The sequence below is a fragment of the Sandaracinaceae bacterium genome, assembly GCA_016706685.1.
Lineage (GTDB): Bacteria > Myxococcota_A > Polyangia > Polyangiales > Houyiibacteriaceae > JADJJE01.
Window position 1 is genome coordinate 114634 of sequence record JADJJE010000013.1, and the last position, 114123, is coordinate 228756.

The 114123-nt window shown below is 70.4% G+C and carries 95 protein-coding genes and 3 pseudogenes (2 of these 98 cut by a window edge); 50 read left to right on the forward strand and 48 right to left on the reverse strand.

Annotated features, from left to right (window positions below; all coding sequences use genetic code 11):
* The 6 genes from IPI43_16785 to trpB form a co-directional block, all read right to left on the reverse strand.
* Nucleotides 1–512 carry the 5' portion of an NAD(P)-binding domain-containing protein gene (locus IPI43_16785; GenBank protein MBK7775763.1) on the reverse strand. Its footprint begins 496 nt before the window's first position, so only the first 512 of its 1008 coding nucleotides appear in the window; the start codon lies at nt 510–512; the stop codon falls past the left edge of the window.
* Nucleotides 509–2224 (reverse strand): 1-acyl-sn-glycerol-3-phosphate acyltransferase, encoded by a 1716-nt coding sequence (locus IPI43_16790; protein ID MBK7775764.1) that lies wholly within the window; start codon nt 2222–2224, stop codon nt 509–511. The genes IPI43_16785 and IPI43_16790 overlap by 4 nt, the downstream gene beginning before the upstream one ends.
* A 1-nt stretch (nt 2225) precedes the next feature.
* The gene (locus IPI43_16795; GenBank protein ID MBK7775765.1) at nt 2226–3587 is read right to left on the reverse strand and encodes a glutamine synthetase; all 1362 of its coding nucleotides are present in this window, start codon (nt 3585–3587) and stop codon (nt 2226–2228) included.
* 113 nt (nt 3588–3700) lie between these two features.
* Nucleotides 3701–5068: an ammonium transporter gene (amt, locus tag IPI43_16800; GenBank protein ID MBK7775766.1), complete on the reverse strand. Its 1368-nt coding sequence runs from the start codon at nt 5066–5068 to the stop codon at nt 3701–3703.
* Between the two features lie 145 nt (nt 5069–5213).
* Complete coding sequence (locus IPI43_16805; protein ID MBK7775767.1) at nt 5214–6014, reverse strand: tryptophan synthase subunit alpha; 801 nt, start codon at nt 6012–6014, stop codon at nt 5214–5216.
* A gap of 19 nt (nt 6015–6033) precedes the next feature.
* Nucleotides 6034–7242 (reverse strand): tryptophan synthase subunit beta, encoded by a 1209-nt coding sequence (gene trpB, locus IPI43_16810; protein ID MBK7775768.1) that lies wholly within the window; start codon nt 7240–7242, stop codon nt 6034–6036.
* A 198-nt stretch (nt 7243–7440) separates the two neighbouring features.
* Between trpB and IPI43_16815 the strand changes: the two genes are divergently transcribed.
* Nucleotides 7441–7764, forward strand: coding sequence for a hypothetical protein (locus tag IPI43_16815; protein ID MBK7775769.1), 324 nt, complete (start codon nt 7441–7443; stop codon nt 7762–7764).
* 33 nt (nt 7765–7797) lie between these two features.
* On the opposite strand, the gene dmeF is transcribed toward IPI43_16815, so the two are convergent.
* Nucleotides 7798–8727, reverse strand: a complete 930-nt coding sequence (gene dmeF, locus IPI43_16820) for a CDF family Co(II)/Ni(II) efflux transporter DmeF (GenBank protein ID MBK7775770.1) — start codon at nt 8725–8727, stop codon at nt 7798–7800.
* Nucleotides 8728–8994: 267 nt separating this feature from the next.
* Entirely contained in the window at nt 8995–9642 is a 648-nt protein-coding gene (locus IPI43_16825; GenBank protein ID MBK7775771.1) for a phosphoribosylanthranilate isomerase, read from the reverse strand.
* 140 nt (nt 9643–9782) lie between these two features.
* Between IPI43_16825 and IPI43_16830 the strand changes: the two genes are divergently transcribed.
* The 3 genes from IPI43_16830 to pgeF are packed head-to-tail and all read left to right on the forward strand — an operon-like array spanning nt 9783 to nt 13420.
* Nucleotides 9783–11636 (forward strand): 2-oxoacid:acceptor oxidoreductase subunit alpha, encoded by a 1854-nt coding sequence (locus IPI43_16830; protein MBK7775772.1) that lies wholly within the window; start codon nt 9783–9785, stop codon nt 11634–11636.
* A 1-nt stretch (nt 11637) separates the two neighbouring features.
* Entirely contained in the window at nt 11638–12648 is a 1011-nt protein-coding gene (locus tag IPI43_16835; protein ID MBK7775773.1) for a 2-oxoacid:ferredoxin oxidoreductase subunit beta, read from the forward strand.
* Nucleotides 12649–12655: 7 nt separating this feature from the next.
* Nucleotides 12656–13420 (forward strand): peptidoglycan editing factor PgeF, encoded by a 765-nt coding sequence (pgeF, locus tag IPI43_16840; GenBank protein ID MBK7775774.1) that lies wholly within the window; start codon nt 12656–12658, stop codon nt 13418–13420.
* 31 nt (nt 13421–13451) lie between these two features.
* Here pgeF and IPI43_16845 read toward each other — a convergent pair whose 3' ends face one another.
* Complete coding sequence (locus IPI43_16845; protein ID MBK7775775.1) at nt 13452–14258, reverse strand: hypothetical protein; 807 nt, start codon at nt 14256–14258, stop codon at nt 13452–13454.
* Nucleotides 14255–15280, reverse strand: coding sequence for a Gfo/Idh/MocA family oxidoreductase (locus tag IPI43_16850; protein ID MBK7775776.1), 1026 nt, complete (start codon nt 15278–15280; stop codon nt 14255–14257). The genes IPI43_16845 and IPI43_16850 overlap by 4 nt, the downstream gene beginning before the upstream one ends.
* 114 nt (nt 15281–15394) lie before the next feature.
* Between IPI43_16850 and IPI43_16855 the strand changes: the two genes are divergently transcribed.
* The gene (locus tag IPI43_16855) at nt 15395–16333 is read left to right on the forward strand and encodes a hypothetical protein (protein ID MBK7775777.1); all 939 of its coding nucleotides are present in this window, start codon (nt 15395–15397) and stop codon (nt 16331–16333) included.
* Here IPI43_16855 and IPI43_16860 read toward each other — a convergent pair.
* The gene (locus IPI43_16860; GenBank protein ID MBK7775778.1) at nt 16325–16984 is read right to left on the reverse strand and encodes a helix-turn-helix transcriptional regulator; all 660 of its coding nucleotides are present in this window, start codon (nt 16982–16984) and stop codon (nt 16325–16327) included. The genes IPI43_16855 and IPI43_16860 overlap by 9 nt on opposite strands.
* Before the next feature lie 43 nt (nt 16985–17027).
* On the opposite strand from IPI43_16860, the gene IPI43_16865 reads away from it, so the two are divergent.
* Nucleotides 17028–17789 carry a hypothetical protein gene (locus tag IPI43_16865; protein MBK7775779.1) on the forward strand — a complete coding sequence of 254 codons (762 nt, stop codon included), beginning with the start codon at nt 17028–17030 and terminating at the stop codon, nt 17787–17789.
* Here IPI43_16865 and IPI43_16870 read toward each other — a convergent pair.
* On the reverse strand, nt 17757–19184 hold the full coding sequence (locus IPI43_16870; GenBank protein MBK7775780.1) for a hypothetical protein: 1428 nt from the start codon (nt 19182–19184) through the stop codon (nt 17757–17759). The genes IPI43_16865 and IPI43_16870 overlap by 33 nt on opposite strands.
* Before the next feature lie 127 nt (nt 19185–19311).
* Here IPI43_16870 and IPI43_16875 point away from each other — a divergent pair, with 127 nt between their 5' ends.
* The 4 genes from IPI43_16875 to hemG are packed head-to-tail and all read left to right on the forward strand — an operon-like array spanning nt 19312 to nt 23920.
* On the forward strand, nt 19312–20151 hold the full coding sequence (locus IPI43_16875; protein ID MBK7775781.1) for an acetyl-CoA carboxylase carboxyltransferase subunit beta: 840 nt from the start codon (nt 19312–19314) through the stop codon (nt 20149–20151).
* Between the two features lie 13 nt (nt 20152–20164).
* Nucleotides 20165–21460, forward strand: coding sequence for a bifunctional folylpolyglutamate synthase/dihydrofolate synthase (locus tag IPI43_16880; protein MBK7775782.1), 1296 nt, complete (start codon nt 20165–20167; stop codon nt 21458–21460).
* Between the two features lie 26 nt (nt 21461–21486).
* Nucleotides 21487–22518 carry a uroporphyrinogen decarboxylase gene (hemE, locus tag IPI43_16885; protein MBK7775783.1) on the forward strand — a complete coding sequence of 344 codons (1032 nt, stop codon included), beginning with the start codon at nt 21487–21489 and terminating at the stop codon, nt 22516–22518.
* Nucleotides 22519–22522: 4 nt separating this feature from the next.
* A complete protein-coding gene (hemG, locus tag IPI43_16890) occupies nt 22523–23920 on the forward strand; it encodes a protoporphyrinogen oxidase (protein MBK7775784.1) in 1398 nt (465 codons plus the stop codon).
* A gap of 61 nt (nt 23921–23981) precedes the next feature.
* Here the strand turns inward: hemG and dbpA are convergent, their stop codons facing one another.
* On the reverse strand, nt 23982–25370 hold the full coding sequence (gene dbpA / locus IPI43_16895) for an ATP-dependent RNA helicase DbpA (GenBank protein MBK7775785.1): 1389 nt from the start codon (nt 25368–25370) through the stop codon (nt 23982–23984).
* 11 nt (nt 25371–25381) lie between these two features.
* The gene (locus IPI43_16900) at nt 25382–27694 is read right to left on the reverse strand and encodes a patatin-like phospholipase family protein (GenBank protein ID MBK7775786.1); all 2313 of its coding nucleotides are present in this window, start codon (nt 27692–27694) and stop codon (nt 25382–25384) included.
* Nucleotides 27695–27751: 57 nt separating this feature from the next.
* Here IPI43_16900 and IPI43_16905 point away from each other — a divergent pair, with 57 nt between their 5' ends.
* A complete protein-coding gene (locus tag IPI43_16905; GenBank protein MBK7775787.1) occupies nt 27752–28756 on the forward strand; it encodes a hypothetical protein in 1005 nt (334 codons plus the stop codon).
* Nucleotides 28757–28801: 45 nt separating this feature from the next.
* Here IPI43_16905 and IPI43_16910 read toward each other — a convergent pair whose 3' ends face one another.
* From IPI43_16910 to IPI43_16920, 3 genes are read right to left on the reverse strand one after another with little or no spacing between them, the layout of a single operon-like run.
* On the reverse strand, nt 28802–29788 hold the full coding sequence (locus IPI43_16910) for a helix-turn-helix domain-containing protein (protein MBK7775788.1): 987 nt from the start codon (nt 29786–29788) through the stop codon (nt 28802–28804).
* 30 nt (nt 29789–29818) lie between these two features.
* Nucleotides 29819–29974: a hypothetical protein gene (locus IPI43_16915; GenBank protein MBK7775789.1), complete on the reverse strand. Its 156-nt coding sequence runs from the start codon at nt 29972–29974 to the stop codon at nt 29819–29821.
* Nucleotides 29959–31263 carry a cytochrome P450 gene (locus IPI43_16920; GenBank protein MBK7775790.1) on the reverse strand — a complete coding sequence of 435 codons (1305 nt, stop codon included), beginning with the start codon at nt 31261–31263 and terminating at the stop codon, nt 29959–29961. The genes IPI43_16915 and IPI43_16920 overlap by 16 nt, the downstream gene beginning before the upstream one ends.
* Before the next feature lie 95 nt (nt 31264–31358).
* Between IPI43_16920 and IPI43_16925 the strand changes: the two genes are divergently transcribed.
* The 4 genes from IPI43_16925 to IPI43_16940 all read left to right on the forward strand — a co-directional run bounded on the left by IPI43_16925 (nt 31359) and on the right by IPI43_16940 (nt 37793).
* On the forward strand, nt 31359–32258 hold the full coding sequence (locus IPI43_16925; protein MBK7775791.1) for a haloalkane dehalogenase: 900 nt from the start codon (nt 31359–31361) through the stop codon (nt 32256–32258).
* Nucleotides 32255–33604: a cytochrome P450 gene (locus tag IPI43_16930; GenBank protein ID MBK7775792.1), complete on the forward strand. Its 1350-nt coding sequence runs from the start codon at nt 32255–32257 to the stop codon at nt 33602–33604. The genes IPI43_16925 and IPI43_16930 overlap by 4 nt, the downstream gene beginning before the upstream one ends.
* A 26-nt stretch (nt 33605–33630) precedes the next feature.
* Nucleotides 33631–34023, forward strand: coding sequence for a PilZ domain-containing protein (locus IPI43_16935; protein ID MBK7775793.1), 393 nt, complete (start codon nt 33631–33633; stop codon nt 34021–34023).
* 350 nt (nt 34024–34373) lie between these two features.
* Nucleotides 34374–37793, forward strand: coding sequence for a hypothetical protein (locus tag IPI43_16940; protein MBK7775794.1), 3420 nt, complete (start codon nt 34374–34376; stop codon nt 37791–37793).
* 60 nt (nt 37794–37853) lie between these two features.
* Here IPI43_16940 and IPI43_16945 read toward each other — a convergent pair whose 3' ends face one another.
* Both IPI43_16945 and IPI43_16950 read right to left on the reverse strand, forming a co-directional pair.
* A complete protein-coding gene (locus tag IPI43_16945) occupies nt 37854–38972 on the reverse strand; it encodes a methyltransferase (protein MBK7775795.1) in 1119 nt (372 codons plus the stop codon).
* Nucleotides 38973–38982: 10 nt separating this feature from the next.
* Nucleotides 38983–39735, reverse strand: coding sequence for a phosphoadenylyl-sulfate reductase (locus tag IPI43_16950; protein ID MBK7775796.1), 753 nt, complete (start codon nt 39733–39735; stop codon nt 38983–38985).
* Between the two features lie 230 nt (nt 39736–39965).
* On the opposite strand from IPI43_16950, the gene IPI43_16955 reads away from it, so the two are divergent.
* Nucleotides 39966–42356, forward strand: a complete 2391-nt coding sequence (locus IPI43_16955) for an RNA-binding transcriptional accessory protein (GenBank protein ID MBK7775797.1) — start codon at nt 39966–39968, stop codon at nt 42354–42356.
* A gap of 434 nt (nt 42357–42790) precedes the next feature.
* Here IPI43_16955 and IPI43_16960 read toward each other — a convergent pair whose 3' ends face one another.
* Nucleotides 42791–43594 carry a class I SAM-dependent methyltransferase gene (locus IPI43_16960; protein MBK7775798.1) on the reverse strand — a complete coding sequence of 268 codons (804 nt, stop codon included), beginning with the start codon at nt 43592–43594 and terminating at the stop codon, nt 42791–42793.
* A 28-nt stretch (nt 43595–43622) separates the two neighbouring features.
* Nucleotides 43623–44357, reverse strand: a complete 735-nt coding sequence (locus IPI43_16965; GenBank protein MBK7775799.1) for a response regulator — start codon at nt 44355–44357, stop codon at nt 43623–43625.
* A 131-nt stretch (nt 44358–44488) separates the two neighbouring features.
* On the opposite strand from IPI43_16965, the gene IPI43_16970 reads away from it, so the two are divergent.
* Entirely contained in the window at nt 44489–45829 is a 1341-nt protein-coding gene (locus IPI43_16970; protein MBK7775800.1) for a tetratricopeptide repeat protein, read from the forward strand.
* 17 nt (nt 45830–45846) lie between these two features.
* Here IPI43_16970 and IPI43_16975 read toward each other — a convergent pair whose 3' ends face one another.
* Nucleotides 45847–46803 carry an AraC family transcriptional regulator gene (locus tag IPI43_16975; GenBank protein ID MBK7775801.1) on the reverse strand — a complete coding sequence of 319 codons (957 nt, stop codon included), beginning with the start codon at nt 46801–46803 and terminating at the stop codon, nt 45847–45849.
* 144 nt (nt 46804–46947) lie between these two features.
* Between IPI43_16975 and IPI43_16980 the strand changes: the two genes are divergently transcribed.
* Together IPI43_16980 and IPI43_16985 are read left to right on the forward strand one after the other, a co-directional pair.
* Complete coding sequence (locus IPI43_16980) at nt 46948–47769, forward strand: NAD(P)H-binding protein (protein ID MBK7775802.1); 822 nt, start codon at nt 46948–46950, stop codon at nt 47767–47769.
* Nucleotides 47766–48176: a DUF4345 domain-containing protein gene (locus tag IPI43_16985; GenBank protein MBK7775803.1), complete on the forward strand. Its 411-nt coding sequence runs from the start codon at nt 47766–47768 to the stop codon at nt 48174–48176. The genes IPI43_16980 and IPI43_16985 overlap by 4 nt, the downstream gene beginning before the upstream one ends.
* Nucleotides 48177–48224: 48 nt before the next feature.
* Here the strand turns inward: IPI43_16985 and IPI43_16990 are convergent.
* From IPI43_16990 to IPI43_17010, 5 genes and pseudogenes are all read right to left on the reverse strand, one after another.
* Nucleotides 48225–49588 (reverse strand): annotated as a pseudogene (locus tag IPI43_16990) (phosphoglucosamine mutase).
* A 27-nt stretch (nt 49589–49615) separates the two neighbouring features.
* Nucleotides 49616–54304, reverse strand: a complete 4689-nt coding sequence (locus IPI43_16995) for a translocation/assembly module TamB domain-containing protein (protein MBK7775804.1) — start codon at nt 54302–54304, stop codon at nt 49616–49618.
* Nucleotides 54304–56280, reverse strand: coding sequence for a BamA/TamA family outer membrane protein (locus tag IPI43_17000; protein ID MBK7775805.1), 1977 nt, complete (start codon nt 56278–56280; stop codon nt 54304–54306). The genes IPI43_16995 and IPI43_17000 overlap by 1 nt, the downstream gene beginning before the upstream one ends.
* A 27-nt stretch (nt 56281–56307) precedes the next feature.
* Complete coding sequence (locus IPI43_17005) at nt 56308–56619, reverse strand: hypothetical protein (protein MBK7775806.1); 312 nt, start codon at nt 56617–56619, stop codon at nt 56308–56310.
* A gap of 40 nt (nt 56620–56659) precedes the next feature.
* On the reverse strand, nt 56660–59284 hold the full coding sequence (locus tag IPI43_17010; protein MBK7775807.1) for a HEAT repeat domain-containing protein: 2625 nt from the start codon (nt 59282–59284) through the stop codon (nt 56660–56662).
* 107 nt (nt 59285–59391) lie between these two features.
* Between IPI43_17010 and IPI43_17015 the strand changes: the two genes are divergently transcribed.
* On the forward strand, nt 59392–59712 hold the full coding sequence (locus tag IPI43_17015) for a nucleotide pyrophosphohydrolase (GenBank protein MBK7775808.1): 321 nt from the start codon (nt 59392–59394) through the stop codon (nt 59710–59712).
* Nucleotides 59713–59716: 4 nt separating this feature from the next.
* On the opposite strand, the gene IPI43_17020 is transcribed toward IPI43_17015, so the two are convergent.
* Genes IPI43_17020 through IPI43_17035 form a run of 4 tightly spaced genes read right to left on the reverse strand, consistent with a single transcriptional unit; the run spans nt 59717 to nt 64915 of the window.
* A complete protein-coding gene (locus IPI43_17020) occupies nt 59717–60550 on the reverse strand; it encodes an SDR family oxidoreductase (protein ID MBK7775809.1) in 834 nt (277 codons plus the stop codon).
* Nucleotides 60547–63129, reverse strand: a complete 2583-nt coding sequence (locus IPI43_17025) for a hypothetical protein (protein ID MBK7775810.1) — start codon at nt 63127–63129, stop codon at nt 60547–60549. Before IPI43_17025 ends, IPI43_17020 begins: the two co-directional genes overlap by 4 nt.
* Complete coding sequence (locus tag IPI43_17030; GenBank protein ID MBK7775811.1) at nt 63126–64487, reverse strand: hypothetical protein; 1362 nt, start codon at nt 64485–64487, stop codon at nt 63126–63128. Before IPI43_17030 ends, IPI43_17025 begins: the two co-directional genes overlap by 4 nt.
* Nucleotides 64484–64915: a YbgC/FadM family acyl-CoA thioesterase gene (locus IPI43_17035; protein MBK7775812.1), complete on the reverse strand. Its 432-nt coding sequence runs from the start codon at nt 64913–64915 to the stop codon at nt 64484–64486. The genes IPI43_17030 and IPI43_17035 overlap by 4 nt, the downstream gene beginning before the upstream one ends.
* 60 nt (nt 64916–64975) lie before the next feature.
* On the opposite strand from IPI43_17035, the gene IPI43_17040 reads away from it, so the two are divergent.
* Both IPI43_17040 and IPI43_17045 read left to right on the forward strand, forming a co-directional pair.
* Nucleotides 64976–66181 (forward strand): hypothetical protein, encoded by a 1206-nt coding sequence (locus tag IPI43_17040; GenBank protein ID MBK7775813.1) that lies wholly within the window; start codon nt 64976–64978, stop codon nt 66179–66181.
* Entirely contained in the window at nt 66178–67035 is an 858-nt protein-coding gene (locus IPI43_17045) for a glycerophosphodiester phosphodiesterase (GenBank protein MBK7775814.1), read from the forward strand. The genes IPI43_17040 and IPI43_17045 overlap by 4 nt, the downstream gene beginning before the upstream one ends.
* A gap of 223 nt (nt 67036–67258) precedes the next feature.
* On the opposite strand, the pseudogene IPI43_17050 reads toward IPI43_17045, so the two are convergent.
* Nucleotides 67259–69966, reverse strand: a pseudogene (locus IPI43_17050) (hypothetical protein).
* A gap of 106 nt (nt 69967–70072) precedes the next feature.
* Between IPI43_17050 and IPI43_17055 the strand changes: the two are divergent.
* Nucleotides 70073–70444: an iron-sulfur cluster assembly accessory protein gene (locus IPI43_17055; protein MBK7775815.1), complete on the forward strand. Its 372-nt coding sequence runs from the start codon at nt 70073–70075 to the stop codon at nt 70442–70444.
* 7 nt (nt 70445–70451) lie between these two features.
* Here IPI43_17055 and IPI43_17060 read toward each other — a convergent pair whose 3' ends face one another.
* The gene (locus IPI43_17060; GenBank protein ID MBK7775816.1) at nt 70452–72455 is read right to left on the reverse strand and encodes a hypothetical protein; all 2004 of its coding nucleotides are present in this window, start codon (nt 72453–72455) and stop codon (nt 70452–70454) included.
* A 161-nt stretch (nt 72456–72616) separates the two neighbouring features.
* On the opposite strand from IPI43_17060, the gene IPI43_17065 reads away from it, so the two are divergent.
* Complete coding sequence (locus tag IPI43_17065) at nt 72617–73783, forward strand: sulfotransferase (protein MBK7775817.1); 1167 nt, start codon at nt 72617–72619, stop codon at nt 73781–73783.
* A 24-nt stretch (nt 73784–73807) separates the two neighbouring features.
* On the opposite strand, the gene IPI43_17070 is transcribed toward IPI43_17065, so the two are convergent.
* The 5 genes from IPI43_17070 to IPI43_17090 all read right to left on the reverse strand — a co-directional run bounded on the left by IPI43_17070 (nt 73808) and on the right by IPI43_17090 (nt 80156).
* On the reverse strand, nt 73808–74437 hold the full coding sequence (locus IPI43_17070; GenBank protein ID MBK7775818.1) for a DUF3105 domain-containing protein: 630 nt from the start codon (nt 74435–74437) through the stop codon (nt 73808–73810).
* Nucleotides 74438–74447: 10 nt separating this feature from the next.
* Nucleotides 74448–75269 (reverse strand): hypothetical protein, encoded by an 822-nt coding sequence (locus IPI43_17075; protein ID MBK7775819.1) that lies wholly within the window; start codon nt 75267–75269, stop codon nt 74448–74450.
* A gap of 33 nt (nt 75270–75302) precedes the next feature.
* Nucleotides 75303–77408 (reverse strand): serine/threonine protein kinase, encoded by a 2106-nt coding sequence (locus tag IPI43_17080; protein ID MBK7775820.1) that lies wholly within the window; start codon nt 77406–77408, stop codon nt 75303–75305.
* Between the two features lie 114 nt (nt 77409–77522).
* Entirely contained in the window at nt 77523–78620 is a 1098-nt protein-coding gene (gene moaA / locus IPI43_17085) for a GTP 3',8-cyclase MoaA (protein MBK7775821.1), read from the reverse strand.
* 612 nt (nt 78621–79232) lie between these two features.
* Complete coding sequence (locus IPI43_17090) at nt 79233–80156, reverse strand: hypothetical protein (GenBank protein MBK7775822.1); 924 nt, start codon at nt 80154–80156, stop codon at nt 79233–79235.
* A 369-nt stretch (nt 80157–80525) separates the two neighbouring features.
* Between IPI43_17090 and IPI43_17095 the strand changes: the two genes are divergently transcribed.
* A complete protein-coding gene (locus tag IPI43_17095) occupies nt 80526–81002 on the forward strand; it encodes a hypothetical protein (GenBank protein MBK7775823.1) in 477 nt (158 codons plus the stop codon).
* Between the two features lie 475 nt (nt 81003–81477).
* On the opposite strand, the gene IPI43_17100 is transcribed toward IPI43_17095, so the two are convergent.
* Nucleotides 81478–82107, reverse strand: coding sequence for a TetR/AcrR family transcriptional regulator (locus IPI43_17100; GenBank protein MBK7775824.1), 630 nt, complete (start codon nt 82105–82107; stop codon nt 81478–81480).
* A gap of 156 nt (nt 82108–82263) precedes the next feature.
* On the opposite strand from IPI43_17100, the gene IPI43_17105 reads away from it, so the two are divergent.
* Both IPI43_17105 and IPI43_17110 read left to right on the forward strand, forming a co-directional pair.
* Complete coding sequence (locus IPI43_17105; GenBank protein MBK7775825.1) at nt 82264–83247, forward strand: Rieske (2Fe-2S) protein; 984 nt, start codon at nt 82264–82266, stop codon at nt 83245–83247.
* Nucleotides 83248–83269: 22 nt separating this feature from the next.
* Nucleotides 83270–83815, forward strand: a complete 546-nt coding sequence (locus IPI43_17110) for a nuclear transport factor 2 family protein (GenBank protein ID MBK7775826.1) — start codon at nt 83270–83272, stop codon at nt 83813–83815.
* A gap of 18 nt (nt 83816–83833) precedes the next feature.
* Here the strand turns inward: IPI43_17110 and IPI43_17115 are convergent, their stop codons facing one another.
* From IPI43_17115 to IPI43_17130, 4 genes are all read right to left on the reverse strand, one after another.
* Nucleotides 83834–84931, reverse strand: coding sequence for a CehA/McbA family metallohydrolase (locus IPI43_17115; protein MBK7775827.1), 1098 nt, complete (start codon nt 84929–84931; stop codon nt 83834–83836).
* Between the two features lie 61 nt (nt 84932–84992).
* Entirely contained in the window at nt 84993–86093 is a 1101-nt protein-coding gene (locus IPI43_17120) for a hypothetical protein (protein ID MBK7775828.1), read from the reverse strand.
* 21 nt (nt 86094–86114) lie between these two features.
* Nucleotides 86115–87191, reverse strand: coding sequence for a hypothetical protein (locus IPI43_17125; GenBank protein MBK7775829.1), 1077 nt, complete (start codon nt 87189–87191; stop codon nt 86115–86117).
* 40 nt (nt 87192–87231) lie between these two features.
* Nucleotides 87232–88740 (reverse strand): hypothetical protein, encoded by a 1509-nt coding sequence (locus IPI43_17130; protein ID MBK7775830.1) that lies wholly within the window; start codon nt 88738–88740, stop codon nt 87232–87234.
* 266 nt (nt 88741–89006) lie between these two features.
* On the opposite strand from IPI43_17130, the pseudogene IPI43_17135 reads away from it, so the two are divergent.
* Nucleotides 89007–89192, forward strand: a pseudogene (locus IPI43_17135) (hypothetical protein).
* A 41-nt stretch (nt 89193–89233) separates the two neighbouring features.
* A complete protein-coding gene (locus IPI43_17140; protein MBK7775831.1) occupies nt 89234–89875 on the forward strand; it encodes a hypothetical protein in 642 nt (213 codons plus the stop codon).
* Nucleotides 89876–89937: 62 nt separating this feature from the next.
* Here IPI43_17140 and IPI43_17145 read toward each other — a convergent pair whose 3' ends face one another.
* On the reverse strand, nt 89938–90876 hold the full coding sequence (locus IPI43_17145; GenBank protein MBK7775832.1) for a sigma-54-dependent Fis family transcriptional regulator: 939 nt from the start codon (nt 90874–90876) through the stop codon (nt 89938–89940).
* Nucleotides 90877–90920: 44 nt separating this feature from the next.
* Between IPI43_17145 and IPI43_17150 the strand changes: the two genes are divergently transcribed.
* Both IPI43_17150 and IPI43_17155 read left to right on the forward strand, forming a co-directional pair.
* Nucleotides 90921–92114: an OmpA family protein gene (locus tag IPI43_17150; protein ID MBK7775833.1), complete on the forward strand. Its 1194-nt coding sequence runs from the start codon at nt 90921–90923 to the stop codon at nt 92112–92114.
* 28 nt (nt 92115–92142) lie between these two features.
* Nucleotides 92143–92664 carry a YggT family protein gene (locus IPI43_17155; GenBank protein ID MBK7775834.1) on the forward strand — a complete coding sequence of 174 codons (522 nt, stop codon included), beginning with the start codon at nt 92143–92145 and terminating at the stop codon, nt 92662–92664.
* A gap of 6 nt (nt 92665–92670) precedes the next feature.
* Here the strand turns inward: IPI43_17155 and IPI43_17160 are convergent, their stop codons facing one another.
* A complete protein-coding gene (locus IPI43_17160) occupies nt 92671–93588 on the reverse strand; it encodes a LysR family transcriptional regulator (protein MBK7775835.1) in 918 nt (305 codons plus the stop codon).
* A 126-nt stretch (nt 93589–93714) separates the two neighbouring features.
* Here IPI43_17160 and IPI43_17165 point away from each other — a divergent pair, with 126 nt between their 5' ends.
* The 4 genes from IPI43_17165 to IPI43_17180 all read left to right on the forward strand — a co-directional run bounded on the left by IPI43_17165 (nt 93715) and on the right by IPI43_17180 (nt 96764).
* The gene (locus IPI43_17165; protein ID MBK7775836.1) at nt 93715–94593 is read left to right on the forward strand and encodes a pirin family protein; all 879 of its coding nucleotides are present in this window, start codon (nt 93715–93717) and stop codon (nt 94591–94593) included.
* Nucleotides 94590–94988, forward strand: a complete 399-nt coding sequence (locus IPI43_17170) for an OsmC family protein (protein MBK7775837.1) — start codon at nt 94590–94592, stop codon at nt 94986–94988. The genes IPI43_17165 and IPI43_17170 overlap by 4 nt, the downstream gene beginning before the upstream one ends.
* Nucleotides 94989–95086: 98 nt before the next feature.
* Complete coding sequence (locus IPI43_17175; protein MBK7775838.1) at nt 95087–96304, forward strand: FAD-binding oxidoreductase; 1218 nt, start codon at nt 95087–95089, stop codon at nt 96302–96304.
* A 1-nt stretch (nt 96305) separates the two neighbouring features.
* On the forward strand, nt 96306–96764 hold the full coding sequence (locus tag IPI43_17180; GenBank protein ID MBK7775839.1) for a hemerythrin domain-containing protein: 459 nt from the start codon (nt 96306–96308) through the stop codon (nt 96762–96764).
* Between the two features lie 68 nt (nt 96765–96832).
* Here the strand turns inward: IPI43_17180 and IPI43_17185 are convergent, their stop codons facing one another.
* A complete protein-coding gene (locus tag IPI43_17185) occupies nt 96833–97381 on the reverse strand; it encodes a hypothetical protein (GenBank protein MBK7775840.1) in 549 nt (182 codons plus the stop codon).
* Between the two features lie 316 nt (nt 97382–97697).
* Nucleotides 97698–98420 carry a hypothetical protein gene (locus IPI43_17190; GenBank protein MBK7775841.1) on the reverse strand — a complete coding sequence of 241 codons (723 nt, stop codon included), beginning with the start codon at nt 98418–98420 and terminating at the stop codon, nt 97698–97700.
* A gap of 150 nt (nt 98421–98570) precedes the next feature.
* Here IPI43_17190 and IPI43_17195 point away from each other — a divergent pair, with 150 nt between their 5' ends.
* The 12 genes from IPI43_17195 to IPI43_17250 all read left to right on the forward strand — a co-directional run bounded on the left by IPI43_17195 (nt 98571) and on the right by IPI43_17250 (nt 110300).
* Nucleotides 98571–98969 carry a hypothetical protein gene (locus IPI43_17195; protein MBK7775842.1) on the forward strand — a complete coding sequence of 133 codons (399 nt, stop codon included), beginning with the start codon at nt 98571–98573 and terminating at the stop codon, nt 98967–98969.
* Nucleotides 98970–99040: 71 nt separating this feature from the next.
* Nucleotides 99041–99655: a TetR family transcriptional regulator gene (locus IPI43_17200; GenBank protein MBK7775843.1), complete on the forward strand. Its 615-nt coding sequence runs from the start codon at nt 99041–99043 to the stop codon at nt 99653–99655.
* Nucleotides 99656–99726: 71 nt separating this feature from the next.
* Nucleotides 99727–100977, forward strand: coding sequence for a TolC family protein (locus IPI43_17205; GenBank protein MBK7775844.1), 1251 nt, complete (start codon nt 99727–99729; stop codon nt 100975–100977).
* Nucleotides 100974–102146: an FtsX-like permease family protein gene (locus tag IPI43_17210; protein MBK7775845.1), complete on the forward strand. Its 1173-nt coding sequence runs from the start codon at nt 100974–100976 to the stop codon at nt 102144–102146. Before IPI43_17205 ends, IPI43_17210 begins: the two co-directional genes overlap by 4 nt.
* Nucleotides 102143–102850, forward strand: a complete 708-nt coding sequence (locus tag IPI43_17215; protein ID MBK7775846.1) for an ABC transporter ATP-binding protein — start codon at nt 102143–102145, stop codon at nt 102848–102850. The genes IPI43_17210 and IPI43_17215 overlap by 4 nt, the downstream gene beginning before the upstream one ends.
* Nucleotides 102847–103935, forward strand: a complete 1089-nt coding sequence (locus IPI43_17220) for an efflux RND transporter periplasmic adaptor subunit (GenBank protein MBK7775847.1) — start codon at nt 102847–102849, stop codon at nt 103933–103935. Before IPI43_17215 ends, IPI43_17220 begins: the two co-directional genes overlap by 4 nt.
* 89 nt (nt 103936–104024) lie before the next feature.
* Nucleotides 104025–105416, forward strand: coding sequence for an aldehyde dehydrogenase family protein (locus IPI43_17225; protein ID MBK7775848.1), 1392 nt, complete (start codon nt 104025–104027; stop codon nt 105414–105416).
* Nucleotides 105413–106009 (forward strand): septum formation protein Maf, encoded by a 597-nt coding sequence (gene maf, locus IPI43_17230; protein MBK7775849.1) that lies wholly within the window; start codon nt 105413–105415, stop codon nt 106007–106009. Before IPI43_17225 ends, maf begins: the two co-directional genes overlap by 4 nt.
* Before the next feature lie 88 nt (nt 106010–106097).
* The gene (locus IPI43_17235; protein ID MBK7775850.1) at nt 106098–106529 is read left to right on the forward strand and encodes a M48 family metallopeptidase; all 432 of its coding nucleotides are present in this window, start codon (nt 106098–106100) and stop codon (nt 106527–106529) included.
* Nucleotides 106526–108208 carry a DUF2071 domain-containing protein gene (locus IPI43_17240; protein ID MBK7775851.1) on the forward strand — a complete coding sequence of 561 codons (1683 nt, stop codon included), beginning with the start codon at nt 106526–106528 and terminating at the stop codon, nt 108206–108208. The genes IPI43_17235 and IPI43_17240 overlap by 4 nt, the downstream gene beginning before the upstream one ends.
* A gap of 89 nt (nt 108209–108297) precedes the next feature.
* Complete coding sequence (locus tag IPI43_17245) at nt 108298–108912, forward strand: TetR/AcrR family transcriptional regulator (protein ID MBK7775852.1); 615 nt, start codon at nt 108298–108300, stop codon at nt 108910–108912.
* Entirely contained in the window at nt 108909–110300 is a 1392-nt protein-coding gene (locus IPI43_17250; protein ID MBK7775853.1) for an amidase, read from the forward strand. Before IPI43_17245 ends, IPI43_17250 begins: the two co-directional genes overlap by 4 nt.
* Here IPI43_17250 and IPI43_17255 read toward each other — a convergent pair.
* Nucleotides 110291–111232 carry a DNA adenine methylase gene (locus IPI43_17255; GenBank protein ID MBK7775854.1) on the reverse strand — a complete coding sequence of 314 codons (942 nt, stop codon included), beginning with the start codon at nt 111230–111232 and terminating at the stop codon, nt 110291–110293. The two genes, IPI43_17250 and IPI43_17255, sit on opposite strands and share 10 nt — an antisense overlap.
* Nucleotides 111233–111323: 91 nt before the next feature.
* Here IPI43_17255 and IPI43_17260 point away from each other — a divergent pair, with 91 nt between their 5' ends.
* The 3 genes in view from IPI43_17260 to IPI43_17270 are tightly spaced (at most 38 nt apart) and all read left to right on the forward strand, a layout consistent with a single transcriptional unit that may run on beyond the window.
* Nucleotides 111324–112625 carry a pyridoxal phosphate-dependent aminotransferase gene (locus IPI43_17260; protein MBK7775855.1) on the forward strand — a complete coding sequence of 434 codons (1302 nt, stop codon included), beginning with the start codon at nt 111324–111326 and terminating at the stop codon, nt 112623–112625.
* A 38-nt stretch (nt 112626–112663) separates the two neighbouring features.
* Nucleotides 112664–113431: a dihydroneopterin aldolase gene (locus IPI43_17265; protein ID MBK7775856.1), complete on the forward strand. Its 768-nt coding sequence runs from the start codon at nt 112664–112666 to the stop codon at nt 113429–113431.
* Nucleotides 113428–114123, forward strand: the 5' portion of a protein-coding gene (locus IPI43_17270; GenBank protein MBK7775857.1) for an SDR family oxidoreductase. The gene runs 84 nt beyond the window's last position; only the first 696 of its 780 coding nucleotides appear in the window; its start codon is at nt 113428–113430; the stop codon falls past the right edge of the window. The genes IPI43_17265 and IPI43_17270 overlap by 4 nt, the downstream gene beginning before the upstream one ends.

A 114123-nucleotide genomic window follows, 5' to 3' on the forward strand; every position in this document is an offset into this window, starting at 1 on the left:
GCGGCGCGGACCGCGTCGGCCACCTCGGGGAAGGGGGTTCCGATGATGGCGCCGCCCGGCTTGGTGGTGGCCAGCGACTCGGGCACCAGCGGCCCGGCCAGCGCGCCCACCCGGCGGCAGGCGGTGAGGGTGCGCAGGGTCTCGCTCAGGGTCACCAGCGTGAGCGCCCCGGTGCCCGCGCCGTCGCCGGTGGCCAGCCCGCGGCTCACGTGCACCAGCATGTGGCGCCCATCGAGGTGCTGGTCGAGGCTGCGCGCCACGTCGTCCACGTAGGGGCTCGGCACGGCCAGGAAGAGCAACTCGGCGTCGCGCAGGTCAGCGAGATCCGAGGTGGCGTACACCGTGCCCTCGACCTCGGCGTCCACCAGCGCGTTGCCCGAGCGAGAGTAGTGCAGGACGGCGCCCGCAGAGCGCGCCACGGCGGTGGCCAGCGAGCGGCCGAACTCGCCGCCGCCCACCACGGCGACGCCCACGTCGCGGCTGGCCCGGGCTTCGTGCGGTGCGCGCTTCATCGGTGCGCTCCAATGCGCGCGATCTCGTGGGCCGCGCGCTGCGTGGGGGCGTCCAGGTCCTTCGCCACCTGCGTGGCGAACGGCACCAACCTGTTCTGGTAGTAGATGAGCAGCGTGGGGTCCTCGGCGCTCACGTAGCTGCCCACCTCGCGCGCGGCGATGCGCTTGTGGTAGCCGAGCCACACGCTGAGCGCGCGCTCGACCAGCGTCTCCGGGTCCGCCGTGCGTACCAGGTTGCTCACGCGCACCTGGCCCCGCCGCTCGAGCTCCACCAGCGCATCACGCAGCTGCCCCACCTCGCGCCGCAGCGCGCCCCGCTCGATGGTGATGTCGCCGCGCAGGCGCAGCCGCGAGAAGAGGTCTACCGAAGGCGTCTCGCGCACCAGGTGCCGGAACAGCGCGTGCGCCACCACGTTGGTGGTCATGAGCACCGTGTCCGACAGGAAGCGCGCGGACAGCACGTCGCCCAGCTCGCGCGTGTAGGCCTGGTCGCGCGCCACGTCGAGCGTGGGCTCGCCGCCGCGCAGCACGTAGCTGCCCGGGTCGATGACGCGCCCGCTGGGCGTGAGCGAGCGTCCGTCGGCGTCCACCGGGTTGCCATAAGGGTCCACCGGTGCGCCGAAGCGGATGACACACGCGGCCCGCTGGTCGCGCATGCGGCGGAAGAAGTCGTACCAGCGCTCGATGCGCGAGAACTCGTCGTCCGTGATGATGTAGCGCGCCTGGCCCTCTTCCTTGAGCCAGTCCTCCACCAGCGTCTCGGCCTCCAGCACCAGCGCGTAGTTGATGGTGGTGGGCACGATGTAGACGCGCCGCTCGAGCCCCTGCACCTGGTTGCGCGAGAAGGCCTCCACGGCCGAGCCCAAGAGGCCCAGCTTGAGGCGCTGCTCGATGAGCCCCGAGCGCGAGCGCGTGCCACCCGGGAAGAACAACGAGTGGTAGCCGCGCTCCACCATGACCGACGCGTAGGCCTTGAGGACGTCTTTGTAGAGGCGCGCGCGGATGCGGCGGTCCACCCGGTATGCGCCCAGGTTGTGCATGCCGAAGGCGATGATGGGGTTGGTGAAGAGGTTCTTGCCCGCGCCGTAGACCACCGGCGAGAGGCCCTTCCGCTCGAGCGCCTGCGCCAGCACCATGGAGTCCAGGTTGGACGAGTGCGTGGGTACGTACACCAGGGTGCCGTGCTCCTGCAGGCGCCGCAGGTGGGCCACGTCGCCCTCCACCGTGAGCAGCTCGTCGATGGCGCTGCTGCCGGACGCGAGGTCCTTGGGCACGCGCGAGGGCTGCATGATGGCGCTCAGCATCTTGGGCCCCGCGGCGGTGGCCATCTCGAACACGCGCGGGTCGAAGTTGCCGGCCACGTCGCGCGCCATGCGCTCGGCCACGGTGCCCAGCGTGCGCTGCTTCTCCACGTCGCTCATGCGCGCGATGCTGCGGCTGACGCCCTTCCAGAAGCCCAGCGACTCGTGGGTCTCCTCGTCGCGCTGCGAGGTGAGGCGGCGCACCTCGTGCAGCGCGGCGTCGTTCAGCATGAGCTCCACGGCGCGGGCGCTCGCCCCGTGCACGCCACCCACGCGCTCCACCACCTCGCGCACGATGTCGTCGCGCTCGCTGTTGAACCAGTAGATGGCCGGCGCGTCGGGCGCGGGCACGTAGGCCCGGAAGCGGGGCAGCCGGAGGGGGCGTTCGGAGAAGCGGCGACCGAGTGCCATGTCAGACCGCCTCGAAGTAACGGCGCAGCTCCCACTGGCTGACGGCCTTGCGGTACTCGCGGGCTTCCCAGTCGCGCGTGCGCACGTAGTGGTCCACGAACGCCTCGCCCAGGATCTGCTTGGCGCGCTCGCTGCCACGCAGCGCATCCACCGCGTGCTCCAGCGTGGGCGGCACCGGCCGGCCCTGGCTGCTGGCGTCGCCGCGCGTCTCGGGCGGCAGCGTGAGGCCCTGCTCGATGCCGTGCAGGCCCGCGCCCAGCGACGTGGCCATGGCGATGTACGGGTTGATGTCCGCGCCGGTCTGGCGCAGCTCGAGGCGCGTGGCCGACACGCTGCCGGCAGCCCCGCCGCCGCCGATGACGCGCACCATGCTAGTGCGGTTCTCGAAGCCCCAGCCCGCGGTCATGGGCGCCCACACGCCGGGCACGTAGCGCTTGTAGCTGTTCACGAAGGGCGCATACAGCGCGGTCAGCTCGGGCCCCGTGTCCACCACGCCAGCGAGGTACTGCTGCGCCAGCGTGCTCAGCCCGTAGAGGCCCTTCGGGTCACCGAACAGGTTGGTCTCCCCGGTGGAGTCCCACAGCGACTGGTGCAGGTGCCCGCTCGAGCCGGGCAGCGCCGCGTTCCACTTGGCCATGAACGTGATGGCCAACCCGTGGCGCGCGGCCACGAGCTTGAGCGTGGTCTTCAGCAGCGCGGCCTTGTCGGCGGCGGGCAGCGCGTCGTCATAGGGAATGCACGCCTCCCACACGCCGGGGCCCGTCTCGGTGTGCAGGCCCTCGAGCGGGATGCCGTACGCCGCGAGCGTGTCCAGCATGTCGTGCACGAACTCGGCGTGCTGGCCCGCGCGCACCAGCGAGTAGCCGAACATGCCCGGGCTGAGCGGGTCGAGCCCGGCATAGCTCTTCTGCTCGAGCGTCTGCGGCGTCTCGCGGAACACCCAGAACTCGAACTCGGCGCCGAACTTGGGGCGGTAGCCGCTGGCCTCGGCGCGCGCGATCAAACGCTTCAGCAGGTTGCGCGGGCAGGCTGGGTGCGGCTTCCCGTCGGGCGTGTAGAAGTCCACCAGGAAGTGCGCCGTGTCCGGCTCTTGGGGCAGCACGCGCAGGGTGCTCGGGTCCACGCGCGCGAGCGCGTCCGGGTAGCCGCTGTGCCAGCCAGTGACCGTGGCGTTGTCGTACAGCGCGTCGGTGATGTCCCAGCCGAAGATCACGTCGCAGAAGCCGAAGCCCTTGCCGAGCGCCCCGGGCAGCTTGTCCGGGTGGATGAACTTGCCGCGCAGGAGGCCGTCGACGTCGAACCCGCCGACCTTCACCTTGCGGAGGCCGCGCTGTGCGAGGGACTCGAGGAGGTCTGTCGTCACGGTCGTGAGGGTAACACCAGGATCGCGTCGGTCGGAGAATGAAATCCCGTCAACGCGAAAGCGAAGAGGCCCACCAACCGGCGGGCCTCTTCGTCACATCGCTCGCGTCGGCGTCAGACCGCGGCCGCCTCGGAGCTCATGCCACTCATGGAGGCAGACTCGGACGAAGACCCACCGGAGTGCGCCGAGATCGACCCCATGTCGTAGGCGTGCATCCCGTGCTCGCCGATGTCGAGGCCCTCGATCTCCTCTTCCTCGCTGACCCGCAGGCCCATCGTCTTCTTGATGATGCCGAAGATGAGGAACGAGCAGACCACGGTGAACGCGCCATAGGCGGCCACGCCGGTCAGCTGCGCGGTGAAGGACTTGCCCTCGCCGAAGATGCCGACCGCCAGGGTGCCCCACACGCCACACACCAAGTGGACGCTGGTGGCGCCGACCGGGTCGTCGAGCTTGATCTTGTCGAAGAAGAGCACGGCCCCGACCACCAGGCAGCCGGCGATGAAGCCGATGATCAAGGCCTCCATCGGCGTGATGACGTCTGCGCCCGCGGTGATGCCCACCAGGCCCGCGAGGATGCCGTTGAGCAGCATGGAGAGGTCGGGCTTCTTCGAGACGAACATGTAGGCGACGAGCGCGCCCATGCCGCCCGAGGCAGCCCCGAGCGAGGTGGTGACCAGGACGAACGAGGTCATCGCCGGATCCGCCGAGAGCACCGAGCCGCCGTTGAAGCCGAACCAGCCCATCCAGAGCACCAGCGCGCCGATGGTCGCGAGCGGCATGCTACCGCCGGGGATCGGCATCACGCTGCCGTCCTTGGCGTACTTGCCGATGCGGGGCCCGAGCAAGAACACGGCCACGAGGGCTCCCCAGCCACCCACCGAGTGCACCAGCGTGGAGCCAGCGAAGTCGTGGAAGCCCATGTCGTGGAGCCAACCGTAGCCCCACTTCCACGAGCCCGCGATGGGGTACACGAACGCCACGAAGAGGGTGGCGGCGAGCATGAAGCTCGTCAGCTTCACGCGCTCGGCCACGGCACCCGAGATGATCGTGGCGCAGGTGGCGGCGAACATCCCCTGGAAGAGGAAGTCGGTCCAGTAGGTGTATCCACCCGCGGCGTACGCGGCGGTCACGCCGTTCTCGGGCAGCGTCAGGCCGAACCCCGAGAACCCGAGGAACTCCCCGGGCATCACCCAGGCGGCGCCGGGGTACATCAGGTTGAAGCCGACGACGTAGTAGGTGAGGAGGCCCATGCAGACGATGAACGTGTTCTTGAACAGCACGTTGACCGTGTTCTTCGAGCGTGTGAGGCCCGTCTCCAGGGTCGCGAAGCCCAAGTGCATCATGAACACGAGCGCCGTGCAGACCATCATCCACACGTTGTTGGCAGTGAAGACGCCAGGGTCCACGTCATCTGCGAGAGCGATGCTGGGGGTCGCGAGGAGTGCCCCCGCCAATAGCCATGGTGAGATTCGTTTCATGCGCTTCTCCGGGTTCGACAGACCTATGAGTTTCAGAGGCGCTCCATCGGACGCTCTCCGTTCGTACTCAGGGACTCTGTCGGGCCGATGTTTCGAGGCCGTTTCGTGGTCGAAACAAAGGAGGCGCGCAGCGAACGACGGCAGATCAGCGGCGCGATGTGGTGGCGGCGAGCGCGGACACCAGCTCGGTGACGGCAGCCACGGCCGCGTCGGGAGACGCCGCCGACTCGATGGCGCGCACCACCGCGCTGCCCACCACCACGCCGCCCACGTGCGCAGCCACCACGCGCACGTCGTCGGGCGTGCTGACACCGAAGCCCAGCGCGATGGGCTTGCCGATCTGCTTCGCCAGGTCTCCCGCGCGCGCGGAGGCTGCCTGGAGGTCGATGCCCACGGCGCCGGTCACCCCGGTCATGGACACGTAGTAGATGAAGCTCGTGGCCGTGTCGGCGGCCAAGCGCACGCGCTCTTCGTGGCTGGTGGGCGCGATGAGCGGCACCAGGTCCATGCCGCGCGCGACGGCGGCGTCTCGCAGCGGGCCGGCTTCCTCGGGCGGCAGGTCCACCACCAGGAAGCCGTCGGCGCCCGCGTCGGCCGCGTCGTTGGCGAGCTTCACCTCGCCGTACGACAGCACCGGGTTGTAGTAGCCGAACAGCAGCACGGGCACCTGGTGCGTCTTGCGCACCTCGCGCACCACGTCGATGGCGCCGCGCATGGTGGTGCCCTTCGCGAGCGCGCGCTCGCTGGCCTTCTGGATGGTGGGGCCGTCGGCGGTGGGGTCGCTGAACGGCATGCCCAGCTCGATGACGTCGGCGCCCGCGTCGGCGGCCGCGCACACCAGGCGCACGGTGGTGGCGAGGTCGGGGTCACCCGCGCAGAGGTAGATGACGAGGGCGGCGCGCTGCTCTTGCTGAGCGCGCTCGAAGGCTTGTTGGATGCGTCCCATGGGCGGCGTGTCTCTCGGCTCAGTGCGTGGTGGGGTGGCGCAGGGCGAGCTGCTCCTGGACGTTGTCGAGGTCCTTGTCGCCGCGCCCCGAGAGGCACACCACCACGGTGGCGCCCTCCGGCAGACCATCGCGTGTGCGCAGCATGGGCAGGTACGCGAGCGCGTGGCTCGACTCGAGCGCGGGGATGATGCCCTCGGTGCGGCACAGCTGCTGGAACGCCGCCAGCGCCTCGTCGTCCGTGACGGCGCCGTAGGTGGCGCGGCCCGTGTCCTTCAGCCAGCTGTGCTCTGGACCCACGCCCGGGTAGTCGAGGCCGGCGCTCACGGAGTGCGCCTCGATGATCTGGCCCGCGTCGTCTTGAAGCAGGTAGCTCTTGGCGCCGTGCAGCACGCCCACGCGCCCCGCGTTGAGCGGCGCGGCGTGCCGGCTGGTGTCGAGACCGTCACCGGCGGCCTCCACGCCAATCAGCCGCACGTCGGCGTCGTCCATGAAGCCTGCGAAGAGGCCAATGGCGTTGCTGCCGCCGCCCACGCACGCCACGGCAGCGGCGGGGAGCTTGCCGGTGCGCTCCAGGATCTGCACGCGCGCCTCACGCCCGATGACGGACTGGAAGTCGCGCACGATGGTGGGGTAGGGCGCCGGACCGGCCGCCGAGCCCACGCAGTAATATGTGGTGGCCACGTTGGTGACCCAGTCGCGCAGCGCCTCGTTCATGGCGTCCTTCAGCGTGGACGAGCCCGAGTGCACGGGGTGCACCTCCGCGCCCAGCAGCTCCATGCGCTTCACGTTGGGGGCCTGACGCCGCACGTCCTCGGCGCCCATGAAGACCACGCAGGGCAGCCCCATGAGCGCGCACGCGGTGGCGGTGGCCACGCCGTGCTGGCCCGCGCCCGTCTCGGCGATGATGCGCGTCTTGCCCATGCGCTTGGCGAGCAGCACCTGCCCGAGCGTGTTGTTCACCTTGTGCGCGCCCGTGTGGCACAGGTCCTCGCGCTTGAGCCACACGTCGAGGCCCACCTCGGCGCTCAGCCGGCGCGCCTGGTACAGCGGCGTCTCGCGGCCCACGTAGTGCGTGAGCAGCTCGTCGAGCTCCGCCTGGAACGAGGGGTCGCGGCCGATGGCGGCGTAGGCCTGGGCCAGCTCCTCGAGCGCCGGCATGAGCGTCTCGGCAACGAAGCGGCCGCCATAGGGCCCAAAATATCCGGGGCGGGAGGTCGTGGTGGGCATCGAAGGAGAGGTAGCGCGCTTCGGGCGCCAGGGAAAGCGCTCTGGCTGACGTGCATGTCTCGCGACACGGGAGTATTCTGTTGTGACTAACTCTTGCGTCGAAGAATGGCCTGAAATGTAGGTGAATTGGCCTCGTGTCGGAGTTTGTGTGGGCGTAACGTCGGGGGACCGTGCGAGGGCCTCCACCGGGAGCAAGCCATGTCCGAAGAACAGCGATATGAGATCCGTGCTCGCCTGATGGCCGCACGCTCGTTCCACCCGGGACCCTGGCGCGTGATTGGAGGCACGCTGGTGGACGGCGAGGGCATGCCGGTGGACTTCGATGTTCCGGCCATGCGCGACTTCTTTCGCCACCTGTTGGAAGACATGGAGTCCATGACCGAAGGGGCGCGGCGCCGCAGCGTCACGCGCGATCTGCGGCCCAGCAGCCCCGGCCTGCGGCTGCCCCACGCTGGTGAGTCCACCGACGAGCACGTCGCCGTCCGCGAGAGCGTCTACCCGGGAAAGATGCCTTTGCGCTGACCCGCGCCCTCGCGCTGACCCGCGGGACGGGGCTCAGCCGTCGGCGGCCTGCGCCTCGCCCACCGGGCGCCGCAGCTCCACCGTCAGGTGCTTGAACTCGAAGCGCGCCAGCCGCTCGCGGTAGTGCAGCACGTCGTGTTCGGCGGCCTCCAGCGTGACCACGCAGGCCAGCGCACCGCCGCCCAGCGGCCAGACGTGCAGGTCGATCACGCGCGCCCCGTCATGCTGCGTGAGCGTGGCGCGCAGGTCGTCTTCCACGGCCAGCGACGGGTTCACGTCCAGCAGCTCGGCCGCGGCGTGGCGCGCGAGGCCTAGGCCCCACTTGAGGATGACGAGCCCGCCGATGATCCCCGAGACCGCGTCGAGCCAGTCCCAGCGCAGGTAGCGTCCTGCCAGCAGCGCGCCGATGGCCAGGGCGCTGGTGAGCGCGTCCGCGATGACGTGCAGCAGGGCGGCCTGGTGGTTGTGGTCCTCTCCGTGGCCATGCCCGTGACCGTGTCCGTGGTCGTCATGGTCGTGGTGCGGCTCTTCTGCTTCGCGCTCGTCGTTGACGTGCAGCAACGCCACGCTGGCCAGGTTCACCACAAGCCCCACCACAGCGACCGGCAGCGAGACCTCGAAGTCGATGGTCAGGGGGGTCATGAGCCGCTGCACCGACTCGACCATCATGGCCACGGCCACCAGCCCGAGCGCCAGGGCGCTGGTGTACCCCGCGATGGCCTGCACCTTGCCGGTGCCGAACGCGAACGCGCGGTGGGCTGCGAAGCGACGGGAGAACACGTAGGCGGCCCCCGAGAGGCCCAGCGCGCCGACGTGCGTGGCCATGTGCCAGCCGTCCGCCAGGAGCGCCATGGAGTTGGTGGCGTAGCCGACCACGATCTCCACCACCATCATCAGGGCCGTCAGCAGCACCACCCACCACACGCCGCGCTCCCTCTTTCCGGGAGGGAGCGGCTTACGCATGGCGGCGTCTTCAGAGGTGAACTCGGTGCTCGACATCGACGGCTGCATTGTGATGCGTCTGGCCCGAATGGCGAGCCGCGGGAACGCCTTGACTCGATGTGCTGGCGCGCCACCCTCCGCGCCCAGGGAGGGAGGGGCCGCCCGGGGCCCTTCATCTCAACTGTCGGCGGAGCATCTGCCACGAAGGCGTTCGCCGCACGGCGAACAGGCGCGGCGGGCGGCGGTCCGGCCTGATCCTGGCTAGGTCAGGCTTGGTGCAGCATGCGCCTACATCGAGGTGTTCCGCGCCTCGTCCGCGTGGCGCACCGCCTGTACGAACGCCTGGACCTTCTCCGCGTCCTTCACGCCAGGCGCCGACTCCACACCGCTGGCCACATCCACGCGGTAGGGCCGCACCAGCCGCACGCACTCGGCCACGTTGTCCGGCGTGAGCCCCCCGGCCAGCGTCAGCTTGCGCTCCAGCGCGGTCTGGGTGGCCAGCGCCCAGTCGAAGCGCGCGCCCGTGCCACCGGGCATGGCGCCGGGCACCCGCGCGTCCAGCAGGATGTGCTCCCCCGGGAAGCGGCGCACCTCGTCGAGAGGCGACACGTCCAGCACGCCGAGCGCCTTGTAGGCGTAGGGGAGCAGCGCGGCCACGTCCTCGGGGGGCTCTTCGCCGTGCAGCTGCACCCAGGCGATGCCCGTCTCGTTGCGCACCCGGCGCACGAAGTCGAGGCCCTGGTCCACGAACACGGCAACCACCTCGAGCCCTGCTGGAAGCTCGGCGAGGATGGCGCGAGCACGCGGAACGTCCACGCAGCGCGGGGTGCCCGGCCAGAAGTTGAGGCCCAGCGTGTCCACCCCAGCCGCCACGCAGGCGAGCGCGTCCTCCGGCGTCCGGACCCCGCAGACCTTGACTCGCGTCGTGTGCGCCATGCTGCCCCTTCATCTTGCACAAATGCGCTGGCGCGCGACCCCTTCTTCACCAATATTCCAGTCCGCCCGGGTCCGGCTCGCCTTGGATGGTGCGCGCCACGCCCTCGCTCCCCCTTCAGTTTCTCTCTGGAAGCCTCCTCATGACCAGCACGACGCAGCGCGAAGAGCTCGACTCGGTCGTCATCCGATTTGCGGGTGACTCCGGTGACGGTATGCAGCTCACGGGTCAACAGTTCTCCACGGCCACCGCGCTGATGGGCAACGACCTCTCGACTTTCCCGGACTTCCCGGCCGAGATCCGCGCTCCGACCGGCACGCTGTACGGCGTCTCCGGCTTCCAGGTGCACTTCGCCAACCACGACATCATGACCCCGGGCGACGACCCGGACGTGCTCGTGGCCATGAACCCGGCTGCGCTGAAGGTGAACTCCGGCACGCTCAAGACGGGCGGCCTGCTGGTCATCAACGAGGGCGCGTTCAACACGCCCAACCTCAAGAAGGCCGGCTACGAGACCAACCCGCTCGACGGCGACGAGCTCGCGCGCTTCCGCGTCATCAAGCTGGACATCAGCAAGCTCACCCTCGCCGCCGTGGCCGAGTTCGGCCTGGGCGCCAAGGACGGCGGGCGCTGCAAGAACATGTGGACCCTCGGGCTCATGTTCTGGCTCTTCGGCCGCGACCGGCAGTCCACGGTGGACTGGCTCAACCAGAAGTTCGCCAAGGACCCCAACCTGGCGGCGGCCAACATCGCGGCGCTCAACGCGGGTCACGCCTATGGCGAGACGGCCGAGATGCCTGGCGGCATCGGCGCGTACCAGGTGCCCAAAGCGGACTTGAAGCCCGGCGAGTACCGCAGCGTGGACGGCAACCAGGCGCTCGCCTGGGGCCTCGTGCAGGGGGCCGCGCTCGCGGGCCTCAACATCATGTACGGCAGCTACCCCATCACGCCGGCATCCGGCCTGCTGCACAACCTGGCCAAACTCAAGCACTTCGGCGTCACCACGTTCCAGGCCGAAGACGAGATCGCGGCCGTGGCATCGGCCATCGGCGCCAGCTTCGCGGGGGCGCTCGGCGTCACCGGCACCTCGGGCCCCGGTGTGGCGCTCAAGGGCGAAGCCATCGGCTTGGCGTTCATCACCGAGCTGCCGCTCATCATCTGCGACGTGCAGCGCGGCGGCCCGTCCACGGGCTTGCCCACCAAGACCGAGCAGTCGGACCTCTACCAGGCCGTGTTCGGGCGCAATGGTGACGCGCCGCTCCCCGTGCTCGCGGCGGCCACCCCGGGCGACTGCTTCTACATGGCCATCGAGGCCGTGCGCATCGCCGTGAAGTACATGACGCCGGTCATGCTGCTCACCGACGGGTACATCGCCAACGGCGCCGAGCCCTGGGAGATCCCGGACCTCGCCGCCATGAAGCCGTTCCCGGTCAGCTTCCACACTGACAGCGAGGGCTTCCACCCCTACAAGCGCAACGAGCAGACGCTCGGGCGCGTGTGGGCCAAGCCGGGCACGCCGGGCTTGGCGCACCGCATCGGCGGCCTCGAGAAGGCGCAGAAGTCGGGCCACATCAGCTACGACGCCGACAACCACCACGCCATGACGCTGCTGCGCGCCCAGAAGGTGAACAACGTCGCCAACGACTACCCGGACGCTGCGGTGGACCAGGGCGACGACAGCGGCGACGTGCTCATGGTGGGCTGGGGCGGCACCTACGGCGCCATCAGCCAGGCCGTGCGTCAGTGCCGCAAGAACGGGCAGAAGGTCAGCCACTACCACCTGCGCAACATCTGGCCGTTGCCCAACAAGCTCGGTGACCTGCTGAAGCGCTTCGACAAGGTGGTCGTGGCAGAGCTCAACAACGGGCAGCTCGCGCGCCTGCTGCGCTCCGAGTACCTGGTGGACTGCAAGTCGGTCGCCAAGATCGCTGGTCAGCCCTTCCGCATCTCCGAGCTGGTGACCGCCATCCAGCAGAACCTCGAAGGAGGACAGTGACATGAGCCCGAACGTCCCCAAGAGCACCTACACGCGTGCCGACTTCACCTCCGACCAAGAGGTCCGCTGGTGTCCCGGCTGCGGCGACTACGCCATCCTCGCCGCCGTGCAGCGCCTGCTGCCCGAGCTGGGCGCCTCCCCCGAGAACACGGTCTTCGTGTCGGGCATCGGCTGCTCCAGCCGCTTCCCCTACTACATGAACACCTACGGGTTCCACACCATCCACGGGCGCGCGCCTGCGGTGGCCACGGGCGTCAAGCTGGCCAACCCGGAGCTGGACGTGTGGGTCGTCACGGGGGACGGCGACGGCCTCAGCATCGGCGGCAACCACCTGCTGCACGTGCTGCGTCGCAACCTCAACCTGCAGATCATGTTGTTCAACAACCAGATCTACGGGCTCACCAAGGGCCAGTACTCGCCCACCACCGCCGTGGGCAAGGTCACGCCGTCCAGCCCCATGGGCTCGCTCGACCAGCCGCTCACGCCGGCTCGCTTCGCGCTGGGCGCGGGCGCCAAGTTCGTGGGCCGTGGCTTCGACGTCAGCAAGGACCTCGCGGACCTGCTGAAGGAAGCGCACGACTTCAGCGGCACGGGCTTCGTGGAGATCCTGCAGAACTGCCCCGTGTTCAACGACGGCATCTTCGAGCACATCCGCGACAAGAAGTCGGGCCCCGCCTATCAGGTGTGGCTCGAGCACGGCAAGCCCATCCTCTTCGGTGCCAACCGCGAGATGGGTGTTCGGCTGAACACCACGTCGCTCACTGCCGAGATCGTGAAGCTGGGCGACGGCGTCACCGAGGCCGACATCTTGGTGCACGACGAGACCAACCTCGCGCAGGCCTTCTTGCTGGCCGACCTGCCGGGTGCGGTGGCGCTGGGCGTCCTCTACCGCAGCGAAGCGCCCGTCTACGACGAGAGCGTCCAGACGCAGAACCGCATGGCGGTGGAGCGCTCGGGCAAGGCCGACATGCTGAAGGAGCTGCGCAAGGGCCACACCTGGAAGGTGGTCTGAGCCCAGCATGGCCGACGTCGTCCGGAGCGCAGCGCTCAGGGACGCGGGGTTCGCCCACGCGTTCTCGCTGCGCGACGGAGGCGTCAGCGATGCGCCCTTCGGCACGCTGAACTTGGGGCGCAGCGTGGGCGACGAGGAGGAGTGCGTGTGGGAGAACCACATCCGCTTCGCCGCGCGCGTGCCCTATCCGCGTGACGCCCTGTTCGAGGCCAGCCAGGTGCACGGCACGAGCGTGCGCTTGGTGGCCGCGGGCGAGGACCCCGTGGCGGTTCGGCAGGAAGAGCACGACGCGCTCATTGCCCCCGCAGGCGGGCTGGTAGTGGGCGTGCGCACGGCCGACTGTGTGCCCATCCTGCTGGCCGACACCGAGCACGGCGCGGTCGCGGCGGTGCACGCGGGCTGGCGCGGCGCGGTAAACCACATCCTGGCGCGCACCATCGAGCGTATGCAGCAGGAGTTCGGCACGCAGCCGAGCGCGTTGGTGGCCGCCGTGGGCCCGCACATCCGCGTGGCCCACTTCGAGGTGGGCAGCGAGGTGGCGGAGGCCGCCGAGGCGGCTGCGCCGGGCGCGGGCGTGGTGCAGCGCGGGGGCGAGAAGCCACACGTGGACCTCGCCGCGTTGGTGCGCCACCAGCTGGTGCGTGCGGGCGTTACGCACGTGGACGACGTGGGGGGCTGCACCTTCGAGGACGCCGCGCGCTTCTTCTCCTACCGGCGCGATGCGGGGCGCACGGGGCGGCACTTGGCCGTCGTCGTCAGCCGCGGGCTCTAGACAGCGCTGGCGCGGGCTGGTGCGCCGCACGTCACCGCGAGCCGGCGACCGCCTGGTCTAGGGCTCGCTCGAACGCCGCGGGGCTGAACCCGGTCAGCACGCTCCCGCCCACGTCCAGGGTGGGCACCGTCTGCCTGGGGTTCAGGCGCACGTACTCGGCGCGCGCCGCGGGGTCTGTCTCCACGTCCAGATCCCGGAAGGCGATGCCCTGACTCAGCAGGTAGCTGCGCGCCTGGCGGCAGGCTCCGCACCACGAGGTCCCGTACAGCACGATGGGCACCTGCGCGCGTGCCCGCGCGGCCTCTTCGCGCTGCAGCCGTGCGGCCTCCGCGGCCTCGGCCGTATCCCGCGCGGCGGCCTCACGCGCCCGACGCTCACTCTCCCGTTGGGCGGCGGCCAGCGCGGGGTCGGCTTCGACCGGCGCGGGGGCCGGCGGCTCTGCGATGCGCTCCACCACGAGCCCTCGGGCGGTGGGGGCGGGCTCGTCCTCGCTGCTCAGCACCAGGGCGGCGCCCAGCAGGCACGCCAGCACCAGCGCCACCAACAGCTTCGTGAGCCGGGACGTGGGCTCCAGCAAGGGCTCGAGCCCTCGACGGGTGGGGCGACGCTCGGTGTTGCAGCGCAGGCAGCGCCCGTCTGGGGACAACGCCAGGCCATGCACGGGGCAGCGGCGATCCACCGGATAGGTGGACGGACGCTTGGGTGGAGCCATGGAGGGGCGCGCCGCTGGAGCCACGGAAGGGCGCGCCGGCGGAACCATGGAGGGGCGCTTGGTGGGCGCGATGGACGGTCGCTGGGGCGGGGGCGCCGAGGGGCCCTTGGGGCGGGTCGTGGTCATCGCACGCCTCGCTCTCCCGTGGCACCGCGTCGTGACAGGCCGGCCGCATCGTAGACGGCATCAATCAAGCGCATGTTCGCGAGCGCGTCGCCCGGCCCGACCGGAACGGGGGCGCCGTGCAGCACGTGCGCGCAGAACGCTTCGAGCTGATAGGAGTAGGTGGTGCGCCGCGGGAAGGACTCGCTCTGCCAGCGCTCGCCATGGCGGCGGTGTCGCAGGCGGTGCCCCAGCTGTGGGCCGACCGGGTTGAACGCGCGCAGCTCGCCCCGCTCGAAGCGCACGCGCACGCCCACCTTCAGGAGCCGCCGCGAGAGCAGCGAGCACTCGAGGTGTCCGGTGGCGCCGCTCGGCAGCGTGACGTCGGCCTCCATGGCGCGGTCCACGCCTGGGCTCATCAGCGTGGCCTTGGCGCGCGTGACCGTGGGCTCCTCACCGCTCAGCTGCCGCAGCATGTGCGCTGCGTAGGCGCCGGTGTCCATCATGGCGCCGCCCGAAAGCGACAGCTGGAAGCGGATGTCGCTGGGCATGGGCAGGGGGATGCACATGGCGGTCTCGATGTGCTCGATGCGCCCGTAGGGGCCGTGCTGGCACAGCTCCACCAGGCGGGCCGCCATGGGGTGGAAGCGCCAGTGGAACGCCTCGACGACCGCCTTCCCGCTCTTCGCGCTTCTGGCCAGGACGGACTCGGCTTCGGCAGCGTTCGACGTGAAGGGCTTCTCCAGCAGCACGTGCTTGCCGGCCTCGAGCGCGCGCAGCGTCCAGGGCGCGTGCAGCGAGTTGGGCAGGGGGTTGTAGACGGCGTCCACGTTCGCGTTGGCCAGCAGGGCCTCGTAGCTCCCGAAGGCCAGCTGGATGCCGTGCCGCTTGGCGAACGCCGTTGCCCTGCCTGCGTCGCGGGCGGCCACGGCCAGCACCTTGGCCGCAGGCACCTCGCGCGCCGGTGCGATGAGCGCAAACGGTGCGATGCGGGCGGCACCGAGGATGCCGATGCGCAGCGGAGGTGTCGTGGGCCGGGATTCCATGGGCAGACGATACCCGACATCGGCGGGCGCATGCGATGGGCAGAGTGAAGGGCCGCTATGCTAGCGTGTCGCGGCCTGCAGCCATGGACGGCCACGCGGGGCAAGGAGGTCTTCGTGAACAACCCCACCCATACATCTCGCTCTTCGCGCTCCCCCTGGGTCATCGCCGCCACTCTCGCGGCCTGCTTCGGGCCCCTGCTCGCGGTGTCCACGCTGGCCGCCCAGACGCCGGGCCCGCGTGACAGGCACGCCATTCGCTTCGAGCGTCCGCGTACGGTGGGCTCGCGCTACCGCATCGAGGTCAGCGGTGAAAAGACCATGCGCATGGAGCAGCGGGGCGCCGCCGCGCCGGTCCGTGACGAGCGCACGGTGGTGCGCATGGTGGCCGTGGAGCGCGTGCTCGCGGTGAACGCGCTGGGCTCGCCCACCACCTCCGAGTACACCATCGAGACCTTCGAGGTGGAGCGTGCGGGAGCGCAGATCACGCCGCTCGCGCGTGGCACCGTGGTCGTCGTGGAGCGGGCCACCACGCCGGAGGGTTCGGCGCGCATCACCGTGGGCGGTGCGCCGGTGGCGGCAGAGATCGCCGAGGCGCTCGGCGTCGTGGTCTCGCGCAAGGTGTCGGCTATCTCGGACGACGAGGTCTTCGGGTCCACCACGCCGCGCCGCGTGGGCGAGCGCTGGAACATCAACGACGCCGTCGCCGAGCGCGAGCTGGCCGCCGCTGGGCTAGGCGAGGTGCAGCTGCGCGGCCAGGTCCGCGCGGTGGAGCTGGTCACCGTGGGCACGCAGCCGTGCCTGGTGCTCGAGGCCAGCATGACCGGGCGCCTGAGCGGCATCCCCAGCCTGCCTCCCAGCGCCACCTTCGTGAACGGCAGCCTCGAGACCACTCACCGCGGTGCCCTGCCGCTGGATGGCACCTCGCGTTCGCCCACCGTGTCCATGAGCATGGTCCTCGACACCACCTTCACGGTCCAAGCCGGCCCGGAGCTCCAGCGCTTCCACATGGTGGTGCGTGAGAGCCGCACCGAGCAGGTCACCGCGCTACCCTGACGCGGTGGGCACGGACAGGGCACGGCGCAGCGCTAGCAGCAGCGCCGTGTCGCCCTCCACCCGCAGCGCGCTGCGGGCGATGGCGTCGTCCAGCGAGGCGCCACGATAGAGCACGTGGGCCAGCGCCAGCCCTTCGCCCTCGATGAGGACATCCGGGCGCTGTGCTTCGCGCTCCTCCACATCGAGGGCGTTGCCCCCCAGCCCGAGCGTGAACAGCCGTCCATCGAGCGCCAGGCCCACGCGAAAGGCATGCGGCGGCTGCCGGTAGAAGCGCTTCAACGAGAGCACCATCCAGCCAACGTCGAAGCGCGCGTCCACGTTGGGCTCGCCCAGCAGCGGGCTGCCCCACGAAGCCAGCGCCAGCAGCGCCGGCTCGAGCGCCCTGCCGCGTGCCGTGAGCCGATAGAGGTCGTGCGGAGCCCTTGCGGGGCGAGTGCGCTCGACGACTCCTCGAGCCTCCAGCGTGCGCAGCCGTGTGGTCAGCAGGTTGGGGCCGATGCCCTCGAGAGACGTGAGCAGCTCCCGAAAGCGACGCGGGCCCAGCAGGAGCTCCCGCACCACCAGCAGCGTCCAGCGCTCTCCCAACACGTCGAGCGCCCGCGCGAGCCCGCAGAACTGACCGTAGCTCCGATCCTTGACGGTATCGCTCATTGAATCTTATGCTATATGAATCCGAATCATAAGGCTAGGGCTCATGACCACCACCGCGGCACTCTTCTCGGCGCTCGTCTTCGCTGTCGCCCTGATGCTCGTCGCCGCCATCCGCGCGGCCTTCGCGAGCTCGCTTCGAGCCACCGCGCTCGGTGCTGCGGCCGTGGCCGCCTGGCTGGGCATCACCGCCATGCTCGCAGCTTCGGGCGTGCTGGCCGACTTCCGGGGCACGCCCCCGCTGTTCGTGCGCTTCATGGGAGGCTGCGCGCTGCTCTCCATCCTTCTGGTGCTGTCGCCCTTCGGCCGTCGGCTCGCGGTCGGCGTGCCCCTGGCTGCGCTGGTGGGGATGCAGGTCTTCCGCCTCCCTGTCGAGCTGCTGCTCCACCGACTCCACGCCGACGGACTCGTCCCAGTGCAGATGACCTACCTCGGTCGCAACTTCGACGTGGTGACCGCCCTGTTGGCCGTGCCCGTGGCGCTGCTGGTGGCCTCCCGTGGCGAGCGAGACGTCCTCGCCCGGCGCGTGGCCCTGGCCTTCAACCTCGTTGGCGTCGGCCTGCTGGCCAACATCGTGGTGGTGGCGCTGCTGTCGGCCCCCGGGTCGTTGCGTGTGTTCATGAACGAGCCTGCCAACACCTTCGTCACCACCGTGCCGTACGTGTGGCTGCCCACGCTGCTAGTGCTCACCGCGCTGCTCGGCCACTTGCTGCTGTTCCGTCGGCTATGGGGCAAAGCCCCGGAGCCGTCCGATGGGGTGACCGCCCATGCCCCCTCAGAACTGCACGCTCGGCGCGATGTCGCGTAGCGGCACGTAGTTGCGAATGCCGTCTCGCAGGATGCCTCGCTCCGTCTCGGCCAGCGCTGCTCGAAAGCGAACGTTGGCCGCGATCAGCTCGGGATCGGTGAACTGGTAGTCAATGTCCGCCAGGCGGGTGATGGGGTGTGCGGCGAAGAACATCTTCATGCACATCCGGTAGCTGAAGGCGTCCTTCCACTTCGTCAGCTTCGATGGGTCGAACGGATCCACCTCGACGGCGTGCGGGATGGGCGCTCGGACGCGCATGGGCACTTCTTGGATGTCGACGGCCCCGAAGAGGGCGTGGTCGGCCGTGTGACCGATGGCCACGTCGGACACCACCGTCGCGAAGACCTCCGCGAAGACCTCCGGCTCGGCGAACTCGGCGGGGCCGGGGAAGCCGCGGATCCAGAACGAGAGATGGCGCGCGAGCTCGCTGCGCGCGGTGTCCTGCTCGAGCCGCAGGGCGACCTCGAGGCCGAACGCGCGGAGCGTCTGGTAGTAGCGCGCCAGGAAGTCGCCGTAGGGGGAGTGGACCTCACGCGGGCCGAGCTTGAAGCTGTACTCTGGATAGGCGCTGTTGGGGCTGCGGTCGGGGCGCTTCATGCCGCTCCAGGTCGCGGCCACGGCCTCCCAGTGCTCTTCGAGGGCCCCCGGATAGGGGCTGTAGAAGCGCGTGGTGTTCATCACGGTGTCGGCGTCGTGCAGCACCGCGTCTGCCATCCCGAGCGCCAAGTAGAAGTGCGGGAGGAAGAGCCGCTGGAGGTCGTGGCCGCGCGGGAGCAGCGTCTTCACGATGGCGTTCATTGCGTCGGTGGGGAAGTGCACCATCGGGTGCATGTAGAGCGTGGTGGCGATGCCCCCTGCTTGCAGCGCGAAGACCTTGGCCAGGCTCCAGCCATCCCCGTCGCCCGGCAGGAAGACCACGCGGTCCACCGAGATGGAGGCCACTTCGTAGCGGTGCCTGGACAGCACGCGAAAGAGCACGATGGTGGGCGCGACCGACACGCCGTCCTTTGGTCGGATGGCGCGCACCACCGTGTAGTCCGCCTTGAAGTAGCGGCCTTCTTGCCGAACATCGGGCACGCGCGCCTCGAACAGCGCGAGGTCGTACTCGTCCACGGGAGGGGTCAGGAACTTCGAGAAGATTCCGTCGGCCAGGATCTCGACGAAGCGCGCGTCGCTGACCAGCTTCACGCCCGTGTGTTGCCGTGCCCAGCGCGCCGCGGGCAATGACTCGAGGACGACCTGCTTGCGGTACCGCGCGCCGATGTGGCGGTCCCACTCTTCCCGCTCTTCGCGCGGAAGGTGCAGCACCGTTGGGGCCACGTCGTGGGGGCGGAGGGGGTCAGGCTGCGGCCACGGGCCGCGCGCGTACAGGTAGGGTGATGACGGCTCGGACATGGCGCTCCCGCTTGCTGGCTGCGGGGACGCTCTCACAGCCACCCAGGGTGTCACCAACGACCGTCTGACCACCCGGTAGAGGCTCGTCCTTTTCCGGCCGCAGGCTTCGTGCTACCTGCCACCCCTCATGGCGCTGTTCGCAAAGAAGAAGCCGGTTGGTGACGCCTCGGAGAAGAAGAGCCTCGGTCGCGGGGTGTTCCGGCGCTGCGATGGCTGCGCCGAGACGCTGAAGGCCGAGGACTTCACCGCGAACCTGGAGGTGTGCCCCAAGTGCGGCCACCACTACGCGCTCAGCGCCGAGGCGTGGGTGCAGTACCTGGTGGACCCGGGCTCCTGGGTGGAGCACGACGAGAACCTGCGCTCGCTCGACCCGCTGCACTTCGTGGACTCGCAACCCTACTCGGACCGCCTGGTCAGCAGCATCAAGAAGTCCGGCGTGAACGACGCCTTCATGGCGGGCTCCGGCAACATGGGTGGGCGGCCGGTACAGCTGGGCTGCTTCGTGTTCCGCTTCATGGGCGGCTCCATGGGCTCGGTGGTGGGCGAGAAGATCACCCGCATGATGGAGCGCGGCGCCGAGAAGAAGCAGCCCGTCATCCTGCTCAGCGCCTCGGGCGGCGCGCGCATGCAAGAGGGCGCGCTCTCGCTCATGCAGATGGCCAAGACCGTGGCGGCGCTGGGGCTCCTGCGCGAGTCGGGCATGCCGTTCATCAGCGTGCTGCTCAACCCCACCACGGGCGGCGTGGCGGCCAGCTTCGCGTTGCTGGGCGACGTGAACATCGGCGAGCCGCGCGCGCTCATCGGCTTCACCGGGCCGCGCGTCATCGAGAACACCATCCGCCAGACGCTGCCGGACGGCTTCCAGCGCTCGGAGTTCCTGCTGGACCACGGCATGCTGGACGTCATCGCCGAGCGCCACGACATGCGCGCCACCATTGCGCGCACCCTCGATCATCTGCTCGACTGAGGCCACTTCCGGAATGAGTGGGTATCAAGAGGCGCTGACCTGGATGTACGGGCTCGAGAGCCGCGGCGTGAAGCTGGGGCTAGCGCCCATGCAAGCGGCGCTCTCGCTGCGCGGCAACCCACACGACGGGCTGCGCTACTTGCACGTGGCGGGCACCAACGGCAAGGGCAGCGTGTGCGCCATGACCGAGCGCGCGCTGCGGGCGGCCGGCTACCGCACGGGCTGGTTCAGCTCGCCGCACCTGCACCGCTACGTGGAGCGCATTCGCATCAACGGGCGGCCCATTGCCGAGGCGGAGATGGCGCGTCGCCTGTTCTCCCTGCGCGACGACCCACGGCTGCCGCAGCTCACGTTCTTCGAGTACACCACGGTGGCCGCGTTCGAGGCCTTCCGCGAGCACGGCTGCGACGTGGTGGTGCTGGAGGTGGGGCTCGGCGGGCGGCTCGACTCCACCAACGTGGTGTCGCCCACGGTCACGGTGGTGACCAACATCGGGCTCGATCACATGCACGTGCTGGGCGACAACATCCGCTCCATCGCGCGCGAGAAGGCCGGCATCATCAAGGCCCGCGCGCCGCTGGTGACCGGCGTGCGGGACCCGGTGGCGGCGGCCGTCATGACCGAGAAGGTGCGGCGCATGGGCACCACGTCGTGGCGCCTCGGGCGAGACTTCTCCATCACGCCCACGGGCGAGAAGCGGGGCGAGCCCGTGTACCGCGTGGACGTGAAGGACGCGAGCATCGACGGGCTGCAGCTGGCGCTGGCCGGCGCGCACCAGCCGGACAACGCGGCCTGCGCTGTGGCGGCGCTGTTCGCGCTGCGCGGCAAGGGCATGGAGATTCCGGACGCGGCCATTCGCACCGGGCTGTCCAAGGTGAGCTGGCCCGGGCGCCTCGAGTGGCTGCCGGCCAAGGACGGGCTGCCCGCGTTCCTGATGGACGCCGCCCACAACCCCGACGGCTGCCGCACGCTGGCGCGCGAGCTGGTGCGGCGTGCCCACCCTGGCCGCGTGGTGCTGCTGTTCGGGGCCATGCTCGACAAAGAGCACGTGGGCATGTTGGCCGCGCTCGACGGCGTGGTGGACAAGCGCGTCTACGTGACCCCGCCGGTGACCAGGGCGGCACGCGCCGCGAAGTTCTTGAAGCTGCGCCCGGGCATTGCCGCGTCCAGTGTGCACGCCGGTCTCGAGCGCGCGAAGAAGCTGGCCGGGCCCGACGGGCTGGTGGTGGTGGGGGGCTCCATTCACCTCCTGGGTGAAGTGCGCGCAGACCTGCTGGGCCTGCGCAGTGACCCGCCCATCGCCATGTGAGCGGGCCGCTGCTATAGCCGTCTCCCATGAGCGCTTTCCTCGACGCCTGTGCCCGCCGTCCCACCTCGTTCACGCCCGCGTGGTTGATGCGGCAAGCGGGGCGCTACCAGCCCGAGTACCGCGCCATCCGGGAGAAGGTCAGCTTCATCGAGCTGTGCAAGTCGCCCGAGCTGGCGTGTGAGGTCACCGTGCTGGCGGCCGAGCAGCTGAACGCGGACGCGGGCATCATCTTCGCGGACATCCTGCTCGTGCTCGATCCGATGCACATCGGGTTCGAGTTCAAGTCGGACATGGGGCCGAAGATCCTGAAGCCCATCCGCACCGCAGCCCAAGTGGACGGCGTGGCCGACAACATCGATCCCGACGAGTCGCTGGGCTACGTGATGGAGGCCATCCGCCAGACGCGGCGCGCGCTCAAGGTGCCGCTCATCGGTTTTGCCGGAGCCCCGTTCACGCTGGCCAGCTACGCCATCGAGGGGGGCGGCAGCAAGAACTACTACGAGACCAAGAAGCTCATGCAGGCCGACGAGGGCTTGTGGAACGCGCTCATGGGCAAGTTCTCGCGGGCCATCACGGTGTACCTCAACGCCCAGATCCGCGCGGGCGCGCAGGCCGTGCAGCTGTTCGACAGCTGGGTGGGCTGCCTCTCGCCGGCGGACTACGAGCGTTACGTGTTCCCGCACGTGAAGAGCATCTTCGACGGCCTCGACAAGAGCGTGCCGTCCATCCACTTCGGCACCGGCAACCCCGCGCTCTACCCGCTCATGCAACGCGCGGGCGGCGACGTCATCGGCGTGGACTGGCGCGTGCCGCTCGGTGCGCAGTGGGACGCGCTCGGGGACACGGCCATCATGGGCAACATGGACCCGGCCTATCTGCTCGCCCCGCGCGACGTCATGTTCCGAGCCGCCACCGAGGTGCTCCAGCAGGCGGTGGGCCGCCCGGGGCACATCTTCAACCTCGGTCACGGCATCATGCCGGAGGCGGACCCGGCGCAGGTGCGCGCGCTGATCGACCACGTGCACGAGGCAAGCGCGCGCTTGGCCGAGGGGCGCTGAGCCCATGAGCGTGGTGGTCGTCGGGGGTGGGCTGGGCGGCCTTGCGGTTGCGCACCGGCTGCTGCGCGACGACCCTTCGCGAGACGTGACGCTGCTCGAGGCGAGCGACCGGTTGGGCGGCCTGGTCACCACCGAGTGCACGGGCGGCTTCGTCATCGAGCGCGGCCCGGAGTCCATGATCACCACCAAGCCCGCGGGCCTGGCGCTGGCCAACGAGCTGGGCCTCGGGCCACGCCTGCTGCGCACCCGCAGTGGGGCCAGCGGCGCCTATGTGGTCACGCGCGGGCGGCTCGAGCGCATCCCGGATGGGTTCTCCATCCTGGCGCCCACGGACTTCGCGGCGCTGCTGCGCTCACCCATCCTGAGCCCGGCCGGCAAGCTGCGGGCCCTCGCCGACCGCGTCATCCCCGCGCACGTGCGCGAAGACGACAGCCTGGCCAGCTTCGTGCGCCGGCGCTACGGCGCGGAGGTGCTGGAGCGCCTGGCCCAGCCGCTGGCGGCCGGCATCTACGGCGCCGATCCGGAGGTGCTGAGCCTGCGCGCCACCATGCCGCGCTTCCTGGACGCCGAGCAGCCGGGGGGCGTCACGCGCACTCTGGCGCAGGCGGCGCAGGCCAGCGGCGAGGTGTCCTCGGGCGCGCGCTACGGACTGTTCGTCAGCCTGCCGCGTGGCATGCAAGAGCTGACCGACACGCTCGCCGCGCAGGTGGCTCCGCGCGTGCGGCTCGGGGCGCGGGTCACGTCACTGGTGCCCGACGCCGGCGGCTACGCGGTGACCTGGGAGCAAGACGGACGCACCGAGAGCACGCGCGCGGCCCACGTGGTGCTCGCGCTGCCCTCGCCCCAGGTGGCGCGCCTGGTGAGCCCCTTCGCCCCTGCGCTGGCCACCGAGCTGGGTGCGCTGGCGCTGGGGTCGGCCGCTGCCGTGACCATGGCGTTCCGGCAGAGCGACCTGCCGCGTCCGCTCGACGCCTACGGCTTCGTGGTGCCCGCCGTCGAGCGCCGCAGCGTGATGGCCTGCACCTACTCGAGCGCCAAGTGGGACGGCCGCGCGCCGGACGACGCCGCACTGCTGCGCGTGTTCTTCGGCGGCAACAGCCAGCCCACCATCCACCTGGAGTCCGACGACCGCCTGCTGGCGTTCGCGCGGGCGGCGCTGCGTGAGCTGGTGGGGATCCACGCGAGCCCGGGGCTGGTGCGCGTGGACCGCTACGTGAACGCGATGCCGCGCTACCACGTGGGTCATCTGCAGCGGGTGACGCGCATCGAGGGGCACGTCGCGGCGCAGCCGGGGTTGAGCTTGGTAGGCGGGGCGTATCGTGGGGTGGGCATGCCGGACGTGGTGGCGTCGGCTGAGGCTGCTGTGCGGCTTGCTTTAGGGCACATTGGCACCCCGGACTGAAGCCTGAGGATCCTACAGTCGATGGTCAGCCTCCCGTCTCGATCCATGGCTCCCCCCCGGCTCACTCCACGAAGCCGACCTTGAACCGTCGGCCCTTGATCTTCCCGTTCGACAGGCTCCTCACCGCTTCGTTCGCAATCGCCTTGGCCACCGCGACATACGTGAAGTGCTCGTGGATCTCGATCTTGCCGATGTCATCGCTGCTGAAGCCGCCGGCCTCGCCGGTGAGGGCGCCGAGGATGTCGCCGGGGCGCACCTTTTCCTTGCGGCCGCCCGAGACGTACAGGGTCACCATGGCGGCGTCGCGTGCGACCGGGGCCGCTGCGGCTGCCGGCGCGGCGGGCAGGGTGCGCCGCGTGAGCTTGAAGCCCGTGAGCTGCTCCAGCTCCACCAGCTTGCGGCGCTCGCCCGACGTGGTGAGCGTCACGGCCAGGCCTCGCTGCCCGGCGCGGCCGGTGCGCCCGATGCGGTGCACGTAGACCTCGGCCTGGGTGGGGAGGTCGTAGTTCACCACCAGGTCCAGCGCCTGCACGTCGATGCCGCGCGCGGCCACGTCGGTGGCGATGAGCACGCGCGTGCTCTGGTTGCGCAGCTTGGCCATGACGCGGTCGCGGTCCTTCTGTTCGAGGTCGCCGTGCAGCTTGGCGACGCTCACGCCCGCGCTCGCGAGCCGCGTGGTCAGCGCGTCCACCGTGGCCTTGAGGTTGCAGAACACCAGCGCCGATGCGTGCGGGTGCAGGCCCAGCACGGCCACGAGCGCTTCTTCACGCTCCGTGCGGCCGATGTCGTAGGCCAGCTGCTCGATGTCGGGAGCGGCTTCGCCGTCCTCCACCGTGATGCGCACGGGGTCACGTTGATAGGCGCGGCTGATGGCTTCGACGCCGGCGGGGAAGGTGGCCGAGAAGAGCGCCGTCTGCCGCCCGGCCGGCGTCTTGCTCAGGATCTTCACCATGTCCTCGCGGAAGCCCATCTCCAGCATGCGGTCGGCCTCGTCCAGCACCACCATGCCCACGTTCCCGAGCGACACGGCCCCGCGGTCGAGGAGGTCGATGAGCCGCCCTGGCGTGGCCACCACCACGTGCACGCCGCGCGCGAGCGCGTCTCGCTGCGGAGCCAGCGGCTTGCCACCGGCCACCACCAGCACCTGCAGCCCAGCGTGCCGCCGGCCGAGCGTGCGCAGCACCCGCGCCACCTGGTCGCACAGCTCACGCGTGGGGCACAGCACCAGCGCGCGCAGCGAGCGGTCACTGAGCTCCAGCTTCTCCAGCATGGGCAGCCCGAACGCGGCGGTCTTGCCGCTGCCGGTCTTCGACTGCCCGATCACGTCGCGCCCTGCGAGCAGGAGCGGGATGCACTTCGCCTGGATCTCCGTGAGCGTCTCGAAGCCGAGCTCCGCGACGACGTCGAGCAGCGGGCGAGAGAGGGAGAGCGACGCGAAGTCCGTGGTCATGGCCGCCACCGTTACATGCGTGAGCGGAACTGCACGCCGAGGCTCGGCCCCACGAACCACGTGAAGCGCAGGTCGTCGCCGTAGCCCGGGTAGAAGAAGGCCGAGACCTGCAAGCGGATCAGCTCGGCGATGGCGATGGACACGTAGGTGTCCACGAAGGCGCGCGTGCACAGGCGGGCGTTCTCGTTGTCCATGCACGGGCTCCGGCCGGCGTCATCGCGCGTGCCCAGCGCGAAGCCCGCGCGGGCGCCGAAGCGCAGCTGATAGAGCGCGCGGTTCAAGCGCAACGGCTCGAGCTCCACGCCGAGCGACAGGCCGAACGCCATGCGGGTGGGGCCCGCCGCGATCGCCGACTCGAAGCCCAGGATGGAGAGCGCCCCTGTGGCGCGCAGCCAGCGCACGTGCCCGAACGGGCTGCCCAGGCTCGCGCCCAGCTCGATGTGGCGGCCCACCGTGACGTGCCCGATGAACATGGGCGGCGCGTAGGCGATGGTGTTCATGGTGTAGCGCAGCAGCGCGTCGAAGGTCTGGCGCGTGCTCGGTTGCTCGTCCACGAAGCGCCCGCCGATGTCGGACAGACGCTCGCGGATCGCCAGCATCGCGCGACCTCCCTCGTCGGGCGCGAGGCCGAGCCCCCGGAAGTGGAAGCCCAGCTCATCGAGCCGACGCACCGCGTGAGCGACGGCTGCCTCCCCCTCTCCGCGTGCAGGGTCCTCCCCTCGGGCCGCTGCGGGGAGGTGCGGCACACGTGGCGGCGCCTCACCCGCGATGGCCCGCTGACAGTGGGCGTGGGTGGTGCGCGTGCCCTCGGCGAGCGTGCTGCAGCGCAGGTAGAGCCGCTCGATGGCCAGCTGCAGCAAGGCACGCGTGGGCGTGAGGTCGTCTCCCGCACACAGCGCTTCCGGGGAACCCACGGCGTCGAGCACCGCGCGAACGCACTCGTACGCGCGCCACGTGAGCGAGGCGCGGTCCGCTTCGGGGTGCACCAGCGCCACGCTCTCGTCTCCGGCGTGGGCGCGGGCGGACGCCGACAGACCGGTCTCCACCATGCGCTGCGCGTCCAGCATGCCCAGCACGAAGTCGAACGCGAGGAACTGTTCGTCGAAGAGCGCCAGGAAGCCGTACATCAGGCTGCCCGTCTGCGGCAGATACGCATGCGACACGCGCACGCGCTCGCGGATCTCGGGGTAGTCCTCGAGCAGCCCGGTCAGCTCGCGCTCTTGTCCACCGGCCAGCACGTTGCCCGTGAGCCGCAGGGCTGTGAGCAGGGCGCCTTCACCCGCGCTGTCGTCGTCGGCAGGTGGCTCGAAGGGGTAGGCGGCGAGCGCGGGGTCCACGTGGAGGAAGAGCGTGCGTCTCGGCAGCTCGCGCTCCGTGATGTCCGGAGCGTCACGGAAGGTCAGGCCCTCGCGCACGTCTGCGTCGCGCACCAAGCCCGTGCGAGCGATGGTGGTGGCCAGGCGGAGCGGGGCGTTGTCGAACACCCCTCCGTCCACGAAGCGCGCGCTCACTGCCGCCTCGGGCGTGCACGGGGTCTGGTTCTGGGTCTCGTCGTCACCAATGCAGTGCGGCACGGGGTAGGGCGCGAAGGCCAACGGGAACGCCGACGACGCAAAGATCAGGTCACGGAGCGCGCTGAATTCGTGCGCCCCCTCTCCGTCCACCGGCAAGAACGCGGGCGCGTAGGCGTTCACGCGGTCGATGTAGTTCTCGACGGACGGCACGCGCCCTGCGCCTCGGCCGGTCACGCGCACCATGAAGCGTTCCTCGCTGCGCGCGAGTCCACCCAGCTCGCCACGCAGCGGGATCTCGAAGGCCTCGAGGCGTGTCGCCGGGACACCCAGCACGAACTCGCAGTCCTCGGGCAGACCGGCCTCGAACGCCGTCGCTTGCTCGTCCCAAATGGCGCTGATGACGTCGCGCGAGAACATGCCGAGAGGGCCCACCTGCGCGGGGACGAACAACGCGTCGAAGGTGGAGCGGGTCCACGTGCCGTAGAACGGGCTGTCTTCTGGGCGCGCCACGGAGGGGCGACAGCTGGACAGCGCGAGCAAGAGCGAGTTGGTGCTGCCCGCCGAGGCGCCCGTCACGATGCGCAGCCGGAAGCGCGTGGGGTTCCTCGAGAGGGTCTCGGCCAGGTAGTAGAGGTAGCCACCCTCGTAGGCCCCGAGGCTCGCGCCGCCGCTCACGGTGACCGAGAGCGTCTGGGGTGACGCTCCCTGAGCGCGCCCGTGGCTCGCTGGGAGGTGCAGCAAGCAAGTCACCACGAGCGCTGCGCCCACCATGAAAGAGCGGTGCGCGGAGGCCGTGGTGGAGCGAGGCATGGGGACACCGTAGACCCTCTCCCCGGAAGTACGACCCGCGGCTACACTGAGCGCACGATGACTCCACCCCTGGTGACGCGCTCGCATCGCGCCCCGTTCGGCCCAGAGGGCCCGGCACTGTGCAAGCCGGAGGGCTTCATCCCGGGCATCTATCCCATCGTGCGCCTGCTGGCGCAGCACCTCGACCACGCGTTCCAGCCACCGGACACGCTGATCCGCGAGGAGAGCTACTACTACCCCGCCGCTGGCTGCGGCGGCGGGCGTGACCTGGAGCAGCGCGGCACCGCGGAGCAGGGGCTGACTTGGGACGACACCCTCACCGAGCACGCGGCCGACGAGTCGGCGCACGGCGAGTGGACGGCGTACGGCCTCGCCGGTGGCTGTGCGCTGAGCGTGGGTCGCTACGAGCGCGGCAGCGGCGACTACTTCCTGAAGGTCACGGGCCCTGTCCCCCAAGTGGACGACGTACTCGAGGCCTGGTGCGCCCTCCTCGAGCGCAAGACCGGCGTTACGGCGGAGCACGCCCGTGAGGCCCTCGCGCACGCGGTCGCCTCGCGCGCGGTGGTGACGCTGGCGCACACATATCCCATTCGGCCGGACGGAGTGCTGCTTTGCGCGCCGCTCGGCGTCGTGAATGGCGTGTATCCCATCGTGCGCGTGCTGGCGCAGCACCTCGACCCCTCCTACGACCCGCCCGACACCGTCCTCGTCAAGGAGAAGGAGTACACGGCCGCCTACGGGTGTGGCGGTGGCTATGACTTCGAGAAGCGCGGTGACGAGCAGCGCTTCCTGTCCTGGTACGACGCCATCACCGAGCACTCGGCCACCGATTCGGCGAAGGGAGCCTGGGAGGCCTGCGGCCTTGCCAACGGTTACTTGCTGAAGGTGGGGCGCGACGACGGCGGGAGCCATTGCTACACCCTGAACGTCACCGCGCCCGCGCGGCTGGCGCAGGAGGTGGTGGCCGTGTGGGCCGCGCTGGTGAAGCGTGAGCCCGGGGTGACCGTCGAGCACGCGCGCGAGGAGCTGGCCCGCGTCATCGCGCTGCGCGAGCCGGCGTGAGCCAGGCGGAGCGCGGCTGATCGCGGTCTGCTGCGGGGGCTCCGATCAACCGCGCAGCGCGCTGGCCGTGGCCCCCGTCCAGCGGCGGAACGCACGGTGGAAGCTGGTGGTCTGCGAGAACCCCAGCCGAAAGCTTATGTCGTCGAAGCTCAGGGTGGTGTCGCGCACCAAGCGCAGCGCTTCGTCGCGCCGCACGGCGTCCAGCACGTCGGAGAACGCCACGCCCTCCGCTTCGAGGCGACGCCGCAGCGTGCGCGGGCTCAGGCGCAGCGCGCGGGCGATGTCGTCGGCCTCGGGCGCGCCGGTCGGGAGGCGGCGCAGCAGCTCGTGGCGCACGCGGTCCACCACGCTCACCTCGAGTGGCGGCAGCTCCGCCACCATACGCGACGCCTGCGCCAGCAGCAGCCCGCGCAAGCGGTCGTCGGCGCGCGGGTTGGGGGCGCTCACGTGGGCGTCGGGGATCAGCAGCTCGTTCTCGGCCTGCTCGAAGCGAAAGCGCAGCGGCACGTTCGCGAACAGCGCTTCCTGGTCCTTGGGCGCGCGGTGCTGGCAGTGGGCCTCCAGGAACGAGACGCTCGGCATCAGCCCGCGCAGCACGAACACCCACGTGAGCAGGGCCCACTCGACCATGGACGCGGGCGGCGTCACCGGGCCCTCGTGGCCCACGACGAGGCTGGTGGTCTCGCCGCGACGCTGCACCCGGAAGTACGCCAGGTCGTGGAACAGGCGGTGGTGCTCCCGCAGGATGTCGATGGCGTCTTCCAGGTTGCGGCACGCGCCCACCAAGTAGTCCGCGAGATCGATGGCGCCCTGATCCGTGGCGAGCGCGGCGCGCACGCCCACGTCGCGGCCCACCGTCTCTTCGAGCGCACGCCAGGCGTCGTAGCCCACGGCCAGCGGCACGCGGTCGGGCCCCTCGCCGCGCGCCACCTCGGCCAGCAAGCCCGTGGTGGGCAGCGTGACTCCGCTTGCCGCGAGCGCCCCTAGCGGAGCGCGCAGCAATGCAACGTGGAAGCACGGGCCGAGCGACACGCGCCACCTTAGCCCGCAGCGTGGAAACTGTCAGGCAGCCAGCGGGGCCCGGCGGGCACCGTCCACGCGCAGCACCCGCAGCGGAACGGCGTCCGACGGTCCGATCAGCACCCCGTTCATGGCGTTCTTGGTGGCGCAGCTGGGGGCGAGCTCAACGTCCACCCGGCGAATCAACTCGGCCAGCACGACGCGCATCTGGGTGGCCGCGAACGGCCTGCCAAGGCAGGCCCGTGAGCCGCCGCCGAACGGGAAGAAGTGGAACGGCGAGTGCCGCGTCCCCATGAAGCGTGCAGGGTCGAAGCGCTCGGGGTCCGGCCAGATGTCCTCGCGGTAGTGCATGATGGTGGGGCTCGGCAGCACCACGGTGCCCGCCGGCAGGTCGTAGCCACCCAGGTGCGTGTCCGCGTGAGCCGGCGCGACATGATGTTGGCCACCGGTCGGAGGCGCGAGACCTCGTCGATGACCGCCTGCAGGTACGTGAGCCGGTGCGTCTGCGCGGGGTCCACCGGACCGTCACCGAACGCCGCCTCGAGCTCGTCCCGAACGCGCTGCGTCACCTCAGGGTGCTGGGCCAGGTAGTACATGGCCCAGCTCATGGTGGTGGCGCTGGTGTCGTGCCCGCCGATCAGCAGCATGTTCAGCTCGTCCAGGATGGCTTCGTCGCTCATCGCACGGCCGTCGTCGTAGCGGCTGTGTACCAGCTCGGCCAGCACGTCCACGCGCTCGCCCGGCGCCGTCTTCCGCGCGGCCTCGAGCTCGATGCGCAGGATGTCCAGCAGCTCGCGGCGGGCGTCGAAGAGCTGGCCCAGTAGCGTGCGTGCGGCCTTGCGCGGGGTGCCGTAGCGCGCCCGGCTGAGCTGGGTGCCGGCCTTGATCGCGGCCCGCACACGGGCCCCGCCCACGGTCATGGACAGCACGCCAATCGCCGGGCGCTGCATGGTGCGCATGGTGAAGCCGAACAGCTCGTGCAGCCGCGCGGCGCGATCCGGGTCGGTCACGCCGAACACGCACTCGATGATGGTCTCGAGCGTGATGTCCGCGAAGAAGTGCTGCGCCAAGATCTCGCTGCCCGGTTCGAGAGCGCCCACCGCGTCGTGAGCGTTGCGCCACATGCCTGCGGCGTACTCGTCCACGCGGTTCTTCTTGAAGGACGGCTGCAGCATCTTGCGCTCGGCGCGGTGCGCGTCGCCGTTCATGAAGATCAGCGCCTCCGCGCCCAGCAGGAACTTGATGCCGTCGGCGTCCGAGTGGAAGTCGTCGGCCGTGCCCCGGAAGATCTCGCGCACCAGCTCCGCGTCGCCCAGCACCACCCAGGGCTCGCTCATGACCTGCACGGTGAAGATGGGCCCGAACTCGGCGTAGAAGTCGCGCACGAAGGCGTGCGGATCGTCGGTGAGCATCTGCAGCTGGCGCAGCCGGTTCGCCCGAGGGCCGGCGGGCAGGAGAGCGTGGCGGTGGTGGCGCGGCATGTTCATGGCTCTGAGTGTGGGCGCAGGTGGGCACGCCGTCAGTCGCCGCAGGCGGCCAGACGGGGTGCCGCAGGTGGCCACCTTGGGGGTACCATCGCGGCATGGAGTTCCTCCGCACCCCCGCGCACCGCTTCCTGAACCTGCCGGACTACCCGTTCGCACCGCACCACGTGCAGGTGGGGAGCCCCGCGCTGCGCATGCACTACGTGGACGAGGGGCCACGCAACGGTCCCGTCGTGCTCATGATGCACGGCGAGCCCTCGTGGTCCTACCTGTACCGCCACATGATCCCCGTGTGCGTGAAGGCCGGGCAGCGGGTCATCGCGCCGGACCTGATCGGCTTCGGCAAGTCCGACAAGCCCACGCGCATCACGGACTACACCTATGCGCGGCACGTGGCCTGGGTGCGTGACCTGATCGTGCAGCTGAACCTGCGGGACATCACGCTGGTGTGCCAGGACTGGGGCTCGCTGATTGGCCTGCGCCTCGCGGCCGAGAACGAGGAGCGCTTCGCCCGCATCGCGCTCAGCAACGGCATGCTGCCCACGGGCGAGCAGCACTTTCCGGCCGCCTTCAAGATGTGGCGCACGTTCGCGCGGGTGAGCCCGTGGTTCCCCATCAGCGGCATCTTGGCGGTGGGCACGCGCCGCACGCTGACCACGCGCGAGCGCGCCGCCTACGACGCGCCCTTTCCGACCGCCAAGCACCAGGCCGGCGCGCGCGCGTTCCCCGCGCTGGTGCCTTCCAGCCTGGCCGACCCCGCCAGCGCCGCGAACATCGCCGCGTGGGAGGTGCTGAAGCGCTGGGAGAAGCCCTTCCTGCTGGCGTTCAGCAACGGCGACCCGATTACCCGGGGCGGCGATGGCTACGTGAGCGAGCGCGTGCCCGGCACCAAGGGCCAGCCGCACGTGACCCTGCGTGGCGGGCACTTCGTGCAGGAGGACTCGCCCGTCGAGTTCGCCACGGCGGTCAACGAGCTGATCGCACGGGCCGCCCGATGATCTTCGATGCCCCGCTCCTGGACAACGCCGCCGCCCGGGTGGTGCGCGCGCGGTTGCCGGGGGAGCGCGGTCTGCCAGTCCTGGGCGAGACGCTGCGCATCCTCCAGGACCCCGTGGCCAACGCGCTGCGCCTCCACGAGAAGCATGGGCCGGTGTACTGGTCGAACGGCTTCGGCATGACCAGCATCGTGGTCAGCGGGCCGGAGGCGCTCCGCGCCGTGTTCACCGACCCCACCAGCGCCTACGCGAATGGCGAGGCCTGGGAGTTCTTCATCGGCAAGTTCTTCAAGCGCGGGCTCATGCTGCTCGACTTCGCCGAGCACCGATTCCACCGCGGCGTCATGCAGGCCGCGTTCAAGCGCCAGGCCATCGAGCGCTACTTCCAGAGCATGCAGCCCACCATCGCGCGCGCCGTCTCGGGCTGGCCGTCGGGCGAGGTGCGCGTGGCGCCACGGCTGAAGCAGCTCACCCTGGACGTGGCCATCGAGACCTTCATGGGCGAGCGCCCGGGCCCCGAGGCGGACGCCGTGAACGTGGCCTTCGTGGACACCGTTCGGGCGGGTACCGCGTTCATCCGCCACCCGGTCCCATTCGGCCGCTGGGGCAAGGGGCTGCGCGGCCGCCAGGTGCTCGAGTCGTTCATCCGCACGCGCATCCCGAAGAAGCGCGCCAACCCCTCGCACGACCTCTTCTCACGCCTGTGCGAGGCCTCCGACGCCGAGGGGAACCGCTTCACCGACGACGACATCGTGAACCACATGATCTTCCTGATGATGGCGGCCCACGACACCTCCACCATCACGCTCACGTCCTTGCTGTATCAGCTCGCGCGGCATCCAGCGTGGCAAGAGCGCCTGCGCAGCGAGCTTCACAACATCCCGGCGGGGGACCTCACCCCGGCGTCGTTCGATGCGGCGCCCAGCCTGGACCTCGCCATCAAGGAGGCCATGCGCCTGCTCACGCCGCTGCCCGCGACCGCGCGCCGGACCGTCAAGGAGGTGGACCTGCTCGGGCACCTCATCCCTGCGGGCGTCCCTGTGGCGGTGAGCATGGCCGCCACGCACCGGCTGCCCGAGTGGTGGACCGCGCCCGACCGCTTCGACCCCGACCGCTTCGGTCCGGAGCGTGCCGAGCATCGCCAGCACCCGTTCTTGTTCTCGCCCTTCGGGGGTGGCGCACACAAGTGCATCGGCATGCACTTCGGCGAGCTGGAGATTCGCTCCGTGGTGCACCACGTGCTCACGCGCTTCCGCTTGAGCGTTCCGCCGGGCTACGAGCTGCCGGTGGACTACACGTCGCTCCCCGTTGCGGCCGATGGGCTGCCCATGCGCCTCGAGCGACTCTGACCGCGAGAATTCGGTATGCTCGGGACATGTCGGGGCCCGAATCCACACCGCCTGCCTATACCGAGCGTGCCGAGCGCTACGCGCTGATGGCGCAGGTGCGCGTGCGCCGCTCGGACATCGACTACGTGCTCGACGTGATCGACATCAGCTTGAGCGGTGCGCTCATCGACCTGCGTGAGCTGGCCCGGCCCAAGTGGCTGAAGGTGCGCCAAGAGGTGCTGCTCACGCTCCTGTTGGACGGCGAGCAGCAAGAGCTCACCGGCGAGATCGTACGCATCGTGGAGGACCTCGAGGGCTCGCGCTTCGCCATCCGCTACACGCCCAAGGTGGTCGTGGAGGACCTGCGCCAGCTGCTCATGGCGCACGGCCGGTCGCTGCCTCCTCCGCTGCCTGGCGCTCCGGGCCGCCGCGGCGGCTGAGGTGTTCGCTCGACGCCACGTGGGCGGTCTCATGGCGGCGTTCATCGCGCTGGTGCCGTCCTGGGTACGTGCGGCTCTCGCAACGGTCGCTTGGACCCTCCGCTGGCGTGTCAGTCGGAACGGACCCATCGACGTGCGATGACGTGATGGGCTGCATCACGGACAACATGCGCATGGAGCACATCGTGTTGCGTCCTGGCCCGGTGCCTCCTGCCTCGGGCCAGTGATGAGCTAGCGAGGTGTTGGCGCGGCTGTGTGGCCCATGGCAAGCATGACCGACAGCGCGAGCCTCGGGGGCACCCGACAGAGGTGCATGGACAAGCAGTCACAACTGGTGCTCACTCCGTCCTATGGGCCGCCTGAGGGGGGCGCTGGAGGTCTACTTGTCGCGCAACTGTCTTTTCGTCCTTGCCGCGTCTTCGCTCATCGCTGCGTGCGGCACTCCCCCACCCAGCAACGTGGATGCGGGTCTCGCGCTCTGCCTGAGCGACGCGCAGTGTTCAGACGGAGTCTTCTGCAACGGAGCGGAGATGTGCGCACCCGCCTCGGCCGACGCCGACGCCCGCGGCTGCGTGAGCGCGACGTCGGGCCCATGCCTGACGGACCAGACGTGCGACAACGCCGGCTCGCTCTGCGTCACCGACTGCGCTGTCCGTACGGACGCCGACGGCGATGGGCACGACGCCGTGGTGTGCGGCGGCGACGACTGCGCCGACGAGGACGCGACTCGCTTCCCGGGCAACCCGGAGGTGTGCGACGCGGACGGACACGATGAGGATTGTGACGCGTCGACGTTGGGCGGGGCGACCGACGCTGACGTGGACGGAGACCTGGAGGTGTCAGCGCTGTGCTGCAACGTGCAGAGCGACCAGAGCATTCTCTGCGGGGTGGACTGTGACGATACGCGGAGCTCGATCAACGCGTCGGGTGTGGAGGTGTGCAATGGCCTCGACGAGGACTGCGACGGGACGCTCGATGAAGGCGTGTTCGCGACGGTGTACCGGGACCTCGACGGTGACGGCTTCGGCAACCCGGCGACGGCGCGTCAGCAGGGCTGCGGCGACCCGCTCTTCGTCTCCGACAATGGCGACTGCGACGACACGAGCGCGGCGGTGAACCCGGAGGCCCCCGAGATCTGCGACGGCCTCGACAACGACTGCGACGGGGACGACAACGACGAGATCGACGCGGACGCGGACCAGCATCTGCTACCCACATCGACGTGCGAGGGTGGGCCGCTCCCCAAGGACGATTGCAACGACAACGACCTCTCTGTGCATCCGGTCGCGACCGACGTGTGCAACGACGTGGACGATGACTGCGACGGCGAGACCGACGAGCGTGCAAGCGCCAACGTGGCCTGCGAAGCCCGGGCGCCCGGCGCGACCGCAGCCTGCGGATATGGGGGTGCGCAGGTGCTCGCCAATCGTTGCTTTCTGACGTCCTGCGATCGGGGGGCCGGGGACTGTGACGGGCAGGCGAGCAACGGCTGCGAAACGGATCTCACCAGCGAGACAAACTGCGGCGGCTGCGGTCTCCGCTGCGTGGTCGGCACCTGTCAGGAGGGTCGCTGCGTTGGGGATACCTTCGCGGGCGTGTCGTTTCACACCGGGTTCCGGCGCAGGGGTGTGGTCGCGCTCGATGGCATCCGCGCGGTGCGTTGGGGCGATGTCGGCCAGCTCCGTCAGCCCAGCTACCTCGTTTCGGCGGGTGGCGCGCCCATCGTGGGGGTGGCCGACTCGTTTGGGGACGCGTCCGGTGAGTGTTGGGTCTCGGACGAGGGGGCGGCACAATGTCGAGGCGTCGCCTCGGCGGCGTGGGGCGTTGGCCCGGGGGGGGCGACCGTGGCTCTAGACTGGATCGACACGCTCGTCACCAACGCCTCCGAGGCCGAGTTTGGCACTCGTCACGGCTGTGCGGTCGACGCAGCGGGCACGGTGACGTGCTGGGGCGCGAGCCCCGCCAACGGGCAGTCGAACACGACGGAATCGCCCACCGTAGTGCCGCTGTCCGGGGCAGCCGTGGCTGACGTCGCCATCGCGGATGAGACCTCGTGCGCATTGCACGTGGACGGTGCGGTGAGTTGCTGGGGCAAGCACGCGGGCGACGGTGACACGCTGACGTCGAGCGCACCGTCGCGTGTGATGATCGATGGGACGACCCCCTTGCACGCGACCGCGATCTTCGGTGGGTTCCGACATATGTGCGCGCTCGATGGAACGACTCCCTACTGCTGGGGGGAGAACGGCGCCTGGCTCGGCACAAACGGCGACGGCCGCTTCGCGGGCTTGGTTGCGCCCAGCGCGCCCAGCATGAGCACGCTCGCGCTGGACGAGCGGCTGACGTGCGGCATCGACGACGCCATGCACGCACGTTGCTGGGGCGCGGCGCCGCCCGGCGACGGTTCGTTGGGGGCGTCGAGCCTCGGCGATCCGGTGCTCGCGTGGGACGCGAACGGAGGACAACCCGCCGAGGTCATCGCGCTCGGAGCGGCGACAGAGGGCATGTGCTACCTCGACCTGGATGGCCGTCCGTGGTGCTGGGGAGACCGGTCTGCCGCCGAGACCCACCCCGACATCGGGCAGTTCACCGAAGCGATTCCTGTGCCTTCGAACGCTCAGCCGGCCTCTCTCGCGGCAGACGACCTCTTCGCGTGCGCCGTGCTCGCCGATGGCACAACGCGCTGTTGGGGCGAGCTCGAACCCCTCGGCACTGCCTGGGCGGTGCCTGGCGTGCGCTACCCCGCCCGGCAGATCGACTGGCCAGCGCCCGTCGAGAGCATTGCCGTAGGAACCGCGGTCGCGTGCGTGGTGACGACCACGGGGGAGGTTTGGTGTCGAGGCGGCAGCGTGGACAACGGCTCGGACGTCCTGGTGCCAGCGCCGTCTAGCGTCGGCGACGCATCGCGGATTGATGTTCCGCCAGCCCAACAGGTGGTCGTGTCCGACACTGCCGCGTGCGCGCTGCTGCGCGACGGAGGCGTGCGCTGCTGGGGCATCGATGCCACGGGCGTGCTGGGCGACGGGGATGGCGCGCCCGACGACTGTGATGGAATCCCATGCGCCCGCACGCCCGTCGCCGTGGTCGGTCTCCCCGCGGGAGACCCCGTGGTCCAGCTGTCGTTGCATGCCGAAGCGCTGGCTGCGAACGCGTGCGCGCGCCTCGCGTCGGGGCGCGTCGTCTGTTGGGGCGCCGGGGGGGGCGGAGGCCTCGGAAACGGAGCGCTGTCGCCGCTCTACGCGCATGCTCCCCAGGACCCGGTGGCAGGGATCGACGACGCCGTCTCGATCTCGACCTACTTCGTGAACACCTGCGCGGTTCGCGCGGGTGGTACCGTGGCGTGTTGGGGCGGGGCCTTCGGTGCGCTCGGGTACCTCACCGGCGACATCTGCGGTGCGTTCCCCTGCTCGCCGCTGCCGGGGCAGGTGGTTGGGGTCGATGGCGCCGTCGAGGTCGCCGTAGGTCGCGGCTTTGCGTGTGCGCGTCTTCGGAACGGTCGCGTCCGCTGCTGGGGTGACAATCGCCGGGGCCAACTCCTGCGTCCGCACAACGAGACCGCAAGCGAGACCTTTGCAGGCGGTGAGCTCGCGGGCGTCGTCGGCGCCACGCAGTTGGACGCGGGATCGACTGTGGCCTGCGCGCTGCTTGGCGACCGCACGTTCTGTTGGGGTGGGGTTCCCAGCTCCGGGGCGTTCGAGAGCGGCATGCGGGCGGGCGCGACGTATTCAGCTTCACCCGGTGCGGTCGGAGCGTCGGTCACAGGGATGTAGGTCGACGCTGCGTGGGTCGCCTGGCGATGACGCGAGGATGGCGTCTCGACTCACGGGGGCTCAGCGCCCGCGCGCCTCGTACACCCGGAACCGCCCGGTCTCGGCCAGCACGGCATGACCACCAAACGTCTGGTCCAGCGCATCGCGATACGGCAGGAACGCGTTCGCTACCAGCACCAGCCGGCCACCCGGGCGCAGGTGCTTGGGTGCTTCACGGATCAAGCGTTCGGGCGCGTCATACGACGTGCGCACACCTTCGTGGAACGGCGGGTTGCTGATGATCCAATCGTACCGCCCGCTCACGTGCGAGTACACATCGGACCCGAACACGCTCACCTCGGCCATCTCCAGCCCAGCCCGCCGGAGCGTGGCGCGCGCCGCCTCGAGCGCGAGCGCGTCCACGTCCACCAGGTCCACGCGCAGGCTTCTTCCCGCACCCAGCAGCGCGCGTGCCGCCGCCGCGCGCGCCACGAACGCGCCCAGCACGCCGCTGCCGCAGCCCACGTCGAGCACCCGCTCCACGCGCTCGAGCTCGCCAGCCTCGACCCACGCGGCCAGCACCCCCAGCAAGAGCGCGCTGCCTTCGTCGAGCTTGTCGGCGCCGTACACGCCCGGGTACCACATGCACGTCAGCGGCTCGCCGGGCACCGCTAGCACGGCCTCGCTCGCGTACCGCTCGAGCCCCGCCCCGCCATCCGCCAGCACGCGCGGGCCGCGCGCCACGATGCACTGCGCGTGACCACCGCTCGTGATCTCCAGCACGGTCGCGAACCGCTCGGCCACGGCGTCGCGGATGGAGCGGATGCCCTCGCGCTTGCCGCCCGCCACGCGCAGCTCGCCCTCGGACCGGAGCGCCTGCGCCGCGAGGTCCAGCACCCAGCGCTGCCGCGCCTTGCCCTTGGGCAGGTAGACCAGCGCCACGTCGAACGCCCCCGCGTGGTCCCTCGCCGCCGGGGACCCGTGCAGCTCCGCGAACGCGACCTGGCGCACGTCGAAGGTCAGCGCCCGCAGCCCGTTTCCGTCTCCCCCTCGACCGAGCTCGGCGCGCATCACCCCCACGCTCTCGGCGTCGGGTGGGTCGACCACCAGCGCACGCCCACTCAGCCCGCGCGCCAGCAGCAGGCGCGTGCTCGCGTCTCCCCCCCGGCCGTCTTGGCCGCCCGCAGCGCCCTTGCCCATGCCGCCGCGCTCAGAGGCCCGAAGACTTGAGCGACTGGTTCTGCGCCGGCGTGAGCGGGAGGTGCAGGCCGCACTCCTTCTTCTTGCCCAGCAGGCGCCCGTCGCGCGGGTCCATGTCGGCCGTGGTGGGCAGCGTGGAGTGCGTGTCACCGATGGAGCGGTAACCCTCTGCGTAGAGCGGGTGATAGGGCAGGTCGTGGCGCTCCATGTAGGCGTCCACGTCTTCTTCGCTCCACTGCAGGATGGGGTGCAGCTTCACGCGCCCGTTCTGCATGCCCACACGAGGGAGGCTGGCGCGGTGCTCGGTCTGGTTGGCGCGCAGGCCGGCCAGCCACGCCACGGTGCCCAGCTCGTTCAGCAGCTTCTCGAGCGGCTCCACCTTGTTGATGCGCAGGTACTCGGCGACGCCCTCGTCACCCTGTTCCCAACGGTTGCCGTAGAGCGCCTCTTGCCGGGCCGACGAGATGGCCGGCGTGGCCCAGTGCATGGCCAGCCCGAAGCGCTGCTCGAGGTCCACGGCGAAGCGGTAGGTCTCGGGGAACAGGTAGCCCGTGTCCACGCAGACCACCTTGGTCTCGGGCGCCACCCGGGCCACCAGGTGCAACATGACCGCGGCCGTGGCCCCGAAGCTGGTGGAGACCACCAGGCGCTCGCCGTAGCGTTGGGCGGCCCACAGGATGACGTCTTCGGCGCTGGCGTCGCGCAGCTCCAGGTTGATGGCCTGGAGATCGAGATCGCTTGAGGTGGAGTCGAGTTCGTCCATGCTGAGGGAGCGTAAGTTGACAAATTCAGTGTGGGTTTGCAACGCGAGCCTCGTCTTTCGGTCCGGAAATCGGTCGCTGCTCACGGAATTACGTAACTCACTGGGCGAAAATCGGCGTGATTCTACACTGAAATAGTCAAGAACAGCCCCGCCCCCAGCACACCACCGTTGCGATTCCTGGCCCTGGCCGCTACTACCCGGCCCCCTGAACGAATGATGCGGAGAGCCAGATGACGGAAGCGACAGCAAGCCAGTTCGACGTGGTGGGCCCGATCGCGGTGGAGCTGCAGCTGCCGCCCAGGGGTGTGGCGGCGGTGGTCCAGCTGCTGGAGGAGGGCGCCACGGTGCCCTTCATCGCGCGCTACCGCAAGGAGGTCACGGGCGGCCTCGACGAGGTGCAGATCCGCGACATCCAGGAGCGAAAGGCCTACCTGCGCGAGCTGGACGAGCGCCGCACGGCGGTGCTGGCCAGCATCGAGGAGCAGGGCAAGCTCACGCCCGAGCTGAAGAAGCGCATCCTGGCATGCAGCACCAAGGCGGCCCTCGAGGACCTCTACGCGCCCTACAAGCAGAAGCGCCGCACGCGGGCGACCATCGCCAAGGAGAAGGGCCTCGAGCCGCTGGCGCTGCGCATCTTGGCCCAGCCGCTCGACGGCCGCCCGCTGGACGAGGCGCAGGCCTTCGTGTCCGCCGAGAAGGAAGTGCCCAGCGCCGAAGAGGCCTTGAAGGGCGCCCGTGACATCGTGGCCGAGGTGGTGGCCGACCACGCCGACGTGCGCGCCCTGCTGCGCGACGCGTTCGCCAACAAGGGCGACGTGGCCACCAGCGTGGTGAAGGGCAAGGAGACCGAGCGCACCAAGTTCGAGGACTACTACGACTACCGCGAGGCCGCGAAGGACATCCCGTCGCACCGCTTCCTGGCCATCCGGCGCGGCGAGACGGAGGGCGTGCTGCGCCTGAAGCTGGAGGTGGACCCCGACCCGTTGCTGCCGCGCCTGCAGGCCAACATGAACCTCAACCCCGCGTCGCCGTGGGCCCCTGTCATGCGCGAGGCGGTGGAAGACGCGTTCAAGCGCCTGCTGGCGCCCAGCGTGGAGACCGACGTGCGCGTGGACCTCAAGCTGCGCGCGGACCGCGAGGCGGTGGAGGTGTTCGCCGAGAACCTGAAGCACCTGCTGCTGGCGGCGCCGCTCGGGCAGCGCAGCGTGGTGGGGGTGGACCCGGGCCTGCGCACGGGCTGCAAGCTGGCCGCGGTGGACTCCACGGGGCGCTACCTGGGCACGGACACCATCTACCCGTTCAAGGGCGTGGGCGACGTGGAGCGCGCCAAGGCCGACTTCCTTCGCTTCCTGGCGCGGCACAACCCGCTGGCCATCGCGGTGGGCAACGGCACGGCCGGGCGCGAGACCGAGACGTTCGTGCGCGAGGTGCTGCGCGACCCCATGGTCCCGAGCCCGAAGCCGCTGGTGGTGCTGGTGAGCGAGTCGGGCGCCAGCATCTACAGCGCGTCGGACATCGCGCGCGAAGAGTTCCCGGACCTGGACCTCACCATCCGCGGCGCCATCAGCATCGCGCGGCGCCTGCAAGACCCGCTGGCCGAGCTGGTGAAGATCGACCCCAAGTCCATCGGCGTGGGCCAGTACCAGCACGACGTGCACCAGAGCCTGCTCAAGCGGAAGCTGGGCGAGGTGGTGGAGAGCTGCGTGAACGCCGTGGGCGTGGAGCTCAACACGGCCAGCGCGCCGCTGCTCAGCTTCGTGGCCGGCGTGGGTGACTCGCTGGCGAAGCGCATCGTGCAGCACCGCGAGGCCAACGGCGCGTTCACCAGCCGCAAGGACTTGCTCAAGGTCTCGGGTCTGGGGCCGCGCGCGTTCGAGCAGGCAGCGGGCTTCTTGCGCGTGCGTGGTGGCGAGCACCCGCTCGATGGCTCGGCCGTGCACCCGGAGCGCTACGAGCTGGTGGAGCGCATCGCGCAGGACCTGGGCGTGCCGCTCGGCGAGCTGGTGGGCAACGAGAAGCACGTGGCCCGCGTGGACGTGAAGCGCTACGTGACCGAGGGCGTGGGCGAGCCCACCCTGCGCGACATCCTGGCCGAGCTGCGGCGGCCGGGTCGCGACCCCCGCGACGAGTTCGAGGCGCCGAACTTCCGTGAGGACGTCACCAAGCTCACGGACCTCCAGGAGGGCATGGTGCTCGAGGGCGTGGTCACCAACGTGACCAACTTCGGCGCGTTCGTGGACGTGGGCGTGAAGCAGGACGGCCTGGTGCACATCAGCGAGCTGTCGGACCGCTTCGTGGAGGACGCCGCCAGTGTGGTGAAGGTGGGCCAGCGCCTGAAGGTCACCGTCATGGAGGTGGACCTCGAGCGCGGGCGTGTGGCGCTCAGCGCCAAGTCCGAGCCGGGGCGGCGTGGTGGCGGTGGTGCTCCTCGCGAGCGCAGCGCAGGCGGACAGGATGCGCGCGGTGGCCAAGGCCGCGGCGGGCAGGGCGGCGGCGGTGGTCGCGGCGGCCAGGGTGGGCAGGGCGGCGGTGGTGGTCGCGGTGGTCAGGGCGGTGGCCGCGACGCGCAGCCCAAGCAGGGCGGCTTCAGCAACAACCCGTTCGCGAACTTGAAGCTCTGAGGGTCGATGGGCGCGCAGGGCTGAAGCCTGGTGATTCACCACAAGTCTCGACAGGCTCTGGCCAGCATGAATCGGGCCTGTTTCAAGGGGTATTGGCACCCCGGCTTGAAAGCCGGGGCAGCATCCCTCGCCCTGACAGGCGCGGAAGTCCAGCCCCTAACGGGCCCGGACTGGGGAGTTCCAAGCAGGAGAACGGTCGAGTTCCAAGCCGTGGATGACGCTGAACTCGAGACACATCCAGCCTTGAACGACGCAGTCCGCGCCCGGCAGGGGGCGGACTTCCGCAATTGATCCAGGCCCGGGATGCTGCCCCGGACTTCAGTCCGGGGTGCCCATAGTGCCTTGCAGCAAGGCGAATCGGCCGCCTGCGAGATGTGTAGAATCCTCAGGCTGAAGCGGTGGGTGCCCATCGCACCTTGCAGCAAGGCGAATCGTCAGCTGGAGAGAGGCCGCGCGCGCCACACGCCAGACAGCACGTCTCGCTCGCGCGGCGGCAGGTGCGCCACGTCACCGAAGCCGGCGCGCTGCAGCATGTCGCGCACCTCGGCCTCGCTGGTGAAGCTGGCGCTGGCACCGCGACCGCGGGTGGCCACCCAGATGCCCAGCCGAAGCAGGCGCGTGGCGGCGGCTTGGCCTTCCTTCACGCGGAGGTCCGCCAGGAACGTGCCGGCGGCGGGCAAGGCGTGGCGCACCCGCTCGAGAAGCGCGATTCGCTGGGCCGTATCGAAGTAGCCCACCACGCCCTCCGCGATGACGACGGGGCGCTGCGCGCCGTGGAGCTCCTTCGCCAACACGTCCGTGAAGCCGGGCGCAAAGATGTCCACGTCCAGCATCCGCAACCGATCCCCGAGGCGTGCTCGCAGGGCAGGCGGCACCCGCGTGACCAGCAGCTGGCGCTTGTAGGCGACCATCGCCGGTAGGTCGATCTCCACGTAGCGCACGCCTGCATCGAGGGCGAAGGTCAGCCCGCGGCGCGACAAGCCAGCGCCCAGCTCGACGACCACGTCAGGTTGGATGCGCTCGAGCTCCGCGTCGATGAGTGTGTGCCGGTTGCGGAGCGTGCGCAGCAGCTTGCTGGGCTCACCACGCAGCGTCGCGGGCAGCTCGAGCAGCCGGTAGGCGTGAAACAGACGCTTCCCGAGCGGCGTGGCGAAGTACTCCGCGTGCGGTCGGCCGAGCACGTGCCATGCGTAGGCCGTGTAGTGCGCCGTCGGGGCAATCTTTGTGGCGTCCGTCATCGGGCCCGAGCGTCACTCCACGCGCGTCTCAGGCGGCCTGCTCGCCGAACTCGGCGCGGCGTCCGTACTGCCTCATCAGCGCGTCGTACTCTTCGTAGAGGGTGGCGCCCGACGACGAGCGCGGCAGGTCGAGGCCCAGCACCTTGGCGCTGAGCAGCCCCGAGAACGCCACCACCCGGTCTCGCTCGTTGTAGCGCGCCGACGTGCGCAGGTTGTTGAGGTGCCGCTTGAGGGTCTCCACCAAGCGCTTGGTGAGCCGGTCGGGCACGTTCGGGATGTCGTAGCAGGCTCCCACCTCGTCCACGTACGCGGCGATGGGCGGCTCGAACGCCTCCTGACCGCGCGCGCGCTCGGCCTGCATGCGCTCGTGGTTGGCGGTCACGGCGTCGCGCAGCAGCTGCTGAATGCGCTCGGGCTCGAAGGGCTTCGCCATGAACACGATCTCGTGTTGCCGGCTCTCGCGCGGCAGGCGCGGGTCGTCGTCGCCGGTGACCAGCGCGATGGTGATGTTCGGGTTGTGCCGGCGCAGGTACTCGCCCAGCAGGATGCCCTCCATGCCGGGCAGGTTGTGGTCCAGGATGGCCACCTGGAACGACCACTGCGTGAGCAGCGCGAGCCCCTCCTCGGCCGACTCGGCCGCCACCGCCTGGTGTCCGGCGTTGAGCACCAGGTCCACCAGCAGCCTCTGCATGTCCGGGTCATCCTCGATGACCAAGACGTTGAGTTGATCGCCATCCGCTTCGGAGGGGGGATTCGCTCGCATGCATCGCTCCCGGTGAGGGTGGGGCTGAGCCCTGAGGATGATGCTATCGGTCATGGGCCCCGGGAACAAGGGTGGCCCCGCGTGGTGTTCAAGGTCGTGCTATGGAGGCCAACATGAGGAGTATGCGAGCCATGAGGGGTGAAGCGAACGGGGTGCACGGGGCGTTGCTGCTCGTCGCGCTGTTGAATCTGAGTGCATGCGGCGGAGAAGCCGACGAGCCGTCCGCCTCGACGACGGCCCCAGAAGCGACCGGCACCACGGCGTCGGCCACCCCCGCCGGCGCAGCGCAAACGGCTCCCACGGGCGAAGGCAGCGCCGCAGCGGAGGACGGCGGCGTGACGCTAGAAGAGGACGCCGGCGTGGACGCTGCGGTCGCCGTCGTGCGGCCCGAGTTCACGGTGCCGGCCTATGCGGCGGCGCCGCAAGCGTGTGAGCCGCACCCCGAGTTGGCACCGGTCGTGCCCGTGACCGTGCGCGACCTGGACCGGGGCGTGCCCGACTTTCCGATGGTGGAGGCGGTGAACGCCACCTGCCAACTCCCGCCGGCCGACCTCGCCGCCACGTTCAACCGCGGTGGGCTGCGCCGCCACCGCTCGCGCGACTACGTGCAGTCGCAGCACTACTTCGGACAGGCGCTGGTGGCGGACCCGAGCCAGCTGAGCGCGCGCTTCAACCTGGCGTGTGCGCTGGCGCGCCAAGACGCCATCGACGAGGCCATCGAGCAGCTGGCGCAGCTGGAGCTCGCAGGGCCGGAGGGGCGGGAGTACGCCGCTCGCGCGCAGACCGACGCGGACTTCGGTGCGTACCACGGCACGCCCATCCTGGCGGCGCTCGTGCGCGGGCTCTCGCCTGCCATCGAGGCGCTACCCAGCACCGACGACCGGACGGTGGGGTCCGCGTGGGACGAGTCCATGGTCGAGCTGCGCGGTGCCATCGTCATGGTCGACGGAGAGCATGTCTGGGAGAGCGGCGTGCTGGACGCCACCGCGTTCCAGGCCGTGGTGCTCGCCATGGAGCCTGACCGGCGGCGCTTCAGCTTCTACGCCGAACGCCCTTCGGACGCTGTTCGTGAAGCGCTCGCTGGGCTGGGCCTGCAGGTCTTGACGCGCCACGCCGGCTGGTCGCCGAGCGAGTCCCGCAACTACCTGGTGGTCCCGGTCTCGAGCCGCGACGAGGTGCGCCACACGCTGTACATCGGGCAGCTGCTGACGGAAGGCGCCATCCGACCGCTCGAGTCGGTGGAGCTCCCCGCGGCCACGTGCGCCGAGGGCGTGGAGGCCGTGCAGGCGTTCGTGGTCACGCCCGACCACCGCGCGTTCGGGTACGTGGTGGGCTGTCTCGACGCTCTGCCACACACGTTTCAGCGCTGCCTCTTCTACTTCCAGAGTGACGAGCTGCACCGGCGGTGTGGCCAGGGCACGGCCCCCGCCGCGCCCGCAGCGAGCGCTGCGCAGCCTGCTCCGGCGGAGTAGTGCGAGGGGTTCCCCCGTCAGCGGTGCGCCGTGCGTAGGCTGCCGGGGGACACGCCGAACATGCGCTTGAAGGCCCGGCAGAACGCCGCCTCGGACTGGTAGCCCACGTGGCTCGCGAGCGCGGCGAGGGGCTCGTCGCTGGCCCGAGCGCGTTCGTGCGCCACCTGCATGCGCAAGCGCGTGAGGTACTGCATCGCGGGCTCTCCCACGACCGCGGTGAACCGCGCTGAGAAGACCGAGCGAGACATGACGGCCTCTCGCGCCAGCGTCTCTAGCGTCCACGGCGCACCCGGCGCGCGATGGATCGAGGCGAGCGCCCTCCCGAGGTGCGGGTCGCGGAGCGCCGCGATCCAGCCGTGTCGGGCTTCGGGCGCCGCGTCGATCCACGAGCGGATCGCCTGGATCACCAGGATGTCCGCGAGGCGCGTGATCACCATCTCGCCTCCGGGCCTCCGCGCGCTCGCCTCGCTCGCGATGAAGCGGATCGAGCTCGCGAGCCACACGTTCGCGTCGTCACTCCAGGTGGGGACGTGCAGCACGGTCGGAAGGAGCGACACCAGGCGCTGCGTCGCGGCCTCGTCCACGCGCACCACGCCATACGTGATGTGCGTGCGCTCGCCCCCGCCCCCGTAGCGCATGATCTCGTAGCGGTCGCTCACGTGCTCCACGGGGATGTCGAACAGCGGCGTGAGTGCGACGCCGGGCGCGCTGCGTGCGCGATGCGAGGTGCCGTGTGGCACCAGGGTGAGACTGCCGGGCTCGAGCACGCGAGGCGGCTCCCCGTCGACCTCGAGCCATGCGTGCCCCGACATCACGATGAGGAAGGTCATGTGCCCCGGCAGCGCGGGCACGTGCACGCCCCACGGCGCGGTCAGCTCGGCGCGGCAGTAGAGCGTCCCCGTGAACCGGAGCAGGTGCAGCGTCTCGCCGAGGGGATCCGTCGCCGAGGGGACCGTTCGCGCGTTCGAGGGCACACGCTGGTTGTGCCACGGTCATCGTCCGTTCGTCCATGGCAGCAGGACGAACAGCACACTCTCTGAGACGGGTGAGCATGGCCAGCGGGTGATGGGAAGCCCACCTTGGATGACGCGAATCATCGCAAAAGAAAGTGAACAGCCATGTCATTCAGCACCACGCTCGTCATCGGATCCACAGGCAAGACAGGTCGACGGATCGTCCCAAAGCTTCGTGAACGCGGACAAGCGGTTCGAGAGGGCTCGAGGCAGTCCAACCCTCCGTTCGACTGGGCCGACAGCTCCGGTTGGGCCCACGCCCTCGAAGGTGTCTCGGCCGTCTACGTTGCGTTCAGTCCAGACCTGGCGGCGCCCACCGCCCCCGCGGCCATCGAGCGACTCACCCAGCTCGCGCGTGAGGCTGGGGTGGAGCGCTTCGTGCTGCTCTCGGGTCGCGGTGAGCACAACGCAGTCCGCTGCGAGGACATCGTCCGCGCGAGCGGACTGCCGTACACCATTGTGCGCGCGAGCTGGTTCTACCAGAACTTCAGCGAAGGCCAGTTGCTCGACGCGGTGCGCGCAGGGGTGGTCGCCCTGCCTGCGGGGGACGTCCATGAGCCGTTCATCGACGTTTCGGACATCGCCGATGTGGCCGTCGCCGCGCTCGTGGACGAGGGGCACACCGGTCGCCTCTACGAGGTCACCGGTCCGCGACTCCTGCGCTTCGCGGACGCCGTCGCGGAGATGTCGCAGGCGGCTGGTCGTGACATCGCGTACGTGCCCGTGAGCCCGTCGCACTTCCACGCTGCGCTCGCCGCGGAAGCGGGCCCCGACGTGGCGGACTTGCTCACGAACCTCTGCGAAGAGGTGTTCGATGGGCGCAACGCGCAGATGGCGGACGGAGTGCAGCAAGCACTGGGACGACCGCCGCGCGACTTCTCGGACTTCTGCCGCGAGGTGGCCGCCTCGGGGGTCTGGCGCGTATGAGCCCGCTGACTCGCTCGCGCCTCGGCACGGCCACGCTCGCGCTGGCGGGGATCATCGGCATCGCCGTGGGTGCGGCGGCGCTCTTCGCGCCAGACGCGTTCTTCGCGAGCAACGGCATCCAGCTCGGCGCGAACGCGAGCTTGCGCAGCGAGCTGCGATCCGCCGGGGGCGCGAACCTGGGGATGGGCGTGCTGATGCTCGCCGGAGCGTTCGCCCGCCCGCTGCGCCTCCTGTCCGCCCTGCTCGTGGCGACCTTCTATCTCGCCTACGGCACGTCTCGCGTCTTCGCGTGGGTGGTGGACGGCCCGCCGCACGAAGGCCTCATCGCCGCGGCCATCATCGAGCTAGCGATCGGTGCGGCGGGGGTCCTCCTTCTGGCCCGCGCTCGCCACGCGCGTCATCCCTGAGCGAGCCCGACGGCGCGCGTCAACGCTCGCCGTCCAGCGCGGCCCCCGCTAGCGCCCCAGCTCGCCAGTGGCCACGCCCAGGATGCCCTTGGCCAGCTTCTCGATCTGCGCTTGGCTGGGGCCCTCGACCATGACGCGCAGCTTGCTCTCGGTGCCGCTCCAGCGGACCAGCACGCGCCCCTCGGTGCCGAGCGTGCGCTCCGCGTCGCGAATGGCAGCGGTGGTGAGCGGCATCTTGGCGAGGGGCCGGCGCTCCGGCAGGGTGCCGTTCACCAGCACCTGCGGCACGCGCTGCATGACCTCGTTGGCCAGCTCCGACAGCGGGCGCTGCTCGCGCAGCAGGATGGCCAGCACCTGCATGGCGGCCACCAACCCGTCGCCGGTGGTGGCGTGTTGCAAGAAGATGAGGTGCCCCGACTGCTCGCCGCCCAGGTGCAGGCCGTGCTTGCGCATGGCGTCCACCACGTAGCGGTCGCCCACGTCGCAGCGCAGCAGCTTGCCGCCCTCGCGGTGCAGCGCGTGCTCGAGGCCCAGGTTGCTCATGACCGTGGCCACCAGCGTCTTCTTGGGCAGCGCGCGGCGCCGCAGCATGCGTGACGCGCACAGCGCCATCAGCGCGTCGCCGTCCACCACCTGGCCGGTCTCGTCCACCACGATGACCCGGTCGGCGTCGCCGTCCAGCGTGATGCCGATGTCGGCGCCGCGCTTGTGCGCACCTCGCGCGCGCAGGCCTCGGGGTGCAGCGCGCCGCAGCGGTCGTTGATGTTCCGGCCGTTGGGCTTGTCGCCGATGCTGTAGACCGTGGCGCCCAGCTCACGGAACACCAGCGGCGCCACGCGGTAGGCCGCGCCGTGGGCGGCGTCGACCACCACCTTCACGCCCTCCAGCGTGAGCTCGTTGGGGAAGGCGGCCTTTACGAAGGCCACATAGCGGCCGGGGGCGTCGTCCAGGCGCTCGGCCGTGCCCACACGCGTGCCCGTGGGCCGCCCCGTGTCCAGGCGGCCGTTCAGCAGCAGCGCCTCGATCTCCAGCTCCGTCTCGTCCGGGAGCTTGAAGCCGTCCGGGCCGAACAGCTTGATGCCGTTGTCTTCGTAGGGGTTGTGCGACGCGCTGATGACCACGCCCGCGTCGGCGCGCATGCTGCTGGTGAGGTGAGCGATGGCCGGCGTGGGCAGCGGGCCCGTGAGCATGACGCGGCCGCCCCAGGCGCACACCCCCGACGCCAGCGCGGTCTCGAACAGGTAGCCCGACAGGCGCGTGTCTTTCCCGATGACCACGCGCGGCGGGTGCTTCACGCGCGAGCGCGCCTGGTAGGTGATGGCCGCGCCGATGCGGAAGGCGATCTCCGGGGTCATGTTGCCGGCGTTGGCGAGGCCACGCACGCCGTCGGTGCCAAAGAGAGTTCTGCTCATGAATAAGTGCTCGTCGTGGCCTCTCGGTCACGGCTCCCAGGTGATGTCCAAGCTCCAGTTGGTGGGCGGAGCGTAGTCGCTTCTTCCCACGATGTTGCGGGGAAACTGGAGCTCGATGAGGAACCCGTTGTCGTGCGACTGACGGGTGGAGTCCTCGGTGCCGTCGGCGCGGCGGGCGGTGAAGTAGCCCTCGATGTAGATACCCCGCACCACGTCTCGCAGGCGTGGCGGGATGAGCGAGTCCACGTTGATGCCTGCGCGGATCATGGGGCTGCGGAAGCCGTCGTCGCCCATCTCGATGCGGATGGTGGGGATGATCTCGCCGAACTGCTCGCGCAGGGCCAGCGTGGCCACGCCGAACGCGACGCCGGCGAGGAAGTCGGTGGCCTCGCTCGCAGCGCTCTGTGGGTTGTTGCTGTCGGACTGGAGCGCGCGGTCGATGCGCGTGTCACCCGTGAGCAGCAGCGCGATGATCTCGCCCTGATCGCTCACGCCCTCGATGCTGGTGGTGAAGCGCACCTCGGGCCGCGTCAGGGTGCCGCTGACCTCCACGCCGATGGTCTCGCCCGGGCGGTTGCGCAGCGTGTGGATGGCGATCAGCGAGACCACCGGGTCCACTTCCTCCGTGTTGCGGAAGAGCATGGAGCCGCTCTCCACCTCGAAGACCTTGCCGAACACGGCGAAGTTGCCGCGGTGGATGCGCGCGTCACCGCGGATCTTGAAGTCGTCACCGGCCAGCGAGACCTGAAGCTGCGCCGAGACCTGGGCGGCGAAGTCCTGCTCCACGCTGCGCACCCAGAAGCGGTGCGCCGCGTCCACGTCGATGTGGAACACGTAGGGGATCTCGGGTTCGCCGCTGCTCTCGTGCTCTTCGCTCGAGACGTAGACGTCCGGGTGACCTGCGAGGGCGATGGAGGAGCGCCCCCCGTCGTCGGGCAGCGAGACATCGAGGCGCTCGACCGTGACCTCACCGAACATGGTGTCCGAGTTGCAGTGGCGCTCTTCGCTCGAGAGCATGCAGGTGTTCTCGGCCGTGCACATGCACGCGTTCAGCTCGGCCACGCCGTTGAGCTGCGCCATGACCGAGCCCTCTTGGCGCACCGGGAAGTCGTCGGCGGTGGCCCGCAGCCCTCGAATGTATGCGGGCTGGAGCGCGGAGAAGCCCAGCTGCCCGCTGAACGTGACGTCGCCGTTGCCGTCGGCTGCGCGGAAGCGCTGCAGCTCGATCTCGCGGCCGTCGAAGATGAACGTGCCCTCCACGTCGCGCAGGCGCTGGCCGATGGAGCGCAGCTCCACCCGCCCCTCCGTGAGCGCCAGCGACCCGTACCAGGTGGGGTCGAGCACCCCGCCGCGCACGCCCAGCTCGCCGTTGAGCAGGCCTTCCACACCGGCCACGTCGCTGAGCCACGCCAGCGGAGCTCCGAGCGGGGTGTGCTGGAAGCGCGCCACCAGCTCCACCTCGGCGTCGTCGGCGAAGGTGGGCAGCTCGGGCTCACCCTCCCACGTGATGGGCACGTTGCCCTCGATGCTGGTGGAGCCGCCGTTCCACCAGTCGGCGGTGAGGGTGCCCGCGAAGCGCTCCGGGGTGGCCTCCAGCACCAGATGGATGTCCGACGGGTCGGTCTCGCGCAGCACCACGCCGCTGCTGCGCAGGCCACGCACCAGCGTGCGGGCTCGGGCGCCGATGGCGTCCAAGTTGAGCCTCACGTACGGCGTCTCGCCGAACAGCTGCGCCTCGAAGTCGCCGTCGAGGGGGCCCCCCACGAAGTGACAGATGCTGGGCAGCGAGGACATCTCGGCGCCTCGAATCTGCCCCGTGAGCGCGACCTCCGGCCACTCTTCCACGCCGCTGGTCATCCACTCCAGCAGGTCCACGTCGGCGCCCGCGTTCATGGTCAGCACGCGGAAGTCACCCAGCACGCCTTCCACCAGCGCCTCGGCGCGGCCCCCGTCCAGCGTGGCGAAGACGGTTCCGCGCGGGTTGCTCTCGGCCGCGCACAGCTCACCGCTCATGTCGCCCAGCCAGTCGACGGCGCTGAACACGCTGCCGTGCAGCGGCCAGCCGCCGCCGCCGCGGAGGGTGACGTCGAGCGCCACGCGCAGGTGCTCTGCGCCATTGGGTAGGCCCTCTTGGAGCGAGGGCGGCAAGATGCTGATGGTGCGTGGCGGCACGCGCATGGATACCTGCCACGGCAGGTACGACAGTAGCTCGGTCGGGCTGCTGTCCTCGCTCAAGAGGCTGCTCAGCACCAACACCATGTTGCCCTCGAGCTCCAGCAGGAGGCCCTCGGCGTCGGTGGCGGTGGTGCGCACCATCATCAGGTTGGACTCGTCGTAGCGCAGGTCGCCGCTCACGTTGACCACGGGCCAGTCTTCGTAGCCCAGCGCCGGCACGTTGAACGACGCGTCCACCGTGGGCGCGTCCAGCGTGCCTGCGATGTGCGCGTGACCCTCGAGCGCGCCCGTGACCGCGGGGCGCGTGTCGTCGGGGAAGAGGTCGCCCAGCAGCGCCAGGTCCATGGAGCGCGTGCTGATGTCCACGTAGTAGGCGCTCTCGGCCAGCGCCTCGAAGATGTCGGACTGCTGGTCGTCGGGCGTGCCCACCACCTTGAGCACGAAGGTGCCGCGGTCCCCGAAGCGCACCTCGGCTGCAGCGGCGAGGTCGCCCGGCTCGAACTCGGCCCAGGCGTGCTCGATCTCGATGGGGTCCACCGTCAGCCAGCGGCCGCCGTGCAGCTGCCCGCGCGCGTAGAGGTGCGGGTGCCGGTCGATGTCCCCGCGCAGCTCGAGGCGCACGTCGAAGCGCCCCGCCGCGTCGAACTCCGTGTCCATGTACTCGGCGAGGTGGTCCACGCTCAGCCCCTCGACCTCGAGGATGACCTCGTCTTCGCGGCGGGTGTTGTAGTGACCGCTCAGGCGGAGCAGCTCGCCCTCCGCGCGCAGCTCCGTGGTGCCCAGCTCGATGCCACCGCCGGGGCGCAGCACCATGCCGTGGAGAGCTCCGCTCAAGCTCGCGCTGCCAGCGGTCACGCGCAGCACGGGCGCCTCGATGTGCGTGGTCCCTTCGTTGGTGTCCGCCTCCACGTCGAAGGCCACCACGCGCCCGCTCGGGTCGCGCAGCTCGCCGGTGCTGCGGTACCGGTGGGGGCCGCCCACCAGCGTGGCGGTGCCGCTGCCCAGCGGCAGGCCCGACACGCTCAGGTTCGAAGGCACGAGACGCAGGTCCAGCGAAGGCGAATCGAGGGCGCCGAAGACCCGCCCGCGCACCCCGATGCGCCCCGCGCTGACACCGCTATAGCGCACCGACGTGAGGTCCACGTCGCCGGAGATGTCGTAGGCGGGCACTTCGTCGGCGCTGCGCTCGAACCACACGTCGAAGCGCGCGGCAGAGCGCAGGCCGGGGACCAGCCGCGCGATGTTCGGGTCGTTGGCCACCTGCGGGATGAAGCCGTTCAGGTGCATGCGCATGGCGCCCTCGGCGTCCACGGTGCCGACGATGTCCACGTTGCCGCCCCCGTACGGCGTGTTGACGGTGTCGATTCGGATGCTGCCGTCGGCCAGCAGGGTGGCGCGCGCTGTCACGGTGGGGACATCCAGCCCCTCGTAGGTGAAGGGCTCGAGCTCGGCCTCGATGGTGGTCTCGCCCTCGGGCCCGCCCTCCGGCATGAGCAGCCGCACCACGCCGCGCACCTCGATGTCCGGCGCGCCTGCCAGCACCTGCCCCAGGTTCAGCCCTCCCGTGCGGATGGCCACCTGCACGTCGCCTTCGCTCGGGAGCTGGCCTTCGAGGGCGACCGGGCCCCCGGCCGTGTGCAGCGCCCCCCGCACCTCGAGCGCGTCGGTGGGCCCACTCAGCCGCACGTAGCCCTCGGTGCGCCCCGTCAGGATCGACGCCCAGTCGAAGCCCAGCTCGGCCAGCGTCTCGCCGTGCACGGGGTTCGCGTGGATCAACAAGTCGAGCTCGGAGGCGCCCTCCGGGTCTTCGGGCGGGGGGGCATAACCCAGCGCCACACGCACCAGCTCTTCGCCCATGCTCGCGCGCGCGTTCAGCTGAATGCCGCGCTCGTCGCCGTAGATGACGCCCATCAGGTGCTCGATGCGCCCCTGCCGCGGGAAGGGCTCGACCACGTCGCCGCTCAGCGAGTACACCCGAATCTCGGTGGTCTCGTAGAACTCCATGCGCGCGTGCGCGTTGGTGCCCTCGACGCGCAGCCCCTCGAGGCCCAGCCAGCTGCCCGTGACCGTGACGCCCTCGAGGCGCACGTCGTCCACGATGGCGTGGAACGGCTCGCCCACGCTGGGCGAGGTGTCGGTGGGCTCGAAGGCTTGCAGGAAGCTGAGGTTGCCCTCTTCGTCCTCGATGAGCTCGAGCTCTCCGCCCATCAGGTGCGCGTGCGAGAAGCGCAGGACTCCTTCGCGCAGGGCCATGAAGTCGATGGCGAGGGAGATGCGCTCACCGCGGATGACGGGCCGCCCCTGCGGGTCACTCAGCACCACGTCGCCCACGATGATCTCGTCGAGCCCCACGTAGTCGATGCGCCCGATCACCAGGGTGCCGTTGATCTGCGAGGACACCCAGTCGGTCAGCCCGCGCCCGGCCACGCGGTGCCCGAGCGGCAGGTTCAGGTGGTAGAGCACGCTCACCAGGAGCAGCAGCATCAGCAGCATCAGCCACAGCAGCATGTCGCGGACGCCTCGTGCGACGCGGCGCGGCATCAGAAGGCCTCTCCGATGGTGAGGTGGATGGCCCCCGGGAAGCGCACGAAGCCGAGGTTGATGTAGTTGACGGGCGCGAGGTTGACCTCGTTGCCGATGACCTGCGCGCGCTTCGACAGCACGCCGATGTCGAGGCGGATGGGGCCGACCAGGGTCTGGTAGCGGAGCCCGAAGCCCACGGCGAGATGGATGTGATTGAAGCGGAACGTGTTGGCGCGGTTGACGTCACCCATGTCCGCGAAGAGCACCAGGCCGAAGTCCGGCGTGATGGGCGCGCGCAGCTCCAGGCTGGCCTCCCAACGGCGCAGACCGCCCGAGTTGGCTTCCGAGCAGTCCGTGCCCGGCGGTGGGTTGCTGCGCTCGCACACCGGCTGCACGCCCACGGTCTGCTGGTCACCGAGGTAGCCGGGCGCGAAGCCACGGTGGGAGCTGGGGCCACCGCCGCGCAAGCGATAGCGCTGCGGGCCCAGCAGCGCGGAGACTTGGTCGAGATCCTGGTCGGCGTCACGGATGAGCATGACACCCAGTCCGATGCGCGCGGCCAGCACCATGTTCAACGGCAGCGGAAGATAGACGCGTGTCTCGGGCGTGAAGCGGTAGTACGTCCAAGAAGACTGCAAAAAGCTGGGCGCTTGGTGGAAGCCCAGCGAAAGGAAGAAGCCGCGGCGCGGAGAGCGCGAGTCGTCGCGCAGGTCGATCTGCGCGTACTGCTCGAAGAACAGCACGGTGTAGTCGGAGCTGCGCACCTGGTCCGTGGTGCGCTGCAGGTTCCAGTGCAGGCCGCCGCTCAGGATCAGCTTTCCGCCGAAGAAGGGGCGGCTGACACGCAGGGCGGCGTCCACGTCGTGGCGAAAGAAGCCCTGGTTGGGGTCGGGGCCCAGGTCCCAGTGGCTGTTCATGGTCAATGTGGTGCGTGACTCGATGAACGCGGGCTGGCGGAACTCGAGGCGCAGCACGTTACCGAAGCGCGGCTCGAGCACCGACTGCTGCTCCCCCTGCTGCCCCTGGAAGATCAAGCGTGGACGGTCTTCGAGGCGCAGGCGCCGCAGGCCGCCGAGGAAGTCGCGGTGCTCGATGAACGCGAGCACGTGGGCGTCCCACTGCGGCGTGCTGCCGGTGGTGTTCTGCTCGTCGACGACCTGGCCCGTCTCCACACCGACACCCACGCCATAGCGGAAGTTGCGGCCCCGACGAACGCGGATGACCACGTCTACCTCGCCCGTGCAGAGGCCGTCTTCGCTGCGTCTCGGTGTGCCGATGACGTCCACCTCGGCGAATGCCCCGAGACCGTAGACGGCCCGCTGAGCCGTGCGCATGTCCTGCGCGATGTAGGGGCGGCCCTTGCGAATGTCGGCGGCGCCGCGGATGGTGGCCACGGGCACGTCCTCCCCCTCCACGGTCACGCTCGACACGATGCAGTCGGGGCCCAGGCGCACCCACAGCTTCACGTCGGCGCGGCGCTCGTCGCGGGCCACGTCCACGCGCCCCTCCACGTGACCGCAGGCGTAGCCCTCGTGCGAGAGCGCATCCACCAGCGCGCGCTTGCTCCGCTCGTACAGGGCCTCGTCGAAGGGCGCGTCCAGCTCCAGCTGCAGCGACCGCTGGAGCGCGCGCCGGACCGACAAGGGGATGGCGGCCGACTCGATGGGCTCGAAGCCCTGCTCCGCGTCGGGGTTGCCGCCGCCATCGACGGTGTCGCTCATGCGGGCGGTGCCGTTCACGCGCTGCTCGTCGCTGACCATCAGCACCACCGAGCGCGTGAGCACCGGCTCGCCCTCGTGGATGTGCACGGTGACGGCCATGCCGCAGCCCTCGTCGTCGTCGTGGCGGTCACACGGGGCCTCGTCGCCGTCGCCCTCCACCCGGTCGGACTCGGCGGCCGACTCGGGGGTGATCTCCACGTCCACGACCTCGGCGTCGTAGTAGCCGCGCGCGCGGTACCAGCGCTCGATGCGGCGCAGGTCGCGCTCGAACACCGAGAGGTCCCAGATGGGCCAGTCGGTTCAGGGCCAGTGCCACAGGCGCATGGTGTTCGAGCCACCGTCGAAGGGCGGCTCCCCACAAGTGGGCTCCGACGCGGTGCCGAAGTCGATGCCCACGCTGGGGCGCTCGCGTGTGGCCAGGCAGGCGCGCAGCGCGTCCGAGTCGAGCGCCTCCACGCCCTCGAAGCGCAGGCGGCGCACGCCGTAGCTGTCGCGCGGGACGCTGGCACAGCTGGGCACCAACACGAGCAACAGCAACAGCAAAGCCCCCTGCATCAACGGCGTCAGCCGGCGCGCGGGGCGCCGGCTGGGCAGAGAAGGGGTCGCGTTCACGGCGCGGCTGTCTGAGCGCAAACGCATGGTGGTGGCCACGTCACCGGTCGAGCGGCATCGAGTCGGGCAGCTCCAGCCGGGCGTCGGGGGTGGGCGGGGCGTCGAGCGTGAGGAAGCCGTTCAGGTCCGTGAACGCCGCGAAGGCGCTCCCGTCACGGAAGCGCAGCACCACCCAGCGGTGGACCAGCAACGTGCGCTCGTCGCCGGCATAGGCGAACGTGCGGAGGCCGCGGTCGGACGGCGCGCTGACCGTGCTGGCGCTGGGCAGGCGGCAGAGGCTGGAGAGCTCGTCCGACAGCTCGCGCTCCACGCAGGCCACGCGGGCCGCGTCCCACGCTGCGGCGTCGGGGCCACCTCCACGCGCAGCGCTCTCCAAGAAACGGGCGGCCGCCACGCGCACGGGTAGCTGGTGGGGCGACGCCATCCACTCGGCCGGCAACAGACGCCCGCCGCAGCGCTCGTGGCCCAGCGCGGCGAGTGCCGTCAGCACGTTCGCCCGCACGTGGGGCTCGCGGCGGGACAGCAGCGCGCACAGCGTCTCACGGGCCTCGGTGCCGAGTGACGTGGGCGCTGCGGCAGCTTCGCTCGCCGCGGGGCCCGTGCCGAACCGACCCGCACGCGCCAGCTGCGCGAGCGCAAAGGTGGCGGCCATGGGCACCGGAAAAGGCCGCTCCGTGGCCGAGAGCAGCAGCCGTACGTCGTCGTCGGTGAGCGCACGGAGCGTGGCGGCGCGACCCATGGCCGAGACGGCCGCCGCGGCGACTTCCGTCTCGCCGCTGCGGAGGCTGTCGCGCAGCACCGTGAGCGAGGCCGGGTCGCCCAGCTCGCCGACCGCAGCCAGCGCTTGGTGACGGAGCGCGCCGTGCCCGCGGGTGGCGAGCTGCTGCAGCGCGGTCGTCGCGACTTCACCGCCCACCGCGGCGAGGGCGTGCATGGCGCGCGAGCCCAGCGCCCGGTCACGGCCCTCCACGAGCAACGTCATCTGACGAGCGATGTCGTCGCGGACGGACGTGGTCAGGTCTCCAGCAAGGCGGCGGAGCGCGTCGGTCAGCGCGGTCAGCAGCGCATGCCGGTCTGCCGGGGCGTCGCCCATCAGGCTGGTGAGCACCCGCTCGAGCCCGCTCTGGTCCATGACCTGCCCAAGCGCCACGGCAGCCTCGAAGCGCGTCTCGGCGTCGCGATCCTCCAGCATGGGAAAGAGCGCGTCGGCACTGCCTGGGTCGCCCAGCGCGCCCAGCGCGCGCAGCACGGCGCGCCGCAGCGCGGCATCGGAGTGGGTGAGCAGCGGCCGCAGGGCAGGCAGCGCACGCCGCTCTGCGAGGCGCCCCAGAAGGCCCACGATGCGGATGCGCGAGTCCCCGCGCGCTCGCGGCAGCGCGTCCAGCAGCGGGTCTGCCGCGCGGCCATCGGTGCCCCAGCGCTGGAACAGCGCCTCCAGGCCGTCCAGCGCGGCGACCTGCGTGCCTTCGTCGGTGCTGCCGATGTGCTCGAGGATGGGCACCAGCGCGACGTCGCCTCCCAATCGCCCGAGCGCCAGCAAGAGCGGCGCGGCCCCGCCCCGCCCCGTGCGCAGCGCCTCCAGCAGCGCTGGCACCGCGCGCTCGTCGGGCTGCGTGAGGGCAATCTCGGCGAGGATGCGCGCGATGGCCGTGGCGTGCTGGTGGCTGGCGGTGCCCAGGCGGTTGGCCAACGACGACACCAGCGTGTCGTCGAGCCCCGCGAGCGCGCGCTGCACCAGCGCCTCCATCGCGATGGTCTGGGCGCCGGGCAGGCCCCCGAGCGCGTCGAGGATGACCTCGGAAGCGCGTGGGTCCGGGATGGGGGCGAGCGCGTCCAGGGCAGCCGCTCGCAAGCGCACGTCGGGCTGCTCCAGCAGCGCGCGCAAAGGATCGATGGCGCGCGGCGAGCGCAGCTGACCGAGGGCGAGCACCGCGGTGAGGCGTGCGTCCTCCACCGAGTCACGTGTGCCGAGCGCCAGCACCGAGAGCGCGCGGACGTCCTCTAGCGTGCCCAGCGCGTGGAACACGGCGATGCGCACCTCGGCGGAGTCATCGCGCGCGCGCCCGATGAGCGGCACCACGGCGCGCTCGTCGCCCAAGCCCCCGAGCGCGGAAGCTGCGGCGATGCGCACGGTCACGTCTTCGTCGTCCAGGCGCCCGAGCAGGGGCGTCACCACCTCGGGCCCCCCCAGGCTGGCCAGCGCCTCGATGGCGGCGATGCGGACTTCGACCGTGGTGTCCCCGAGCGTGCGAACGAGCGCCGGCAGAGAGGCCGAGTCGTTCATGGCCCCGAGCGCGCGGGCCGCCGCGGCGCGGGTCTCGCCGAGCGGGTCCAGCAGCCACTCGCTCAGCTCCGGGATGGCGTTCACCAGGCGCAGCCGCCCACACGCCTCGGCGGCCTCGGTGCGCACCGTCACGTCCGGGTCGGTGAGCGCAGCCTCGATGGCCTCGTGCGCGCGCGGCGAAGGGTAGCCCGACAGCAGCCGCACGATGTCACGGCGCCGGCCGGGCTCGGCCACGCGCAGCTCTTGGGCCAGCTGGTCCACGCGGCCCTGCCACTCGAAGCCCAGCGAGGAGAGCGCGAGCACCACCAGCAGCACGCGCCACGCCTTCGGGGCTGCCCCCAGCGAAGCGTGACGGGTGGGTCGCGGGTGGGGGGCGTGCACGGCCGCAGAGTAGCAGCTTCGGCGCGCAAGGCCCCTCGAAATCAAGCGCATATCCATGGGGCGCCAGGCCCATTGCGCCCGCTGGGGGCTCCGCTACGGTGACCCCCATGGATCGACTGGACGAGCTGCTTCGAGACGTGCGGGACTTCGTGCGCGAGCGGGACTGGGAGCGCTACCACGACCCCAAGAACCTCACCATGGCGCTGGTGTCCGAGGCCGGTGAGCTGGCGTCCGAGCTGCGCTGGGTGGAGGGCCAGGAGGCCGACGCGTTCTGCCGGGCCGAGGGCTCCCGCCAGCGCGTCCTGGACGAGCTGGCCGACGTCACGCTCTGCGTCCTGATGCTGGCCGACCGCATCGAGGCGGACCTGCCCGCGGCGGTCCACGACAAGCTGCGCCGCATCCGCTTGAAGTACCCCCCGGGGAGCTGAGCCGCTACTTCGCGTCGGCGCCCGTCAAGCGGCGCAGCCAGCCCACCGTCTTGCGGTTGACGCGCAGCATGGCCTCCGGGGACGAGCGGTACGCACGCCACAGCAGGTTCGCCTCGCGCGGGATGACGATGATGCCGCGGCGCTTGGCCACGCCCGCCAGCATCTGCTCCACGGCTTCGTCCACGGCCATGGGCGGAGCGGGCAGCTTGCTCAGCACGGGCTCGCTCTCGGCCCCGCGCAGCTCCGTGGTGTGCGCCATGGGCGTGTCCAGGATGCCCGGGCAGACCACGCTCACCGCGATGCCGTCGCTCTCGGCCTCGGCGCGCAGCGTCTCGCTGAACGCCACCACGGCATGCTTGCTGGCGCTGTAGGCGGCCATCAGCGACGTGGGCACCAGCCCCGAGATGGAGGCGGTGTTGATGATGTGCCCGTGTCCCTGGTCACGCATGCGCGGGTAGAAGGCGTCTACGCCGCGCACCACGCCCAGCACGTTCACCTCGAACAGCCGCTCCCAGTCTTCGAGCGTGGTGTCGCGCACCAGCCCGGCCACCGCGATGCCGGCGTTGTTGAAGAAGAAGTCCACGTGGTCGAAGCGCTGGTAGACCTCCGCCGCCACGTGCTCCCACTGGCCGCTCTTGCGCACGTCCAGCGGGAAGAAGTGCACGTCGTTGGCCTCGCCGCCCAGCGTCCACGCCGTGCGCTCCAGCAGGTCGGCCTCGATGTCGGCCAACAACACGGTGGCGCCGCGCTTCACGAGGGCGCTGGCGAGCGCGCGACCCAGGCCCGACGCGGCACCCGTGATGAACGCCACCTTTCCGTCGAACGGGTCGCGCTTCACTTCGGCTCCCGTGCGCCATCCGCGTTGGCCTGGGCAGGGGGCGCCGCCGGCGCGTCGCGCGCCTCCAGCACCGAGAGGCGCTCCTCGAGCAGGCGCAGCTTGTCGCGCAGCCCGTCCAGCTGCTTCCCGGCAGCGTCTGCGTCCTGCTTGCCCAGCTTCGAGATGAGGCGCTCGATGCCCACGCGCTCTTGGTACGGCAGTGTGCGCGCGTAGGCGGAGAGGGCCTCGGCGCGCTCGCTGGCTCCCGCTGCCGAGAGGGCCAGGGCGGCGGCTCGCCGGACGCGCGCGTGCGGGTCGCGCAGCGCGTCCTCGAGGGCTTCCTTCGCGGGCGCTTGCTCGTGTCGCTCGAGGTGAGGGGTCAGCTCGCCCAGCCCCTCGGCGGCGGCCACGCGCACCAGGTCGTGGAGCACCCCCGGGCGCAGCGCCTCCTGCAGTGGCTCGCGTGCGCTGCGGTGATGGCTCTTGCCCAAGCCGCGCAGCGCCCCGCGCTGAGCGAAGCCGCCGTGACCCGGCACGTGCGCGTGGGTGGTGAGCGTGTCGCCCGGGGCCAGCGCGCGCTGAGCGCCCAGCGCGTCCAGCGCGGCCTCGTGGGCACGCGGGGGAAGCCCTTCACGCAGCCGCGCGGTCAGGCACGCCACGATGCGCGCGTCCCGGTAGCGGCCCAGCTGCCGCAGCAGCGCGGCCAGGCTGAGCGGGTCCGTGTGAGTCCCGGCCAGCGTGAGCAGCCCGTCGAGCGCCACCCCGGTCTGCGCGTCGCCCAGCGCGTCGGCCCACTCGCAGCGCACGCCCCAGAACGGCTCCGCTTCGAACGCCGCGACGACCGCCTGCGTGTCCCGCGCGTGCCCCGTCTTCACCAGGGCGTGCGCGGCCAGGATGCGTCCGCGCACGTCATCGGCCTGCACCAGCTGCGCCTGCAAGGCGGGCGCGCCGGGCTCCCACTCGAGCTCGAACAGGGCCGTGAACGCCGGGTCGATGCGCACGCGCGTGGCCGGCGCGTCGAGCGGCAGCAGCAACACGTGGCGCGCCTCCTCGATGGCCAGCGTGACCGTGAACGTGCGCTCGGCGGTGGTGATCTCCACGGGCAGCGCGAACGCGAAGAGTGGGATGCCCAGCTTCTCGTCCCGCTGGCCCTGCGTGACCGTGATGCGCGTCTCGTGCCGCGCGTCGTCGTGTGCCACCTCCACCTTCAGCTTCGGGTGACCCGGCGCGCGCAGCCACTGGTCGAAGAAGCGCCCCAGCGAGCGCCCCGAGTGCTCCTCCAGCACGCGCCGGAAGTCGTCGGTCTCGACCGTCTTGCCCTTGTAGCGCGCGAGGTAGTCCCGCACCGCGCCGAAGAACGTGTCGTCTCCCAGCAGGCAGCGCAGCATGTGCAGGCGCAGTCCGCCGCCCGGGTAGAGGTGCATGTCGTAGAGGTCGAACGACGAGTCGTAGGTGCGCGTCACGATGGGCCGCGCGTAGCGCTCGCTCACCTCGCCGAAGTAGGCCTTCTGGCAGCGGTAGAGGTCGTACTCGAGCGCCGCGCGCCCGTGCCGGTGCTCCCACCAACACGTCTCCATGTACGTGGCCCAGCTCTCCTTGAGCCACGCGTGACTGTGGTCGCGCACCACCACGTCATCGCCGAACCAGGAGTGCGCCATCTCGTGCACGTTGATGATGTCCACCAGCAGCGCTTCTTCCGTGGCCAGCGCCTCGTCCAGCAGGAAGCGGTCGTCCCACGACACCAGCGAGATGTTCTCCATGGCGCCGCCGATGCCCTCGGCCGCGAACTGGAAGTACTTGGGGAACGGGTAGGGGCCCAGCACGGTCTGCATCCACGTCAGCATCTCGCTGGTGCGGCCGAAGCTGCGCGTGAGCATGGCGGCGTCGAAGGGCGCAGCGGCGAACGCGGCCACGGGGATCTCTCCCACGGGCTCGCCGTCGGCGCGCACGAATTCGCCCACGGCAAAGCAGGCCAGGTAGCTGGGGCACAGCGTCTCCAGCTCGTAGCGCGTGGTCTTGGTGCCGTCGTCATGAGGCGCGTCGCCCGCGTGGGCCCCGTTGGCCAGCGCGGTGAAGCCGGCCGGGACGCGCAGCCGCCAAGTGAGCGAGGTGCGCACGGCGGGCAGGTCCACACAGGCCAGCCAATGACGCGCGCGCTCCGTCTCGTGGTCGGTCACGGCGTAGCGCGCCGCGTTGGGCCGGTGCGGCACGGGCCCGGAGAAGAGCACGCCGCTCGCCGGCGACTCCACACGGTAGCGCACCGTGACCACGCGCTCTTCGTCGCGCTTTAGCGGGGGGTCGAACACCAGCGCGATGCGCTGACCGTCGTAGCGATGCCGCGCGCCAGTGACCACGAGGTCCAGGAAGCCGATGCCGTTCAGCGTGAGCTCCGCCGCGCCCTCCACCTGGGCCCGCACGCGGGTGGCCACGCTCACGTCCAGCGCCCGCACGTCCACGTGGACGTGCACTGAGATGTCCAGGTGCTGCGGCACGAGGCGCAGGTCGGGCGGGTAGTGGGCCGTGGCGTTGGCCGAAGCGAATTCCGCGCCGTGCGCGAGCCCGCCGCGCCGGTGCGCGCAGCATGCGTGGTGGTCGTTCATGGAGCGGCAGTCTGGCACGGGGACACGTCGAAGTTCACCACCGTCTGACACCAGCCGCGCTGCGCGCCGGGCTCCTGGCTGCACGTCTCGCTCACGCCCGCGCCATCGAAGCGTCCGCTGAAGACAGCGGTCTCGCCGCAGTTGCGCACGGTCACCGTGTAGTCCACCGGTGCCACCCCGAGGCAGTTGCGGTAGTGCGCCACGCGCACCTGATAGGTGCCGGCGGGGGCCTGCCCTGCGCTCCAGAAGATGTGCTCGGCGTTGACGCCCATCTGGTTGCCGCAGGCTGCGTTGGCGTCCAGGTCCAGGTGTCCGCCCGATGGAGACGTGGTGTTGCCGTAGTAGATCATCGTGCCCGTGCCCTCCACCACGTAGAGGTCGAGATCGGTGGCCGTGGACATGGAGAGCGTCACCTCCACGTCGCCCGTGCCCAGCGTCATCACCCGCACGGTGCGCGGCGCGGCGTCCGAGATGCGACCGCTCTCGTCCACCGAGGCCACGCGCATCACCACGTCCAGGTACGGCTTGTCGGTGAGCGGCGCGCCGCCTGGCCCGATGGGGGCGTCGATACCGAAGCGGAACGCCGCCGCGTCGATGCCGGTCACGCGCACCTGGCCGAGCTCGCTGTCCACCACGGCAGGCAGCCAGAAGTGTCCGGGGTAGCCGTCGAACGAGACGATCAGCGCCTGCACGCCGCCCTCGCTCCCCTCGCCGGGCCCCGCCACGATGGACAGCTCCGAGGGCGATCCCGGGATGACGGTCAGCGGCTGGGCCAGCACACCCTCGATGCGCAGCGATGGCGCCGACGGCCCAGTGGGCGCTGGCATGTTGGCCGCCCTCAGCTCGGCCCCGGGGACGATCCACGGGGTCTCCACGGTGCGACCCTGGCGCTGATCGTTGGTCAGGCGGCCCTGGTTGGTGAGCCCGCTGGGAAGCAGGCCCTGCACGGTGACGTACGGTCCCGGCCGGTAGCGCGGACGCATGGCGGCCTGCGCGGGGTCGCCGGTGCCCGCGAGGCCCGGGGGCGGCGGTGGCGGCGGTGGTGGCGGCGGCACCGGGGCGCCCAGGGGGTGGTCGGGGTCTTCATCGCCGGTCGCGGTCGGGTCTTCTGCAGAGCCCGTGAAGCCGCTCGCGAAGTGCCACGCCAGGCCCCCTCCGAGGCACAGCAAGACGACCAGCACGGTGGGGCATCCGACGAGGATGGCCAGGTTCCGCCCCGAGGACGGGTCCTCCAGGTGGCTGGGAGCCTCCGCCAGCAGCGCCTCTTCTTCTTCGCGCCCCAACCGGGCCCCGCGCCGGCGCCGTCGCGCTTCGGTGTCTTCGCTGCCCTCGCCAGGCTTGTCGCGGTCGCCTCTCACGCGGGTCCTCGGGGGGTCTCACCCGGCGCTCCGGTGAGGCGTGCCAGCACCATCAGCGGCAGCATGACCAGCTTCTTCTCGCGGTTCACGCACACCAGCTGCACCTTGCCTTCCACCAAGCGTTTGCCATCGGTGCGCCGGTGGACGTCCTGATGGAAGACCAGCCGGTAGTCCGACTCGCGCTCCACGCGCGTGTGGATCTCGAGGGCGTCTCCGAAGACCGCGCCTTCGCGGAACGTCATCTCGGCCTTGTAGACCACGAAGCCCACGCCCTCGGTCTCCCACAGGCCCACCAGCTCGGACACACCCAGGAAGTGCTCGCGCGCGCGCTCGAAATACTTCAAGTAGTTGGCGTGATAGACGACCCCGGAATGATCCGTGTCCTCGTAGTAGACCTGAACCGCGTGGACGTGCGGGGCTTGCACCATCGGGCGGATATATCAGGCGCGACGGACAACCGCATCTCGTGTGCGCGAGGGCCGGCACGGATGCCGCGCCAGGTGGCCTTGGTGGTCGCGCTCGCCCTCGGGCTCTTCGGCTGCGGTGACCCGCCCCCCCCCGCGGCCGATCCTCTCGCGGACCCGCAGACCCCGCGCCCGCAGGAGGCCACGCCGCCGTCCCTGACCGCCCGGCCCAGCACGCCTCCGGACAGCGCGTGCCGAGTCACGCCGCTCGCCACGATCGTGGCCCCCGAGCGCGTGCAGCGCCTGACGCTCCTCACGGGCGCGGCCCAGCCAGCGCCTGGCACCGAGGGGCTCTCGCTCTTGGTCGAGACCGCCACCACCGAGCTGGTCCGGCTGACCCCGGAGTTCGGCGTGCGCACCCGGCGGCCCCTCGAAGTGCGCATCGAAGCGGCGGTCAGCACGGGCGCTGGCATCGTCGCGCTGGTGGCCGGCCCTGCGGGTCCCACAGGGGCCGCGCAGTACCGCGTGCTGCAGCTGGGCGAGACCGCGGCCAGCGACACGGAGCTCCAGCTTCCGGTTCCGGTGCACGCGGTCGGCGCCTTTCGCCGCAACACCGCTGCCGGCCAGGTGGTCTTCACCTGGACCGATGGCCGCCAGCCGCCGCTGGCCCTCCGCCTGCTCACGTCGCCGGGTCAGGCCCCGCGCTTCGACGCGGCCTATGCACTCAGCCCCGAGGTGGATCTCGACGACGCGCGCGCGGTGCAGCTGCTGCGGGTCGCCCTCGACGACACGTCGTTCGCCGCCATCGTGCGCGAGGGCGCCGCCGAGGGTGCCGACAGCCAGGTGTGGCTCGCGCGGCCCAGCGGCCCCGTGCCGGTGCCTGCCCTCGAGGACGTGGCCGACATCGAGTCGCTCGCCATCGTGGGCGATCAGGTGTGGGCCATCGCCACCCTCGAGTTCTCGCGCCCGCTGCTGTTCCGCATCCTGCCCACTGGCCAGCTGGATGGGCCCCCCGAGGAACTCGCGCGCGACGCCACGCTGCCCGCGCCGCTGCCGAGTGGAGACCCCGCGCGCCTCTTGGTAGAGGGCGACCGGCTGCTCCTGCGGCGGCGCAACGCCATGGGTGACCCGCTCCTCCCCGACGCCGTGGTCGCCACGCGCACCAGCGCCACGCTGCCCGCCGACGTGCTGCGGGACGGGGCGCGCTACGTGGTGGTGTATCAAGACCGTGACGAAGCGGGCGGCTCGTGGCCCATTCGCTTCGCCTCACTAGACTGCGCCCAGCCATGACCTCTGCACCCCTCACCGCCCGTCGTCAGCGCACCGCCTACCTGGGCCAGCGGCCCTATGCGTTTGCCCACCGTGGTGGGTCGAAGCGCTGGCCCGAGAACACCCTCCTGGCCTTTCGCAACGCGCTCGAGCTGGGCTACACGCACATCGAGACGGACCTCCACCTCACGCGCGATGGCCACATCGTGTGCTTCCACGACGCCGGGCTCGAGCGCACCACCAACGGGGTGGGCCTCGTGAGGGACCGCACCCTGGCCGAGCTGCGCGAGCTGGACGCAGGCTTTCGCTTCACCGCCGACGGCGGCCGCACCTTTCCGTTTCGCGGGCAGGGCTGCACGGTGCCCACGTTGGCGGAGGCGCTGGCGCTGCACCCCAGCCTGTGCCTCAACCTCGAGATGAAGCAGCGCGAGCCCGACATGGTGGAGACGCTGGCGCACTTCATCGCCGAGCATGGTGTGGCGCAGCGCGTGCTGGTGGCCTCCGCGCAAGACGAGCTGACGGCGCGCTTCCGTCGCCTGCGCCAGGAGCGCGGCATGGTGGTGCCCACGTCGCCGGGTGTGCGCGGCATCCTCGCCTTCTGGCTGAGCGTGCGCTTCGGCGTCAACCGCTTCGCGCGCTTCGACTTCGACGCGCTGCAAGTGCCCGTGACCCAGGGCCCGCTGCGCGTGGTGGACCGTCGCTTCGTCGAGGCGGCGCACGCCCACGGCATCCACGTGCACGTGTGGACCATCGACGACCCGGACGAGATGCGCCGGCTCTACGCGCTGGGCGTGGACGCGGTCATGACCGACCACCCCGAGGTGCTCATGGAGGTGCTGCGGGAGGTGCGCGCTAGCTCCGGTTCCGGCGCCTGACCCCCAGCGCCAGCGCCAGCACCAGGCCCGCCCAGAGTCCCGCGCGCGGCGTGTGCTGGGCCTCCACGCGGCACGAGCAGCCACCGCGCCCCCGAGGCGTCGTGCCCGCGTCGCCCAGGCCTGCGTCCATCCCGGCGTCCATCGGGAGCGGCCCCGCGTCCATGCGCAGGTCGTCCGGGAAGCTGGTGGGGTCGAGCGGGTCGGTCCCGCGGTCGCGCTCGTCTCCGTCCAGCGCGAAGTCGCCGTCGCGGTCCACCCCCGCGCGGTAGCCCGTGCGGGGCGGCATGCAGGTGAAGGTGACCACCTCGTCGGCGGTGAGGTCCAGCACGGCCGTGTGGGTCAGCTGCTCGCCCAGCCGGTCGCTCTGCCAGGCCCCGAGGCCCGGGTCCCACACGAAGCCGCGCTCTTCGCCCGTGCTCAGCACCACGCCGGCGATCAGGTCGCACTCGCGGACCACGCCGCCGGGCTGCACCTGCATGGCGTCCGCGCGCGCGCGCAGTATTGCCAGGCGGTCCGTGGCTTCCATGCTGGCGTCGGGCCCCACGGTGACCTGCTGGCCGACCACCGGCGCGAGGTCGCTGTCGAACTCCAACATCAGGTCCACCACGTCGTTGCGCTCGCCCGTGTTCATGAAGTTGAACACCGACGCGTGGAAGAAGTGGTCCGCCGTGTCGATGGACCCATCGTGCAGGTAGCCGAAGCCGCGCACCTGCGGCCCCGTGGCGGTGGCGTTGATGGCGCTCAGGAACGGGACGCTGGGCATCCCGAACATGCCCACCTTCTGGTAGATGTTGCGCAGGTGCGCGACCTTGAACTCCTGGGTCTCGTTCTCGAACGTGGTGCGTCCGTCGCTCCCGAAGAAGCCTCGCGCGCGGTCGTAGGTGTGGCACCCGTTGCAGGTGGCCACGGCGTCCACGTTGCGCGTCATGAAGGTGGTCAGTCCGCGGGCGGCCGAGGCGCTGAGCGTGTTGTCGAGGGCGCGCGTCGGGTTGGGCGGATAGGTCAGCGCCAGCGCGAAGTCGGCGAAGGCCTGCATGTCGGCGTCGCTCAGCGGGCCCTCGTCTCGCCCCACCAGCGCCTCGAAGGCAGGGTTGAACGCACGGAACGCCGCGTGCTCGTCGTAGGCCGCGTCACGAGCCGACGGCGTGGCGCCGGACCGATCCCCGCGCCAGTGCATGGGCCCGCCGTTGGCCATCCCGCGCAGCGACTGCGTGGTCATGGGCCCCTTCAGCGGGTGGAACGGCACGTTGACACCGAGCGGCCCGGCGGGGTTGTAGCTCGCCAGCACGTCGCCGTCCGGGTCGCCGAGGTCCCACGCTAGATCGTCCAGGTCGCCGAAGACGTGGCAGCTCCCGCACGACGCCTCGCCGTTGCTCGAGGTGAGCTGCGCGTCGTACAGGAAGCGACGCCCGTTTCGCACCGCCAGCGGCTCGGGGTTGTGCAGCGTGAGGTGGCTGGTCTCCACGCCGGTCCCGAGGTTCAGCGTGGACACGCCGTTGTCGAAGCGCGTGGTCACGAAGGCCCGCGTGCCCGCCGCGTCCAGCACCACGAAGGTGGGGCCGCCTCCGCTCACTGCGATGCGGTCGCCCAGCGTGGGGCTGAAGGTGCCGGCCTCGAGCGTGGCCACGTCGATTACCGCGACCGCGCTGGACCCGAAGGCGGCCACGTAGAGCGTGTCACCCGACGCCGAGAACGCCGCTCCCATGGGCGTGGCGAAGGAGCGCTCTGCCACGCCGGCCGGCATGGGCATCATGGTGTACGGGATGTGCGGGTTGAGGTGGTGCGGCGCCACGCTTCCTCCATCGATGACCGTGACGCGCGCCTCGTGCAGGTGCCCGCGCACGCTGGCCGGCACACCGGCGGGCTTCAGGTCGTTCTCGCGCACGAACGTGCCCGGGCCCTCGAAGCGCACTTCGTTGCGGGCCTCGGTGTTGGTCACGAAGACGCGCCCCGTGGTGGGGTGCACCGCCATGTTGAACAGGATGGTGCCCACGCCGGCCACCTGCCGCGTCACGGCCACTGCGCCTTCGCTAGCGTCGGCGTCCAGCGCGAACACGTCGAAGTCGGGCAGCTCGAAGCGCACGGCGGGGTTCCAGTTGCGCAGAAGCTCGTCGCGCCACTGGCCGCTGCCTTCGTCGTAGCGGACCACCAGCCCCACCTCGGGCCCCGACGTGCCCTGGTGGTTGCTGCGCGGCGCAGGGAGGCCGCCCGGATAGGTCACTCCGGCCACCGAGCAGGTGCCCACCGTGGCCCCATCGCAGACCGCTCCCTCGGACACCACGGTGGTGCGGTTCCCCGAGCGGAACACCGCGGCGTACACCTCGCTGCCATCGGGGCTCACGGCCAGCGCGCGTGGACGGTCGCCGAAGAGCGTCACGATCTGCTGCGGTTCGCTCGTCACCGTGCCCGCGTCACGCGCGTCGAAGACCCACACGTCGGCGCGTCCGATGCCTTCGGTGCGTGGCTCCCCGGCCGGGTAGGGCGAGTGCTGGCCGCGGTGCGCGGTGGTCAGGAAGGCCCGCTCGGCGCCGGGGTCCCAGCGAAGACCACGTCGCGCGGCTCATCCCCCACCCACAGCGTGTGGCCCACGTGCAGCGCGCCCCCCTCGTTCACCAGGAGGCTCACGCTGTCCGAGAGGTGATTCACCACCCAGATGCGACCGTCGGGCCCCACGTTCACGGCCACGGGCTCGAGCCCCACCCGCACCGAGGCTTGGTGGGCGAGGCCCGCAGGCGAGATCCCGAACACCTCGAGGCGGGCATCGGGCGTGTTCACCACGTACAGCTGCGTCCCATCCGGCGAGAGCGCCATCGGGCGGACGGGGTCCGACTCGAACAGCCGGTACTCGCGCTGCGCGTGCGCCTTCATGGAGAGCGCGAGAGAGGGCAGCGAGCACAACAGAACGAGGGCGAGTCCCCAACGACGATGCATCCCCACAGCATGCCTGGTGGACCGCCCTCTCCGAAAGTCCCTGCGTGAGGGCTGGCAGCTCCCGGGGCTGGCGGTTCCGGGGGCCGGGCCGTATGTTGCCTGGACCATGACCCTGCCTCTGCCCGAGGGCGTCACCTACGCCGATCCCCGCCTGACCCTGACGCCCAAGGCCGTCGAGATGGCCAAGGCCAAGCTGCTGGACGCGGGCGAGCCCGTCTATGGGCTGCGGCTCGGGGTCAAGGGGGGTGGCTGCGCGGGCTACAGCTACGTCATCGACTACGCCACCAAGATCCGCGCCGACAAAGACCTCGTCTATCACTTCGACGGGCTGCACGTGGTGGTGGACCAGAAGAGCATCGAGGTGCTCAAGGGCTCCACGCTCGACTGGGAGCGGCGCCTGATGGGCTACGGTTTCAAGTGGATCAACCCCAACGCCAAGAACGACTGCGGCTGCGGCGAGTCCTTCGACGTGGCGTGAGCGCCGCTCAGGGCGTGCGCCAGCGCTGCCCGGCCGCGTAGACCACGTTGAAGGGGCGCGCCTGCACGAACACGAAGCGCCGGTCGCGCGTGAGCAGGAACTCCACGTCCATGGCGTTGGCCATGCCGGCGTGGCGAGGCGCCATGTTGTTGTGGATGCGCATGAGCTGGTGCGTGAGCGCCATGACCTCGGCCTCGCTCAGGATGGGCGCGCCGCCGGTCATGGAGCTGCGGCTCAGCAGCTCGGGCTCGAGCTCCTCGGCCCAGTGGTAGACCAAGAACTGCTCCGGCAGCTCGTTGCCCTGCGCGCCCGTCACGGTGGCGCCGGTCACCTGCGTGTTGATGAACACGCCCGGGCGCGCTTCATCATAGGGGTTGCGCGTGATGGCCACGCCGTTGGCCACCACGTTGGCCACGAAGGGCTGCACCAGCACGGCCATGGCCACCGCGTCGTGCGCGATGCGGAACCAGTCGCGCTCTTCGTAAGCGCGCTGCAGCCACACGCTGGCCCACACGCGGCGGAGAGCGTTGGCCACCACCTCCGGGCTGGCGTCGCCCGGGACGACGATGCTCTCGTAGAGACCCGCCCCGTTGAAGCCCGCCAAGTCCTCCGCGTTGGTGCTGCTGCGGAAGATGTAGCGCTCGCTCCGGCCCAAGCGCGTGAGCTGCGCGCGCACCTGCGTGAGCAGCCGCGGGTCCACGGGGGCAGCCGCCATGGCCTCGCGCAGGGCGGCCAGCTGGCGTGCGCGCTCGCTCGCGTCCGTCCGGAACGGCTCCGCTTGCAGCATGGCGCGCAGCTGCGTTGGCCTGCGCACGCGGGCCAGGTGCGCGGCGTACTCGGCGAAGGGCACCACGAAGCCCGGCGGGACCCCCAGGCCTCCGAGAGCACACAGCTCGCTCAGCTGGGCCGCCTTCGCGCCCGCGTACTCGGCCTCGCACCCGCACACGGGCCGGATGGTGCGCAGCTGGGTGTTGGCCGTGGGGCGGAATGGTTGCGACGGCCGCGCTGCGGCCCAAGCCGCCTCCGCATCCGACCGGTTGGCCTCGCGCAGCGTGTACTCCTGCGCGCCCACGCTCAGCCGCACGATGCGCCCCTCGAGCGCCTGCACCTCCGGCAAGTCGGCCGCCCCGCGCAGCGCCATGTCCGGGGTGTTCCGGTTGCGGCTGAGCACCGCCACGTGGGCCAGCGGCGCCTGCAGCTGGCTGGTCACCAGCGCCGACACCGGGGGCATCTCCTCCGGCACCGTCTCGGTCACCAGGATCTCGTTCGGCCGCACGCTCGAGGGGTCGAGCTCCCCACGCACGATGCGCAGCACGCCGAACGCCACCCCCAGCACCAGCGGCTGGTAGCGCACCGAGGCGTTCACCGCGTCGGCCGGCAGCACCGGCACCCGGTTGCCCAGCCCGGCGATGCTGCGCTCGTGCAGCGGCGAGATCGGCCGAAAGCGCAGCTGGTCGCCGAAGTAGACCCGCCCTCGCACCAACGCGAACACCTTGGCGATGCGCTCCCCGGACATGGTGTCACCGGCCACCAGCTCGAGCGTGAAGTGGTCGCCGTCCTGGTAGTGCATGAGCGACCCCAGCAGGAAGCGCCGGTCGTCGCGCCGGTACTCGCTGATGTTGAAGCGGCCGTGGTCCGCGCGCGGGTCGATGAAGTGCTGCACGAAGGCGAAGTGCAGGTCCCAGCGCTCCGACTGGAGGAAGTACACCCGGTCGTCGGCCTCCATGTCGATCACGAACTTCACCGTCTCGGTGTGCGCCACCACGTGCGACTCGGGCCGCGTGGCCAGCCGCGCCCAGTCGCCGCTGGAGTCGATGCGGGGGAGGAAGTCGATGGGCTGGTCGTCCTCCCCACCCGACTCCGGTTCGGTTCCATCGACCGTCGCCACGCCCGGATCGGTCACGCCGGGCAGCGTGAGGGGGGCCGTACGCCGCAGGCAGGCCAGCGTCCCGATGGTGGCCACCACCGACACCAGCGAACCGAGCAACGCCCATCTCGACCGCGACCGCACGACGGCAAGATAGCAGGCCGCGGTTCCCCGGCGGTGGGATCCGCGCCCACGCCCGCATTGACCACCCCCCCGCTTCATGGGTACATGCGGGCCAAATGTCGGCGCCCCCCAAAGCCTCGGCCGCTCTAGCTGCCCCTAGCTACGGACATGTGACCCGGACCATGCGGCCTTCGAACCCCCACGATCCCGAGTACGGACTGCTTCCGATCTACGCCCCGGGCCTGGCGGAGGTGAAGGCCGCTTTCAAGCGCCACATGCGCCTGCGCCGGCTGCCCACCTGGGCGCTGTTCTCGTCCATCTACGCCACCGTCGCTTCTGGGATGAAGGCGGCTACCGCGCTCGACGACAAGCTGCACCCCGGCTGGCGTGACCAGCCCATCCGTGAGCCCGTGTTCATCATCGGCAACGCGCGCAGCGGCACCACCATGCTGCACCGCCTGATGACCATCGACGAAGAGACCTTCAGCGGCATGAAGCTCTATCAGAGCTCGCTGAACAACGTCTCCGTGCAGCGCGGCCTGCAGGCCCTCGGCCGGCTGGACGACAAGCTGCCCCTGCACCCCATGCAGGCCGCCATCGACCAGGTGAACGCGCTCATGTTCACGGGCTGGGACGGCATCCACAAGCTGGGCATCGACCAGCACGAGGAGGACGAGGCCACCTGGGCGCTCGGGATGACCTCCATCACGGTCAACCTGCTGGTCCCGTACACCGAAGAGCTCAACAGCATGCGCTTCTTCGATCGCATGGACCCGGAGTTCCGCGCGCGGTTCATGGACTTCTACGAGGCGAGCATCAAGCGTCACCTCTTCGCCACCGCCCCGGACAAGCGCTTCATCAACAAGAACGTCTTCTTCACCCCGCGCGTGCGCTCGGTGGTGGAGCGCATGCCCGACGCGCGCTTCCTGTACCTGGTGCGCGACCCGGCCGAGGCGCTGCCTTCGTTCCTGAGCATGTGGTGGGAGAAGTGGGTCTCGCACACGCCCGAGATCCAGAAGGACGGCCCCGAGGCCCAGCAGCTGGTGCAGCTGGCGTACGACTACTACGACTACGCCCTCGGCCTGCTGGACGACCTGGGTCCCAACCAGATCCTGGTGGTGCGCTACGACGAGCTCACCCAGGACCCGGACGAAGAGGTCCACCGCATCTACGACTGGCTGGGCATCGAGATGTCCCCGTCGTTCAAGCAGGACCTCTACGACTTCACGCACGCCCAGCGCTGCTACGAGAGCGCCCACGAGTACACGCTCGAAGACTTCGGGCTCACCCGTGACGAGGTCTACGCAGGCGCCAAGCGCTTCTGCGAGCGCTTCGGTTTCAAGCGCTGAGCACGGCGCGGGTTGCCACGTGGGTCAAGGCGCGGCGCACCAGCCGGCTGCCGACCCGTCCATGCCGGCATTGCACAGGTCTTCGCGGGCGTTGCCGTAGGCCGCGTCGATGAAGGCGTGCAGGGACGCCGAGTCCAGGCACGTCGCCAGGTACATGCGGCCCCACGCCACGGCGGCGATGGGCTGGTCCAGGTCCGGGTCGGGCACCAGGATCATGCGGTTGCGGGTGGCCTGGCCGGCGCAGCGCGGGTCGTCCGGGCGCTCGTCCAGGATCGCGCGCAGCTCGTCGGCCAGCGTGCAGCTGGCCTCGTCTTCGCAGCGGTACGCCACCACCACGGCCCCGTGCTCCATGGCGTGCAGCAGGAAGCCCCACGGCACCGGCGCCTCGTACTCCTGGTAGGCCGCCCAGATGGGGTAGTGGTCGCCGCCCACGGGCGGGTAGCTGGTGTGCGTGAGCTCGGAGCACACGAACTCGTGGTTGAACGAGGTGACCGTCTCGCGCGCCGTGTACACGCTGCACGTCTCGAAGGGCGCGATGGGCGGCGCGTCGGGGTGCGTGGTGACCTCGTCGAAGCGAGTGGGGGTGCCCTCCGGACTGGTGCAGGCCGCGAGAAGCAGCAGCGAGAGGTACAAGGGCCGCGGGGGGGTCAACATGCGGGGGAGCCTAGCGCGGGACCAGGCAGCTGCCCGCAAAGTCGCGCAGGCCGTTGGCGTGCGGGACCACTTCGGTGAAGTGCGGCGCCACGTGGTAGCGCAGCAAGTCCAGCGCCAGCACGTCGGCGTACATGGCCGCGCCCAGCCAGATCATCACGGTGGCCGCGCTCGGGTTGTCGCCGGGGCGCTCGTCGATGTTCATCCACATGGGCAGCGCGAACACGAACGCGGTGCCGTAGCTGAACGTCCCGAAGGTCAGCACCAGGCCCAGGTCGTCGTAGCAGAACAGCGTGGCGATGAACGGGTTGGCGTTCATGGCGGTCTCGAGGAAGGCCATGGCCATGGGCGCGGCGATCCACGCGAGCGCGCCCAGCGGGCCGGTGCCGAAGCGCTGCCGCAGGAAGCGGAACGAGATGCAGCACAGCGTGGCGTAGGTGCTGAAGTAGGCCACGCTCACGAAGTACAAGAACACCGGGTTGTTCTGGATGTTGATGTGCGTGTTGAACCCGTAGTGCATGTGCAGTACGTCGTAGAAGTACGGCGTCTGGCTGTAGTTCAGCGCGAACGCGAGCCCGGTCACGCTCACCCCGTACTTCACGCTGGTGGTCTGCAGCAGCGGCCGCGCGCGCTCTTCGGGCGGGCGCATGAGCACGGGCGGCACGATGGCGCCCAGCATCAGCACCACGCCGTAGATCATGCACTCGAGGTCGCCCCAGGTGTCGGCCAGGCCGCCCACCATCACCACGGCGCTGATGGCCCCCCACACGGGCGTGTACATCAGCCAATAGCGCTCGACGGCGCGCTTACCCGGGTGTTCCGCGAGGAGACTCATCGCGCGGAACATAGAACGGCAATTTCACGCGAGTCAACCCGGCGGGTCGCGGCGCACCGGAGGCGGCAGATCCTCGATGGGGACCTCCTCCGAGACCGTGCTCTTGCGGGCGTGGTGGTCGGCTGCCGCGGCCATGTCGCGCAGGCTGGTCAGCCCGCTGCGCACCAGGCTGCCGTCCAGCTCGGGCAGCTTCGGGTAGGGCGGCGCGTCCTCGCCGCGGCGGATGAGCTCGAGCGCCGTGGGGCCCCACATGATCAGCACGTTGGCGGTCAGCACCAGGTGGCTCGCGCTCATGACCCAGTAACGGGACGCGGGCAGGAACGCCACGGTGAACAGCGCCACGAAGTAGCCCAGCGTGGACACCCAGAAGCGCTGCTCCACCAGGAGCGAGATCATCCCCGTGATGGCGAACCACAGGAAGAAGTTCAGCACCATGGTGGTCTCGACAGGCACCTGCATGACGCCGCAGACCAGGTTCATGACCATCTGCGACATCATGGTGAACATGACCGTGGCCATGAGCTGACGGTTGAGCTTGGTCTTGGTCATGGAGTCGCGCGCCCACCACGCGAAGCCGATGCCCACCAGCAGGAACGCGCCCGTGGAGTAGATCAGCCCGAGGTGCGTCTCGCGCGAGAGCCCCGTCAGGTTGGGCAGCCAGCGGTTCAGCGCCAGCGGGCTCAGGGTCCAGCTCACGCCCATGATCAAGCCCAGCAGCACGCGCGTGCGGGCGCCCGTGGCGGAGCCGTTGTCGCGCACGATCTCGCTCACGCGGCGGGCCTCGGCCACCTTGTGCAGCTGCGCCTCCTCCACGCGCTGGCGCAGCTCGGCGGGTGGCTGCTCGAGCCCGCTCAGCAGCGTGGCCGCGGCCTTCGCGTCGCCCAGGCGCAGCTCGTACTCCACCATGGCGGCGGTGGCGCGCCGAATGCCTTCGATGGCGGCGCCGTTGTCGGGCCACTCCTTGAGGGACTCGCGGAAGGCGAAGCGGCACTCCGCGAACATGTTGTGCAGGTGCAGGTGGCGCTCGTCGTCGCCGTCGTCGGCGCCGGGGCGCTCCAGCTCGCGCAGCATCTCGCGCAAGCGGCCGGCAGCCTGACGCGCCAGCTGCCGCGAGCCGCGGTGCCGCAGGAAGCTCTCGAGCGCCAGCTTGAACTGCAGCGCCGACTCGAAGCGCGCCTTCGGGTCCGCGTCCATGGCCCGCCGGCAGATGCGCCCCAGCTCGTGCGGCACGCCGTCTGGGATGGGCGGTGGCGACGAGATGATGCTGGCGATGATGTCCGGCAGCTTCTTGCCGCTGTGCGGCACCGTGCCGGCCAGCATCTCGAAGAGCATGGCGCCCAGCAGGTACACGTCGGTGCGCTCGCTGAGCATGCTCTTCTCACCGCCCAGCATCTCGGGCGCCATGTAGCAAGGCGTGCCCGCCATCTGCGTGGCGTGCCGCGCGAGCGGGATGCGGCCGGTGTGCTCGATGCGCATGCTCACGGCGATGCCCCAGTCCACCACGTAGACCTCGCCCAGCTCCCCGATCATGATGTTCTCGGGCTTGAGGTCGCGGTGGATGATGCCGCGCGTGTGCGCGAAGTGGACCGCGTCGCACACCTGCATGAGCACGCGCAGGTTCCACTCGAGCAGGTCGCTGTTGTTGAAGCGCTCGCGCACCGTCTCGGGGTCGTCCATGAGGTGACCCCACTGGGTCCCCTCGATGCGCATGAGCAGGATGAGCGGCGTGCCCGACTCGTCCACCGTGATGTCGTACACGGGGATGATGTTGGGGTGCTCCATGTAGCCCGTGACCCAGGCCTCCTGCAGCAGCTTGATGGTGTTGGCCTCGGTGGTGGCCTCACGCTTGAGGCGCTTCACGGCCACCTTGCGGCCCATGGACACCTGGTCGGCCAGCAGCACCTCGCCCATGCCGCCCTGACCCAGCAGGTCCCCCACGTGCACGCTGCGCCCGCGCACGCCAGCAGGCGTGATGGACTGCAGCAGCTCGAGCGCGCGCTTGGCGGCCTCGTCCGGCAGCAGCGCCGGCTCGATGGTCCGCGAGGGCGCCCGCTGGATGGTGTCGGCGTCGACCGCGAGCGTCCGGAGGACGTTGTCGAGGGAAAGCTGCGCGGCGTCGCTCATGGGGTGTTGCTTCATGTGGGGTCGCTGACGCGGCCAGGGGAAGCCGTCATCCTGCGCCATCCTGCACCAGGTTGAAACTATGGGCGGAATTCTGCGACGGGAGCGGTGCGGTCGCCCCGGAGCCCGGTGCTAGCCGCCGATCAGGCTCATCCCAACGTGGGTGTGCTCCGACTCGCTGGCGTTCAGGAACCCGTGACCCTCGCCCTTTTTACCCAGCGCGGTCTCGAGCGCCCAGGCCACGTCGGCGTCCGTGCCGCCGGCCCGCAGGATGTCCCGCAGGCTGAGCGCGCTGCGCGACGCCAGGCAGCTGCGCAGGTCGCCGCGCGCCGTGAGGCGGATGCGGTTGCAGGAGTCGCAGAAGGTGCTGCTCAGCGGGGTGATGAAGCCCACCTGCTTCTGCTCGTCCCCGCGTGCGTGCGCGTAGCGGGCCGGGCCCTGATCAGCCGCAGCCGGTGCGGTGTCGCTGCCCGCATGCACCAGGAGGTCGCCCAGCGCCTGCTCCACGTCTGCGCGCGTCATGCCCATGCCGAGGGGCAGCTTGGCGCCCTCGCCCAGCGGCATGAGCTCGATGAAGCGTGGGGTAGCCCCCAGCGACCAAGCGAAGCGCACCAGGGCCTCGAGCTCGCGATCGTTCATGCCGCGCATGGCCACGGTGTTGGTCTTGAGCCGCAGGCCGGCCTCGCGCGCCGCGTGCAGCCCCGCCAGCACCGCGGGCAGCGAGCCGCCGCGCGTGATCTCGGCAAAGCGCGCCTCGTCCAGCGAGTCGATGGACACGTTCACGCCGCGCAGCCCGGCCTCGCGCAGGGGCGCCGCCAGCTCGGCCAAGCGGCCGGCGTTGGTGGTCATGACCAGCTCCACCTTCGGGGCCAGCCTGTGGGTGAGGGCCACCAGCCGCACGATGTCCTTGCGCACCAGCGGCTCGCCGCCGGTGAAGCGGACGCGCGTGACCCCCATGGCGGCGAGCACCTGCACCAGCCGCGCGACCTCCTCGAAGGTCATCAGCTCTTCACGCACGGCGTGCTCGTCTTCGCCACCGGGCGGCATGCAGTACACGCACGCCATGTCGCAGCGGTCGGTCAGGCTGATGCGCGCGTAGGTGTAGCGCCGCCCGCGGCTGTCCGTGAGCGCCGGCAGACCGTTTGCGCCGAAGCCCGCCGGCGTGGGCGGCACGACCGCGAGCGCGTCGTAGGTCGCCATGCGGCTGCTGACCACGGGGAGGCGCTTCATCGGATGACTGTAGCAGCGCCCGGACTACGTCGCAGCCGCCATTCACGCCCACGTCGTCGTTGTCGTTGTCGTTGTCGTTGTCGTTTGCGGCGACGGCGACGGCGACCGGGCATCGACTCGACAAGTCCTGGGCTGGTGACCGGGAAGCCGAATGCTTCGAAGGCGACTTGGGCACCCCGGCTGAAGCCGAGGGCAGCAAACCAGGCCTGGACGACCTGAAAGTCCCGCCCGTCGGCGCGGACTACGGGCTGGTAGCAGGTTGCGCGTCCTACCCAAGGGACCCGGACCCGCATGCCGTTCCAGCCGCCTCCCTCTGGGGGTCCGGGTAACCTCGGGTAGGCTCACCCAACCTCAGCCACGCAGTCCCCGCCAGGCGGGGACTTTCAGGACGTCCGTGCCTGGTTTGCTGCCCTCGGCTTCAGCCGGGGGTGCCCAATGCCTTGACCTTCCCAGAGCCGATTCGAAGCCTCCCAGACCTTCCCTCGGTCGCCATCGACTTGTGACGAGTCGATAGCCGTCGCCGTCGCCGTCGCCGTCAAAGACCACGCCCACGTCAACGACAACGTCAACGTCGACGTCGACGGTTGGGACCTCCGGTGAGCGAGACCCGGCTCAACTCTCGAAGCTGCGCGCCGGGGTGGGCAACAGCCCCGTCCGCAGCCCCAGGTACGTGGCGGCCCACAAGAACATGGACAGCACCCACATGGGGAGGATGCCCACACAGCAGGCGACGAGGCCGAGGATGGAGAGCAGCGACGTCATGATGGCGCTCAGGATCATGGTGAAGCGTTGGCCGTCGGCGACCGCCCATGAGCGCTTGAACGCGTCCACGAGGCCCACCTCGGGGTCGATGACCGCCTCGATGCCTGCGTTGCCGATGCCCAGCATGACGTAGATCAGGATGGGCAGGAGGACCAGGAACGCGACCGCGATACCGCCGAACAGCAGGCTCTCGTCCACCCCTTGAAACAGCCCCACGCCCACGAGTGCGCCGAAGGGCGCCATCAGCCCCGCGAAGAGGGCGAGGTAGCCAAACTGCATCCCGATGAAGATGGGCGAGCGGCGCAGGCCTTGAGCCACGTGATCGCCGGTCAGGGTCTGACCTTGGAGCGCCGCCACGGAGCAACGCATGATCACCGCCATGAGCACGGCGTTCAGCACGGTGCTCACCACCTGGGACCCCGCATACGCGATGGAGCCCAGCATGGGGTCGGTCTGGTTGAGCGCCACCTGCGCGATGCCACCGACGAACGCGATGCTGTACGTGACGCCGAAGAACACCAGCGCGCCGAGGGTGGGCAGCAGCCACTGCGCCGTGTAGCGCTCCCAGGAGTACGACAGGGCCTCCATCACGTCGAAGCTCTCTCGCCTCAGCGGGAACGACCCCACGACACGCTCGCAAGCGTCGCACAGGTCGGCGCGCGAGAGGCTCTGGCACGAGGAACACATGAAGTTGCCGCAGCGCGAGCAAGTGGCGACGGAGGGGACCGCCGGGTGCACGGCGCACGCGCCCGCAGAGAAACCTTCAAGAGACATGGATGACTCCCTTCTCGTCCGCTTGTAGCCCATGGCGCGGTCGACCCGCCAGCGATTGTGGGGGCCGAAAGGAATTGCGTGCCACGCACCGCTCCGAGGCAGATAATGCGGCCCATGAACAAGCGCATTGCCCTGGTCTTCGTGCTCTCCACCCTCTTCGCCGCCTGCGGTGGGACGCAGACGTCGACCGCCGATCCCAACGCCTGTGGCGAGGACGCATGCGGGCCGGCGTTGGGCCAGCCCAACGAGCTGTGCGCCGACGGCGTCACCCAGTCGGGCCCCACGGGCGTGTGCTCGCGCAACGACTCGGGCGAGTGCGCCTGGGAAGTGCGCTCGTGCCCGGAGCCGGTCGAACAGGCCTGCGGTGGCATGGTGGCGGGTAACCCCTGCCCCGACGGCCAGTTCTGCGACTACCCGCTCGAAGCCATGTGTGGCGCGGCCGACGGGACGGGCGTCTGCCGCGCGCGCGCGGAGATGTGCCCCGCCAACCACGACCCGGTCTGTGGCTGCGACGATCAGACCTACAGCAACGCGTGCGCAGCGGCTCAGGCCGGCGTGTCGGTGGGCCGCACGGGCGAGTGCCCCCCCACCGAAGCGGCGGCGGGTGAGACCTGCGGCACGCGCGGCGCGCTGCCGTGTGCCGCGGGCCTCTTCTGCGACTTCCCGGCTACCGCGAACTGCGGCCAGACCGACGCGCCCGGCACCTGCACCGCCGTCCCGGCCGAGTGCAACGCGCGCATGCGCCGCGTGTGCGGCTGCGACGGCACCACCTACAACAACGCGTGTGCCGCCAACCTGGCCGGTGTCTCGGTGGCCAGCACGGGCGCCTGCCGCGCGCCCCGCTGACAGGGGGGCCGCCCCCGGGCGCGGGGGGGGCGGGGGGCGGGGCGGGGGGGGCCCGGGGTTTTCTTTGGCCCCCCCGGGGGGGGGGGGGGGGGGGGGGGGGGGGGCTTGGGGGCGCCGGGGGGGGGGGGGGGGGGGGGGGGGGGGGGGGGGGGGGGGGGGGGGGGGGGGGGGGGGGGGGGGCGGGGGGGGGGGGGCCCCGCGGCCGTTTGCCGGGGGGGGGGGGGGGGGGGGGGGTTGGGGGGGGGGGGGGGGGGGGGGGGGCCCGGGGGGGGGCGGGGGGGGGGGGGGGGGGGGCGGGGGGGGCCCGGGGCGGGGGGGGGGGGGGGGGGGGGGGGGGGGGGGGGGGGGCGGGGGGGGGGGGGGGGGGGGGGGGGGGGGGGGGGGGGGGGGGGGGGGGGGGGGGGGGCGGGGGGGGGGGGGGGGGGGGGGGGGGGGGGGGGGGGGGGGGGGGGGGGGGGGGGGGGGGGGGGGGGGGTCACGCCGCGAAGGCGCGCAGCATGTACGCACGCACGCGGGCGATGAGCGCGTCCACGTCGCCGTCGCCGTGGTCGATGTAGTCGGACAGCATGACCTGGTGGGCGGCGATCATGAGGCGCGCCGAGAGCACCGGGTCTTCCTTCACCATGACGCCGGCGTCCATGGCGCGCGTGAAGAACATGGCGATGACCTGGAGCCCGGTGTCGAACTGCCGCACCTGCTCCGGGCTGATGTAGCCGCGGCCGAGCGCCCATGAGTGGCCGCCCGCCAAGTGGATCTTGAGGTAGTCCAGGTTGGCGGCCATGTAGCGGATGTACGACGTGGTGCCGCTCAGGATGGCCTCGAGCGGACCGCCCGAGGCGAGATCCGCCGTGGAGATGGCCGCGTGGATGAGCTCCTCGCCGCGCTGACGATGGATGGCGTCCAGCACGTCCTGCTTGCCGGCGAAGACCTTGTAGAGCGTGCCCAGCGCGACCCCCGCCTCGGCGGCGACGGTCTGCATGCGCGAGGCCTCGTAGCCCTGCTCGGCGAACACGCGCTCGGCCGCCGTGAGGATAGCCGCCCGGTACAGCTCTGCGCGCGCCGCCCGGACCGTGCTGCCGGTGGTCGCTGCCTTTCGCGTTGCCATGGCGCGGAGACTACCAGCAGCCCGCCGGCAGACCACTTGGATTTGCGCTCGCCACCGCTTGCGCTTGCCAAAACTGAAACATGTTCTAGTATGACGATTCCACCGCAGGACGCGGCGAAGCCCCGCCGTGCGCGGACCGAACTCGGAGAGTCAGCCATGCAGAATCGCTACTACACCCCAGGCATCCCCATGGGTTGGTTCCAGGTCGAGTACACCGACCAGCTGAAGGCGGGCGACGTCAAGCCGCTCAAGTACTTCGGCAAGGACCTGGTCCTGTACCGCACGGAGAGCGGCGAAGCGGTCTTGCTGGATGCCTTCTGTCCGCACCTCGGCGCGCACCTCGGCCACGGCGGCAAGGTCAAGGGCGAGAACATCGAGTGCCCGTTCCACGCCTGGCAGTTCAGCACCGACGGCAACGTCGCGGTCGTGCCCTACGCGCAGCGCCTGCCGCGCAAGGCGTGCCTGCCCAAGTGGACCGTCAAGGAGGTGGGTGGCCTCGTCATGACCTGGTACCACCCCGAAGGCGGCGCCCCCAAGTGGGACATCCCGGACGAGATCCCGGAGTGGGGCAACGCGGCCGGCGAGCGCAACGCCATGTGGACGGACTACGAGATCCGCGAGTGGACCATCCGCACCACCAACCAGGAGATGGCCGAGAACTCGGTGGACTCGGCGCACTTCCACTACGTGCACGGCGCCACCAACATGCCGCAGTCCGAGGCCGAGGTGCGTGAGCACGTGCTGCGCGTCTTCAGCAACACCGGCATGGAGACCCCGCGTGGCCCGGTGCCCGGCTCGGTGGAGAGCCTGGCCTACGGCTTCGGCATGGCGCTGGTGCGCTTCAAGGGCATCGTGGAGACGCTCAACGTGGCGTGCACCACCCCCATCGACGCGGACAACGTGCACGTGCGCTTCGCCTTCGCGGTGAACAAGAGCGCCGGCGCCAACGTGGCCAAGGGCGTGGGCGCGGCCTTCGTGAAGGAAGTCAGCCGTCAGCTCGGCCAGGACATCCCCATCTGGGAGAACAAGATCCAGCACGAGGCGCCGCTGCTCTGCGACGGCGACGGCCCCATCGGCATGTTCCGGCGCTGGTGCCAGCAGTTCTACGCCCAGCCGCAAGAAGCCGCTGCCGCGGAGTGAGCAGAGTGAGCCGAGCAGCCGTATGACCACGTGGGCCGTGCAAGAGATCGAGGAGGCGTTCCGCCACTTCTGGAACACCGGGATGATCCGCGAAGACTGGGACGCCTGGGCCGACCTCTTCACGGAAGACGTGGTCTATGAGGAGCGCGTGCTGGGCACCATGGTGGGGCGCGAGACCGTCCGCGCGTGGATCAAGCCGCTCATGGAGAAGTACGGCGAGATCTACGGCGTGTACGACTGGCACCTGGTGAACCCGAGCGGCAACGGGAGCGTGGTCTTCCGCATGGAGAACCGGCGCGACCACCCGAGCGGCGAGGGCTACATGGACTTCCCGGGCATGACCATCCTGCAATACGCGGGCAACGGCATGTGGTCGCGCGAGGAAGACTACTGGGCCGAGAAGATCAGCGTGCAGTGCTACCTGGCCTACGAGAAGGCGCTGAAGCAGCACGACGCGCGGCACCGTGAGCGGCGCACGCGCCTCGACTGGGGCAACGGGCCCGAGTGGACCAAGGGGCCTGCGTCGTTCTGGGAGCACCGGCCCGCGCAGCGCCCCGCGGGGCTCTGAGCGCGGGGCCGCGCGGGCTCACTCGTAGCCCACGTAGATCGGGTTGGTCATCGCGATCATGTTGCCGTAGAGCGTGGGCGCCGTGGTGTCCGTGAGGTTCACGGGCCCGCGCAGCTCGGCGCGGTAGTACACGCGGCTGCCCGCGTCCGTGCGGTCCTCGAACTCGAAGCTGGTCGCGGTGAGCTCTTGGGTGATGAACGGCTCGCCGTTGCGCAGGACCGTCAGCTCGTACTCGGCGTCTGCCTGTGCGGAAGCGACCTCCACGCGGAAGCGCAGGCGCCGGCCCGCGGCGGGCAGCGTGTCGCCCACCAGGGTCTCGTACACGCCGTCACCTTCGGCGTCGGCGCTGAAGTCCAGGCGCTCGGCCTCGGCGGCGTAGCTGATGCTGGCGCGCCCGGCGCCCAGCGCTTCGATGATGGCCTCGGCGGTGCGCTCGCGCGCGAAGATCCACGTGGTGGGGTTGCCCACGTTCAGCAGGCCGCCCTCGTAGCCCTCTTGGTGATGGCTGTCGCTCCCGCCGCGCGCGGGGACACGCCGGCCGTCCAGCAGCAGCCCATCCCACAGCGCGATGGCCTGGGTGTTGTTGGCGGGCAGGCGGAAGACCGCGTTCCACACCTCCATGGAGTCGTAGGGCAGGGAGAGCGGCAGCTCCCACGGGTCCATGTTCACGGGGTGGTTCACCGAGAAGTGCAGCCCCTGCGCGTGGGCCTCGTCCAGGATGTCTTCGCCCGCCCCGTCACGCAGGGCGTACAGCGCCAGGTGGTCCCACGGCATGGCGGAGAACAGGTTCGCGTGGAAGCGCGCGGTGGTGAACTCGGTGCCGTAGAGCATCACCATCTGGTCGCTCGCATAGAGCGGGTCCGACCACGTGGTGATGGCGCCGTTCACGTGGTTGTCGTGGTCCGTGAACACGAAGTAGTCCATGCCCAGCCCCTCGGCGCGGGCGATGACCACGTCGACCGGGTTGTCGAGCGCGTCGGTGCTGTGCGACGAGTGCAGGTGCAGGTCGCCACGCAGCCACTCACCGGTGGGCGCCGGCGGGCCCACGGGCGCATCCCCGCAACCGGCGGCGACGAGCGAGACGAGCATGGCGAGGTGGGCATTGGACAGCTTCATGCCGCGGCACCGTACTCCGCACGCCGCGCGGTGACGAGTGGCGATCGAGTGACAGATGCCCTCAGGGCGACGGGAGGGCGACGCGCGCCGCGGCGTAGCGCACCACGGCGCCACCCAAGGTCAGAGCGACTACGCCGCCATCGCCTTGGGCGGCCACGAAGTCGAACTGCCAGTAGCCTGGCCGGGTGAGCGGGAGCGCGTGGGCGCCGCGGCTGTCGACGCGCACGAGGGCGCTGCGCGAGTCGTAGACCAGCGAACCATCGCCCAGGCACGCGATGCTGGAGCTGGGGACTGGTGTGAGGCCTGCGACGGGGCGGAGCGCGCCGCGCGACGGGTCGAACCACCAGACTTCGTCTCCATAGCGGCGGCGGATCAGCAGCCGCCCGTCCGTGGCGACCGCGAACGTGCCCAGCTGGAGCGGCTGACCGAAGCTGGGCACACCGAGTGGGACGTGTTGGCTCGCGACCCCGCTCCCGTCCACGCGTACCCACTCCCCGCTCACGGTGGCCGCGTGCAGCCCTCCTGCGCTGTCTGTGGCCACAGCGTCATACATGCGCTGCGCGGGGTCTGCGGGCAGCGGGGGCCCCACGCTCGCCTGCGTGAAGGGGCTGCCGGTGACGTGCAGGATGGCGCCCCCGAGGCTGGCATAGAAGCCCCCGGTCGCGTCGGGTGCCAGCCCGCGGAGCAGCGCTCTCGTTCGTGGGAGCGGCAGGTCCAGCCGGCCGATGGGCTCGCCGGCGGCGCTCACGAAGGCGAGCTGGCCGCTCTCCGAGCCCACCACGATGGTTCCGTCGCGCAGCACGGTGAGCGCGCTGTAGCTGTCGAGCCGCAACGCGCCGGCGCCCAGCTCGAGGGCGAAGACCGCGTCCGCGTCAATCCCCGGGCGGGCGCTCTCGACCACGTAGTTTATCGACAGCGCGCCCAGGACGACCCCCACCAAGATGGACGCGAAGACCATCGAGCGAAGGGCAACGCGCGCCCCGCTGACGACCACCACGCGGATGACGCCCTCTTCGCCGGGGCTAGAGAGAGCGTGCGCAGATGTCACGCGCTGCACGCGCGACTGCACGCGGCAGTGCGTGCACAGCGCGATCGGCGCCCGTGGGTCGATCCGCAGCGGGGCGCCGCACGCGGGGCAGCGGACCTCGACTAGCTTCGGCATCGAGCGCTCCCGGTCATCGCCTCACCATCGCGTGCTGATCCCGTCCCAGCGCGCCACCACGCCCAACAGCGTGACCACCACGAGCGTGTCGTCAGGCGTTCGCAAGACCTCGGCCACACCCGCCCAACCGGGACGCCGTGACGTCACGGGGCCTTCGCGCACGCTGAAGTCGGCGCCGAAGAGCAACAGCTCATCGTTGTAGCCGGCGATGGCGCTACCGTCCGCGAGGACCGCGAGGCCCATGTAGTGCCCGTGGCCTCCGGGGGTGTGGCGGCGCACGAGCACCCCCGCGGGGCTGAACACATAGATGGCGGGCGCCCCCTCCGGCGTGACCCACACCTGCCCTTGGCGGTCCACCGCGATGGTGTCGCAGCCGTGGTGGCGAGGGTCTAGGGCCAAGACCGGCGTGGGCCAGCGCGCCTGCACCGCGCGGGCCGCGTTCAGCTGCACCACGTCGTCGGTGGAGGTCATCATGAAGAGCGAGTCGTCTTCCGCCATGAAGAGGCAGCGCGGGTGCTCGCCCTCGGGGAGCGCAGGGACGCGCCTCACGATGCGGCGATCGGTGGTGGAGATCTCGAGCAGCTCGCTGTCGTAGCTCACGTAGAGCCGGCCCGCGCGGTCCCCGGCCATCCCGCGGGTGGCCCCGTAGCGCTGCGTCATGTTCCATTCGCTCTGGCGCGCGAGCGGGAGCCGCACGGTGCCGAGCCACGCACCGGCCTCGTCCATGCCGCAGAGCATGTCGTGCTTGCACGCCACCCACAGGCTTCCGTCCGGGGTCCGAGCTGCGCGCGTTCCGCTGAAGTGCCCATCGGGGCTGTCGGACGCGCCGATGTCCTCGAGCCGCATGACGCGGTCCGCGTTGTCCGCCTCGCGGTAGTGCCCAAACAGCACCGCTCCCCCGACGAGGAGCGCGAGACCACCGAACACGGAACCCAGGATGACCCCGATGCTGACTTGCTTCTGCGCCGGAGCGGGCACCGCGTTCGCGATGTCGTTCGTGGTTCCGCAGAAGGCGCAGCGGACGACGTTGGCGAGCCCGCTCTCGAACTCGAGGGGAGCTCCGCAGTGGGTGCAAGGGGTGACGACCAGGTTGGCCACGCGCGAACGTACCATCGAGGTCACCGGGGATCGCACGCGATCAGCGCGCGGTGTCCAGCATGTCGGGGCCTGCTCCGACGCCCGTCCGCCGCTGGGCTTCCCCCAACAGCTTCTGCTGCGCGTGCTCGCGGAGCTGCTGGAGGCCGTGCGCCAGGTCTGCCAGCGGCCGCTCCACCTGCCCCAGCAGGTGGGTGCGCTCGGCCACTTGCTCGAGCAGCCGGTCCAGCTGGGTGAGCAGGCTGGGCCGCTCGTCGTCGGTGGCTTGGTTGTAGAGCAGCACCAGGTCGTCGAGGCGCTGCTGCACCGCCTGGTAGCGGGCCACCACGCCGAGGCGCGCGGCCTCGAGGGCGCCCACGCCGGCCTGGAAGCGCGCGGCCAGCCGCTCGATGGCGTCGGCGTCGCTGCCCAGCAGGTGCGCCAGCTGGTCACGCTCGAACGTGAGATCCACGCCGCTGGGGAGCGGGTCGCGGCGCGGGTCCAGGTACGTGGGGTCTTGCTCGCGGCGCAGGAGCTCGTCGCGCGAGAAGGCGAACGCCGAGTGCACCTCGCGCAGCGGCGAGCCAGCGGCCACGAAGGGCGGGAAGGGCGCGTCGCTGTTGAGGTCCACCACGTGGGTGAAGAAGTCGGCCCAGCAGTGGTCTTCGCCGTAGCCCGTGTCGCTGATGCCCACGGTGACGGTGCCGGGCGCGAGGATCTCGGGGTGCGCTGCGACCAGACGCTCCACCTTGGCGCGGCTCGAGTTGATGCCGTGGCGGCTGGGGACGCTGAACTGCACGGGCCCCGAGGGGCGCCCGAAGCGGCGAAACCAGCGCACGGGTGACGCCAGCTGCTCACCCGCGCGGTCGAGCGTGGTGCAGTGCACCTCGTCCACGCCCAGGCGCTCGGCCGCCAGCGCCACCATGGGCTCGGGAGAGGCGCTGGCCAGGATGATGTGCGCCAGCGGCGCGCGCGCCCGGATGGCGGCGATGTCGCTGGCGGTGATGACCTGGTCGGGCTCGTGGCGCGCCCACACATCGCTCGCCAGGCGCCGCAGCAGCGCGAGCGGCACACCCGCCAAGTGGTGCAGCAGCGCGGTCTGCGGCACGGCCTGCACGGCGCGCACGGGCTCGAGGCCAAAGCGGCGGAAGCGCAGCTTGTGGAGCGCGCGGGAGACGCCGGGGAGCTTCCCCCACAGCAGATAGTAGAGGCCCGCGTCGGCCCACATGCGGACGCCCAGCACCACGTAGCGCAGCACGCCACGCGGGTTGTGGCGGTCCAGCGCGAAGCGGCCCCGCTTGCGGCGCGGCTCCATGGCCTGCCGCTCGGCCTCGCCATAGGCCAGGTGGGCACCCAGCTCCCAGCCCAGCAGCTCACCCAGGTTGCGGCCCAGGTGCACCGTGCGGTCGAAGTCCAGCACCACGAAGCGCGCGTCGGTGGGCACCAGCTCGGGGATGAGGTCGGCGAAGGCCCGCGGCCGCCCGTGCAGCACCACCCGCTCCACCAGGCGCGCGTGGCGCCCGCTCTCGCTGCTGTGGAATCCCAGCGTTCGTGCTTCGAGGTCGTCGCTCATGGTCTGCCTGTGACGCCTCGACGGTACGCGCCTTCGGCCCGGGTCGCACGTCACGGTTCTGCCACAGCTCGGTCACTGCCGAGGGCCAGTCGTACTGACCGGAGCGCCGCATCAGAGTGATGGGCACGGGGACGCGCTCGGCATGAGCGCGGCAGCTTCGAGCTTTGCGCAGGCGGCTGACGCGTGGTTCCGCTCCGACGGTACGCCGATTGCAGAGGGCGGCCGCATTCGCCGCGGACCTCCGCGCGCTCTACGAAAGCATCCGTATGTCTCTCATCAGCTTGATCATCACCATCGTCGTCGTCGGCCTCATCTTGTGGGTCATCAACTCCTTCATTCCCATGGAGAGTCGCGTCAAGTCGATCCTCAACGTGGTGGTCATCATCTGCCTCGTGCTGTGGTTGCTGCAGGCTTTCGGCATCATCGGCTCGCTCCGCAACGTGCGTGTGGGCGCGGCAGACGGGGCGGCACGCTCCATGCAGAGCGACCTTGCATGCAACGACACGTCTTCCTCTTGGCAGCTACTGCCCTCCTCTTGATCGGCACCGCGTCGGTCGCCTCCGTCGCCCAGGCTCAGCACCACGTCCCCCAGCGCCGCTACTCCATCGAGGGGTACTTCATCGGCGAGTTCCTGGGTGAGTACCGCCTGCGCGTGAACGGCGACCGCCGTCCCGCCAACGACATCGACTTGGACCCCACGCTGGGTGCCGGCGTGCGCGTCTCGCTGTACTCCGGCATCTTCGCCTTCGGCCTGATGACCGAGTTCCGGGGCTACGGCAACGAGCAGTACTCGGACCGCGACTTCGCCTTCGACATCTCGCCGTTCATCGGGCTGCGCATCCCCATCCTGTCCAACGGCACCAACGTGGTGCGGCTGCGGGCCACCATCCCGTTTGGCTTCACCGTGCTCAAGCCCAACAGCGAGGCCTGGGGCGAAGACGCCTACCTCGGCTTCAACACCGGCATGCTCGGCGGCATGGAGGTGTCCTTCGGCAACTTCGGCATCTTCACGGACGTGGGCTTCCGCTACCACCGCGTCTACGCCAACAACGACATCGCCCTGGTGGGCGAGGTGGACGCTTCCTTGTCCTGGGCACAGCTCAGCGTGAACGCGGGCGTCCAGCTCGCGTTCTGAGGCACAATGGGCACCCCCGGCTTCCAGCCGGGGGTGCCCATGCTGCCCTGCAGCAAACCGAATCAGGACGCGGTGGCGTCCTTCCCGTTGGGAGCCCGCCCCGCGATGAGCCCGTAGCTCTTCAGCTTGCGATACAACGTGGCCGACCCGATCCCCAGCTGGTCGGCCGTGTGCGTTTGGTTGCCGCCGTTTACCGCCAGCGCCGCCAGGATGTACTCCTTGGCGATGTCCTCGAGCGGGCGCACGTGGTCGCCAATGGTGACCACCTTGGGCAGCGCCTGACGCACCTCCTCGGGCAGGTCCTCGAGCTCCACACGGCTGCCGCGCGCGAGGGCCACGGCGCGCTCCATGGCGTTCTCGAGCTCGCGCACGTTCCCCGGCCAGGCGTAGCGCAGCAGCTGGTCGCTAGTGGCCGAGGTCATGCCCGTCATCTTGCGCTTCATGCGCAGCGCCGCGTCGGCCAGCAGGATGCGCGCCAGGGCCAGGATGTCGTCCTTGCGCTCGCGCAGCGCGGGCACGTGCACGTCCACCACCTTCAAGCGGTAGTAGAGGTCCTGGCGAAACCGCCCCTCGGCCACTTCGTGCAGCAGGTCCTTGTTGGTGGCGGCCAGCACGCGCACGTCGATGGGGCGGCTGATGTTGTCGCCCACGCGCCGCACCTCGCGCTCTTGCAGCACGCGCAGCAGCTTGACCTGCATGCCCGGCGAGATGTCGCCGATCTCGTCCAGCAGCAGCGTGCCGCGGCTGGCGGCCTCGAACAGGCCCGGCCGGTGCTGCGTGGCCCCGGTGAAGGCGCCGCGCGTGTGGCCGAACAGCTCGCTCTCGAGGAGCGTCTCGGTGATGGCGCCGCAGTTCACGGCGATGAAGGGGCCCAGCGAGCGGGTGGACTCGTCATGGATCAGGCGCGCGATGCGCTCTTTGCCGGTGCCGCTCTCACCGGTGATGAGCACCGTGGAGTCGTACTTGGCGATGCGCCGGGCCAGGTCCACCACGTGCACCATGGCGGGGCTGTTGGCCACCAGCCCTTCGGCCTCCACCTCCACCCGTGCGCTCTACGACACTGGCCCTCGCGGCCTGCCTCGCGGTGCTGCTCCTTCCCAGCAGCCACGCCTCGGCTCAGCAGGTTGGCTATGCGCTGCACATCGAGCCCGGGATGGGCATCTGGGTGGACAACCCGCAGGCCGACCGCTTCAAGCCCGGCTTCTACGGCGCCGTGCGGCCCAGCCTGACCATCGGGCGCATCCTCTCGCTGCAGCTCTCGTACGCTGGGCTGTTCACCCCCAACCGCAGCCCGTTCACGGACAACGGCGTGGTGCACTTCTTCATGGCGGGTGCTCGCATTCGCCCGTTCGCCAACATGATGCCGAGCGGTCGCGTGGGCGGCTTCTTCGCCGACGTGAACCTCGGTCTCGCGCGCACCGGTGACCTCAGCCGCTTCGCGTTCGACATCGGCTTGGGCTACGGCTTCCAGGTTGCGCCGTCGTTCTCCATTGGGCCCTACCTGCGCTACGTGCAGGTGGTCCAGGGTAACGACACCTACGGCGAAGACCCCAACGACGGGCAGATGCTGGTGGTGGGCGTGGACTTCGCGTTCGGCCCCGGCGGTCACCGCAGCTCCCAAGAACACGACTGCATGACCGCGGGGGAGTGCGAGTGCACCGGGACGCACACCGAGCACACCACCAACACAGGGGCGGTCGAGTGCGTTCCGGTCGATGACTCGTGCCCCGACGCCGACCGCGACGGCGTCTGCAACGAGGACGACGAGTGCCCCACCCAAGTTGGCGTGTCCTCGACCATGGGGTGCCCGATTGACCCGTGCACCGGCCGCCCGCTGATGGTGCTGGTGCAGTTCAGCTTCGACAGCTCGCAGATGCCCGTGGTTCAGCCCGAGGGCGAGCAGACCATGGACCCCGTCCTCGAGGCCGTGGCCGCCGCCGTCCTGCGGGATGAGTCGTGCCGCGTGTGCATCATTGGCTACGCCTCCGAAGAGGGCGACGCCGCTCACAACATGACCCTCAGCAGCCAGCGCGCTTCGGCCGTGCAGCGCTACATGACCGCGCGCGGACTAGAGGAGTCGCGCGTCCCCACCAGCGCCATGGGCGACACGTGCCAGATCGTCCCCGAGCGTAGCCGCGAGCGCAACCGACGCGTGGAGTTCCGACGCCTGCAGGAAGGCGAGGTCTGCCCGACCACGTGTGCCGAGCAGGACCGCAACATGCACCCGACTCAGCCATGACCGCGCCTCTCCACCAAGGGTCCATGCCATGAGCGTCGACGACGAGCGCGTGGCCGCCGACGACGAGCGCCGGCTTCGGCAGCACGAGCAGGTGAAGGGCGAGGTGCGCGCCGAGGTCAACCGCGAGCTCCGCGTGGAGGCCGTGCAGCAGACGGCGGGCGACGCCGGTCAGGCTGCCGACGTGGCCAAGCACATGAAGGACCGTGCCTTCCGTGAGGTCTCGTCCAGCGAGGCCACCCTCACGCGGGCGCGGCGCCTGAAGCGCGCCGCTCAGGTCATCGACTACGCCTTCTTCGTGCTCTATGCGGCGATCGCCGTGGTGATCGTGCTGGAGCTGGCGGGCGCCAACTCGGGGAGCCCGTTCATGCGCTTCATGACCACCGTGACGGGTCCGTTCCTGGCCCCGTTCCGCGGGCTCATGCCCAACCCCAGCGTGGATCGCTTTCAGCTGATGGGTTCGTACGTGGTGGCGCTGGTCATCTACCTGCTGGTGCACAAGGGCGTGACCGGTGCGCTCAAGCTCTTCGCGGGGCGGGCGGCCGACGCGTAGACGGAGCTAGCGCGGCATGCCGTGCTCATCGAGCTGGGCGAACTCCGCCGCCAAGAAGTCGATGAGCGCGCGCACCGAAGGCAAGAGCCCGCGCCGCGAGGGGAACACCAGGTGAACCACGTGGTGCGGGAGGGTCCACTCGGGCAGCAGCGGCACCAAGCTGCCCGAGGCGACCTCGTCGCACATCACCATGCCCGGCAGCTGCACCACGCCCACACCGGCCAGCGCGGCGGCCCGTAGCGTGACCATGTCGTCGGTCACGAGGCGCGGCGTGTGCCTGTAGGTGGCGCGTGCTCCGGTCGGGTCGATGAACTCCCACGTGTGCTCCTGCGCTGCCGGCCCCAGGCCCAGGCTGGGGAAGCGCGCGAGGTCGCTCGGTTGCTGTGGGACCCCGTGCTGCGCCAAGAGCGCGGGGCTGGCCACCACACGCCAGGCGCGCTCTGCCAACACACGCAGGCGGAGCTCACTGCTGGGGAGGGGCGGCGTGCGGGCGCGGATGGCCACGTCGAAGCGCTCGGCGATGACGTCCACGCGCCGGTTGGTGGCCTCGAGGTGGACGCTCAGCTTGGGGTGCAGCGCCATGAACTGCGCCAGCATGCGGTCCACGCGCGAGTGCAGCAGCGTGATGGGGCAGCTCACGCGAATGACCCCGCTGGGCTCGGCGCTGGCTCGATCGATGGCGGCCTGCGCGGCCTCGGCTTCCACGCCCAGCGCCTTGCAGTGCTCGTAGTAGTCCTGGCCGATGTCGGTGACCGAGAACTTCCGCGACGAGCGCTGGAGCAGGCGCACCCCCAGTCGCTCTTCGAGCGCCGCCACGCGCCGGCTCAGCGTGGACTTGGGCACGCCCAGCACACGGCCTGCAGAGGCAAAGCCGCCGTGCTCCACCACCTGGGCGAAGAAGTAGAGGTCGTTGAGATCCTGCATGCGGGGCTCCTCGGGGTGCGCTCAGGGTGCCACGTTGGGCACGGATCAGCGTTCCAATAGTGGAACGCTGCGGTGATTCGTGGCTACCTGACGGTGCAGCGTCCCGTGGATAGACTCCATCTCATCATGAAGAACATCCAAAAGGTCTACAGCGCTCCCTCTCCCCACTGGGTCGGCGACGGCTTTCCGGCGCGCTCCCTCTTCAGCTACAACACGCACGGCCAGGCGCTCAGCCCCTTTCTGCTGCTGGACTACGCGGGTCCCGCCGAGTTCTCGGCGAAGCCTCCGCGGCGGCGCGGCGTGGGCGAGCATCCGCACCGTGGCTTCGAGACGGTCACCATCGTCTACGAGGGCGAGGTGGAGCACCGCGACTCGGCGGGCGGTGGCGGCGTGATTGGCCCCGGCGACGTGCAGTGGATGACCGCAGGCTCGGGTCTGGTGCACGACGAGTTCCACTCGGCCCCGTTCACGGAGCGCGGTGGGGCCCTCGAGATGATTCAGCTGTGGGTCAACCTGCCGAAGGCAAGCAAGATGACGCCTCCGCGCTACCAGGCCATCACCAACGCGCACATTCCCGTGGTCGCTCTTCCGGGCGAGGCAGGGCGTGCTCGCGTCATCGCGGGTGAGCTGTTGGGGCAGGCCGGGCCGGCCAGCACCCACTCGCCGGTCAACGTATGGGACCTGCGGCTGAGCGCGGGCAAGCGCGTGGCGCTGAGTGTGCCGAACGGGCACACGCTTCTGGTGGTGGTGCTGCGCGGGACCGTGCAGCTCAACGACCAGGAGATCCTGCGCAACGCCCAGCTGGCCGTGTTCGACCATGATGGCGAAGTCTTCTCGATCGAAGCGAACAACGATGCGACGGTGCTCGTCCTGAGCGGTGAGCCCCTGCGCGAGCCCATCGTGGGGTACGGCCCCTTCGTGATGAACACGAAGGACGAGATCGAACAGGCCATCCGAGACTTCAACAGCGGCCGCTTCGGCCACGTCAACAGGAACGCACCATGAAAGCCATCGCCACCGCCGGCGTCACCTCGTCTTCCGTCGCCTACCGTCAGGACATCCGCACGGGCAATCACACGCTCGTCGCGGATGAGCCGCCCGACCACGGAGGACAAGACGCTGGCCCGGCGCCCTATGACCTGCTGCTGGCGGCGCTGGGCTCGTGCACGGCCATCACGCTCGAGATGTACGCGGCCAAGAAGGGCTGGCGCCTGGGCCAGCTGCGCGTGGATCTCACGTTCTTCAAGAACCGCGAGGGTGAGAGCCGCATCGAGCGCGTGCTGCACGTGACCGAGCCGCTGGACGAGGAGCAGTGGGCGCGCCTGATCGACGTGGCCGGGAAGACGCCGGTGACCAAGACGCTGCTGAGCGGCACGCCGATCACGACCACCGCAGGGTAGCGCCGAGCGCCGAGCGCCGGCACTTCGGCGGGCAGCGGGTTGGCACGATGTGTGCGTCGCAACTCGGCCATGAACCGCCAACGGGACTGCATCAGCGCATGGACTTGAGCAGCGGCTCCCCGTTCTGGGTCGTGAAGAATGGGCTGCTCCATCCGTATTCACGTTTGCGGGAGGACGTCCGCTGCGATGTCCTGGTGGTGGGCGCGGGGATCACCGGCGCGCTGATCGCCGATCACTTGGCGCGCGCCGGGATGAGCGTGTGCGTCATCGAGAGCCGCGAAGCGGGTTGGGGCAGTACATCAGCCAGCACGGCACTGCTTCAGTATGAGATCGACACGGAGCTCCAAGACCTGGCGGAGCGCTACGGCGAAGACGACGCGGTGCTCGCCTACCGGTCGTGCGAGAAGGCCATTGGGAGCCTGCAGAAGCTCGCGAAGACGCTGCGAGGCGTGGACTTCCAGCCCATGCAGAGCCTCTACTTCGCGAGCCGCTGGTATCACAAGACGCGCGTCGAGAGCGAAGGCCGCCTGCGCCTCGCGAACGGGTTCGAGCTCGAGATCCTGGACCGCGCTGCGCTGCAGGACCGCTTCGGCATCAACGCCCCGGCGGGCCTGCTGACCCCGGTGGCGGCCGAGACCGACCCTTATCAGTTTGCCCACCGCCTGCTGGGTCGCGTGACGCGGCTGGGTGGGCGCGTGCACGCGCGCACGGCGCTGGCCAGCTTCCAGTCGGTGCGCGGCGGGGTGCGGGTGGAGACCGAGGATGGCGCGACCATTCGCTGCAAGCAGCTGGTCTTCGCGGCGGGCTACGAATCGCAAGCGTGGCTGGACCAACGGGTGGCCAGTAACCGCAGCAGCTACGCCTTCGTGAGCGAGCCCATGCCCGGCGAGCTGGGTGTGCTGAAGGACACGCTCGTCTGGGAGTCGTCACGCCCGTATCTCTACGTGCGTCGCACCGCGGACGAGCGCGTCCTCGTGGGCGGGGAGGACGACAAGCTCGACATCCCGCTGCGTCGCGATGCGCGCGTAGCGAAGAAGTCGGCCAAGCTGGCACGTCGTGTCCAGGAGCTGTTCCCCGAGCTGCCGCTGCGCGTGGCGTTCGCCTGGGCCGGGACGTTCGCCGAGACCGACGATGGCCTGCCGTTCTTCGGGACCCACGAAGAGCACGGACCTCGCGTGCACTTCGCCATGGCCTATGGCGGAAACGGCATCACCTACAGCCTGATCGGCGCCGAGCTGTTGCGGGACACGTTGCTCGGAAAGCAGCACCCGTGCGGCGCGTTGTTCAGCTTCGACCGCCTGAAGAGGAGCCCATGACATGCCCAACCCCACGATCTACGACCGCCTTCGAGAGAGCCACGAACGCCAGAGGGCCTTCTTCCGAAAGCTGCTGCGGTCCAAGCCCGGGGCAGACCGCCAGTCGCTCTTCACGGACCTTCGCGTGGAGCTGGCGGCGCACGCGGCAGCGGAGGAGCGCTTCCTCTACGCGGTGATCCTGATGCAGGATGCGGGTCTCAAGTCGTCGCGCCACGCGCTCTCCGAGCATCACGACATCGATGAGATAGTCGAAGACATGCAGACGCGCGACAAGGGAGGAAGTGAATGGATGGAGAAAGCGAGCGCGCTATCTCACAAGGTTCACCATCACCTCCGAGAGGAAGAGAAGAAGTTCTTTCAGGTCTCGGGGAAGCTCCTGTCGGAGACCGCGAAGGTGCGACTCGGGCGCCAATACGAGAAAGACTACCGGCGCATGCTCGGTGTGCTCACCCGCGGCTGAGTGGCGTGCACGCCAGCGAGAGGGGAAGCGTTTCGGCCGGGGAGTGAGCCCGGCCGAAACGCTCGCGCTCACTCCTTCTTGATCTGCTCGCCGCCGCGACCTTCGAGGAGGTCCTCCAAGGCGCTGGCCTCTTCGCTGGAGCGAACCTCCACGCCGAGGAGGATGCCACCCTCGCGCAGGCCGGCTTCATAGACCTTCGCACGGTGCTCCGGGATGCCCGCTCCCACGAGGGCGCCGACGAGAGTCCCCGCCGCGCCGCCTGCGCCCGCGCCGGCCAGCGCCGCCGCGATGGGGCCGGCCACGACCAGCCCCAAGCCGGGGACCACCAGCGAGGTGCCGATGGCCGCGATGGCCGCGATGGCCGCTCCGATGGCGCCGCCGATGACACCGCCCGCGCCGGCGCCTTCGCCGACCTTGCTGCCGGACTCGAGCCCGAACTCCTTCGTGCGGGTCGAGTCGGTCATCAGCAGGCTGATGTCCTTCTGGGTGTAGCCCTTCCCCATGAGGACATCGACGGCCGCGTTCGCAGCCAAGCGATTCCGGAAGATGGCGGTCACCAGCTGGGCCTTGCTCTTCTTGGACGCCTTGTCCCCCTTCGAGTCGACTTGGTCGTCCATGGGTGCACGCTTTCCGATGAGATCGCCCTCGCTGCGCGCACTTCTATCGTTGTTCTGGGAGGTGGTGGTTCGTTGAACGGTCATGCAATTTTCCTCGATGTGACTTCGAATTGGTGGTGCTACTCACCGGCATCCAAAGCACCTTCCGGGCCAAGACCCACATCGAGGTAAAGCACATCGATTTGTACACAATTGGATCATGGATACGTGACATCCATCGGTCAGCCTGACGTTCGCATCGTTCACTTTGACGCCGCGTCCGTGAGGGCGGAATCGTGAACGACCCTTTACGCGTCCGGTCAACGTGATGGCGTGATCAAGGCTGCGCGGGCGGGCTCGGCCGGTCGCGGACGCACATGCCGCCGCCGCAGTCCGACGTGCACACATACTGACCGGTCTCGGCGTTGCAGCCGCACGACGAGGGCACACAGGCCACACGGGTGTCGCAGCGCATGCCGCTGGGGCAGCCGCTGCTTCGGCAGCCTTCGGGGTTGCGGCCACAAGCGGCGGGCGTGGGGTCGGGGTGCGGCGCCGGTGTGTCGGCGAGGGGAGCGGGCGGTGCGCTGAGCGCGAGCCGGAACGAGAGACGCACGGGGTACCGCACCTCCGGAGGCCCTCGGCGCGGCTGTTCCACGTAGGCGCCAAGCTCGGTCGTGTCGACGGGCGTGGCCGGGAGGGGCGCGAGGTCCAGCTGTGCGCGCGCGAACGCGGCCCGCACGCAGGTTGCGAGCGCTGCGGGCAGGGTGCCGCCACGCGCGCGGGTGACCGCAACGCCGGTGAGTCTCCCACTGCGAGACAGGTTCGCGCGGACCTGCAGCTCGCCCGACACACCCGCCCGCCGTGCGAGGGCCGGCTGGTAGCACTCGGCGTCCAGCTGACCCACCACCTCGCGGATGCGGACGCGCAGCCATGGGCTGCTCACCGGCTGGCGGGCGGCGGTGGCGGTGATCTCGCCGAGATCCACGCGGGTGTCGGCCACCTGGGCGCGCGAACCCCCAGTGACAAGCACGATGAGGCAGAGCGTGAGCGCGCCCGCCATGAGCATGGGTACGCGGGGGCGTGGACGGTGGAGTCTCGGACTGCAGCGCATGAGGCGATCGGTATCACGGACGTGCCCACCCGCGCGATGGGGCTCGGCGAGGGGCGCACGGTGTATGCTCCGCCCATCTCCCCCGCTCGAGAGAACGCCATGAGCCTCGCCAGCACCTTCGACACGGCCACCCCACGCGACCCCGCAGACCTCACGGGTGCGTATGCCGTGCGCCTCGCGACTGCCTGCCTTCCGCCCATCCGGGTGCTGGGCCACACCAAGGTCTTCGAGCGCAGCACCGCCGGCACCATCATCGGGCACAACGAGTTCCTCGGTGGTCTGGTCAGGGCAGGCCGCTTCCGTGTTTCCCGGGGAGCCGCAGCCGATGGTGCCGACGTCACCCAGATCATCTACGACACCCCCAAGAACCCGCGCTTCATGCGGGGGCTCACCGACGAGGTGCGCGAGACCGCGCCGGGCCGCTTTCTGGGCCGCGGCATGCTGAAGCTCGCGGGCAGGCCGCGGAACGTCTTCTGGTTCACCGTCACGAAGGAGTGAACCGCCGCGCCGTTCCGAGTCGAGGGACTTGACGAGTCCACGCCCGTAACATAATGAGTGCGTACTCACTCATGGCACGCAAGACGACCATCACGGACGAACACCTGCTCGGCGCGGCCCGCGAGGTGTTCCTCGAGCGTGGCGTCAACGCCACCTCGGCCGAGGTCGCGCAGCGCGCTGGGGTCTCGGAGGGCACGCTCTTCAAGCGCTTCAAGACCAAGCACGAGATGTTCCACTGCGCGCTCGACATCGACGGTGAGGGCGAGGCGTGGGAGCGCTCCATGCCGGAGCGTGTGGGCATCGGTGATCCGCAGGAACAGCTCGCGCAGATCTTGAAGGACGGCATCGAGGTGCTCCGCATCATCGTGCCGCTCGTGCTCACGTCATCTGCGGATCCCTCTACCATTCCCGCGCATCTGCAGAACAAGGAGCACTCGGCGATGCGCACGCTGCGGGTCCTGACGCGCTACTTCGACGCGGAGATGCGGCTGGGGCGGATCCGTCGGCAAGACCCGGAGATCGCCGCGCGCATGGTCATGGCCGCGGCCTGGCACTACGCCCACTTCGAGCTGATGTTCGGGGCCATGGACATCATGCCCATGCCCGAAGCCACCTACATTCGAGGCGTGGTGGCCTCGCTTTGGCATGGGCTCGAGCCCGTGCGCGCTGGGGGTGAGAAGCCATGAACCGTGTGCATCGCGCGCTCCCTCTGGGGCCGTTCTCTCACGTGCAGAAATTGAGTGTGTACTCACTCATTGTGCTATCGGCCATCCTGGCTCCCTCGGCGGCCGGTGCGCAGGGCCTCGAGGTCTACCTCCAGGCAGGGCGAGACCACTCGGTGGACGCGCGCCTCGCCGCGCTGTTGGATGAGGAGTCGGCGGCGCGCCTGGCCCTTGCGCGTGCGCGCCTGCTGCCGTCCTTCACCGCCACGGGCTCGTACCGGCGCAACCAATACGAAGCGGTGGCCACCATCCCCGACGGCATGGGCGGCTTCCAGACGGGCACGTTCACGCCGTACAACCAGCTCGAGGCCACGCTGGTCATCGACGTGCCCCTGTTCGATCTCACGGCCATCCGCTCGCTCGCGGCCGCACGTCAGAACCTCACGGCCAGCGACGCGAGCCGAGAGCTGGCGCTGCTGGAGGTGGACCGCGCGGTGGCGCGGGCGTACTTCGACGCCTTGGCCACCCGCGAGCTGGCTGCCTCCGCGCGCCGCTCGGCCGAGGTCGCTGCGGCCAACCTCCAGATGATCGAGTCGCACCTGCGCGCGGGGCTCTCCAACGAGCTCGAGCTGGAGCGCGCGCGCGCCGCCGTGGCCCGCGCGAGCGAGCGCATCGCCGACGCCGACAGGCTGGTGGCCGAGGCCCGCAGACGCCTGCTGATCCTCACCGGAGTGGAGCCCACCGCGAGTGAGGCCCTCGAGCCGCCCGCGCTCGAGGGGGACGGAACGCTAGCAGAATACACGGCTGAGCTGGGCGAGCTGCCGACCGTGCGCGCGGCGGACGCAGGCGTGCAGGTAGCGAGGGCCGAGCTGTCCGCCGCGCGCAGCGGCTTTGCACCCCGCGTGAGCGCCAGCGCGTCCGAGCGCTTCACCAACGCCACGGGCTTCGGCTACAGCCCCGCGTGGGCCGTGGGTCTCACGGCCACGCTGCGCCTCGGCGCTGACACGGTGGCGAGCGCGCGTGTCGCCCGCGTGCAGGCATCACGCCGGGAGCTCGAGGCGGAGCGCGCGCGCATCGACGCCACCAGCACCATCGAGGCGGCGTTCGACAGCGTGGTCGCGCTGGTAGCCCGGGTAGACGCCACCCGTACCGAGGAGCTGGCCGCCGAGCGCGCGGCCATCATCGCGCGCGACCGGTTCAACGCGGGCCTCGCCACGCAGCTGGACGTGCTCGCCGCCGACCGCGACGCCTTCACGGCCGAGGTGGCGCGCATCCAAGCCGAAGCGGACTTGCACTACGCCCGCATCCACCTGCGCATGGCCTCGGGCCGCTGGGAGGCGCCATGAGCGACACGGTGCTCGAGATCGCCGCTGTTCCGCGCCTGGTGCGGCTGCGGGCCATGGGCCGGCTGGGCGTGCGCATGATGTTCCACGACCGCCTGAAGTTCATCGGCACCATCTCGGGCGTGGTGTTCGCGGTGCTCCTCGCCGTGCAGCAGCTCTCCATCCTGTTTGCGCTGCTCAACCGCAACACGCAGTTCGTGGACAACGCGGGCGCAGACATCTTCATCGTCCCGCCCAACACTCGGCTCCTGCAGCCCGGCGAGAAGCTGGACGAGAGCGTGCTCTACCAAGCACGCTCCACGCCGGGTGTGCTCGAGGCCCAGCCCCTCGTGTTCGCGGCGGGGACGCTGGCCAAGCCCGACGGAGGGTCGGAGTCGGTCACGCTGATTGGCTTCGAGAGCACCTCGCGGCTGGGGGCGCCCTGGAATATCGTCGGCGGCGACACGCGCAACCTCGAGCAGCCGGACACCATCTTCCTCGAGGACTCGCAGCGCGAGAAGTACGGCGCCGTCAACGTGGGCAGCACCCGCGAGCTGAACGGGCAACGCATCCGCGTCGGCGGCTTCACGTGGGGCCTGGTGCCGTTCGGCCCGCCGTATGCGTTCGCGGACATCGACCTGGCGCGCGAGGTCACCGACGTGGCGGTGGACCGCATGAACTTCGTGCTGGTGCGCGTGCAGCCCGGGATGCGCCCCGAGGACATCCGCGACGCCATCTCTCCGCGGGTCCCCGAGGCGCTCGTGCTGACGCGCGACGAGTACCACACGTCCATCGTCACCACGCTGCTCAAGGAGCAGCTCGGCATGTCGTTCGGCATCTCCACCAGCTTCGGGCTCATCATCGGGCTCGTCATCGTCTCGCTCTCCATGTTCTCGTCCGTGCTGGACAACCTGCGCGAGTTCGGCACGCTGAAGGCCATCGGCTGCACCAACGGGGACCTCAGCATTCTGCTGCTGGTCCAGTCCATGCTGTACGCGTTGATCGGCTCCGTGGTGGGGCTCGGCTGGGTCACCAACGTGGTGGAGGGCATCCGCAATCCCCTGCTGGTGCCCATCATCCCCCACTACGTGATCTACGCCGCGCCCCTGGTCATGGTGGTGCTGTGTCTCTTCGCGTCCACGCTCGCGCTCATGCGCATTCGACGCCTCGAGCCGGGGATGGTGTTCCGATGACATCGGCCGGCACCAACCTCGCCATCGACGCGCGCAACGTCACCAAGGTCTTCGGGGAGGGCGCGCTCGCCTTCACGGCCCTCCACGGAGTGGACTTCCAGGTGCAGAAGGGCGAGCTGGTCATGCTCGCCGGCCCCTCGGGTAGCGGGAAGACCACGCTGCTCTCCATCCTGGGCTGCGTGCTCTCGGCCACCGAGGGCGACGTCACCATCGACGGGCTGCGCATCACGGGGCTACGGGACACGACGCTCGCGTCCATCCGCCGCGCTCGCATCGGCTTCATTTTCCAGGGGCACAACCTGATCGCGTCGCTGCCGGCGCGCGACAACGTGGCCTTGGTGCTGGAGCTGCGCGGCGTGAAGCGTCCGAGCGCGCTCGCCGCGGCGGACGAGATGCTCGCGCGCGTGGGGCTGGGCGACAAGCGGAAGAGCCCGCCCGCCGACTTGTCCGGTGGCCAGCGCCAGCGCGTCGCCATCGCGCGCGCCCTGGCGGGTGACCCTCCGCTGGTGCTGGCCGATGAGCCCACCGCCGCCCTCGACGCGCACAGCGGGCTGGTGGTCACCGAGCTGCTGCGCGAGGTGGCCAAGGAGCGCGGCGGCACCGTGGTGGTGGTCACGCACGACAACCGCATCTTTCACCTGGCGGATCGCATCGTCCACATCGAGGACGGCCTGATGCAGACCGAAGACGGAGCCCACGCATGACACGCATCAAGAAGTACCTGCTGCCGGTCGTCGGCGTGTTCCTGCTCGCGATGTTCGCCCTCAACATCGTCCGCTACCTGACTTCGCCCTCGCCGGAGCGGGTGCGCGCAGAGGATCGCGAGGTCGGTGCGCGGGTGGTGCCCGGGACCGACGACGCCGACCCGCTGCCTTCGGGCCAGTGGGTGGGTGGCAACGGCATCGTCGAGCCACGCGACCGCGAGACCCAGGTGGCCGCTGCCGTGCCGGGCCGCATCGCGCGCATCGCCGTGCGCGAGGGCGAGCGCGTGGAGGTGGGCGCCGTGCTGGTGGAGCTCGAGAGCGCCGTGGAGCAGGCCGCCGTGTCCGTGGCGGACGCCGAAGTGGCCGGGGCCGAGGCCGAGCTCTCCCGGCTCACCCGTGGCAGCCGCTCGGAGGACGTGGACGCCGCCAACGCCGAAGCCGAAGTGGCCAGCGTGCGGGCCACCCTGGCCGCCAGTTCGCTGACGCGCACGCGCGCGGCGAGCACGTCGGGTGGGCTCTCGGCAGACGAAATCGAGCGCGCCGAGCGGCAGGCCCAGGCCGACACCGCGTCCGCTGCGCTCGCCGATGCACGCCGCCGAGCGGTGGTGCGAGGACCGCGGCGCGAGGAGATCGCGGCGGCGCGCGCGCGCCTGGTGGCCTCTCGTGCACGTCGCGACGAGGCGGCCGCGCGCTACGAGCGCCTCATCGTGCGAGCGCCCATCGCGGGCGAGGTGCTCCAGGTGAAGTACCGCGTGGGCGAGTACGTGGCCCCCGGTCAGACCGACCCGCTCATCGTGCTCGGCGACACCAGCGAGCTGCACGTGCGCATGGACGTGGACGAGCGCGACTTTGCGCACGTGAGCGTGGGGTCGAACGTGGTGGTGCGCGCCATCGCGTTCCCCGGGCGTGACTTTTCCGGCCGGGTCATCGAAGTGGCCCGCCGCATGGGCCGCAAGAACGTGCGCAGCGACGACCCCGTGGAGCGCAACGACACCAAGGTGCTGGAGGTGGTCATCACGCTCGAGCAGTCCACGGACCTCGTGGTGGGCCAGCGGGTCATGAGCTACATCCGCCGCGGGGAGTGATGGCCAGGAAACGATTCGCTCTCAGCGACGGGCTGGAGCACGCGTTCACCCGCCTTGACCGCCAGCCCCGCGTGTGACCCGATCCGTCCATGACGAGCAGCGCGCACTTCTCCGTGGTCTCCCCCGCCGACGACTCCGTGATCTACGAGGGAGCGTTCGCGAACGCGGCCGAGCTCGACGCCCTGCTGGCGCGCGCCACCACGGCGCAGCGTGCCTGGGGCCACACGCCTCTCGCCGAGCGCATCCACGGGGTGCTGCGCTTCCTCGACATGGTGGAGGGTGTTCGCGACGAGGCGGCCGAGGAGCTCACCGCGCAGATGGGTCGGCCGCGCGCGCAGGCGCCCGGTGAGCTGAGCGGCTTCCTGGACCGTGGGCGGACCATGGCGCGGCTCGCGGAGGAGGCCTTGAGCGACTACCTCCCGCCGCCCAAGGCAGGCTTCACGCGCGCCATTCAGCGCGTGCCGGTGGGCGTGGTGCTGGTGCTGGCGCCGTGGAACTACCCCTGGCTCACCGCGGTGAACGCGGTGGTGCCGGCGCTGCTGGCAGGGAACGCGGTGCTGCTGAAGCACGCCGAGCAGACCCCGCTGGTGGCCGAGCGCATGAGCGAGTGCGCGCTGCAGGCGGGGTTGCCTGCGGGTCTCTTGCAGCACGTGCACATGACGCACGCGCTCACGGCCGATGCGGTGCGGGACGCGCGCGTGGGCGCCGTGGCCTTCACCGGCTCGGTGGAAGGGGGCCGGGCCATTTCGCACGCCGCGGCAGGGCGCTTCATCTCGGTGGGCTACGAGCTGGGCGGCAAAGACGCGGCCTACGTGTGCGAGGACACCGACGTGGCCAAGGCCGCCGCCAACGTCATCGACGGCGCCATGTACAACGCGGGGCAGTCTTGCTGCGCGGTGGAGCGCGTCTACGTGCACGAGCGCGTGCTGCCCGCGTTCCTCGAGGCCGCCGTGGCCGAGGCGCGTGCCCTGCACCTGGGTGACCCGCGCGAGGCCGGCACCAACCTCGGGCCCCTGGTGCGGGCCCGCAACGCCGCCGTGGTGCGCGCGCAGCTGGAGCAGGCCCTCTCGATGGGCGCGCGTGCGCTGGTGGGCGGCAGCGCGGGTGACCGCCCGCCGCAGTACGTGGCCCCCGAGGTGTTGGTGAACGTCTCGCACAAGATGGACCTCATGACCGCCGAGACCTTTGGCCCCGTGGTGGGCGTCATGCCGGTGGCCTCGGACGAAGAGGCCGTGGCGCTCATCAACGACAGCGCTTTCGGCCTGACCGCCTCGCTCTGGACGCCCGACCTCGAGCGCGCGCAGCGCCTGGCCGCGCAGCTGGAGGTGGGCACCGTGTTCATGAACCGCTGCGACTACCTGGACCCCGAGCTGGCCTGGGTGGGCGTGCGCGACTCGGGGCGCGGCTGCACTCTCTCGCGCTTCGGCTTCGATGGCTTCACGCGGCTCAAGAGCCTTCACTTGCGGCACGCCATCCCGTGAGCGGCGCTTCCACACCGCGCCTCGTGGTGGCCACCACCTCGCGCTATCGGCTGGAGCTGCTGGAGCGGCTGGGGGCGCCCTACCGGGCAGTGGCTCACCGCTGCGACGAGGAAGCTTTCAAGCATGCGGCTGTCCCGCCCGCGGAGCTGGCCGCCACGCTGTCGCGCGCCAAGGCCGAGAGCGTGGCCGCCGACCACCCGGGCGCCTTCGTGCTGGGGTCCGACCAGGTGTGCGTGCTGGGTGATCAGATCCTCAGCAAGCCCGGCACGCCCGAGCGCGCCGAGGCGCAGCTGCAGCAGCTGGCGGGCAAGACACACCAGCTCATCACGGCGCTGGCCCTGCGGCACCCGGATGGCAGGTTCAGCGAGGGCCTCTCGGTGCACCACATGAGCATGCGCGCGCTCTCGCCGGCCGCCATCGCCCGCTACGTGGCGGCCGACGCGCCGCTCGACTGCGCGGGCAGCTACAAGATCGAGGGGCGCGGCATCGCGCTCTTCACGTCCATCGCGGGCGATGACTTCACGGGCATCGTGGGCCTGCCGCTCATCGCGCTGACCGACCTGCTCACCAGCGCCGGCTTCGAGGTGCTCTGACGTGGTCGACTACCTGGCCGGATACTCCGAGGAGCTGCGCGACAAGGCCCTGCGCCTGCGCCGCGAGGGCGTGCTCGAGGCGCGCCTGATGGAGCGCTACGCCGCGGGCCACGCCATCACCACCAACGCCGCGCTCTACGAGTTCGCCCAGGAGCTGAAGCGCGAGCACCTGCGCAGCTCGCCGCCGCTGAGCAAGGTCCGCTACAACGACAAGATCAGCACGCTCCACCGGGCCTTCGGGCTGCACACCTATGCGGTCCGCGTGCAGGGCGGAAACCTCAAGAGCCAGAACGAGATCAGCATCGCCAGCCTGTTCAAGGAGCTGCCCCTCGAGTTCCTGCGCATGGTGGTGGTGCACGAGCTGGCGCACCTGCGCCACAAGGACCACGACAAGGCCTTCTACCGGCTGTGCGAGCACATGGAGCCCGAGTACATGCGCTACGAGCTGGACCTGCGCCTGCTGCTGTTCGCGCGCCAGGAGCGTGAGCGAGAGGCTCGGCCGGAGCCCAACGCGCCATGACCCCGGCGCCCACGCCGCCCACGCCACAGCAGGTGCAGCGCTATGCCCAGCTCATGGGCAGCGTGATGCTCTTCGTGGTCACGCACGTGCTGGCGCTGGTCACCATGCTGCTGTTCCTGCAGCCGGGCCTCGACTCCTCGCTCGACCTGCTGGCGCGCGCGGCCCACGTGCGGGAGCACAGCACGGCGTGGGTCATCGGTTGGCTGCCCTGGCAGCTGTCGGCGCTGTCGGACCTGCTCGTGTCCATCACGCTGCTGCGCTACGTGCGCGTGCTCCCGGGGCGCCCAGGGCACGGAGCCGCCTGGGCCGCGCTCGGGTTCAACGTGCTGGCGGTGGTGCCCGAGCAGTACGCCGAGCTCCAGCTGGTGACCACGCTGGTGGCGCGCGTGCAGACGCTCGAGGGAGATGCGCTCCGGGCGTACATGGGCGAGGCCTCGCGGCTCTTCATGATCCTCACGGGCACGGTCGCGAACACGTTCTACACGTTCATGCTGCTGGGCTGGATGCTCACGCTCGGGGGGCTGCGCGGTGCGCTCGGGCTCCCGATGCGCATCCTCTTCGTGGAGCGCGTCTTGCTGGGGCTCTTCCTGCTGGCGGGCTTGCTCACGTACCTGGCGTTCGACAGCCCCCCGGCACACGCCGCGCGCTACTTCGCGCTGAGCACGGCCGTGAACGGGCTCGCGTTCCCGGGGCTGATCCTCTTCAGCCTGTTCTGGGCCGCCACCCTTGGAGACGCGCACCACCTGCGCTTCGCCCACCCGGCCGAGGCCACCTGGGCGCTGCGCTGGCCTGGCGGGTCAGCAGGGAAGGGCAGCGCGCTGTTCGCTGGCCTCGCGCAGCGTCTGGGCTCACCCGGCTTTCGTGACGTGCTGCGGGTGCTCACGCGCCGCTGGCCGTACCCCACGCTGCGCAGCCAGGTGCACGACGTGGTGTACCTCAACTGGATGGTGCCCGCTGAGCGCGTGCGCTCCCTGCTGCCCGAGGGGCTCGTTCTAGACGAGCTCGACGGGCGCACTCCGCTCAGCATCCTGACCTATCGCCATGGTCACTTCGGGCCGGCCTTCGCAGGGCCGCTGCGGCGCTTCATGCTCAGCCCACTGCAGAGCAATTGGCGCGTGTACTTGTCGCCCGAGCCGCCCACTCGACCTGGTCAGCCCGCGCTGCCGCAGGACGCCATCGCGTTCATCAGCACGTGCATGGACTCCACGCTCTACACCCTGGGCAGCCGGCTGGGCAGCGACGGATTGCCCTCGCATCGCTTGGGAGCGGGCTCGCAGCACACCCGCGCGCGCGTGGGCGACACCGACCAAGTGGAGACCCTGCTGGTGAACGAAGGGGGCTCCGCGCCCGACCTGCGCTGCCGCGTGAGCCTCGGCACCCAGGCGCCCGACAGCATGCCGGCCGAGTTCGCCGGGCTTGGCACCCCCGAGCAGGCGCTGGCCTACCTCGTGGAGCAGAACCGCGCTGTTCGTGCGCACCGCGCGTTGGGGCTCATCAGCGAGTCGCACATCGACATCCCCATCCCGCTCAGCAGCGTGCGCGCCGCCACCGTGTTGGAGTTGGAGAGCGCGTGGCTCGCGCCGCTCATCGAAGGCTGCACCGCGTGGGCCTTCTTCGTGCCCAGCGTGCCCTTCGCCAGCCTGGGCGAGACGCTGAGGCGGCTGCCCGCCGAGACGTAGGCGGGCACCACTGGGTTCCCAAAGGAGGCGCTCGCGTTGTGCAGCCTTGCGCGGATCAAAAATGAATTGTACGTTCGCGATTGAGTTCCATGCAGACACTCAAGCCCGAAGTTCGCGAGCGCGTGCTCCTGGCCGGCGAGGCCGTCTTCGCCGAGGCCGGCTACGCGGGCGCCACCATGGCGGGCATCGCCTCGCGAGCCGGCGTCTCCACGGGCAACGTGTACCGCTACTTCGCCAGCAAGGACGCGCTGTTCGACGAGCTGTTCCCCCCGGCTTTCGCGGCCCAGTTCCTCGCGCTGCTCCGCAAGCGCGTCCGATCGCTGACGGAGGCGCCCCAGTTGCGCGCGCTCGACCCACGCGCCGAGGCCGATGGCCAGGAGCTGCTGCGCTTCTGGCTGGACCACCGCCGCAAAGTCGTGGTTGTGCTGTCGCACGCGGAGGGCTCGCGGCTCGCCTCCTTCCGGCAGCAGTTCGTCACGCTCCTGGTGGACGCCACCGCCGCGGACCTGCGGAAGGCGTCTGGCCGCCCCCTCACCAAGACACAGCGCCTCGTGCTCACCACCCTGTTCGAGAACACGGCACGCATGCTGGTCGCCATCCTCGGCAGCGACGCGAGCGAGGCGGACGTGGTCGCCGCGTTTGCGGGGTTCTGGAGCTATCAACTCGCCGGCCTCGCCGGTTTCAAGGAATGGGTGCTCGCATGAAGGACGAACTCTCGGACATGGACGCCACAGGGCAGGCGCAGCTCATCGCGGACGGTGCCCTCACGCCGCTCGAGTTGGTGGACGCCACCATCAAGCGCATCGAGCGGTTGGACGCCACGGTGCACGCGCTCGATAGCCGGGACTTCGACGCTGCGCGCGAGCGTGCGCGCACCCAGCGCGCCGAGGGCTCGTTCGGTGGCGTGCCGCTGCTGGTGAAGGACCTGCTCAGCGTTCCGGGTCAGCCGTGCCGGATGGGCTCGCGTTTGTTCGCAGGCAACGTGGCGCAGGAAGGTTCCCCCTTCACCGCCCGGCTCGCAGCCGCTGGCTTCAACGTGCTCGGCAAGACCACCACGTCGGAGCTGGGGCTGCTGGGCAGCACCGAGGCGCTGCTGTCGGGTACCACGCGCAACCCGTGGGATCTCACGCGCTCCGCCACGGGGTCTTCCGGTGGTTCGGCGGCCGCCGTGGCCAGCGGCATGGTCCCGCTCGCGCACGCCAGCGATGGCGGCGGCTCCATCCGCATCCCCGCAGCGGCGTGTGGTCTCTTCGGCCTCAAGCCCAGCCGAGGGCGCTGCGTGCCGGCCGGGCCCGACATGCACGGCCTGCTCATCGACTTTGCCGTGAGCCGCAGCGTGCGCGACAGCGCGCGCCTCCTGGCGGTGCTCGAGCAGCAGGACGGGCCGCTGCCGCCGGTGGGCGTGGTGCAAGGGCCCCACGCGCGGCGCCTCCGCATCGGCGTCTACCACGACACGCTCATGGGCGAGAGCCCTGTGCCCGCCGTGCACGACGCGTTGCGCAAGACCGTGGAGCTGTGCCGCGCGCTGGGCCACCACGTGGTGGACATGGCGTCGCCGCCGGTTTCAGGGGCCGAGCTCTCGGACACCTTCTTCGTGCTGGCCGGCTTCACCGTCGACCAGCTTGCGGCCATGATGCGACCCCTCTTGGGCCGCGACGTGGGCGAGGGCGAGCTCGAGCCATTCACTCTCGAGCTGCTGGCGTGGTTCCGCGCGCTCCCCGCCGGGCGCGTGCCGGATGCGCTCGCTGTGCTGGCCAAGGCCGAGGTCGCCATGCGCCAGCATCTCAGCGCGTTCGATGCGGTGCTCTGCCCCACGCTTCCCATCGAGGTGCCTTCCCTCGGGTACCTGTCGCCCCAGCTCCCGCGCGAAGTCGTGCTGCGGCGCACCGAGTCACTGGCCGGCTACACGTGCATCCACAACATGGCTGGCGTCCCCGCCATGACGGTGCCCCTCTTCCGCGACCCTACCGGTCTGCCCATCGGCAGCCACTTCGCCGCGCCGTTCGGTCACGAGGCCACGCTGCTGGCGCTGGCGTTCGAGCTCGAGGCGGCGGCCCCCTGGATCGACAGCTACCCGCTGCCTCAGGCGTAGTTGCGCACCACCACCTCGCTGATCTTCCCGCGGCCCGCGCCGTTCGAGTTGATGGCGCGCGCGGCCTCGATGGTGCTGATGTGGAAGTCTCGGTACAGCTCGCGGATGAACGGCACGTCGCTGTTGCTGAGCATGAGCTTCGCGCCGCGTCGGTGGAGCTCACGGAACACGTCCCGCAGGCGCGTCTGGTCCTCCTGCGAGAAGCCGTCCCGCGCGTAGCCGGTGAAGCTCGCGGTCGTGGAGACGGGCTCGTACGGCGGGTCGAAGTACACGAAGTCCCCGGGCCGCGCGGTGCCTAGCAGCTCCTCGAAGCCGGCCACGCGGATGTCGGCGCCCGCGAGGGCACGGCTCGCTGCGCGCAGGCCCGCGTGGTCCAGGATGGTGGGGTTCTTGTAGCGCCCGGCCGGCACGTTGAACTGCCCGCGCTGGTTCACGCGGTGCAGCCCGTTGAAGCAGGTCTTGTTCAGGTAGATGAACATCGCGGCACGCAGCGGCTTCGCGCGCCCCTCACCCGCGTTGTACCGCTCGCGCACCGCGTAGTAGGTGTCGGGCTCGTTGCCGGCCGCCGCCAAGGGCGCGAGCGCGGTGATCACGCCCTGCACGTCGTCGCGGATGGACTGGTACACGTGCACCAGGTCGGGGTTGATGTCCGACAGCACGGCGCGCTCGGGCTGCCGTGCGAAGAACATGGCGCCGCCGCCCACGAACGGCTCCACGTGCCGCATGCGCTCCACACCCGGCGGCATCAGCGGCTCCAGCTGCCCCATGAGCCGGCCTTTGCCGCCCACCCACTTGATGAACGGCGAGGGCTTGGGCGCATCGCGCAGCGGCGCGTCCTGCAGCGGGGCGTCGCGCAGCGGGCGTGTGGACACCACGCTCCCCACGGGGACCTTCTTCAGTGGGATGCGCGCGAGAGCTGCTGGGGTAGCCATGTGTGCGACGCTATCCGACATGTGGGCACGGTCCCAAAAAACGGCGAATGACCGCCCCGCGAGGCTTCGCTGGTAGAGTCCCGGCCCCACCATGACGCTCCGCCACGACGCCCCCGAGACCGAGCCCGAACCCGACCGCACCGACGCGCTGGACCTGATGGGAGCGTTCCGCAACGTGCCCCGCACGGGCGTCATCTACGTGACCGTGGAGGCCCAGAAGCGGGGCTTCCAGCTGGGCGCCGAGGGCTGGTGCAACCTGGGCCAGGGGCAGCCCGAGACGGGCCCGCTGCCGGGTGCTCCCGAGCGGCTGACGTCCATTCCCGTGGGCGCCGATGATCTCGACTACGCGCCCGTGCCCGGCATCTGGGAGCTGCGCGAGGCCGTGGCCAACCTGTACAACGAGCTCTTTCGCAAGGGGAAGCCCTCGCAGTACGGGCCCGAGAACGTGGCCATCTGCGGCGGCGGGCGCGTATCCATCATGCGCGCGTGCGCGGCCATCGCACCGGTGCACCTGGGGCACTTCCTGCCGGACTACACGGCCTACGAAGAGCTGCTGGACGTGTTCCGTCGCTTCCAGCCCATCCCCATCTTGCTGGACCCGGAGTCGCTCTACGAGTTCAGCGCCGCCGACCTGCGCCGCGAGATCCTGGGGCGGGGCCTGGGCGCCATCCTGATGAGCAACGCCTGCAACCCCACCGGAAAGCTGGTGCACGGCGACGCGCTGCGGGCCTGGGTGGACACGGCGCGCGAGCTGGACTGCGCGCTACTCATGGACGAGTTCTACTCCCACTACGTGTGGGTGGGCGACCAGCCCATCGTGAGCGCCGCCGAGTACGTGACCGACGTGAACCGCGACCCCATCGTGGTGTTCGACGGGCTCACCAAGAACTGGCGCTACCCCGGCTTCCGCACCACGTGGGTGCTGGGCCCCAAGACCTTCATCGAGTCCGTGGCCAGCGCCGGCTCTTTCTTGGATGGCGGCGCCGTGGCGCCCATGCAGCGCGCGGCCATCTCGCTGGTGCAGGTGGAGCCCACGCTCGCGGAGACCAAGGCCATCCGCGACACCTTCCTCCCGAAGCGCGACCGGCTCATCAGCGGCCTGCGCGCGCTGGGCATCAAGTTCGCGGTGGAGCCCGAAGGCACGTTCTACGCGTGGGGCGACCTCAGCGACCTGCCCGAGTCCATCCGCCACGGCGAAGACTTCTTCAAGGCCGCGCTCGAGTACCAGGTGATCTGCGTGCCCGGGCACTTCTTCGACATCAACCCGGGCAAGCGCCGCATGAGCCGCCCCAGCCGCTTTCGCCACCACGTGCGCTTCTCGTTCGGGCCCGACATGGAGGTCATCGAGAGCGCGCTCGATCGCCTGGGCCAGATGATTCGCAGCCACCGCTGAGGTCGCCACGAATGGAGCACACTGATACGCTCCACGACGTGAGCGACACCCCCCAGCTGGACACCATCCGCATCCGTGGCCTGCACGTGGAGTGCGTGGTGGGCGTGTACCCGCACGAGCGCGAGGTCAGCCAGCCGCTGCACGTGGAGCTGGACCTGCTGCTCGACACCGAGACCTCGGCGCGCAGCGAGCGCGTGCGCGACACCGTGAACTACGCGGCCGCGTCGGCGCAGGTGATGTTCCTGCTGAAGAGCTGTCGCTTCCGGTTGCTGGAGACCGCTGCGCACACCATCGCGCGCTACCTGCTAGCGCCGCCCTCGCCCGACGAGCAGCGCGCGCTGGTGGAGCAAGTGCGCGTGAAGCTCACCAAGCCCGGCGCGCTCAGCGGCTTCGCGCAGCCTTCCATCGAGATCGTGCGCGGGCAGGGCTGGGCCCACATCCTCCAGGAGGAGAAGCCCTGGGGGACGGTGGACGTCATCCACGAGACGCGCGACGCCGGCATCTACCGCCTGAACATCCAGCCGGGCGGCGAGATCCCCTTGCATCAACATCGCATCATGCGCGAGACCGAGATGGTGCTGACGGGCGGCCTCCACTGTCAGCACCAGCCGGTGCCGGCCGGTACGGTCTATCGCTGGCCGCGTGGCGCGGCACACCTGTATCAGAACAAGAGCGAGCGGTGGCAGAGCATCCTCTGCGTCGACTCGCCGCCCTTCATCCCAGACGACGAGGCGCCCGTCACCGGAGAGCCGGCCGACGTGCCGCCCGAGCCGCCCTGGGGTCCCTACGTAGGAGTCGGCGGATGAGAGTGAGCCAGGGGCGAGTCCTCGTGACCGGCGCGAGCCGTGGGATTGGGCGCGCCGTCGTGGCCTGCCTGGTGAAGTGCGGTGCGCGCGTGGCCGCCGTGGGGCGCGACGAAGAGGCGCTCATGCAGGTGGCGCGCATCTCGTCGAAGCAGGTGACCGCCGTGGTGGGCGACCTGGCGCGCGAGTCGGAGCGCGAGCTCTTGGTGGGCCACGCGGCCGAGGCGCTGGGCGGCCTCGACGGGCTGGTGCACTGCGCGGGCATCGTGAAGTACGAGCCGGTGGGCACGCTCACCCCGCAGGCCCTCGAGGCCATGTGGCGGGTCAACCAGCTGGCGCCCACGCTGCTCAGCCAGGAGGCGGCGCGCGTCATGGTGCAGCAGGGCCACGGCGGCTCCATCGTCACCGTGAGCAGCACGCTCTCGGGGCGCCCGGCGCCGTCCACCCTGGGCTACGCGGGCACCAAGGCCGCGCTCGAAGCCACCACGCGCGGGCTCGCCAAAGAGCTGGCCGCGCGCCACATCCGCGTCAACGCGGTGGCGCCCGGCGTGGTGGACACCGACATGGTGCGCCAACCGCGCGTGGCTCCGGGCACGCGTGTCCCCGAAGGGGCCGAGCGCGATCGCCTGGTGGCCGAGCAGCTGGAGGCGCTGGCCTACCTGCACCCGCTCGGGCGTCTGGGGACGGCCGCCGAG

What these genes read in the sequence shown, in the direction of transcription:
- IPI43_17220 (MBK7775847.1), top strand. Translation starts at nt 102,847, where the DNA reads ATGACACGCATCAAGAAGTACCTGCTGCCGGTCGTCGGCGTGTTCCTG.
- IPI43_17160 (MBK7775835.1), bottom strand. Translation starts at nt 93,588, where the DNA reads ATGCAGGATCTCAACGACCTCTACTTCTTCGCCCAGGTGGTGGAGCAC.
- IPI43_17215 (MBK7775846.1), top strand. Translation starts at nt 102,143, where the DNA reads ATGACATCGGCCGGCACCAACCTCGCCATCGACGCGCGCAACGTCACC.
- trpB (MBK7775768.1), bottom strand. Translation starts at nt 7,242, where the DNA reads ATGCCCACCACGACCTCCCGCCCCGGATATTTTGGGCCCTATGGCGGC.
- IPI43_17190 (MBK7775841.1), bottom strand. Translation starts at nt 98,420, where the DNA reads ATGGCGGGCGCGCTCACGCTCTGCCTCATCGTGCTTGTCACTGGGGGT.
- IPI43_17200 (MBK7775843.1), top strand. Translation starts at nt 99,041, where the DNA reads ATGGCACGCAAGACGACCATCACGGACGAACACCTGCTCGGCGCGGCC.
- IPI43_17055 (MBK7775815.1), top strand. Translation starts at nt 70,073, where the DNA reads ATGACCCTGCCTCTGCCCGAGGGCGTCACCTACGCCGATCCCCGCCTG.
- IPI43_17100 (MBK7775824.1), bottom strand. Translation starts at nt 82,107, where the DNA reads ATGGCAACGCGAAAGGCAGCGACCACCGGCAGCACGGTCCGGGCGGCG.
- IPI43_16980 (MBK7775802.1), top strand. Translation starts at nt 46,948, where the DNA reads ATGTCATTCAGCACCACGCTCGTCATCGGATCCACAGGCAAGACAGGT.
- IPI43_16920 (MBK7775790.1), bottom strand. Translation starts at nt 31,263, where the DNA reads ATGAACATGCCGCGCCACCACCGCCACGCTCTCCTGCCCGCCGGCCCT.
- IPI43_16905 (MBK7775787.1), top strand. Translation starts at nt 27,752, where the DNA reads ATGACTCCACCCCTGGTGACGCGCTCGCATCGCGCCCCGTTCGGCCCA.
- IPI43_17040 (MBK7775813.1), top strand. Translation starts at nt 64,976, where the DNA reads ATGCCGCGCCAGGTGGCCTTGGTGGTCGCGCTCGCCCTCGGGCTCTTC.
- IPI43_17075 (MBK7775819.1), bottom strand. Translation starts at nt 75,269, where the DNA reads ATGAGTCTCCTCGCGGAACACCCGGGTAAGCGCGCCGTCGAGCGCTAT.
- hemE (MBK7775783.1), top strand. Translation starts at nt 21,487, where the DNA reads ATGAGCGCTTTCCTCGACGCCTGTGCCCGCCGTCCCACCTCGTTCACG.
- IPI43_16825 (MBK7775771.1), bottom strand. Translation starts at nt 9,642, where the DNA reads ATGGCGCACACGACGCGAGTCAAGGTCTGCGGGGTCCGGACGCCGGAG.
- IPI43_17130 (MBK7775830.1), bottom strand. Translation starts at nt 88,740, where the DNA reads ATGAGCGACGACCTCGAAGCACGAACGCTGGGATTCCACAGCAGCGAG.
- amt (MBK7775766.1), bottom strand. Translation starts at nt 5,068, where the DNA reads ATGAAACGAATCTCACCATGGCTATTGGCGGGGGCACTCCTCGCGACC.
- IPI43_17095 (MBK7775823.1), top strand. Translation starts at nt 80,526, where the DNA reads ATGGTGGCGGGTAACCCCTGCCCCGACGGCCAGTTCTGCGACTACCCG.
- IPI43_17210 (MBK7775845.1), top strand. Translation starts at nt 100,974, where the DNA reads ATGAGCGACACGGTGCTCGAGATCGCCGCTGTTCCGCGCCTGGTGCGG.
- IPI43_17120 (MBK7775828.1), bottom strand. Translation starts at nt 86,093, where the DNA reads ATGCCGAAGCTAGTCGAGGTCCGCTGCCCCGCGTGCGGCGCCCCGCTG.
- dmeF (MBK7775770.1), bottom strand. Translation starts at nt 8,727, where the DNA reads ATGCGTAAGCCGCTCCCTCCCGGAAAGAGGGAGCGCGGCGTGTGGTGG.
- IPI43_16875 (MBK7775781.1), top strand. Translation starts at nt 19,312, where the DNA reads ATGGCGCTGTTCGCAAAGAAGAAGCCGGTTGGTGACGCCTCGGAGAAG.
- IPI43_17025 (MBK7775810.1), bottom strand. Translation starts at nt 63,129, where the DNA reads ATGAACGACCACCACGCATGCTGCGCGCACCGGCGCGGCGGGCTCGCG.
- IPI43_16930 (MBK7775792.1), top strand. Translation starts at nt 32,255, where the DNA reads ATGATCTTCGATGCCCCGCTCCTGGACAACGCCGCCGCCCGGGTGGTG.
- IPI43_16860 (MBK7775778.1), bottom strand. Translation starts at nt 16,984, where the DNA reads ATGAGCGATACCGTCAAGGATCGGAGCTACGGTCAGTTCTGCGGGCTC.
- IPI43_17185 (MBK7775840.1), bottom strand. Translation starts at nt 97,381, where the DNA reads ATGGACGACCAAGTCGACTCGAAGGGGGACAAGGCGTCCAAGAAGAGC.
- IPI43_17105 (MBK7775825.1), top strand. Translation starts at nt 82,264, where the DNA reads ATGCAGAATCGCTACTACACCCCAGGCATCCCCATGGGTTGGTTCCAG.
- IPI43_16870 (MBK7775780.1), bottom strand. Translation starts at nt 19,184, where the DNA reads ATGTCCGAGCCGTCATCACCCTACCTGTACGCGCGCGGCCCGTGGCCG.
- IPI43_17080 (MBK7775820.1), bottom strand. Translation starts at nt 77,408, where the DNA reads ATGAAGCAACACCCCATGAGCGACGCCGCGCAGCTTTCCCTCGACAAC.
- IPI43_16995 (MBK7775804.1), bottom strand. Translation starts at nt 54,304, where the DNA reads ATGCCGCGCCGCGTCGCACGAGGCGTCCGCGACATGCTGCTGTGGCTG.
- IPI43_17045 (MBK7775814.1), top strand. Translation starts at nt 66,178, where the DNA reads ATGACCTCTGCACCCCTCACCGCCCGTCGTCAGCGCACCGCCTACCTG.
- IPI43_16925 (MBK7775791.1), top strand. Translation starts at nt 31,359, where the DNA reads ATGGAGTTCCTCCGCACCCCCGCGCACCGCTTCCTGAACCTGCCGGAC.
- IPI43_17140 (MBK7775831.1), top strand. Translation starts at nt 89,234, where the DNA reads ATGCAACGACACGTCTTCCTCTTGGCAGCTACTGCCCTCCTCTTGATC.
- IPI43_16945 (MBK7775795.1), bottom strand. Translation starts at nt 38,972, where the DNA reads ATGGGCAAGGGCGCTGCGGGCGGCCAAGACGGCCGGGGGGGAGACGCG.
- IPI43_16935 (MBK7775793.1), top strand. Translation starts at nt 33,631, where the DNA reads ATGTCGGGGCCCGAATCCACACCGCCTGCCTATACCGAGCGTGCCGAG.
- IPI43_17240 (MBK7775851.1), top strand. Translation starts at nt 106,526, where the DNA reads ATGACCCCGGCGCCCACGCCGCCCACGCCACAGCAGGTGCAGCGCTAT.
- IPI43_17170 (MBK7775837.1), top strand. Translation starts at nt 94,590, where the DNA reads ATGAAAGCCATCGCCACCGCCGGCGTCACCTCGTCTTCCGTCGCCTAC.
- hemG (MBK7775784.1), top strand. Translation starts at nt 22,523, where the DNA reads ATGAGCGTGGTGGTCGTCGGGGGTGGGCTGGGCGGCCTTGCGGTTGCG.
- pgeF (MBK7775774.1), top strand. Translation starts at nt 12,656, where the DNA reads ATGGCCGACGTCGTCCGGAGCGCAGCGCTCAGGGACGCGGGGTTCGCC.
- IPI43_16985 (MBK7775803.1), top strand. Translation starts at nt 47,766, where the DNA reads ATGAGCCCGCTGACTCGCTCGCGCCTCGGCACGGCCACGCTCGCGCTG.
- IPI43_17245 (MBK7775852.1), top strand. Translation starts at nt 108,298, where the DNA reads ATGCAGACACTCAAGCCCGAAGTTCGCGAGCGCGTGCTCCTGGCCGGC.
- IPI43_16865 (MBK7775779.1), top strand. Translation starts at nt 17,028, where the DNA reads ATGACCACCACCGCGGCACTCTTCTCGGCGCTCGTCTTCGCTGTCGCC.
- IPI43_17015 (MBK7775808.1), top strand. Translation starts at nt 59,392, where the DNA reads ATGGATCGACTGGACGAGCTGCTTCGAGACGTGCGGGACTTCGTGCGC.
- IPI43_16965 (MBK7775799.1), bottom strand. Translation starts at nt 44,357, where the DNA reads ATGCGAGCGAATCCCCCCTCCGAAGCGGATGGCGATCAACTCAACGTC.
- IPI43_17255 (MBK7775854.1), bottom strand. Translation starts at nt 111,232, where the DNA reads ATGGCTACCCCAGCAGCTCTCGCGCGCATCCCACTGAAGAAGGTCCCC.
- IPI43_17180 (MBK7775839.1), top strand. Translation starts at nt 96,306, where the DNA reads ATGCCCAACCCCACGATCTACGACCGCCTTCGAGAGAGCCACGAACGC.
- IPI43_17090 (MBK7775822.1), bottom strand. Translation starts at nt 80,156, where the DNA reads ATGTCTCTTGAAGGTTTCTCTGCGGGCGCGTGCGCCGTGCACCCGGCG.
- moaA (MBK7775821.1), bottom strand. Translation starts at nt 78,620, where the DNA reads ATGAAGCGCCTCCCCGTGGTCAGCAGCCGCATGGCGACCTACGACGCG.
- IPI43_17070 (MBK7775818.1), bottom strand. Translation starts at nt 74,437, where the DNA reads ATGTTGACCCCCCCGCGGCCCTTGTACCTCTCGCTGCTGCTTCTCGCG.
- IPI43_17155 (MBK7775834.1), top strand. Translation starts at nt 92,143, where the DNA reads ATGAGCGTCGACGACGAGCGCGTGGCCGCCGACGACGAGCGCCGGCTT.
- IPI43_16900 (MBK7775786.1), bottom strand. Translation starts at nt 27,694, where the DNA reads ATGCCTCGCTCCACCACGGCCTCCGCGCACCGCTCTTTCATGGTGGGC.
- IPI43_17175 (MBK7775838.1), top strand. Translation starts at nt 95,087, where the DNA reads ATGGACTTGAGCAGCGGCTCCCCGTTCTGGGTCGTGAAGAATGGGCTG.
- IPI43_17115 (MBK7775827.1), bottom strand. Translation starts at nt 84,931, where the DNA reads ATGAAGCTGTCCAATGCCCACCTCGCCATGCTCGTCTCGCTCGTCGCC.
- IPI43_17165 (MBK7775836.1), top strand. Translation starts at nt 93,715, where the DNA reads ATGAAGAACATCCAAAAGGTCTACAGCGCTCCCTCTCCCCACTGGGTC.
- IPI43_17235 (MBK7775850.1), top strand. Translation starts at nt 106,098, where the DNA reads ATGGAGCGCTACGCCGCGGGCCACGCCATCACCACCAACGCCGCGCTC.
- IPI43_16815 (MBK7775769.1), top strand. Translation starts at nt 7,441, where the DNA reads ATGTCCGAAGAACAGCGATATGAGATCCGTGCTCGCCTGATGGCCGCA.
- IPI43_17145 (MBK7775832.1), bottom strand. Translation starts at nt 90,876, where the DNA reads ATGGTGCACGTGGTGGACCTGGCCCGGCGCATCGCCAAGTACGACTCC.
- IPI43_17250 (MBK7775853.1), top strand. Translation starts at nt 108,909, where the DNA reads ATGAAGGACGAACTCTCGGACATGGACGCCACAGGGCAGGCGCAGCTC.
- IPI43_17260 (MBK7775855.1), top strand. Translation starts at nt 111,324, where the DNA reads ATGACGCTCCGCCACGACGCCCCCGAGACCGAGCCCGAACCCGACCGC.
- IPI43_16960 (MBK7775798.1), bottom strand. Translation starts at nt 43,594, where the DNA reads ATGACGGACGCCACAAAGATTGCCCCGACGGCGCACTACACGGCCTAC.
- IPI43_17225 (MBK7775848.1), top strand. Translation starts at nt 104,025, where the DNA reads ATGACGAGCAGCGCGCACTTCTCCGTGGTCTCCCCCGCCGACGACTCC.
- IPI43_16790 (MBK7775764.1), bottom strand. Translation starts at nt 2,224, where the DNA reads ATGGCACTCGGTCGCCGCTTCTCCGAACGCCCCCTCCGGCTGCCCCGC.
- IPI43_16805 (MBK7775767.1), bottom strand. Translation starts at nt 6,014, where the DNA reads ATGGGACGCATCCAACAAGCCTTCGAGCGCGCTCAGCAAGAGCAGCGC.
- IPI43_16880 (MBK7775782.1), top strand. Translation starts at nt 20,165, where the DNA reads ATGAGTGGGTATCAAGAGGCGCTGACCTGGATGTACGGGCTCGAGAGC.
- IPI43_16970 (MBK7775800.1), top strand. Translation starts at nt 44,489, where the DNA reads ATGAGGGGTGAAGCGAACGGGGTGCACGGGGCGTTGCTGCTCGTCGCG.
- IPI43_17065 (MBK7775817.1), top strand. Translation starts at nt 72,617, where the DNA reads ATGCGGCCTTCGAACCCCCACGATCCCGAGTACGGACTGCTTCCGATC.
- IPI43_16950 (MBK7775796.1), bottom strand. Translation starts at nt 39,735, where the DNA reads ATGGACGAACTCGACTCCACCTCAAGCGATCTCGATCTCCAGGCCATC.
- IPI43_16845 (MBK7775775.1), bottom strand. Translation starts at nt 14,258, where the DNA reads ATGACCACGACCCGCCCCAAGGGCCCCTCGGCGCCCCCGCCCCAGCGA.
- IPI43_16940 (MBK7775794.1), top strand. Translation starts at nt 34,374, where the DNA reads ATGGGCCGCCTGAGGGGGGCGCTGGAGGTCTACTTGTCGCGCAACTGT.
- dbpA (MBK7775785.1), bottom strand. Translation starts at nt 25,370, where the DNA reads ATGACCACGGACTTCGCGTCGCTCTCCCTCTCTCGCCCGCTGCTCGAC.
- IPI43_16830 (MBK7775772.1), top strand. Translation starts at nt 9,783, where the DNA reads ATGACCAGCACGACGCAGCGCGAAGAGCTCGACTCGGTCGTCATCCGA.
- IPI43_17195 (MBK7775842.1), top strand. Translation starts at nt 98,571, where the DNA reads ATGAGCCTCGCCAGCACCTTCGACACGGCCACCCCACGCGACCCCGCA.
- IPI43_17035 (MBK7775812.1), bottom strand. Translation starts at nt 64,915, where the DNA reads ATGGTGCAAGCCCCGCACGTCCACGCGGTTCAGGTCTACTACGAGGAC.
- IPI43_16835 (MBK7775773.1), top strand. Translation starts at nt 11,638, where the DNA reads ATGAGCCCGAACGTCCCCAAGAGCACCTACACGCGTGCCGACTTCACC.
- IPI43_17110 (MBK7775826.1), top strand. Translation starts at nt 83,270, where the DNA reads ATGACCACGTGGGCCGTGCAAGAGATCGAGGAGGCGTTCCGCCACTTC.
- IPI43_16955 (MBK7775797.1), top strand. Translation starts at nt 39,966, where the DNA reads ATGACGGAAGCGACAGCAAGCCAGTTCGACGTGGTGGGCCCGATCGCG.
- IPI43_16850 (MBK7775776.1), bottom strand. Translation starts at nt 15,280, where the DNA reads ATGGAATCCCGGCCCACGACACCTCCGCTGCGCATCGGCATCCTCGGT.